At 66.7% G+C, this 110838-nt stretch carries 113 protein-coding genes and 4 pseudogenes (2 of these 117 running past the window's edge); 53 read left to right on the forward strand and 64 right to left on the reverse strand.

The window, feature by feature from the left end:
• The 3 genes and pseudogenes from GNX95_RS44335 to GNX95_RS20355 form a co-directional block, all read right to left on the reverse strand.
• Positions 1-1459, reverse strand: partial view of an RNA polymerase sigma factor gene (locus tag GNX95_RS44335; RefSeq protein WP_425483906.1) — the 5' portion only. Its footprint begins 932 nt before the window's first position; only the first 1459 of its 2391 coding nucleotides appear in the window; its start codon is at positions 1457-1459; its stop codon lies beyond the left edge, outside the window.
• A 160-nt stretch (positions 1460-1619) separates the two neighbouring features.
• Positions 1620-1823 (reverse strand): annotated as a pseudogene (locus GNX95_RS44340) (DUF6596 domain-containing protein); the annotation flags it as partial.
• Between the two features lie 753 nt (positions 1824-2576).
• Positions 2577-2918 (reverse strand): hypothetical protein, encoded by a 342-nt coding sequence (locus tag GNX95_RS20355; protein ID WP_246281683.1) that lies wholly within the window; start codon positions 2916-2918, stop codon positions 2577-2579.
• Between the two features lie 119 nt (positions 2919-3037).
• Between GNX95_RS20355 and GNX95_RS20360 the strand changes: the two genes are divergently transcribed.
• The 4 genes from GNX95_RS20360 (at position 3038) to GNX95_RS20375 (ending at position 6403) form a co-directional block, all read left to right on the forward strand.
• Positions 3038-3655, forward strand: coding sequence for an HIT family protein (locus GNX95_RS20360; RefSeq protein WP_163508986.1), 618 nt, complete (start codon positions 3038-3040; stop codon positions 3653-3655).
• A gap of 305 nt (positions 3656-3960) precedes the next feature.
• Positions 3961-4440: a MarR family winged helix-turn-helix transcriptional regulator gene (locus tag GNX95_RS20365; protein WP_222853777.1), complete on the forward strand. Its 480-nt coding sequence runs from the start codon at positions 3961-3963 to the stop codon at positions 4438-4440.
• A complete protein-coding gene (locus tag GNX95_RS20370; protein ID WP_163508987.1) occupies positions 4367-5854 on the forward strand; it encodes an MFS transporter in 1488 nt (495 codons plus the stop codon). The genes GNX95_RS20365 and GNX95_RS20370 overlap by 74 nt, the downstream gene beginning before the upstream one ends.
• A gap of 165 nt (positions 5855-6019) precedes the next feature.
• On the forward strand, positions 6020-6403 hold the full coding sequence (locus GNX95_RS20375; protein WP_163508988.1) for a hypothetical protein: 384 nt from the start codon (positions 6020-6022) through the stop codon (positions 6401-6403).
• 120 nt (positions 6404-6523) lie between these two features.
• On the opposite strand, the gene GNX95_RS20380 is transcribed toward GNX95_RS20375, so the two are convergent.
• Positions 6524-7933, reverse strand: coding sequence for an MFS transporter (locus GNX95_RS20380; protein WP_163508989.1), 1410 nt, complete (start codon positions 7931-7933; stop codon positions 6524-6526).
• 186 nt (positions 7934-8119) lie between these two features.
• On the opposite strand from GNX95_RS20380, the gene GNX95_RS20385 reads away from it, so the two are divergent.
• The 6 genes from GNX95_RS20385 (at position 8120) to GNX95_RS20410 (ending at position 13063) form a co-directional block, all read left to right on the forward strand.
• The gene (locus GNX95_RS20385; RefSeq protein WP_163508990.1) at positions 8120-8521 is read left to right on the forward strand and encodes a MerR family transcriptional regulator; all 402 of its coding nucleotides are present in this window, start codon (positions 8120-8122) and stop codon (positions 8519-8521) included.
• Positions 8518-9057: a hypothetical protein gene (locus GNX95_RS20390; protein ID WP_163508991.1), complete on the forward strand. Its 540-nt coding sequence runs from the start codon at positions 8518-8520 to the stop codon at positions 9055-9057. The genes GNX95_RS20385 and GNX95_RS20390 overlap by 4 nt, the downstream gene beginning before the upstream one ends.
• 113 nt (positions 9058-9170) lie before the next feature.
• Complete coding sequence (locus tag GNX95_RS42585) at positions 9171-9758, forward strand: SHOCT domain-containing protein (RefSeq protein WP_222853778.1); 588 nt, start codon at positions 9171-9173, stop codon at positions 9756-9758.
• A 121-nt stretch (positions 9759-9879) separates the two neighbouring features.
• Positions 9880-10626: a class I SAM-dependent methyltransferase gene (locus tag GNX95_RS20400; RefSeq protein ID WP_163508992.1), complete on the forward strand. Its 747-nt coding sequence runs from the start codon at positions 9880-9882 to the stop codon at positions 10624-10626.
• 24 nt (positions 10627-10650) lie between these two features.
• Positions 10651-11445 (forward strand): alpha/beta fold hydrolase, encoded by a 795-nt coding sequence (locus GNX95_RS20405; protein WP_163508993.1) that lies wholly within the window; start codon positions 10651-10653, stop codon positions 11443-11445.
• Positions 11446-11878: 433 nt separating this feature from the next.
• Positions 11879-13063: an MFS transporter gene (locus tag GNX95_RS20410; protein ID WP_163508994.1), complete on the forward strand. Its 1185-nt coding sequence runs from the start codon at positions 11879-11881 to the stop codon at positions 13061-13063.
• Positions 13064-13067: 4 nt separating this feature from the next.
• Here the strand turns inward: GNX95_RS20410 and GNX95_RS20415 are convergent, their stop codons facing one another.
• The 6 genes and pseudogenes from GNX95_RS20415 to GNX95_RS20435 form a co-directional block, all read right to left on the reverse strand.
• Entirely contained in the window at positions 13068-13685 is a 618-nt protein-coding gene (locus GNX95_RS20415; protein WP_163508995.1) for a TetR/AcrR family transcriptional regulator, read from the reverse strand.
• Between the two features lie 21 nt (positions 13686-13706).
• Positions 13707-14417, reverse strand: a complete 711-nt coding sequence (locus GNX95_RS44070) for a zinc-binding dehydrogenase (protein ID WP_425483916.1) — start codon at positions 14415-14417, stop codon at positions 13707-13709.
• Positions 14381-14698: pseudogene (locus tag GNX95_RS44345) on the reverse strand (alcohol dehydrogenase catalytic domain-containing protein); the annotation flags it as partial. The pseudogene GNX95_RS44345 and the gene GNX95_RS44070, both read right to left, overlap by 37 nt.
• A gap of 52 nt (positions 14699-14750) precedes the next feature.
• Complete coding sequence (locus GNX95_RS20425) at positions 14751-16163, reverse strand: MFS transporter (protein ID WP_163508996.1); 1413 nt, start codon at positions 16161-16163, stop codon at positions 14751-14753.
• A 40-nt stretch (positions 16164-16203) separates the two neighbouring features.
• Positions 16204-17322, reverse strand: a complete 1119-nt coding sequence (locus GNX95_RS20430; RefSeq protein ID WP_163508997.1) for an FAD-dependent monooxygenase — start codon at positions 17320-17322, stop codon at positions 16204-16206.
• Positions 17323-17475: 153 nt separating this feature from the next.
• Entirely contained in the window at positions 17476-18378 is a 903-nt protein-coding gene (locus tag GNX95_RS20435; protein WP_163508998.1) for a LysR family transcriptional regulator, read from the reverse strand.
• Between the two features lie 73 nt (positions 18379-18451).
• Here GNX95_RS20435 and GNX95_RS20440 point away from each other — a divergent pair, with 73 nt between their 5' ends.
• Positions 18452-19684, forward strand: a complete 1233-nt coding sequence (locus GNX95_RS20440; protein WP_163508999.1) for an MFS transporter — start codon at positions 18452-18454, stop codon at positions 19682-19684.
• On the opposite strand, the gene GNX95_RS43310 is transcribed toward GNX95_RS20440, so the two are convergent.
• The 3 genes from GNX95_RS43310 to GNX95_RS20455 form a co-directional block, all read right to left on the reverse strand.
• On the reverse strand, positions 19632-19892 hold the full coding sequence (locus tag GNX95_RS43310; protein WP_246281685.1) for an ACT domain-containing protein: 261 nt from the start codon (positions 19890-19892) through the stop codon (positions 19632-19634). The genes GNX95_RS20440 and GNX95_RS43310 overlap by 53 nt on opposite strands.
• A gap of 79 nt (positions 19893-19971) precedes the next feature.
• Positions 19972-21129 carry a right-handed parallel beta-helix repeat-containing protein gene (locus GNX95_RS43315; protein WP_163509000.1) on the reverse strand — a complete coding sequence of 386 codons (1158 nt, stop codon included), beginning with the start codon at positions 21127-21129 and terminating at the stop codon, positions 19972-19974.
• A 379-nt stretch (positions 21130-21508) separates the two neighbouring features.
• Positions 21509-22681 carry an HNH endonuclease signature motif containing protein gene (locus tag GNX95_RS20455; protein WP_163509001.1) on the reverse strand — a complete coding sequence of 391 codons (1173 nt, stop codon included), beginning with the start codon at positions 22679-22681 and terminating at the stop codon, positions 21509-21511.
• Positions 22682-23308: 627 nt separating this feature from the next.
• Between GNX95_RS20455 and GNX95_RS20460 the strand changes: the two genes are divergently transcribed.
• Entirely contained in the window at positions 23309-24967 is a 1659-nt protein-coding gene (locus GNX95_RS20460) for a molybdopterin-dependent oxidoreductase (RefSeq protein ID WP_163509002.1), read from the forward strand.
• 123 nt (positions 24968-25090) lie between these two features.
• The gene (locus tag GNX95_RS20465) at positions 25091-26080 is read left to right on the forward strand and encodes an L-threonylcarbamoyladenylate synthase (protein WP_163509003.1); all 990 of its coding nucleotides are present in this window, start codon (positions 25091-25093) and stop codon (positions 26078-26080) included.
• A gap of 197 nt (positions 26081-26277) precedes the next feature.
• Here GNX95_RS20465 and GNX95_RS20470 read toward each other — a convergent pair whose 3' ends face one another.
• From GNX95_RS20470 to GNX95_RS20480, 3 genes are all read right to left on the reverse strand, one after another.
• Positions 26278-26685, reverse strand: a complete 408-nt coding sequence (locus GNX95_RS20470) for a cytochrome P450 family protein (RefSeq protein WP_163509004.1) — start codon at positions 26683-26685, stop codon at positions 26278-26280.
• 322 nt (positions 26686-27007) lie between these two features.
• A complete protein-coding gene (locus GNX95_RS20475; protein WP_163509005.1) occupies positions 27008-28453 on the reverse strand; it encodes an IS1380 family transposase in 1446 nt (481 codons plus the stop codon).
• 118 nt (positions 28454-28571) lie between these two features.
• Entirely contained in the window at positions 28572-29288 is a 717-nt protein-coding gene (locus tag GNX95_RS20480) for a DinB family protein (protein WP_163509006.1), read from the reverse strand.
• 740 nt (positions 29289-30028) lie between these two features.
• Here GNX95_RS20480 and GNX95_RS20485 point away from each other — a divergent pair.
• The 3 genes from GNX95_RS20485 (at position 30029) to GNX95_RS20495 (ending at position 32941) form a co-directional block, all read left to right on the forward strand.
• Positions 30029-31261: an SGNH/GDSL hydrolase family protein gene (locus GNX95_RS20485; RefSeq protein WP_163509007.1), complete on the forward strand. Its 1233-nt coding sequence runs from the start codon at positions 30029-30031 to the stop codon at positions 31259-31261.
• Positions 31262-31372: 111 nt separating this feature from the next.
• On the forward strand, positions 31373-31792 hold the full coding sequence (locus GNX95_RS20490) for a hypothetical protein (RefSeq protein ID WP_163509008.1): 420 nt from the start codon (positions 31373-31375) through the stop codon (positions 31790-31792).
• Between the two features lie 87 nt (positions 31793-31879).
• A complete protein-coding gene (locus GNX95_RS20495) occupies positions 31880-32941 on the forward strand; it encodes a glycoside hydrolase family protein (RefSeq protein ID WP_163509009.1) in 1062 nt (353 codons plus the stop codon).
• Between the two features lie 6 nt (positions 32942-32947).
• On the opposite strand, the gene GNX95_RS20500 is transcribed toward GNX95_RS20495, so the two are convergent.
• On the reverse strand, positions 32948-33958 hold the full coding sequence (locus GNX95_RS20500; protein WP_163509010.1) for a LacI family DNA-binding transcriptional regulator: 1011 nt from the start codon (positions 33956-33958) through the stop codon (positions 32948-32950).
• A 99-nt stretch (positions 33959-34057) separates the two neighbouring features.
• On the opposite strand from GNX95_RS20500, the gene GNX95_RS20505 reads away from it, so the two are divergent.
• Genes GNX95_RS20505 through GNX95_RS20525 form a run of 5 tightly spaced genes read left to right on the forward strand, consistent with a single transcriptional unit; the run spans position 34058 to position 38844 of the window.
• The gene (locus tag GNX95_RS20505; protein WP_163509011.1) at positions 34058-34921 is read left to right on the forward strand and encodes a PfkB family carbohydrate kinase; all 864 of its coding nucleotides are present in this window, start codon (positions 34058-34060) and stop codon (positions 34919-34921) included.
• Between the two features lie 35 nt (positions 34922-34956).
• Complete coding sequence (locus GNX95_RS20510) at positions 34957-36219, forward strand: ABC transporter substrate-binding protein (protein ID WP_163509012.1); 1263 nt, start codon at positions 34957-34959, stop codon at positions 36217-36219.
• The gene (locus GNX95_RS20515) at positions 36216-37091 is read left to right on the forward strand and encodes a carbohydrate ABC transporter permease (protein ID WP_163509013.1); all 876 of its coding nucleotides are present in this window, start codon (positions 36216-36218) and stop codon (positions 37089-37091) included. Before GNX95_RS20510 ends, GNX95_RS20515 begins: the two co-directional genes overlap by 4 nt.
• Positions 37091-37945 carry a carbohydrate ABC transporter permease gene (locus GNX95_RS20520; protein ID WP_163509014.1) on the forward strand — a complete coding sequence of 285 codons (855 nt, stop codon included), beginning with the start codon at positions 37091-37093 and terminating at the stop codon, positions 37943-37945. Before GNX95_RS20515 ends, GNX95_RS20520 begins: the two co-directional genes overlap by 1 nt.
• 14 nt (positions 37946-37959) lie before the next feature.
• The gene (locus GNX95_RS20525; RefSeq protein ID WP_163509015.1) at positions 37960-38844 is read left to right on the forward strand and encodes a nucleoside hydrolase; all 885 of its coding nucleotides are present in this window, start codon (positions 37960-37962) and stop codon (positions 38842-38844) included.
• Positions 38845-38913: 69 nt separating this feature from the next.
• On the opposite strand, the gene GNX95_RS20530 is transcribed toward GNX95_RS20525, so the two are convergent.
• Positions 38914-40953: a hypothetical protein gene (locus GNX95_RS20530; protein WP_163509016.1), complete on the reverse strand. Its 2040-nt coding sequence runs from the start codon at positions 40951-40953 to the stop codon at positions 38914-38916.
• A 321-nt stretch (positions 40954-41274) separates the two neighbouring features.
• On the opposite strand from GNX95_RS20530, the gene GNX95_RS20535 reads away from it, so the two are divergent.
• Positions 41275-41640, forward strand: a complete 366-nt coding sequence (locus tag GNX95_RS20535; protein WP_163509017.1) for a hypothetical protein — start codon at positions 41275-41277, stop codon at positions 41638-41640.
• A gap of 846 nt (positions 41641-42486) precedes the next feature.
• Here the strand turns inward: GNX95_RS20535 and GNX95_RS20540 are convergent.
• Complete coding sequence (locus tag GNX95_RS20540) at positions 42487-43416, reverse strand: helix-turn-helix domain-containing protein (protein ID WP_246281687.1); 930 nt, start codon at positions 43414-43416, stop codon at positions 42487-42489.
• A gap of 43 nt (positions 43417-43459) precedes the next feature.
• On the opposite strand from GNX95_RS20540, the gene GNX95_RS20545 reads away from it, so the two are divergent.
• The gene (locus tag GNX95_RS20545) at positions 43460-43846 is read left to right on the forward strand and encodes a hypothetical protein (protein ID WP_246281688.1); all 387 of its coding nucleotides are present in this window, start codon (positions 43460-43462) and stop codon (positions 43844-43846) included.
• A gap of 358 nt (positions 43847-44204) precedes the next feature.
• Here GNX95_RS20545 and GNX95_RS20550 read toward each other — a convergent pair whose 3' ends face one another.
• The 3 genes from GNX95_RS20550 to GNX95_RS20560 form a co-directional block, all read right to left on the reverse strand.
• On the reverse strand, positions 44205-44360 hold the full coding sequence (locus tag GNX95_RS20550) for a hypothetical protein (RefSeq protein ID WP_163509018.1): 156 nt from the start codon (positions 44358-44360) through the stop codon (positions 44205-44207).
• A gap of 138 nt (positions 44361-44498) precedes the next feature.
• Positions 44499-44645 carry a hypothetical protein gene (locus GNX95_RS20555; protein WP_163509019.1) on the reverse strand — a complete coding sequence of 49 codons (147 nt, stop codon included), beginning with the start codon at positions 44643-44645 and terminating at the stop codon, positions 44499-44501.
• Positions 44646-45015: 370 nt separating this feature from the next.
• Positions 45016-45648, reverse strand: a complete 633-nt coding sequence (locus GNX95_RS20560) for a TetR/AcrR family transcriptional regulator (protein ID WP_163509020.1) — start codon at positions 45646-45648, stop codon at positions 45016-45018.
• 87 nt (positions 45649-45735) lie between these two features.
• Here GNX95_RS20560 and GNX95_RS20565 point away from each other — a divergent pair, with 87 nt between their 5' ends.
• On the forward strand, positions 45736-46653 hold the full coding sequence (locus GNX95_RS20565) for an NADP-dependent oxidoreductase (RefSeq protein ID WP_163509021.1): 918 nt from the start codon (positions 45736-45738) through the stop codon (positions 46651-46653).
• Positions 46654-46658: 5 nt separating this feature from the next.
• On the opposite strand, the gene GNX95_RS20570 is transcribed toward GNX95_RS20565, so the two are convergent.
• The 5 genes from GNX95_RS20570 to GNX95_RS20590 all read right to left on the reverse strand — a co-directional run bounded on the left by GNX95_RS20570 (position 46659) and on the right by GNX95_RS20590 (position 50144).
• Positions 46659-47867, reverse strand: coding sequence for an NAD(P)/FAD-dependent oxidoreductase (locus GNX95_RS20570; protein ID WP_163509022.1), 1209 nt, complete (start codon positions 47865-47867; stop codon positions 46659-46661).
• 2 nt (positions 47868-47869) lie between these two features.
• Positions 47870-48682 carry a hypothetical protein gene (locus GNX95_RS42595; RefSeq protein ID WP_222853780.1) on the reverse strand — a complete coding sequence of 271 codons (813 nt, stop codon included), beginning with the start codon at positions 48680-48682 and terminating at the stop codon, positions 47870-47872.
• Positions 48683-48985: 303 nt separating this feature from the next.
• Entirely contained in the window at positions 48986-49321 is a 336-nt protein-coding gene (locus GNX95_RS20580) for a hypothetical protein (protein ID WP_163509023.1), read from the reverse strand.
• Complete coding sequence (locus tag GNX95_RS20585; RefSeq protein WP_163509024.1) at positions 49318-49662, reverse strand: hypothetical protein; 345 nt, start codon at positions 49660-49662, stop codon at positions 49318-49320. The genes GNX95_RS20580 and GNX95_RS20585 overlap by 4 nt, the downstream gene beginning before the upstream one ends.
• A 62-nt stretch (positions 49663-49724) precedes the next feature.
• Positions 49725-50144, reverse strand: coding sequence for a MarR family winged helix-turn-helix transcriptional regulator (locus tag GNX95_RS20590; RefSeq protein ID WP_163509025.1), 420 nt, complete (start codon positions 50142-50144; stop codon positions 49725-49727).
• Between the two features lie 58 nt (positions 50145-50202).
• Between GNX95_RS20590 and GNX95_RS20595 the strand changes: the two genes are divergently transcribed.
• Both GNX95_RS20595 and GNX95_RS20600 read left to right on the forward strand, forming a co-directional pair.
• Entirely contained in the window at positions 50203-50724 is a 522-nt protein-coding gene (locus GNX95_RS20595) for a DUF6790 family protein (protein ID WP_163509026.1), read from the forward strand.
• Positions 50725-50729: 5 nt separating this feature from the next.
• The gene (locus GNX95_RS20600; RefSeq protein WP_163509027.1) at positions 50730-51347 is read left to right on the forward strand and encodes a TMEM175 family protein; all 618 of its coding nucleotides are present in this window, start codon (positions 50730-50732) and stop codon (positions 51345-51347) included.
• On the opposite strand, the gene GNX95_RS20605 is transcribed toward GNX95_RS20600, so the two are convergent.
• Positions 51332-53941 (reverse strand): glycoside hydrolase domain-containing protein, encoded by a 2610-nt coding sequence (locus GNX95_RS20605; RefSeq protein ID WP_163509028.1) that lies wholly within the window; start codon positions 53939-53941, stop codon positions 51332-51334. The two genes, GNX95_RS20600 and GNX95_RS20605, sit on opposite strands and share 16 nt — an antisense overlap.
• 300 nt (positions 53942-54241) lie before the next feature.
• Between GNX95_RS20605 and GNX95_RS20610 the strand changes: the two genes are divergently transcribed.
• Entirely contained in the window at positions 54242-55009 is a 768-nt protein-coding gene (locus GNX95_RS20610) for a class I SAM-dependent methyltransferase (RefSeq protein WP_163509029.1), read from the forward strand.
• Here the strand turns inward: GNX95_RS20610 and GNX95_RS20615 are convergent.
• Positions 54984-55541, reverse strand: a complete 558-nt coding sequence (locus tag GNX95_RS20615; protein WP_163509030.1) for a dihydrofolate reductase family protein — start codon at positions 55539-55541, stop codon at positions 54984-54986. The genes GNX95_RS20610 and GNX95_RS20615 overlap by 26 nt on opposite strands.
• A gap of 52 nt (positions 55542-55593) precedes the next feature.
• Positions 55594-56283, reverse strand: coding sequence for a helix-turn-helix domain-containing protein (locus GNX95_RS20620; protein WP_163509031.1), 690 nt, complete (start codon positions 56281-56283; stop codon positions 55594-55596).
• A gap of 73 nt (positions 56284-56356) precedes the next feature.
• On the opposite strand from GNX95_RS20620, the gene GNX95_RS20625 reads away from it, so the two are divergent.
• The 3 genes and pseudogenes from GNX95_RS20625 to GNX95_RS43320 all read left to right on the forward strand — a co-directional run bounded on the left by GNX95_RS20625 (position 56357) and on the right by GNX95_RS43320 (position 57906).
• Positions 56357-57328: an RNA polymerase sigma factor gene (locus tag GNX95_RS20625; RefSeq protein ID WP_222853781.1), complete on the forward strand. Its 972-nt coding sequence runs from the start codon at positions 56357-56359 to the stop codon at positions 57326-57328.
• 21 nt (positions 57329-57349) lie between these two features.
• Positions 57350-57544: pseudogene (locus GNX95_RS44350) on the forward strand (DUF222 domain-containing protein); the annotation flags it as partial.
• A 134-nt stretch (positions 57545-57678) separates the two neighbouring features.
• On the forward strand, positions 57679-57906 hold the full coding sequence (locus GNX95_RS43320) for a hypothetical protein (RefSeq protein WP_246281689.1): 228 nt from the start codon (positions 57679-57681) through the stop codon (positions 57904-57906).
• A 43-nt stretch (positions 57907-57949) separates the two neighbouring features.
• Here GNX95_RS43320 and GNX95_RS20635 read toward each other — a convergent pair whose 3' ends face one another.
• Positions 57950-58309 (reverse strand): hypothetical protein, encoded by a 360-nt coding sequence (locus tag GNX95_RS20635; RefSeq protein WP_163509033.1) that lies wholly within the window; start codon positions 58307-58309, stop codon positions 57950-57952.
• Positions 58310-58484: 175 nt separating this feature from the next.
• Between GNX95_RS20635 and GNX95_RS20640 the strand changes: the two genes are divergently transcribed.
• The 6 genes from GNX95_RS20640 to GNX95_RS20665 are packed head-to-tail and all read left to right on the forward strand — an operon-like array spanning position 58485 to position 65915.
• Positions 58485-59564, forward strand: a complete 1080-nt coding sequence (locus tag GNX95_RS20640) for a LacI family DNA-binding transcriptional regulator (RefSeq protein WP_222853782.1) — start codon at positions 58485-58487, stop codon at positions 59562-59564.
• 5 nt (positions 59565-59569) lie between these two features.
• On the forward strand, positions 59570-60820 hold the full coding sequence (locus GNX95_RS20645) for a sugar ABC transporter substrate-binding protein (protein ID WP_163510134.1): 1251 nt from the start codon (positions 59570-59572) through the stop codon (positions 60818-60820).
• A gap of 1 nt (position 60821) precedes the next feature.
• Positions 60822-61769 (forward strand): carbohydrate ABC transporter permease, encoded by a 948-nt coding sequence (locus GNX95_RS20650; protein ID WP_163509034.1) that lies wholly within the window; start codon positions 60822-60824, stop codon positions 61767-61769.
• Complete coding sequence (locus tag GNX95_RS20655) at positions 61769-62578, forward strand: carbohydrate ABC transporter permease (RefSeq protein WP_163509035.1); 810 nt, start codon at positions 61769-61771, stop codon at positions 62576-62578. The genes GNX95_RS20650 and GNX95_RS20655 overlap by 1 nt, the downstream gene beginning before the upstream one ends.
• 9 nt (positions 62579-62587) lie before the next feature.
• Complete coding sequence (locus GNX95_RS20660; protein WP_163509036.1) at positions 62588-64075, forward strand: glucoamylase family protein; 1488 nt, start codon at positions 62588-62590, stop codon at positions 64073-64075.
• A 4-nt stretch (positions 64076-64079) separates the two neighbouring features.
• The gene (locus GNX95_RS20665; RefSeq protein ID WP_163509037.1) at positions 64080-65915 is read left to right on the forward strand and encodes a GH39 family glycosyl hydrolase; all 1836 of its coding nucleotides are present in this window, start codon (positions 64080-64082) and stop codon (positions 65913-65915) included.
• On the opposite strand, the gene GNX95_RS20670 is transcribed toward GNX95_RS20665, so the two are convergent.
• Together GNX95_RS20670 and GNX95_RS20675 are read right to left on the reverse strand one after the other, a co-directional pair.
• Positions 65904-66767 (reverse strand): alpha/beta fold hydrolase, encoded by an 864-nt coding sequence (locus GNX95_RS20670; protein WP_163509038.1) that lies wholly within the window; start codon positions 66765-66767, stop codon positions 65904-65906. The two genes, GNX95_RS20665 and GNX95_RS20670, sit on opposite strands and share 12 nt — an antisense overlap.
• 44 nt (positions 66768-66811) lie before the next feature.
• The gene (locus tag GNX95_RS20675) at positions 66812-68029 is read right to left on the reverse strand and encodes an MFS transporter (RefSeq protein ID WP_163509039.1); all 1218 of its coding nucleotides are present in this window, start codon (positions 68027-68029) and stop codon (positions 66812-66814) included.
• Between the two features lie 85 nt (positions 68030-68114).
• Between GNX95_RS20675 and GNX95_RS20680 the strand changes: the two genes are divergently transcribed.
• Complete coding sequence (locus GNX95_RS20680; RefSeq protein ID WP_246281752.1) at positions 68115-68999, forward strand: LysR family transcriptional regulator; 885 nt, start codon at positions 68115-68117, stop codon at positions 68997-68999.
• A 115-nt stretch (positions 69000-69114) separates the two neighbouring features.
• Here the strand turns inward: GNX95_RS20680 and GNX95_RS20685 are convergent, their stop codons facing one another.
• The 3 genes from GNX95_RS20685 to GNX95_RS20695 form a co-directional block, all read right to left on the reverse strand.
• Positions 69115-70014 (reverse strand): acyltransferase domain-containing protein, encoded by a 900-nt coding sequence (locus GNX95_RS20685; protein WP_281356957.1) that lies wholly within the window; start codon positions 70012-70014, stop codon positions 69115-69117.
• A gap of 12 nt (positions 70015-70026) precedes the next feature.
• On the reverse strand, positions 70027-71394 hold the full coding sequence (locus tag GNX95_RS20690; RefSeq protein ID WP_163509042.1) for an extracellular solute-binding protein: 1368 nt from the start codon (positions 71392-71394) through the stop codon (positions 70027-70029).
• 120 nt (positions 71395-71514) lie between these two features.
• Complete coding sequence (locus GNX95_RS20695; RefSeq protein ID WP_163509043.1) at positions 71515-72381, reverse strand: hypothetical protein; 867 nt, start codon at positions 72379-72381, stop codon at positions 71515-71517.
• 648 nt (positions 72382-73029) lie between these two features.
• Between GNX95_RS20695 and GNX95_RS20700 the strand changes: the two genes are divergently transcribed.
• From GNX95_RS20700 to GNX95_RS20720, 6 genes and pseudogenes are all read left to right on the forward strand, one after another.
• Positions 73030-73203 carry a hypothetical protein gene (locus GNX95_RS20700; RefSeq protein WP_163509044.1) on the forward strand — a complete coding sequence of 58 codons (174 nt, stop codon included), beginning with the start codon at positions 73030-73032 and terminating at the stop codon, positions 73201-73203.
• A gap of 337 nt (positions 73204-73540) precedes the next feature.
• A pseudogene (locus GNX95_RS44355) lies at positions 73541-73636 on the forward strand (hypothetical protein); the annotation flags it as partial.
• A 41-nt stretch (positions 73637-73677) separates the two neighbouring features.
• Positions 73678-74043, forward strand: coding sequence for a MauE/DoxX family redox-associated membrane protein (locus GNX95_RS20705; protein ID WP_163509045.1), 366 nt, complete (start codon positions 73678-73680; stop codon positions 74041-74043).
• Between the two features lie 20 nt (positions 74044-74063).
• On the forward strand, positions 74064-74606 hold the full coding sequence (locus GNX95_RS20710; RefSeq protein WP_163509046.1) for a redoxin domain-containing protein: 543 nt from the start codon (positions 74064-74066) through the stop codon (positions 74604-74606).
• Positions 74603-76441 (forward strand): ABC transporter ATP-binding protein, encoded by a 1839-nt coding sequence (locus GNX95_RS20715; protein ID WP_163509047.1) that lies wholly within the window; start codon positions 74603-74605, stop codon positions 76439-76441. The genes GNX95_RS20710 and GNX95_RS20715 overlap by 4 nt, the downstream gene beginning before the upstream one ends.
• Position 76442: 1 nt before the next feature.
• A complete protein-coding gene (locus GNX95_RS20720; protein ID WP_163509048.1) occupies positions 76443-76829 on the forward strand; it encodes a S26 family signal peptidase in 387 nt (128 codons plus the stop codon).
• Between the two features lie 3 nt (positions 76830-76832).
• On the opposite strand, the gene GNX95_RS20725 is transcribed toward GNX95_RS20720, so the two are convergent.
• Complete coding sequence (locus tag GNX95_RS20725; protein WP_163509049.1) at positions 76833-77669, reverse strand: NmrA family NAD(P)-binding protein; 837 nt, start codon at positions 77667-77669, stop codon at positions 76833-76835.
• An 86-nt stretch (positions 77670-77755) separates the two neighbouring features.
• Between GNX95_RS20725 and GNX95_RS20730 the strand changes: the two genes are divergently transcribed.
• The gene (locus GNX95_RS20730) at positions 77756-78463 is read left to right on the forward strand and encodes a TetR/AcrR family transcriptional regulator (RefSeq protein WP_163509050.1); all 708 of its coding nucleotides are present in this window, start codon (positions 77756-77758) and stop codon (positions 78461-78463) included.
• Positions 78464-78468: 5 nt separating this feature from the next.
• Here the strand turns inward: GNX95_RS20730 and GNX95_RS20735 are convergent, their stop codons facing one another.
• The gene (locus GNX95_RS20735; protein ID WP_163509051.1) at positions 78469-79491 is read right to left on the reverse strand and encodes a DUF418 domain-containing protein; all 1023 of its coding nucleotides are present in this window, start codon (positions 79489-79491) and stop codon (positions 78469-78471) included.
• Positions 79492-79600: 109 nt separating this feature from the next.
• Between GNX95_RS20735 and GNX95_RS20740 the strand changes: the two genes are divergently transcribed.
• Positions 79601-80689, forward strand: a complete 1089-nt coding sequence (locus tag GNX95_RS20740) for a sensor histidine kinase (protein ID WP_222853784.1) — start codon at positions 79601-79603, stop codon at positions 80687-80689.
• The gene (locus tag GNX95_RS20745) at positions 80686-81330 is read left to right on the forward strand and encodes a response regulator (RefSeq protein ID WP_163509052.1); all 645 of its coding nucleotides are present in this window, start codon (positions 80686-80688) and stop codon (positions 81328-81330) included. The genes GNX95_RS20740 and GNX95_RS20745 overlap by 4 nt, the downstream gene beginning before the upstream one ends.
• Here the strand turns inward: GNX95_RS20745 and GNX95_RS20750 are convergent.
• The 6 genes from GNX95_RS20750 to GNX95_RS20775 form a co-directional block, all read right to left on the reverse strand.
• Positions 81323-82561 carry a lanthionine synthetase C family protein gene (locus GNX95_RS20750; protein WP_163509053.1) on the reverse strand — a complete coding sequence of 413 codons (1239 nt, stop codon included), beginning with the start codon at positions 82559-82561 and terminating at the stop codon, positions 81323-81325. The two genes, GNX95_RS20745 and GNX95_RS20750, sit on opposite strands and share 8 nt — an antisense overlap.
• Positions 82558-85548, reverse strand: a complete 2991-nt coding sequence (locus tag GNX95_RS20755) for a lantibiotic dehydratase (protein ID WP_163509054.1) — start codon at positions 85546-85548, stop codon at positions 82558-82560. The genes GNX95_RS20750 and GNX95_RS20755 overlap by 4 nt, the downstream gene beginning before the upstream one ends.
• An 80-nt stretch (positions 85549-85628) precedes the next feature.
• Positions 85629-85805 (reverse strand): hypothetical protein, encoded by a 177-nt coding sequence (locus tag GNX95_RS20760; RefSeq protein WP_163509055.1) that lies wholly within the window; start codon positions 85803-85805, stop codon positions 85629-85631.
• Between the two features lie 316 nt (positions 85806-86121).
• Positions 86122-86358 (reverse strand): HNH endonuclease signature motif containing protein, encoded by a 237-nt coding sequence (locus GNX95_RS20765; protein ID WP_281356934.1) that lies wholly within the window; start codon positions 86356-86358, stop codon positions 86122-86124.
• Between the two features lie 23 nt (positions 86359-86381).
• A complete protein-coding gene (locus GNX95_RS20770) occupies positions 86382-87284 on the reverse strand; it encodes a DUF222 domain-containing protein (protein WP_163509057.1) in 903 nt (300 codons plus the stop codon).
• 205 nt (positions 87285-87489) lie between these two features.
• Entirely contained in the window at positions 87490-87933 is a 444-nt protein-coding gene (locus tag GNX95_RS20775) for a GNAT family N-acetyltransferase (protein WP_163509058.1), read from the reverse strand.
• Between the two features lie 51 nt (positions 87934-87984).
• Here GNX95_RS20775 and GNX95_RS20780 point away from each other — a divergent pair, with 51 nt between their 5' ends.
• Genes GNX95_RS20780 through GNX95_RS20790 form a run of 3 tightly spaced genes read left to right on the forward strand, consistent with a single transcriptional unit; the run spans position 87985 to position 89113 of the window.
• Positions 87985-88308, forward strand: coding sequence for an ArsR/SmtB family transcription factor (locus GNX95_RS20780; protein WP_163509059.1), 324 nt, complete (start codon positions 87985-87987; stop codon positions 88306-88308).
• A gap of 2 nt (positions 88309-88310) precedes the next feature.
• The gene (locus tag GNX95_RS20785) at positions 88311-88754 is read left to right on the forward strand and encodes an SRPBCC domain-containing protein (protein ID WP_163509060.1); all 444 of its coding nucleotides are present in this window, start codon (positions 88311-88313) and stop codon (positions 88752-88754) included.
• Between the two features lie 2 nt (positions 88755-88756).
• Positions 88757-89113 (forward strand): VOC family protein, encoded by a 357-nt coding sequence (locus GNX95_RS20790; protein ID WP_163509061.1) that lies wholly within the window; start codon positions 88757-88759, stop codon positions 89111-89113.
• A gap of 4 nt (positions 89114-89117) precedes the next feature.
• On the opposite strand, the gene GNX95_RS20795 is transcribed toward GNX95_RS20790, so the two are convergent.
• Positions 89118-89999, reverse strand: coding sequence for an SDR family oxidoreductase (locus tag GNX95_RS20795; RefSeq protein ID WP_163509062.1), 882 nt, complete (start codon positions 89997-89999; stop codon positions 89118-89120).
• 83 nt (positions 90000-90082) lie between these two features.
• On the opposite strand from GNX95_RS20795, the gene GNX95_RS20800 reads away from it, so the two are divergent.
• Positions 90083-90661, forward strand: coding sequence for a TetR/AcrR family transcriptional regulator (locus GNX95_RS20800; protein WP_163509063.1), 579 nt, complete (start codon positions 90083-90085; stop codon positions 90659-90661).
• Positions 90662-90827: 166 nt separating this feature from the next.
• Here GNX95_RS20800 and GNX95_RS20805 read toward each other — a convergent pair whose 3' ends face one another.
• Positions 90828-92114, reverse strand: a complete 1287-nt coding sequence (locus GNX95_RS20805) for an FAD-dependent oxidoreductase (protein WP_163509064.1) — start codon at positions 92112-92114, stop codon at positions 90828-90830.
• Between the two features lie 45 nt (positions 92115-92159).
• Here GNX95_RS20805 and GNX95_RS20810 point away from each other — a divergent pair, with 45 nt between their 5' ends.
• Both GNX95_RS20810 and GNX95_RS20815 read left to right on the forward strand, forming a co-directional pair.
• On the forward strand, positions 92160-92507 hold the full coding sequence (locus GNX95_RS20810; protein WP_163509065.1) for an ArsR/SmtB family transcription factor: 348 nt from the start codon (positions 92160-92162) through the stop codon (positions 92505-92507).
• Positions 92508-92520: 13 nt separating this feature from the next.
• Complete coding sequence (locus GNX95_RS20815) at positions 92521-93252, forward strand: GNAT family N-acetyltransferase (protein WP_163509066.1); 732 nt, start codon at positions 92521-92523, stop codon at positions 93250-93252.
• On the opposite strand, the gene GNX95_RS20820 is transcribed toward GNX95_RS20815, so the two are convergent.
• The 15 genes from GNX95_RS20820 to GNX95_RS20890 all read right to left on the reverse strand — a co-directional run bounded on the left by GNX95_RS20820 (position 93233) and on the right by GNX95_RS20890 (position 106840).
• Complete coding sequence (locus GNX95_RS20820; protein ID WP_163509067.1) at positions 93233-93502, reverse strand: hypothetical protein; 270 nt, start codon at positions 93500-93502, stop codon at positions 93233-93235. The genes GNX95_RS20815 and GNX95_RS20820 overlap by 20 nt on opposite strands.
• Before the next feature lie 19 nt (positions 93503-93521).
• Positions 93522-93887 (reverse strand): hypothetical protein, encoded by a 366-nt coding sequence (locus GNX95_RS20825; RefSeq protein ID WP_163509068.1) that lies wholly within the window; start codon positions 93885-93887, stop codon positions 93522-93524.
• A complete protein-coding gene (locus GNX95_RS20830; RefSeq protein ID WP_163509069.1) occupies positions 93884-94456 on the reverse strand; it encodes a hypothetical protein in 573 nt (190 codons plus the stop codon). Before GNX95_RS20830 ends, GNX95_RS20825 begins: the two co-directional genes overlap by 4 nt.
• An 88-nt stretch (positions 94457-94544) precedes the next feature.
• Entirely contained in the window at positions 94545-94823 is a 279-nt protein-coding gene (locus tag GNX95_RS20835; RefSeq protein WP_163509070.1) for a hypothetical protein, read from the reverse strand.
• A complete protein-coding gene (locus GNX95_RS20840) occupies positions 94804-95412 on the reverse strand; it encodes a hypothetical protein (protein ID WP_163509071.1) in 609 nt (202 codons plus the stop codon). The genes GNX95_RS20835 and GNX95_RS20840 overlap by 20 nt, the downstream gene beginning before the upstream one ends.
• Positions 95409-95933 carry a MauE/DoxX family redox-associated membrane protein gene (locus GNX95_RS20845; protein ID WP_163509072.1) on the reverse strand — a complete coding sequence of 175 codons (525 nt, stop codon included), beginning with the start codon at positions 95931-95933 and terminating at the stop codon, positions 95409-95411. The genes GNX95_RS20840 and GNX95_RS20845 overlap by 4 nt, the downstream gene beginning before the upstream one ends.
• A 244-nt stretch (positions 95934-96177) precedes the next feature.
• The gene (locus GNX95_RS20850; RefSeq protein WP_163509073.1) at positions 96178-98085 is read right to left on the reverse strand and encodes an outer membrane protein assembly factor BamB family protein; all 1908 of its coding nucleotides are present in this window, start codon (positions 98083-98085) and stop codon (positions 96178-96180) included.
• A gap of 1 nt (position 98086) precedes the next feature.
• Complete coding sequence (locus tag GNX95_RS20855) at positions 98087-99649, reverse strand: hypothetical protein (RefSeq protein WP_163509074.1); 1563 nt, start codon at positions 99647-99649, stop codon at positions 98087-98089.
• 37 nt (positions 99650-99686) lie between these two features.
• Entirely contained in the window at positions 99687-100061 is a 375-nt protein-coding gene (locus GNX95_RS20860) for a hypothetical protein (RefSeq protein ID WP_163509075.1), read from the reverse strand.
• A gap of 85 nt (positions 100062-100146) precedes the next feature.
• Positions 100147-101340, reverse strand: a complete 1194-nt coding sequence (locus GNX95_RS20865) for a DegT/DnrJ/EryC1/StrS family aminotransferase (RefSeq protein WP_163509076.1) — start codon at positions 101338-101340, stop codon at positions 100147-100149.
• Complete coding sequence (locus tag GNX95_RS20870) at positions 101337-102170, reverse strand: Gfo/Idh/MocA family oxidoreductase (RefSeq protein WP_163509077.1); 834 nt, start codon at positions 102168-102170, stop codon at positions 101337-101339. The genes GNX95_RS20865 and GNX95_RS20870 overlap by 4 nt, the downstream gene beginning before the upstream one ends.
• Positions 102170-103318, reverse strand: coding sequence for a mandelate racemase/muconate lactonizing enzyme family protein (locus GNX95_RS20875; RefSeq protein ID WP_163509078.1), 1149 nt, complete (start codon positions 103316-103318; stop codon positions 102170-102172). Before GNX95_RS20875 ends, GNX95_RS20870 begins: the two co-directional genes overlap by 1 nt.
• Before the next feature lie 3 nt (positions 103319-103321).
• Positions 103322-104986: an extracellular solute-binding protein gene (locus tag GNX95_RS20880; RefSeq protein WP_163509079.1), complete on the reverse strand. Its 1665-nt coding sequence runs from the start codon at positions 104984-104986 to the stop codon at positions 103322-103324.
• Positions 104987-104996: 10 nt separating this feature from the next.
• Positions 104997-105872: a carbohydrate ABC transporter permease gene (locus GNX95_RS20885; RefSeq protein WP_163509080.1), complete on the reverse strand. Its 876-nt coding sequence runs from the start codon at positions 105870-105872 to the stop codon at positions 104997-104999.
• On the reverse strand, positions 105872-106840 hold the full coding sequence (locus GNX95_RS20890; RefSeq protein ID WP_163509081.1) for an ABC transporter permease: 969 nt from the start codon (positions 106838-106840) through the stop codon (positions 105872-105874). Before GNX95_RS20890 ends, GNX95_RS20885 begins: the two co-directional genes overlap by 1 nt.
• Before the next feature lie 165 nt (positions 106841-107005).
• On the opposite strand from GNX95_RS20890, the gene GNX95_RS20895 reads away from it, so the two are divergent.
• Entirely contained in the window at positions 107006-107761 is a 756-nt protein-coding gene (locus tag GNX95_RS20895; protein WP_163509082.1) for an amidohydrolase family protein, read from the forward strand.
• A 962-nt stretch (positions 107762-108723) separates the two neighbouring features.
• On the opposite strand, the gene GNX95_RS20900 is transcribed toward GNX95_RS20895, so the two are convergent.
• The 3 genes in view from GNX95_RS20900 to GNX95_RS20910 are tightly spaced (at most 10 nt apart) and all read right to left on the reverse strand, a layout consistent with a single transcriptional unit that may run on beyond the window.
• A complete protein-coding gene (locus GNX95_RS20900) occupies positions 108724-109983 on the reverse strand; it encodes an alkaline ceramidase (RefSeq protein ID WP_163509083.1) in 1260 nt (419 codons plus the stop codon).
• 10 nt (positions 109984-109993) lie between these two features.
• A complete protein-coding gene (locus tag GNX95_RS20905; protein ID WP_163509084.1) occupies positions 109994-110749 on the reverse strand; it encodes a sugar isomerase domain-containing protein in 756 nt (251 codons plus the stop codon).
• Positions 110746-110838, reverse strand: the end of a protein-coding gene (locus GNX95_RS20910) for an AGE family epimerase/isomerase (protein ID WP_163509085.1). Its footprint extends 1149 nt past the window's final position; 93 of the gene's 1242 nt are visible here — the last part of the coding sequence; its start codon lies off the right edge, out of view — the gene reads right to left on this strand; it ends in the stop codon at positions 110746-110748. Before GNX95_RS20910 ends, GNX95_RS20905 begins: the two co-directional genes overlap by 4 nt.

A 110838-nucleotide genomic window follows, 5' to 3' on the forward strand; every position in this document is an offset into this window, starting at 1 on the left:
TTTCCATGAACCTGATCGGCATCGTGAGCACGTCGGCCCACGCCAGCCCGCCAACGGCCACCAAACCGTAGGCAATGCGGGAAAACACCGGCAGCCGCAACTCACCGGGCTCGGGCCGCTCTCGCGTCGCTTCGACCGGCGGCGCGTACGCCTGCATCTGCCTGAGCACGTACGCGACGGCGAAAACCGTACACACCACCAGCACCGGAAGGTTGTTGCCTGCATTGAACATGAAATTGATGGCGCCAGCGGACCCGACCGGCAAATTCGCCTGGTACAAGTGGAAAAGTTGTTGGCTCCAGAGCGGCACCAACGTGGCAGGGGTCCACAGCGGCGCGGTGGCCAGCGGCGCGCCGAGCGTGATCGCCGCGTTGGCCGTTATCACGGCGCCGGCGATCCACACCAGGAGTCCGCCGCCTCCGGCCGCGACCAGCACCGCACGCCAGCGGCGTCCGGCCAACATTTTGCTTCTGGCCCACCAGAAAACCGCGACCAGTCCGAGCGACCACGCCACCAGGCCGCCGGCTGTTCCCGGAACCGACCAGTCGATGGACCCGGATTCCTGGTTGAGCCGAATGCCGGCCAACACCGGAAACGTACCGAGCAGGGCCGTCAACGGTACGGCGAAGACGGCCGCACCGCTGCGCAACCGGCGGTCGCCGGTGCGTACGACCGGCAGCGCTCTTCCGAGCCACCAACCCAAAAAACCCATCCCGGTGACCGCCACCAGCAATGCCAGCACGGTGGCCACCGACTGTGCGAACAGACCCAGTGAGCCCACCGGGTCGACGGCGACCCCCACGAAGATGTTGTAGAGCCCGGTCATCGCGCTGGCGACGCGCCACGCGACGAAACACAGGAACGGCAACGCGAACAACAGAAGGAAAGGTCGTGACGCGCGGCCAGTAGCGGCGACCCGGTCCGGCCACGTCTCGCCTTCCGCGTTGACTCGCGAACGAGCCAGGCTGGCCGCGAAACGCACCGCACGGATGCTGCGTACGACCGGATTCACACCGGGCTCGGACCGGATTTCCGCGATCTCCGCGCGCCATTCCCGCTCGTAGTGGTCGCGTAACGGCTCCGGCCACCTGTGCAGTGCGATCCGGAGCAACGCGTCGAGCACTCTCGTCAGCCATTGACGACCCATGCTCGGAACTCTACATAGGATCGCCGATTTCCGCCAGGGTTTTCGCAAATGAGCCTTTTCCGGCTCGCTGCCGGCCAGCTCCAGCGCCTCCCGGTACGCAGTAGCGGCCTCGACGTCCCGGCCGAGGCGTTGCAGCAGGTCAGCGCGGGCCATGGCGTACGGGTGGTAGGTCCTCAGCCGCGGCTCGCCGGCCAGCTCGTCGAGCAGCGCCAGCCGGACGGCCGGCCCGTCCCGCATCGCCACCGCCGCCGCGCGGTACAGCCGGATGACCGGCGACGGAGCGATCGCGAGCAGCACGTCGTACAGCGCCACGATCTGCGGCCAGTCGGTCGTCGCGACATCGGCGGCCTCGTCGTGCAGCGCCGCGATCGCCGCCTGTACGCCGTAAATACCGGCGGGCCGACCAGCGCGACCGGCACAGCGGGAGCCCCTCCTCGAGCAGCGTACGGTCCCAAAGACCCCGATCCTGGCCCTCGATCAGGACGATCTCGCCATCCCGCGTACGCGCATCCCGCCGCGCGTGGACCAGCAGCATCAGCGCGAGCAGACCGGTCATCTCGCGCTCGGCCGGCAGCAACCGGTGCAGGATGCCACGAGGCATGGCGCGTCGCCGTCCGCCGTGAAGACGAATGTACGACGAATGAGGCGGCGGACGCCGTGTCAATCGCGCAGGCATCAGGTGGCACGAGTGCGGACAGAATTGTACTCATCGAAGTAGCCTCCTTGGGTGATGTGACGTTTCGGGCAGTTGCGTGGCAGGCGTGGCCCGGGTGACAACGAGAAAGGCTTGCTCGGGTCGCGATTTCTGCCTGCAGCAGCTGCCGGTGAGCGAAGAATCATCGACTGCCTCGCCGCGCGGCTCAGTCTCGGACGAGGTTGTGGGGTGAGCTGGTCTTCAGGCGTGGACGAAAATGGATTTCCTCGCCTGGCCGGCTGCCTGGGGATTGCGACCGTTGACGCGACTACCGCGCGGAACTCGCCGGGCGAGGCGGATAGACCGCCGAGAATGGCAGTTGACGAACGGCTAACAGCGCGACGGCTCGCCTGCAGCCCGCCCCGCTGACGCTCTGAGCTGGCGGCAGCGGGCCGGGTTTCAGGCATGAATAGGTCTGCCTGAGCGCGTCGATCCGGCGTCGCTCGGGCCGTACGAACGGCTACCGGTAAAGGTGAGTGATGAGGCTGCGATCTCTGGACGGGTCGAGGTCGTCGACGACCGCGTGGATACTGTCACATGCGTTGCGCAAGTCATCGAGTGATGTGCGCCGACAGATAATCTGTTGGATCGGATATATGGCCGATCACGGAACAGATACTGGCGTCCGATCACGTCGGCTACGGTTCGGTTCGCTGGTCGGTAAGCATGAGGCGTAGCACCTGTAGGTCATTTTCTCGGTGGCGGAGCAGCCGGCCTCGGCGGTCGGCCGCCAAATCAGCCGGTTTTTACGATGACCAACCGCAGGCCATGCGCCGGAATCTGTTCATCGCGGCGGTTGTCGTAGCGCTTGCGCTGCAGTCCTCGGTGTACTCCGCTCACGGTCAGCCGGTCGGGTTTGTCGAAGTGTCGGATCGGCTGGTCATGCTGAATCTCCCGGTATTCGACTACCACGCTATGACCAGGCCAGAAGGCGTCAACTGGCAGGCTGCGGCTACGGCCATCGCGGCCGGGGTCACCCCGCAGCCAGTCGAATCGGACCTGCCGCAGCCCGGGTTCGTTCAAGATCTCGTCGCACAAGGCAAGTACGTAGGCTTCATCGCTCGTCTCGCGGCTCATCCCAACATCGTCCCGCCTACCATGGTGAATCGCGGATTTGGCACAAGACCATGACCGTCTCGGGGCAGAGTCGGCGACGATTTCCCGGCCCCACAGCCTCGCTGGGCTAGGCTCGGACTGTGGCTTTGCGACCGGAAGACTTCTATCACCACGCGTTTGCCGCGGCTGATGACGCGGGCAGGCTGCCGCTGGCTCGGATGACTGGATGGGAGATCTCTCCGTTCGAACCGGAGGGACTGCGAGTGGCGCCGCTGCGTCGACCGGTGCTTCCCGAACCAGCTCGAAACGGTGAGGATCCGGCCGACTGCCGGGCCTGTTCCGCGCAGAATGAGGGAATCTGGTTCGACGATCGGTGGCGGCTCAGCCGGATCGAGCGGGTCGGCGTACCGCTGGTGTTGATGTTGCATCCGCGTGATCATCACGACCTGCCGGATCTGCCCGACGACCTGGCCGCCGAACTGGGCGTGCTGACAACCCATATCGCCCGGCACATCGAGGCGCTACCGCACATCGCTCGCTCGCATGTCTATCGCATCGGTGACGGCGGTGCGCACCTGCACGTGTGGTTTTTCGCGCGGCCGGAAGGACAGGCCCAGCTCTACGGGTCCTGGCTGGTCGTATGGGACGACCTGCTACCGGAGTATCCAGCTGCCGAAGCCGACCAGGACGCGGCGACAGTGGTCGACTCCCTGCTGTCCTCGTACGGCGGCCGGCGTACGCCCGCAGCGGACTCCTAGAAAGTCAGATACCGACAAACCCACGGTTGCGACCAGATTCAGCAGCAGCGACTCACCCACTCCGGGGGCCGCTGGAGGGCCTGAGGTCATGGTGTCGACGTCGAGGTCGTACGTTCGGTGGTCCCGGCTCCGGTCGGCGGCCACCTCGGAGCGGTCGTGTCCGAAGCCATGGCGGAGTGGAGTTTCGGCGTGGCCGTACGGTCGCGCGACCAGATCAGGGGAGTCTCTGGCGTTTTCTTCAGTACTGAAGTACCGTCGTTCGTCGCAGCTAGTTCAGTACTGAACAATCTACGAATGAGGCCCCGTTGATCGAGATTCCCTGGCTCACGCCTGCCGAGCAGCGCACCTATCGGGTCTTTTCCCGGATGACCCGCGACCTGTTCAACCATTTCGACTGCGACCTCAAGCGCGACGTCGGCATCCCCCGCAGCTACTACGAGTTGTTGTTCGTCCTCGGCGAGGCCCACCCGGCCCCCATGCGGATGACCGATCTGGCGACCGGTACGCGGTCCAACCCCAGCCGCATCACGTACGCCGTGACCCGGCTCGAACAGGACGGGCTGCTACGCAGGGAAGCCAACCCCGCCGATGCACGTGGATGGACCGTTCGACTGACCGATGAAGGTGCCGACATGCTCCGGCGCGCGGCGGAGCGGCACGCGCAGAGCATCCGGACCTATCTCTTCGACGCTCTCACCGAACGCCAGCTCGATGACCTACGGCGTATCAGCGAGAAAACCATCGCACGCATTGAAGAGACTACGACGGCCGCAGCGTCATCCTGAGAGCAGGAGCGCGATGACACGGAAAAACAGCAATCCCACAATCGCGTACGCCGGCGTGCTGCTTGGTGTCTTCATCATTGTTCTGGACACCACGATCGTCAATGTGGCGGCACCACGCATCCAGGAGGGCCTGCACAGTACGATCACCGAAGTCCAATGGGTGGTGAACGGGTACAACCTGATGTTCGCCGCCCTGCTGTTGTCCGCCGGTGCGGCCGCGGATCGGTTCGGCGGGCGACGGGTGTTCACCGTCGGCCTGGCGGTGTTCGGAATCGCGTCGCTCGCCTGCGGTTTTGCTCCGTCAGCGGCGATCCTGATCAGCTCCCGCGCGTTGCAGGGTGCGGGTGCGGCGCTGATGCTCCCGACAGCGCTCGCGCTGGCCGGCCACCTTTACTCGGAACAGACCGCGCGGGCGCGCGCGTTCGGTCGGTGGGCGGCGGTCGCCGGTGCGGCCACGGTCCTTGGTCCGCTGGCTGGTGGTTTGCTGGTCGACAGCCTCGGTTGGCGCGCGATCTTTTTCGTCAATGTCCCCATCGCCGTGCTGTCCTGGCTGCTGCTCACCCTGAATGCTCCAGAAACGGCGCTGCACAGCCACAGCTTCGACCTGAGCGGTCAACTCCTTGGGATGGTGACGCTGGCTTCCGCCGCCATCGCGCTCACGGAAGCCGGCAGTCAAGGCTGGAACAGCCCTGTCGTACTTGCCACCCTGGTTGTCACGGTCGTCGCCGCCGCCGCGATGGTCGCAGTCGAGCGTCGGGCGGCCGAGCCGATGGTGCCGCCCGGCCTGGTCACCAACCGCCAGTTCTCGGCCGCGTCGCTGGTCGGGCTCATCCTCAGCGTCGGAATTTACGGACAGCTGTTCGTCCTGTCCCTGTATTTTCAGGAAGCCAGGCACTTCACGGCCTCGGGCACCGGACTGGCTCTGCTCCCGTTCGCGGCGGTGACCACCGTCGGACCGCTGTTCGCCGGCAGGCTGATCGGGCGCGGCTGGGTGACCGGCACCCTGCTTTTCGGGCAGGTCGCCGGCGCCGCGGCCAGCCTGCTGCTGGCCTTTGCCGACACGGGGACTCCGTACTGGACGGTGGCGATCGGTCTGGCGCTGCTCGGGCTCTGTCAGTCAGCATGCCAGCCGGCGGTCGCCTCGGCGGCGCTCATCGACGCGCCACGGCAATACGCGGGCGTCGCGTCGGGAGTGCTGACCGCCACCCGTCAGGTCGGTTCGGTCCTTGGCGTCGCACTGCTCGGTGGTCTGGTCAGCGAACAACGGAGTCTCCTGCCCGGAATGCACGCCGCACTGCTCATCGTAACGACGCTTTTCGTTGCCGGCAGTCTGCTGACAGCGCTGTTCATCCGTGCACACCAGAAGCCCACCGACCAAGCCAGCAGGCACAAAACCGCCACAACCTCCACATAGGAAAGCCATCGGTGGAGCCGCGGGCGAGCGCTCGGCGATCACCGCGCCGTACGGCACAGCCGAAACGCCAGCTGTTTTCGGGCTGAACCGAAAGGTGTGGACGACGCTGTCCGGCCGCCAGGAGACTTCACGGGTCAGCCGGTGGGGACCGGAATGGGAGTAGCCATGCGGGAAACGTCAGCCCGTCTGCTCATCGCCGGCATCGGCTGCGCGGCCGCGGTCGGTACGGCCATGTGTCTGCCGCAGCCAGCCGCCGCGACCGTGGTGACGACCTGTGAGCGTACGGTTTGCCTGGATATCGACGTGAACATCAGCGGCCCGCTCAACAATTGGACGGCCACCGCGTACACGCAACGAACCGCGCCACCGTACGTCGGACACTTCGACATGGAACTGCACACCGCCAGTGGCGCGGTCTCGATCGTGCACGGCAAGGAAGGGGCAGGTCCGCCTCTGCTGAGCGTGAGCGGCACCGGCCAGGAAACGGTCTGCGCCATCGGCTACCGCGCGGACGGCACGCTGGTCGGACGGACCTGCCAGCAGACCTGACCGCGCCTTCACATCCCGAGATGCCTGACGCCCCTGGCCGATGCGCAGAACGCGCGTGAGGTGCGCCAATTGGCCGGGAATGGCTTGGAGAATTCGCTCCTTGTCTCACCAATTTGCGCGTCAGCGGGTCTGGTTTCCGGTGAGGCCGCCGGCCGTGAGACCGGCCAGTGAGGTGCCGGCGGCGAGCATGGTGAAGACGATGGTGTAGCCGGCTGGTGTCGGTTGTCCCTGGGCGCCGGCGGTCGCGGTGAGCACGGTGGCCGACACGGCGGTGCCGAAGGCTCCGCCGACGGCTCGGACGATCTGGTTGATCCCGGTGGCCACGCCGAGATCCGCCGGCGGCACGGATTCGGCGATGACGTTGGGAAGTACGGCGTATGCGGCGCCGACGCCCAGGCCCAGCAGGACGCTCGCGCCGGCCAGGTCGAGGGGTGAGTGCCGCCAGGCGGCCAGCCAGCAGAAGGCGACGAGCATGATGGCGATCGAGGCGATCAGCAGGCTACGGGGACCGCTGCGTCGAGCGAGCCGGGTGGCCAGTTGTACGCCCAGCGGCATCAGCACCATTGCCGGAAGCAGGACCAGGCCGCCCGCGGTCACCGACCACCCAAAACCACTTCCGGCGTGCACCGGGTTGACCACCAGTTGGGGAATGAGAACGTATCCGGCGTACATGCCAAACCCGATGAAAAACGCGCTCAGGTTGCTCATCAGGACCGGGCGAGTCAGGAAAACGCGCATGTTCACCAGCGGACTGGGCACGTTGTGCTGCAGTCGCACCCATGCGCTCATCGCCACGGTTCCGGCCACCAGGAAGGACAGGACCGGGATGGATCCCCAACCCCATTCCGGTCCACGGTCAATTCCGATCAGCATCAACACGAGAGCGACCGCGAGCAGCGCCGCGCCCGCCCAGTCCATCCTCACCGGCGCCGACGACGGCGGCTCGGCCGGGACAGCGGCGAGTACGCCAAGCACGGTCAGCGTCGCCAACACCAGCGCGGGAAGGAAAAGCGCTGTCAAGCCGCCGAGCCCGACCAGGACACCGGCCAACGGGAGGCCGACGCCACCGAGTCCGGTCATCGCGCTGAGCAGGCCGATGCCCAGTCTGACCCGGCCCGGCGGTTGGGTGGCGCTGATGATCCCGAATCCGATCGGGAAAACGGCCGCCCCCGCGCTCTGCAGGCAACGGCCGGCCAGGAGTGCGGCAAAGGACGGCGCGGCAACGCAGATCGCACTGCCGATCGCGAGTGCTCCCATGACGACCAGCAGCATGCTGCGGCGCCCGTAGCGGTCCGCAAGCCGCGCGAAGATGGGCGTGATCACGGTGCCGCCGAGCAGATTGATCGTCAATGCCCACGACGAGGTGCCGGTGGACACGCCGAACCGCTGACCGATCTCGCCCAGTGCCGGGATCACCATGACCGAAGAAAGTCCGTAGGTGAATCCGGCGACCAGCAACACCGCCAGCGTCATTCCGGATTTGGCTGTTGGGCCTGCGATCGCGTGCTCACCAGTCGTCCTTGTCGCCATTTTCCACACTCCGTCCAGGCAAGACCGTCGACGTTTGCCAGAGTGCGCGTTGAAGCGCACTTCAATGCAAGTGCGGGCGTCTGTTATCTCGGATACATCCCGTCCGTACGTCCGCCGGTCTGCATGCGTCGGCTTGACAGCCCGACGCGTTGATCCTTGACTCGGCACGTGAACGAGACGGAGCTCGTGTCGATCGGCGAGGTGGCCCGAAAGTTCGGCGTACCGACATCGACCTTGCGATACTACGAAAAGCTGGGATTGTTGGCGCCCGCCGCGCGCCGCGGCCGGGTTCGCTGGTACGGCCCCGCGCAGTTGCGGCGGCTGATGCTTGTCAAGCTCTACACCGATACCGGCCTGTTGAGCCTACGTGCGGTGTCGCGGATCATCGCCGCCGGACCACGCGGTCGCGCCTCGCAGGAGGTGATAGAACAACACGTCGAGATCCTGGACCAGCGGATGGAGAAGATCCGCCAGGCCCAGGAATATCTGCGACACCACCAGGACTGCCATTATCCGAATCCGAGCCAATGTCCAGCATTGCGGGACGATCTGCAGCAGCGCGTCGACTCCCTGATGGATGGCCGTTGAACGCCGGAAAATGGGGTTCAGGTGCGTGCGGAGACTGGAGACAGGTAGGTGACGCGAATGATTCCGGAGATGGGTTCGCGGTCGACGAGGACGTCGATTCCATAAACCGCGTTGATCAGCTCGGCGGTGAGTACGGTACGGCCCTTCACTGGCTGCCCAGCGGCCGGCTCGTCGTCCTGTACGAGGCCCTTGCCGGCCTCATCAGCCGCGGCGGGGCGTTCTTCAACGCCGACCACCTGTCATCGGGCGCTCCCGGCTCTTTCTTCCACACGGCCAGCGCCGCCGATGACAGCGGTCAGCAGGAAGCCGCGTTCTCGGGTGGCGCGGCCGACTGGGAAGGCTGGTGGGGACGGTTCCGCGCCGTCGACGGCTTCGCCGAGCTCATCGCCGAACGCGACCGCCGCTTCCGGGTCATTTCCGGAAGCCTGGGTGTCACGCCCACCCTGCACACCGAAGCTCTCCGTGTCGCCGGGTTCACCGAAACCGGCACCCTTTGGCAGCATTTCAACGACTACGTCGTCTACGGCATCCGATAGCCGGCCGGACCGCCCGCGCTTCGCTGGTTTTCGGTTGCCGGGTGAGGTTTTATCGCTACACTACCCCGACCGTCACCATCGGTGCCGTGAGTAGTCGGGAAGGAACAGTGACAATGGGACTGTTTGCGAAAAAAGAGGAAACGACCGGCGACGTGCCGCTGGAGACGTACAAGGTCGTCTACAAAGGTGGCTTGGCCTCGCTGCCGAAGGCGAAGGCTGGCGAGATCAAGTTTCACCTGATGAGCGATGAATTCCGGCTGGAACCGACCGTCGGCAGCAGGTCGTACTGGAATCTGCTGCGGATCCCATATCAGGCGGTCAACGACCTGCGGTTTGTGGTGCGTCAGGTCAGCACGGTCGAATCGCTCATGAGTGGCGTGGCCGGACAGCCCGACTCCGATCTGGCGCAGGCCAACAACATTCACCTCGACTACGTCGACGACGCCGGCGTCCAGGTGCTGCTGAGACTGGAGATGCTCACCGGTTTGACGGTGATGGGTCAGGCGAAGAAATGCCGGGAGCTCGATGACCGGCTGCGCGTACACGGGATCCGGTCGAAGTTCCGCGTTCAGCCGGCGCCGGCCGGTGGTGGCGGCGACATCGCCGGCCAGATCGCACAACTCGCCGCGCTGCGCGACCAGGGAGTGCTGACCCCGCAGGAGTTCGACACCAAGAAGGCAGAGCTGCTCAGGCGACTTTGATCACGTCACGACAGGTCGGCCCGCGCCAGTCAGACCGATGCGGGGCGGGCTAGCCCGGGTGTGTCACGCACCCCGCATGAAACACCCGGGACACTGGACCAGCTGACCTATTCTCGTCGGCGTGGCTGAGAGTTCATTGAATGAGACGGCACGATCGGGATACGGGCGGCAGAGCGGCGCGTACGTGCGTGGCCGGCCACAGTATCCGGCGCCGGCGGTCGAGTGGGTGGTGGCGCATCTGCCGGGCGACGGTGAGTCGGTGGCCGATATCGGTGCCGGCACCGGAGCGCTGACAATGCCGCTGGCCGAGCGAAAGATTCCGGTGATCGCGGTGGAGCCGGTGAAGGCGATGATCGAGCGCTGTCCTGCCGGGCCGCACAGGTTGCGCGCGGCGGCGGGACGGCTGCCATTCCGGAATGGCGCGCTGTCGGGGATTGTCGCGGCCACCGCTTTCCACTGGTTCGCCGCGACCGACGTTCTCCGGGAATTTCACCGCTGTCTGGTTGACGACGCGCCGATGATCCTGCTGTGGAATGAGCGTGACCTCCGGGTGCCGTGGGTTGCCGAGCATAATGCGCTCGTCGAGCCGTACGCGGGGGACACGCCGCGGTTTGCGACGATGCGGTGGAAGGCTGTCGTCGACGCGTTCCCGGGTTTCGCGGAAAAAGCGTACGCGGAGTTTCCCAATCCGAGCCCGACAAACCGGCAGGGCCTGGTCGACCGCATTCTCTCCACCTCGTTCATCGCCGCACTGTCGCCCGCCGAACGCGAACAGGTGCGGCAGCGGGCCGCGGCGCTGGCGGGCGCCCTGCCGCAATCTTTTGACTACCCTTATCTGACGCGGATTTGGTGCTATCGGCGAAGGTGAGCACCATGTCGTAGGCTGTGGAATATGACCGAATCTACGCCTACTCTGGACGGATTTCGCGCCGGTTATGTCGAGGTCGCCGGCCGGCGGACCTGGCACGAGGTGGCCGGCACCGGCCCGGCGCTGGTGTTGTTGCACGGCGGTTTTACCGGCGCGGTGAGCTGGGCCGCGCAAGCAAAACCGCTCGTCGACTCGAGTTTCACCGTACGCGTGCCGGAACGCCGCGGACATGCTCACACGCCGGACGTGCCGGGACCGCTGAGCTATCAGCTGATGGCCGAAGACACCGTGGCATACCTGGATTCCGTCGTCGGCCAGCCGGCGCATCTGGTCGGTTGGAGCGACGGCGCGGTGGTGGCGCTGCTGGTCGCACTGAGCCGGCCCGACCTTGTCGACCGGCTGGTGCTGATCGGCCAGTTCTACAATTCCACGGGCCGGATCGCGGACACCGACATCGATCGCTTCATGCACAGCGAGACCGGCAAACAGGCTCTGCGGCAGGGATACGCCGCGACGTCCCCGGATGGTCCGGAGCATTTCGACGTCGTGTATGAGAAAACGCTGCGGATGATCGACTCCGAACCGGAGATCGACCTGGCCCAACTTGCCGCCGTCACCGCACCGACACTGGTGATGCAGGGCGACCGTGACATTGCGACGGTGCAACACGCGGTCGACGTCGCCACCGCCATCCCGAACGCGCGGCTCGCCGTACTGCCGGGCACCCACCTGCTGCCGCTGGAGTCGTCCGAGCTCGTCAACGCATTGCTCGTATCGTTCCTGCGCGACGCCGTCCCGGGGGGAATGACGGGACACTAAGGGTCTGTTTCGAAGTCCGACGCGGCGATAGCCGAGCCGCTGTCACAGCTTTCTCGGGCCGCCTGCCGGCACCGGCCGAAAACCCACCATAGCGCTGCTGTTTGGGCTTCCGTCCGGCACCGGCAGGCGACGTTTGGATCTCGACTCTCATCCACGTGGGACTTCGAAACAGACCCTAGCTACGGTGTCCTGGCCAGGTGCACGTAGAGCGCCGATGAGCGCCGGTCCAACTCGGGCCTCGGTGTCCTTTGTGGACAGTCCGGCGCCGAGCCGCGGTGAACGGCCGTAGGACTCCATCATGTCGAGAAATTCCTCCGTCCACAGGCATGCCGGTCTCCTTTCCTGGTGACGGTAACCGCGTCTTGCGCATTTGCGCAATGCATGTGCATGATGCGTACGCCTGAAACGATTGCCTGAGCCGCGGAGGGCGTACGTGCGGACCCGATGGACCGCCGTCCTGGTGCTTGTCGGGGCCGGTGTGGTGGCCGCGCTGCAGATCGGCAAGGCGGTGGGCGCGTTGCCGGCGATACGCGCGGACACCGGCGTTTCGCTGGCGGTTGGCGGCTGGGTGATCTCCGCGGTGAACCTCGCCGGTGGCATCTTCGGGCTGCTGATCGGGGCTGGTGCGGATCGGATCGGACATCGCCGCTCGGCTCTGGCCGGTCTGGCCACGGTGGCCGCCGGCAGCCTGCTCGGCGCCGCCGCTCCGGGTGCGATGGTGCTGCTGACGACGCGGTTCGTTGAGGGTGTGGGATTGGCTCTCACCGTGCTGTCCGTGCCGCCGCTGCTGCGTCAGCTCAGCGCGGAGCGTGACCGCGGCCTGGTGATGGGGATCTGGGGTGCGTTCATGCCGGCCGGGACGACGCTGGGCATCCTGGCCGCGCCGGTCGCCGCGGGCCTGGGTGGCTGGCGGCTGATGTGGGCGGCCACTGCGGCCCTCGCGGCCGGGTGGCTGCTGTTGGTCGCGCTCGCGACCCGCGACATCGCCGGCACCCGGCACGCCTCCGGCCGGCTGCTGCCCACGCTCAGGGCCGTACTGGCCAGCCGTGGTCCGTTGCGGCTCACCGCGACGTTCGCGGCGTACTCGCTGCAATACCTGTCGGTGGTCGCGTTTCTCCCGACACTGCTGCTCACCGAATACCGCCTGTCGCCGGCGTGGGCGGCCGCGCTGAGCTCCGCGGTCACCGTCGCCAACGTGCCGGGCAACATCCTGGGTGGGTGGTTGCGCGGGCGCGGCGTGCCGCGGTGGTCGGTGATCTGCGCGGCCAGCGTGCTGATGGGGCTCAGTGGCATCGCCGTGTACGCCGGCGGGCTTGGCCTGGGGTGGCGGCTGGCGGCGGCCGCGCTGTTGTCGCTGGCCGGCGGCATGATCCCGGCGACCGCGCTGGCCGCCGCGCTGGACGTGGCGCCCTCGCCGGCGGCGGCCGCGACCACGGTCGGGGTCGTGATGCAGGGCGGGATTCTCGGCCAGTTCGCCGGCCCGCCCCTGGTGGCCGCCGTGGCCGACGCCGCCGGCGGCTGGGGCGCCACGCCGCTCGTCCTCTGCATCGCGGCCGCCGCGGCGACGATGCTCGCGCTCACCCTGCGCCGGCTGGAGCGATCGCTGGCCGCTCGGTGAGCAGTTATGCCTTGTTTTTCCGGCGCTTCTTGGCGGCGGGCTGGTTGCCGAGCAGGTCGGCGATGGCGCGGATCCCGGCCACCAGATCGGCGCTGGAAGGCGCCTCGTCCGGGTCGTTGAGCAGTTGCAGCATCGTCCCGGTGAGCAACGCAAGCTGCACCGAGCCGACTGTACGAACGACGTCGTCCGGCACCGTCCCGTCGGGCCTGGCCGCGACCGCGGCGGCCATGCCGCGCCGGCCGGCGCGTTGGCCGGCCACCAGATGCTCACGCAACTCGGGCATGTGCTCGGCCTGCAGCACCGCCTCCAGGTTGGCCAACCACAGCGTACGGTCTTCGCGGATCGCCGCGATCAGCCGTGACCAGCGCGCTTCGTACCGCTCGGCCGCGGAGGCATTCTCGCTGTCGTCCTCGACCAACGCCGCGGCGATCCGGTCTCCCCACTCGTCCATCGCCTCGACCAGCGCGGCGGTGAGCAGCACTTCCCTGGAGCCGTAGTGATAGCCGATCGCGGCCATGCTCACCCCGGCCGCCGCCGCGATGTCGCGTACGGTGGTGCGGGCCCAGCCCCGTTCCTCCAGGCACTTACGGGCGCCGGCCAGCAGGTCCTCACGATTGCCCATCTCTCGCCAATCTCTCTGCCGCTACGGCCGTAGCAGGACTTTTCCGCGGCTTTGCCGCGATTCGACGATGCGGTGCGCCTCCGCGGCGCTGGCCAACGGCAGCTCGGCATGCACGCGCGCGCACACGCTGCCTTCGGCGGCCATGCGCCACAGCTGCTCGCCATGCTCGGCGTACGCGCGCGGTGAGTGGCGCATGAGGTTGGCCACGGCGAAGCCGACGATGCTGCGCGACTGCCCGCGAAGGTCGTTGACCTCGACCGAGCCGCCGGCCGCGCTGTAGCTGACCAACCGGCCGAACGGCGCGAGCGCGGCGATGCCACGCGAGAGTGCCGGACCGCCGGCGCCGTCCAGCACCAGATCGACCGGCTCGTCCCAGGGTGGCGCCGGCTCGCCGTATCCGACCGCGGCGTCCGCCCCGAGCTCCCGCAGGAACGCGTCTTTCCCGGCGATCCGACCGCGGCCACCACCCGCCGCGCACCCAGTGCCTTGGCGAGTTGCAGGGCGAGGTGGCCGACGCCGCCGGCCGCGGAGGTGACCAGGACGCGGTCGCCGGTCGTCATCCGGCCGGCGTAGAGCGCGCCGATGGCGACGTGTCCGTTGTGCAGCAACGAAACCGCCGGCGCGTCGGCGACCCCGTCCGGGATAGCCGATGTCACCGTCGCGGGCACGACCGCGTATTCGGCGTACGCGCCGCTGAACGCCACCGAGACCACTCGCTGGCCGATCCGCCAGCGGTCCACCTCGGGGCCGACGGCCACGATCGTTCCGGCGACCTCACCGCCCGGTGCGACTGGCCATGGCCCGGTCGCGACCCGCGTTCCGCGTGCCGACGGCAACGAGACACCGGCGGCCGAGACCTTCACCAGGATCTCGCCCGGCCCCGGCCGCGGCCGCGGCACCTCGTCCAACTGCAGCACCTCGGGGCCGCCGCCGCGGTGATAGCGGACGATCCGCACTACCTTTTCCTTCCATCGCGGGCAACGCCGCGGCGAGCGTACTCGACGGTCAGGCATACGCGCCAGGCAAGCGCCTTAAGCGTGCGCGCAAGGCGAGGTGTGGATGCCGCTATGGCCTGTCGTCGGGCAGAAAACGCGCGAGTACGGCGTTGACCGCCACCGCGATCGTGATGACGACGACCGCGGCGAACAGCGCGGCGCGGTAATGGGCCGACTCGGTGCCGGCCGACAGCGGCTGGGTGAAGGCCATGCCGACCAGCGCGATGCCCAGGACGCCGCCGATCTGCTGGCCGGTGCTGAGGATGCCGGACGCCGCGCCGGCGTGCGCCGGTGGCACGCCGCCGAGGATGACGCCGAGCAGCGGCGCGAGCATGCATCCCAGGCCGAGACCGCTGACGACCAGCGCGGACAGCAGCACCGGACCGGTCAGCGACTGCTGGCCGACCGCGAGGAGAAGACCGGCCGAGCCGACCAGCCAGGCAGCGGTGCCGGCGGACACGCAGCCGCGGCCGCCAAGTGCGCGACGCAGCCGGACCGACAGCTGGTAACCGGCCATCGCGCCCAGCGCGTACGGTGTGGCGATCAGCGCGCTGCCAAGTGCGCTCTGACCGAAGCCGTCTTGCAACGTGACCGACAGATAAAGGAAAAACGCCGGAACGCAGACGTACGACAGCACGAACACCAGCAGCCCGACCACAAACGTACGGTCGCGCCACAGCGGCGGCGGGACCAACGCGGTGCCGCCGCGGCGATGTACGGCCCGGCAGCGCAAATGGAACAGGACGAACAGCGGTGCCGCGCTGGCCAGCAGGCCGATCGACCACCATGGCCAGCCGGCCTCGTTGCCTTCCACCAGCCCGACGATCGTCGCGGTCAGCGCGGACGCGACCAGCACGGCCGCCGGGATGTCGATCGTGCGAGTGTCCTCCGAACGCGACTCCGGCAGAAATCCCAGGGCCATCAGCAGTCCCAGCGCACAGACCGGCAGGTTGACCAGAAACGCCGGCCGCCAGGTCAGGCCGAACAGGTCGGCACGCAACAGGACACCGCAGATCAGCGGGCCGGCGATGGTGGCCAGGCTGCTGGTGATGCCGAAAACCGCGAGCGCCAGCGGTCGTCGTGCGGCGGGTACGACGACCTGGATCACCGACAGGGTTTGCGGGAACATCAACGCCGCCGCCACGCCTTGCCCGGCGCGCAGAGCGATCAGTGTCTGTGCGGTCGGTGCCAGGCCGCAGCCGAGCGAGGCCACCGCGAAGCCCGCCAGTCCGATCAGGAACAACCGGCGGCGGCCGAACCGGTCACCCAGCCGGCCGCCGACGACCAGCAGCGCCGCGTACGCGATCTGGTAACTCGCGGCGACCAGCTGGGCCTGGCCGAACGTGGCGTGCAGGTCCGAGCGCAGCACCGGCACGGCAACGTTCACGATCGACGAGTCGGCCCACACCAGGAACGCCGCCGCGAGCACAATCGCCACCGACAGGGTCGGGCGGCCGGCGGTTTTCGCCGTGACAGCGGGCATTTGCTGAATCCGAGCCATGAGTCCTTCTTCTTCGCCGCGCTCAGCGGACCGGATATTCGGCCAGTCGCAATGGATAGTCGGCTGGGGTGGCCAGGTTGGCGACCGTCTCCTGCGACGGTGGCTGGAAATACCATTTCGCGCCGTCGCGGCCGAGTTGCTGGTTGTGCGCGACGTAGCCGCGGAGTTTTTCCTCGTACGCCGCGAAAGCCGTGGAGTGGTCGGTTGCGGTGGCCAGCTCGCCGGCGAGGACGTACGCGCCGATGAGGGCCTGGGAGGTGCCGCGTCCGGAGGTCGGCGCCGCGCAATACGCGGCGTCGCCGACCAGCACCACGCGGCCGGTCGACCACGACGTCATCCGCACTTGGCTGGAGGAGTCGAAAAAGAAGTCGTCGGCGGTGTCCATCGAGGTCAGCAGTCGCTGGACCTGCCAGCCGTCGCCGGCGAACCGGCGCCGGATGATCCCGCGCTGCTCGGCCGTGTCGTGCCGGTCGTACGGCAGTTCCGTGGCGGTGAAGGACAGGCCGACGCGCAGCTCGCTGTTGTCGCGCGCGGCGAAGGCGAGCACGTTCTTGCCCGGCGAGTTGTAGAGCACGCCGGAGCGGTCCAGACCGAGGAAGTTGTCGCTGGTGAACAACGCGCCGTAGATGCCCAGGTGGTGGACGTAAGCCGACTCCGGGCCGAAGGCGAGGCGGCGTACGTTGGAGTGCAGCCCGTCCGCGCCGACGACCAGGTCGAACGTCTGCTCGCCGGCGTTGCGGAAGCCGACCCGTACGCCGTCGTCGTGCTGGTCCAGCGTGGTGATCGAGTCGTCGAACAGATAGTGGACCCGCGGCGCGCCGATCTCGTACAGGATCCGGGTGAGGTCGGACTTGAGGATCTCCACCTCGCCGGCGGTCGCCTGCGGCGGCAGTGTCGCCACCACCACGCCGTCGGCGTCCAGCGCCGCCACCTCACCCATGTGGGTCTGGTGCTCGGTGACGGCGGTGAGCAGGCCCATTCGGTCCAACACGCCCAGCGCCGCCCCGCGGAAGTCGACCGCGGCGCCACCAGGCCGGATGCCCGGCGCGCGCTCCACGACCGTCACGTCGTGCCCGTACCGGTGCAACCAGTGCGCCACACCCAGACCGGCCACGCTCGCACCCGAAACGCAGATCCGCATGTCAGCCCCACCTTCTCTCGTCATCGCGCCGGCTTACCGCGGCGCGCGACCGGAGCATACGCAGGGCTTGCGCGGATGCACAATCCAATTGGATAAGGCGATCGCGCGGAAGTGATGGAGAGCACGTGGCGGGTCGTTCGGACCGCTGTGCGGCTACGTGGGGTCCAGTGCTGTGGCGGTCGGCCGGGGAGGTCCAGTGGGCGCCAGGCCAAGCAGGGTGGCCAGTTCGCCGGTCACCGCCGCCAGGGCGGGCGGTGACGGGCGTCGGGTGACGAGGAACAGCGTGAAGCGAGCCTGCACCGGTGCCTGCGTGAGCTTGTCGTCTGGGGCGGCGTAGGCGACGGCGAGACCGCGGGGCAGGATGGCGGGGCAGCCGAGCAGCCGGCTCATCCGTACGGCGGTTTCCCCGGTGGTTGCCGGCCGTGGGCGGGCACCGAGTTCGGACAGCCGCCGGTGCATCGCCTCGCTGGACGGGTGGTAGCTGTGGGTCACGACATCCAGTCCCAGGAACGGTCGGCGGCCGGCACCGACGCGTACGCCCGGCGGGGTGAACAGGGCCAGCCGATCGCTCGCGAAGGGCACTGCGGTCGCGGCGGCGGGCAGCCGCAGTTGGTCGGCGATGGTGACGACAGCCGCGTCCAGGGAGCCTTCGCCCACCCACTCGACCAAACGGTCGCCGTGATCGGTGACCTGGTGCAGGGTGGTGGAGCTGAGGAGTTGGCTCAGCGCGGGAAAAAGCCACGCCGCGAGGCTGGGGAAGGTGCCCACGCTCAACACCTCACCGCGGGCCGCCGCACGGGTCCGGTCAAAGATGCCTTCAAGATGACCGAGGACGTGGGCCGCCTCCGCGGCCAGAGCCCGTCCTGACGGGGTGGGGCGCGCGCCGGTGGTGTCCCGATCGAAAAGTCGCTCGCCGATGCGCCGTTCCAAGGCGGCCAGCCGGTTGCTCGCGGACGGCTGGCTGATCCGCAGTTCCCGGCCGGCCGCGCCCAGCGATCCGTGCCGCAGCAGCGCCTCGACAAGTCGTAGGTCCTCTACTGTGGGCAGGGAGCTCATAGGCACAGCGTATGAGCCGCTGCACCGATCCGCTCACTACCAGGCGATCCGGCCACAGCCCAGGATCAACGCCGTGGGTATTCGCCGAGATGTCACCATCATGCTGACCACCACCTTTGTCACCTGGATGGGCCAGCGCGCCACCGCGGTCGCGCTGCCGCTCGTCGCCCTCGCGGAGACTGGCTCGGCCTGGACCACCGGGTTGGTCGGCGGCGCGATCGGGGTTCCCCTGCTCACCTCGGCCTGGTGGGCGCGGGGCCTGCGTCAACGGTTGACGACCGGGCCCGCTCTGGCCGGCGTCCTCGCGGTGGGAGTGCTCGGTCTCCTGGTGATCCCGGTCGCCGCGGCGACCGGCACCGTCGGCCCGCTCCACCTGGTCGCCGCCGGGCTGATCACCGGCAGCGCCAACGCGCTCAGCGGCCCCGCACAACGCGCCCTGCTCTCGGACATCTGCGACCCACTGGGATCCGGAGCAGCCGCCCGGATGCTGGCCTGGCAGGACCTGGCACACCGCAGCAGCATGATCATCGCGCCGCCGCTGGCCGGCTGGGCGATCACCGCCAGCGGACCGTTCCCGCTGCTGTGGGCGGAGGCGGCCGCCGGAGCCGTGGGCGCGCTCATGCTGCTGACCGTGCGCGCCACCGGCACAGCCGCCGCCTCCGGTGAGCCCGCGGCCCAGGCGCCGGCGCTGCGGCACGTGTTGACTGAGCACCCAGACATACGCCGCGTCGTGATCATGGGCGGCGTCGGCGGCCTGGCATGGTTTGCCTTCACCCTCGGACTGGCCATCCTCGGCGCCGAAACCACCCGCCCCGGCCTGCTCATCTCGGCCGGCATGACCGGCTACGGTGCCGGCTCCCTGGCCGGCGCACTTCTTGCGCCGGTGCTCGCTCGTCGGTTGCCGCCGCTGGCAACCGCCGCCACCGGCTGGATCGTGCTCGGCGCCACCTTCGTCATGTTGCCCACCGCCACATCGTCTCTGCCGACAATTGGCGTCGTAGCTGCTCTGGGCGGGTTCTCCATGCCGCTGGGCATCGCTGCCGTCAACCGTCTGATCACCACCCGCACGCACGGCGCCCATCGACGCGCCGCTTTTGCCGTTGAGGCGCTCGTACACGACGGCGCCGTCTCGGTCGGCCTGCTCGTCGGCGGCTCGATCATCGGCGCCGTCGGTGCCGGCCCCACCTTGCTCGTCGCCGGCGCCGGACAAATCGCCGCCGGACTTCTGGCCGGGCCGTGGCTACGGGCGGCGCTCAGGGATGGACGGTGTGGCCGTGCGAGCGAAGGGCCTCGGTTGCGGTCGTGAGGTCGGGGGCGCGGACGAGGACGTAGTCGGTGTCGTACGTCGAGATCGCGAAGATGGAGACTCCGGCGTCGGCCAGCGGGGTGGCGATGGCGGCGAGGACGCCGGTGAGGGCGAAGTCCATCGGTCCGTCGACCACGAGTGCTGACCACCCGTCCTGGTGTTTCTGTGCGCCAGCGGGAATGTCTTGTGCCGCGCAGACCAACGACACTTCGTCAGCCGTATGGGTGAGCGCGTACAGCGGACCGGCACACCGTACATTCTGACGTAGCCGTCGGCGTGCCGGGCCGTCAGCGTTCGTACGCGCCGATGTCGAAGCCGGCGCCCGCCGGTCGCGGGTGGTTGTCCAGGTCGAAGGCCGGTGCGCCGGTCGCCGAGCCGCTGTCCACCGCCGCCGAGCCGGCGCCGACGTGGAAGTCGCCGTTGCCCGGATCCACGAACCCGGGGTTACCGGAAATGTTGTGGTCGCTGGTGAAATGGCCGTCAAAGACGTCGCCCTCGCCGTAAATGTTGTTGCGCAGCACGTTCTGTCCGGAAAAGCTGTCGGTGAGAAAGGTGATTGCCTCGTTGCCGTTGCCGTAGAACGTGTTGTTGATGACCTGAATGTTGGAGAGTGTGCCGGTGTCCTCGATCCAGAAGGTCAGCCCGGACGACGCGTTGCCATCCGAGACGTTGTTGAAGAGGCGTACGTTGTCCAACCTCTTCGAGGAAGAGTAGTTCTCGACCGCCAGCATGATGCCGGCCTTCGTGTTGTTTCTCGTGCCGCTGGTGACGTTGTTGTAGATATCGACGTTGGACGATCCGTCGACGTAGATGTTCGGGCCGCGGTTTCCCGACACGACGTTGTCATGGACTTTGGCCTGAGCGTCGTCGTCGTACTTGATGTCGATGCCCTCTTCGCCGTTGTCATGCACGTGGCAGCCGCGGATTTCCACGTTGGTCGAGCCGGAACCGACCGACAGCGCCTCGTGGTCGGCGGAGGTGCCGCGTCCGTTCGTGCCGCGGATCTCGCAGCCGTCCACCAGCACGTTCGCGGTGTTGAGGATGACCAGCCCGCCGTCCGAGGAGCCGTCGACGCCGAAGTCCTGGAACACCAGGTCGTGCGCCCCGTTGGCCATCGCGCCGAAGCCGCTTGAGCCTTTGGAGGTCACGCCGATGAACCGCACCCAGGAATTGCCGCCGATGGCGATGAGTCCTTTGCTCCCGCCGCTTCCGGTGATGACCGCGGTCCCGCCGTCGCCGTAGAACGTGATGTATTTACCCGACGAACCGCTGCGCCGCAGGGTGAGCCCACCGCTGTACGTGCCGGGCGCGATCTGCACGTTGTCGCCGGCCTGAGCCACGTCCGCCGCCGCCTGGACCGTCGCGTACTGACCACCAGGACCAACGGTCAGCGTCTTTCCCGAGGCCGGCGGCGGCACGTCGGCGGCTGCCGCCGGAAGCGCCACGAAGGCCGCCGCGGTAAACAAAATGCTGGCCGCCGTCGATGCCTTTCCCAACCAATACGTTGCGGTTCTCTCCCGGAGCAACGACCACCAGCCGGTCCAACGAGCCGTACGGTGCACGATGACCTCCGCTTGTTCGGCGAGCCCGACAAGACCATCATCCGGATGCCCGTCAGGACCGGTCCTGGACCGTGTCTCGCCCATGTGACCGGGGTGTGGGAGCCGACGCCGATCTCGTGGTTGGCGCACGATTCTCACGCCTCGGCGGTGCCCTGGGTCGGGCTGAAATGCATGGGGACGCGCTCGTTCCTCGTCTCAGGTTTCTTGTGGCTGAGTCGAGGAACGAGCGGGTGTGTTGTTGGTTGGTGATCCACCTGTTCGGTCAGCCGTACAGGTGGTAGGTATTTCGCAGCGGCTTCTGCTCGACATCCACAGCAATTGGCGGGATGAACTCGGGGTGGCCGTTGTTCATCCGTACGGTCCAGTTGGTGTGGTGAATCTCGCGATGATGTTTGGGACACAGCAACACGCAATTTTCCAGGCATGTCGTGCCGCCGTCCACCCAAGACACAATGTGGTGCGCTCTCGTATGCCGGACCGGCCGGGTACATCCGGGCCGGGTGCAGCCTTTATCGCGCGCGATCAACGCCTTCCGCAACTCTGGACCGGCGAGGCGCTCCTTGCGGCCGACATCCAGCGGTACGCCTTCGGAGCTGAGGATGACCGGAATAATGTCCGCATCGCAGGCCAGTCGCCGCGCGGTTTCCGGGCTGATAGTGAGGCCTTCGTACGCGCGCGCCACACCGAGGCAGTCGCGCAGCATTTCCCACGAGATCGTCACGGTCAGATGCGGCCGCTCCGCGCCCTGAATCGGCAACTTCCCCGCATCAGCCACCAAGTCCAGAATTTCCGCTAGCGCGTCACCGTTGCGCTCGGCCGCCGACCGGGGATCAGGCTTGCCGTCCTCGCTCTCGGGTTTGGCCAATGGCGAGAGCACTTCCTGCAACAGGAAACCGGTTTCCGCGTCCAGGATGCCGCGCAACGCTACGCGGCCGTCGCGACCCGTGTGCAGGTGCAGCTCTCGGCGCGGCTTCGCGTCTTCTTTTTCCGACGGCGCCGCACCATCCGGGTCCAGATATGCATGCAACCGGGTGCCGAGCCGGTAGAGACGGCCGGAGTCCATGTGTTTGGCGCCCTCGACCATCGCGGCCTCGGCCTCACGGCGCTGCTGGAAATCCACGTGCGCCGGCAACCTCGTGATCACCGTACGAATCGCATCCAACTGCGAATCAGCCAGATCGCCGCGGCGCATCGCCTCGGCGGCGATGTCCAGCTTCGGCGCCAACATCTCACCGGTCAACGTCATACCCGGACAGAACGCGCGAGCGCGCTGCACCCGACGACGAGCCTCAGCCTGCGACAACAACAACTGGTCTTCCAGCACCTGCTGCGTCGATTTGGCCTGAAGGTAGGCCTCTTTATGGTCGATCGCCTTCACGATATTCAACACACGCGCCGCGGCCTTGCGGTATTCACGCTCGGCGTCGCGCAACATCCCAACGAGCACATTCGCGTCTTCTTCCGGCCACGGGTCACCTACCGGTGCGGTGGTGGCGGAAGGGGCGCTCATGCCTCCAATAATACCGGCCCCACCGACAAAAACACGCCACCACACACATCTGTGGACAAGTATTTTCGCCCAGGTGCGAGAAACCGGCGCCGAGCTGGGTGGTGATCGCCGATTCCGCAAAATTGTCCGGTGTACGTCCGGCAACTCCCGCACGCAACCCACCAATTTATGGCGTTGCTTTCGCGCGCGCTGGGTGGATCGAGAGCAGGAAGTCGTGTCGGTTGTCGTCACCGTCCATCAAATCGGCATCCACGCGTCGCTGGCCAGACGCGCCGAAGGTGACTGTCCGGCCGCAGTGCCTACCAACAAGTTCGTACGCATCGGCGCCAGTTGCCGCTGCAGGTGTACTTGCCATGGCGATGAGCGAAGGCAGGGCTGATCGACACGCTCAACAGCCTGCTGGCGGCGCCGGTTTTCGCGCCATCCAATGACGCTTTCAAGAAGATCCCGGCTGACCAGCTCAACAAGGTGTTGGCGGACAAGGTCATCGTCGTGACTGTACGTCTTTGCCGTACGCGCCATCCGAAGGGCAACCGGCAACGAACATCGGGTATGACATCCACGACGTCGAGCACCTCGCAACGGTCGCCGAAACCGCAGGCCCGGCCGGCGGGTCTTCCTGTGGGCATTCTGCTGTCCGCGATGGTCGGGCTGGTGTCCGCGGCTGTCGCACTCGGAGTCGCCCAACTGGTCGCCGTCCTGACCGGTCCCACCTCCGCCCCGGTCAACGCCGTCGGCCAGGGTGTGATCCGGCTGACTCCCGAGTCCGTCAAAGAATTCGCGATCCGCGCTTTCGGTGAGAATGACAAGCTCGTACTGCTGCTCTCCACCTATGCCCTCGTCGCCGTTTTCGCCGCGATCGTGGGATTTGTCGCCGCTGTCAACCGCCGGCTCGGCGTCGTCGGCATCGCCGTGTTCGGAGCGATCGGCATCGTCGCCACCCAGACCTCACCCGATGCCTCGCCGCTTGCCGCCGCGCCGTCGATCGTTGGTACGGTCGCCGGCATCGCCGCCCTGATGCTGTTCACCCGGCACATTCACCGCCGACCCACCTCACCGAGCGACCCTGACGACGACACCAGCGAGGGCACTGCCGATCGAGCCGGGTCGACGCGGGATCGCAAGCGACTCGCGGTCAACCGCCGGGGTTTGCTGACGACCGGCGGCGCGGCGGCCGCGGTGGCGCTGCTCGGCGGTGGCGCCGGCACGTATCTGCTCGGCAAACGCTTCGACGTCACCGCGGCGCGGCGCCGCATCGTGCTGCCCAAGCCGAGCAGCCAAGCGCCGCCGTTGCCGGCCAGTGTCGACCTCAAGGTGCCGGAGCTCACGTCCTTCACCACGCCGAACTCCACCTTTTATCGTGTCGACACCGCGTTGGTGTTGCCGCAGATCAATCCCGATCAGTGGCTGCTGCGGATCCATGGCATGGTCGACAGGGAGATCACGCTTGGCTACGCCGATCTGCTGCGCCGCCGACTCATCGAGCGTGACATCACCTTCACCTGTGTTTCCAACGAAATCGGCGGCCAGCTGGCTGGCCACGCGCGCTGGCTGGGTGTGCCCCTCATCGACATTCTTCGTGAGGCCGGCCCACACCCGGACGCGGACCAGATTTTTACCACGTCCCAGGATGGCTGGACGTGTGGCACACCAACCGACGCGGCGATGAGGGTCCCCAACGCGATGCTGGCGATCGGCATGAACGGTGAGCCATTGCCGCTGGCGCACGGATTTCCGGTCCGGATGATCGTGCCTGGCCTGTACGGGTATGTGTCCGGAACGAAATGGATCACCGACCTGGAGCTCACCACCTTCGCCGCCGGCCCGAAACCGTACTGGGTGCGACGACACTGGGCCGCCACCGCGCCGATCAAGACAATGTCGCGGATCGACACACCTCGCGCGCTCAGCGAGCTTTCCCGTGGAAAGACGGTGAAGGTCGCCGGAATGGCATGGGCCCAGAACCGTGGAGTGTCCAAAGTGGAGGTGCGAGTCGGCGACGGCGACTGGCGACCGGCCAGGATGGCGGCCGCGGCCAACACGCAGACCTGGCGGCAGTGGGTCTGGGACTGGACGCCGGCCAGCACTGGGCTGCAGTCGCTGTCCGTACGCGCGACGGACGGCACCGGCGCCATCCAGACCAACCAGCGCGCCGACCCGTTCCCGAATGGGTCCAGCGGTTGGCACACCGTCTCCTTCAATGTCAGCTGAGTCGATCCAAAACGACAAAGCAGCATCAGAAGCCCTGGTGCCGGCGCTGGCGCGGACGTCGCCCGTTCTACGCTCTAGAGGGCGCCGGCACAGGGCTGGCAAACAGGTGGCGAGAGGGCAAGGGTGACGGTCAGCACCGCTGAAATCGAGGAGGCGGCCGGTGTTCTCCGCGCGGGAGGCCTGGTGGCTTTCCCGACGGAGACGGTGTACGGGCTGGGCGCCAATGCCGAGGACGCGGCAGCCGTGGCGAGGGTGTTCGCCGCCAAAGGTCGGCCTGCGTCGCACCCGCTGATCGTCCACATCGGCGCCGCGGCGCAGTTGGCCGACTGGGTCGATGACGTGCCGGCTACGGCGCGGCTGCTGGCCGCACGCTTCTGGCCCGGGCCGCTCACGCTGGTGCTGCGGCGGGGCAGGCGCGTGTCGCTGGCCGCGACCGGTGGACTGGAGACGGTGGCCGTACGGGTGCCCGACCACCCGGTGGCGCTCGGCCTGCTCGCGGCGTTCGGCGGGGGTGTCGCCGCGCCGTCGGCCAACCGTTTCGGTTCGGTCAGCCCGACCATCGCCGATCACGTCCGCTCGGAGCTCGGCGACGCCGTCGACATGGTGCTGGACGGCGGTGCCTGTCAGGTCGGCGTCGAGTCCACGATCGTCGACGCCACCAGCGACAGCCCCAGCGTCCTGCGTCCGGGCGGGGTGACCCGCGAGGACATCGAAGCGCTGCTCGGCGGCACGGTGGCGGTGCCGGAGACGAGCCAGGTTCGCGTGCCCGGCCAGCACCCGTCGCATTACGCGCCGCGCGCGCGGGTCGTTCTCGTTGATCCGCAGAAGGTCGTCGCCGAAGCCGAAGCCGCGCGGGAGCTGGGACACCGGGTCGGCGCGCTGCTCCCGTCGCGGCTGTCGCCGTCGGCGACTGGCGCTGTGGCAGGGCTCCACGCCGTTGTGGCGGTGCCCGACTCCATGGCGGCGTACGCACGTGGCCTGTATGGCTTCCTGCGCGAGTTCGACCGGCGCGGCTGCGACCTCGTCGTGGCGTCCCTGCCCGTCGAGACCGGACTCGGCCTGGCCGTGGCCAACCGGCTTCGGCGCGCCGCCGGACCCCGACCGGCCGCATAACCAACGGCGCGGCCGGGTCGTACGCGGCCGCACCGCGCCGCGGGTGGCCGACGATCCGGCGGTTTGTGGCACGGCCTGACCAGCCTCTTGGCGGTGGAGGCGGTGACCGACCGAACCGTTGCCGCCGCTGCGTCGAACTTATGGCAGACGACCCGCAGGGGCGCGGTCGATCGGCGGCAAGAACGAGAAGTCGCTGATCAGCTCGGCCTCGCCGCGACCGGCGAACCCGTCGATGAGCTCGTCGCAGATTTCCTGGATGCGCGGGCGAAGCGCGGCGATGCGGTGCGGCCGAACGCCGGCTGGACCGCCTTGCGCAGGCGGGTGTGCTCGGGTTGGTCGTGGTTGAGCATGTTGTCGGCGAAGGGATTGTTCACCTCCGCGCCCGGATCCCGGGCCAGGTCGGCCGGGTCGATCTTGCTGATCCGCGGGTCGGCGAGCACCGCCCTGGCCTGGTCGTATCTGGTGACCACCCAGGTCCATTCGCCATACGGCGTGTGGCCGCGGACCGGCTCACCGAGCTGGCGCAGCTGGTCGTACGCGGCGTGCCGGGACACGGTCGAGCGTCCGTCCAGCACCTGGGGGGCGAGGTCTTCGCCTTTTCTCATAAGCAAAATCGTGCCATTGGACAAACTTAGCCGAGCCCAAACGCCGCCTGCCGGCACCGGCCGAAAACCCACCATAGCGCTGCTATTTGGGCTTCCGTCCGGCACCGGCAGAGCGACGTTTGGATCTCGACTCTCATCCACGTGGTGCTTCGAAACAGACCCTAGCCTCGATCTTTCATGTCGGTGGTAGTTGATCTTCGCCGGGTGGCTCTGGTGGAGTTCGGTCGATGTTCTAGCTTTTGGGGATGGCGATGGCCCGGTTGTCGCGCCGGGTGGGCGGGTTCCTGGTCCTTTCGGGTCGAGTGGCTGGGTGGGGTTTGTGTTAGGTGTGGCCGAATGCGGCGCGTTGGCGGGTGAACGCGGTGGTCAGGGCGGGTGTCCATCGCCAGTCGCGGTCCAGGCGCAGATGGATGCGGCGGGCTTTGTTCACCAGTTGCCCGGCGACGTGCAGGACGCGGTAGCGGAACGTGTCGATTTCGCATGTCGCGAGGTCAGATTGGTCCGGGTTTGCGTTGAAGGCGAGGAGTTTGGTCCAGGTGATCAGGTCGATGGCGGTTAGCACGATCTGGAGCCAGGCGGCGTTGTGGTCGAAGGCATAGCAGGGCAGGTTGCGCAGTCCGGTGTCTTTGCCTTGCCGGATACGGTCTTCGACCCGGGCGTGCTGGCGGTGGCGCAAGTCCAGCGCTGGCACCCCACCGTCCAGGCGGTGCCGGCCGTGAGCGGGCGTGTCGGTGAGAAAGCAGGTGATCCGGTACCGGCCGCAGTTGGTGGTGTTGCACAGGGTGGTCTGCGCGCCGGGGTGCAGTGGTTCCAGCCGGGCGATCAACCGGGACCCGGTCGGCCACTGGTCCAGCTCGACCAGGTTGGTGATGTCGGCGACCCAGGTATCGGACCGGGTCGAGCCATCGGTGTTGACCGCCGCTTTCCAGCGACGGCTTTTCCTTCTCCCACCCGCATCGGGTTCCAGGAGCGATTCCACGGCGGCGTTCACGCGTTCATCGACGGTGAACCCGAGCGAAAACCGAACACCTGCCTGGCGCAGCGCGGCAGCGAACTTCTTGCTCGCACCGGCCGAATCAGTACGCATCAACACCCGTGGCCCGTCGGGATCGCCGGGTCGGGGACGGGCCATGGCTGGCAACGCTTCCAGGGTCAACCGGAGCAGCTCGATGTGGTCGGCGGCGGTGTTGGACCCGGCGTTACCCGGCCGCAGGAGCCCCGCCAACGCCTCCCCGCCAGCGACCTCGGGACGGTCCAGAAATGTCAACAACGGGTGGAAACCCCAGGTGTGTTTCCAGGTGGCGGCGACGTTTTCCTTGTCCGAATGGGCCACCAGGATCGTGGCGTCCGCATCGATGATCAACTCGCTGGTCAGGTCCGGGCCGGCTCCAGCCGCCCACGCGGCCTCCCGCGCGATCCGGCGAGCCTCGGACACCAACCGCAGATGCCCCGGATCGATGCGTTCCAGCAGCCGCCACGCCGTCGGCATCGACGCCACCTGCCCGAACAACACCCGCCGATCACGCAGCACCTCGATCCCGGTCACCGTCTTCGCGCCATCGGCGACCGCCACCGCCAGATCGCCGAACACCTGCCCAGGAGCATGCAACCAGACACCCCGATACGTATCGGCCAGCGCCCTGGTCACCGCGCCCACCAGCCCCGTATCAGCGGCAAGCTCGGCCAGCAGCACCGCTCCCGCGTGCGACACCAGCCCCTTCCCCGACCCATCAACCTTGACCCGCCGACCACGCTTGCTACCCTTCACCTACGGAGTGCCTTCCCGCGAGAGAACCTGGACCCTAGACAAGCCCAGCTTCCCTTACAGGACAGGCACTTCCGTGCATTTCAAGCCCGTGTCACGCACCCCGCATGAAACACCCGGGCTAGTTCGCAGATTCGGCTATCAGGTCGAGGTCGCGGACGCAGAAGCGGTGGTGCTCGAAGGTCTCGTTGAGCACCGTGCGGAGGCACTGAAGCACCGAGCGGCCCCGGGCGTACGGCGGCCAGACATCGTCGTCGGGCACCGGCGCTGACGCGGCGAGCTGCGCATCGGTGACCTGGTCGAGCCACGCCTCGAGCTCGGCGGTCTGCGCGTCGCGTACGCTCACGATCTCGTCGAGGGCCGGGTCCAGCGAGAGGTCGAGTCCGTGTGCTCCGCGGTAGGGCTCGACGGTCGTCCCGATGCCCATCGGCGTGAACAGCTCCGTCGAGCCCAGGCAGCAGCGCCGAAACCACGAGTCGTGGACGAAGACCAGGTGGCGCATCGTCTGTGCCGCCGACCACTCGTCGTTCACGCTGCGGTGCTCGATGCCGGGCGTACGGCGGATTCGCTGGACCGTGGCGGCCCAGCCGGAATGGAGCTGACGCGCTGCCTCACGCAGATCGGCAGGGTCCTCGGACCGGATCAGCACCCGCACCGGATGCCGCCGGTCGAGTTCCGCCTCGACGTATCCGGTGACCTCGACACCGTTCACCACGAGGTTGCTGACCAGCCCGTCGATCACCGCATCCTGCATGAGAACGCCGATCAGCCGCGCCCCGGTCAGGTCGCATTCGCGGAACTCGGCACCGTGCAGATCCTCGTCAACATATCGCGTCATGCTCCGCATACTAGGTCCGAGCACCGACAAGCCAGCTCCTGGCTTGAGGGCCGTCTGATTGTTGTGTTGGTTGGGTTGGGTGCCGCGGTGCGGTCTGTTTGTGGGGCGGTCCGCCGGAGACGCCGTAGCGTCCCGGGATGTGGCGAGAAGATCCATCATATGGGATTCAGCTGCGCGTGTAGCGCTAAATGTCTGTCTTGCGAGATTTACGGGTAGCGTGAAAGTCGATTTACTGGCGCTAAATGCAAGAAACAAGGCTTCGCGCCCGCGCCGTCGCCAGCCGGTGTGACGGGTGTGACTGCTGAGGCTGGTAATGCTAGTAGCCAGACAGCAGGCGCGCGCGTACGAAGTCCTCGTCGATGTCAACGCCCAGCCCCGCGCCGGGTTGGCACCGCGACCGTCCCGTCCGGTCCAAGCGCCAACTGGCCGTGGCGGACGCCGTTGCTCAGCGTGCTTTTGGCGACGTCGAACTCCACCAAGGTGGCATTTTCCAAGGTGGCAAGGAAATGCAGTCGCCGCGCTCACCGTCCCCGCGGTCGCGTTGCCGGCCGGACTCGGTGCGATCACCGTCGCCGCTCATCACATCCACCACGCCTACCGTTGACACTCGGGTCGGTGCGATCGGGGGTTTGCGTTGCGTGCAGACCGGTCCTGAGCCTCACCAGATCTGGTGACGACAGGCGTTCGGTCGTTACGCAACCCTGTGTACGCAACGGCAACGAAGGACACAGGGGTAGGACATGAAACGATATTTTTCGCGGTTGGCGACTGTTGGCGCGAGCCTGCTGGTCGCGGCGGCGCTGACCTCGGCGGCGCCGGCCCAGGCCATGTCCCCGTGGGTGGGGACCTGGTCGGCGAGCCCGCAGCAGGCCGCCGGCGGTCCGCCGGGCTATCCGGTGGCCGAGGCATTGGAAAACGTGACCGTACGGCTCGTCGTCCATCCGCACACCGGCGGGCCCGCCGCGCGGATCAAGCTGTCCAACGTCTTTGGCGATCGTCCGCTGGTGATCGGCAAGGCCACGATCGCGACCCGTTCGGCGGGTGCCTCGATCGAGGCGCGATCGGTACGCGCGTTGACTTTCGGCGGACGCACCGGCGTAACGATCCCGACCGGTCGTGAGCTGGTGTCGGATCCGGCCGGTTTCGCTCTGCGGGCCGAGCAGGATGTGGCGGTCGATCTCTACCTGCCACGGTCGACCGGCGCACCGACCTGGCACGCACAAGCCGAGCAGACGTCGTACGTTTCCACGGCCGGCAACCACGCCGGCGCCGCGACGCTGCCGGTCGGTAGTGCGGTGACCAGCTGGTATTTCCTCACCGGCCTCCAGGTCGTGAAGCCGCTGGTCGATGGCGTGGTGGCCTTCGGCGACTCGATCACCGATGGCTACGGGTCCACAGTGGACGCCAACCACCGCTGGTCGGACTATCTCGCCACGGCACTCGCGGCCAGGCACTCACGGCTGGCGGTGATCAACGAAGGCATCGGCGGCGGCCGCGTACTGCACGACATCATCGGCCCCAGCGCCATCTCCCGCTTCGACCGCGACGTACTGTCCCAACCGTCAGCGAAATACGTCGTCATGATGATGGGCGTCAACGACATCGGCCTGGCCGATTTCATCGGCAAGCCCGAGCAGAACGTATCGGCCCAGCAGGTCATTGGCGGCTATCGGCAGCTGATCGCCAGAGCGCATGCGCGCGGGCTGAAACTCTACGGCAGCACCATCACCCCGATCGGCGGCTCGTTCTACGACACAGCGCTCAACGAACAGAAACGTGACGCCGTCAACGCGTGGATCCGCGCCACCGCCGGCAAACCCGGTGGCTTCGACAAGCTCGCCGACTTCGACGCGGCCATCCGCGACCCGGCCACACCCGACCGCGTGCTGCCGACGTATGTCAGCGACGACAAACTCCACCCCAACGACAACGGGTACGCCGCCATGGGCAAGGCCGCCGCCGCGCTCTTTTGATGACAACCGAGCTGTCCGACTGCCGGGTGACCTTCCGTACTGCTGCCGCGGTACGGAAGGTGTCGCTCCGTGGAGGACGCCACAAGACCGCATGACTGGCAGCTTGGGTGGATGGAGAAAACGGCACTGGCTCAGCTGCTTGTCCGGCGTTGCGGAGCTGTCTGCTACGCCTTGTGGGGAGTTCTGCACGTCTACGTGGGAATCACGTTGCTGACGGCGTTGCTGCGTCACGGGACCGACCAGGGTCGCCAGGTCGCCTGGGGACAGATGTATTACTCGTTCGTCGTGGTATTCGGCGTGCTTGTCGCGGCCGTCGCTCTGCGGCTCAACTGGCGCGGCGACCTCGCCGGCTACTGGATCAACCTGGCGATTGTCGTCAGCACCGACAGTGTGTTCGCCGTCATCATGATGGCGCCTGGCTACATCACGTTCTCCCAAGGCATCTCCGGTCCGATCCTAGCCGCGCCGGCAGTCGTCCTCACCACGATCGCACTCATTTGGTCACGCCGTAGGGCATTGCCGAGCCGATGAGGTCCCGTCACGACCGCAACTGGCCACCGCTGTCATTGTCTGGCGGCCGGCTCTCGACCATCATTCTACTCGTGTAGAGGAGGTCTGATGATCAGAAGGCTCGTTCGTGTCACCGGCCTGGTGCTGGCTCTGTTGCTGGTCCCGACCGCCGCCAATGCCAGCCTGGCCTGGGATCCCGGGTCGATCCGGCAGGTTTACCAGCCGACCGGCAACGGACCGCTGTTTTACGCGTACGCGCCGTCGGTGATCGAGACCGGCGACAGTTTGCGGTTCTGGACCTGCCACAACGCCGACTCCGGTGTCATCCGCGACCACGCTTTCTACACGCGGATCGATTCGGGCGCGATGGTGGCCGACCGATCCGTGCTCGCGGCCAGCGCCAGTGGCTGGGATTCCTTCCATGTCTGCGATCCGTCGGTGATCCGCGTCAACGCCGTCTACAACGGTGTCGCCTACCAGTACGCGATGTTCTATCTCGGCAACGACGTGGACGCGAGCGAGCACAACCAGGTCGGCGTCGCGTACGCGACGTCGCTGGAAGGCCCGTGGGTCCGCTATCCGCGGCCAGTCATCAGTTTTACCGGCAGTGATCCGAAACAGTGGGGTGCCGGCCAGCCCAGTGCCACGACCATCGACCCGGCCGACGGCACCGCGCTGCTGTTTTGGACCGAAGGCTATGGATCCACCAAAACCTATCGAGCGAAGGTCGACCTCGACGGGCCGTCCGGGCCCGTCGTGGGGCCGCGACTGGAGCTGACGACGGACGGCCTGCGCGGCACCGACGGCAGCCAGGACTGGCTCAACAACGTCGATTTCGCGTACGACCCGACGCGTGACCGGTTCTACGCGGTGCGCGAGCAGCATCCGTATCCGAGCGGAGATCCCAACTATATTGGCACAAACGTCGAGGTGGTCAGCATTTCCGGTGCCAGCGTGTGGAACGGCGGCGGCAGCTGGACCGCCGAGAACACCATCGGTCCGGCGCTGACCGGATTTGGCCGTAACCACAACGCCGGGCTGGTCCGCACCGAATACGGCACGCTGCCGGATCCCAGCCGCCTCGACGTCATGTTCACGACCGCCTGCGGCGACTGCGCGAATTCCCTCTGGCAATACAAACTGTCGCGGATTTCCGGCGCGCTGCGCTAACACTCGTCACTGGCAGCCGCACGAGCCGCGTCGCACCAGCTCGTGCGGCACGACACGTTGCTTGGACTCCAGGTCCCCAGGTGGCGTCAGCAGCATGTCCAGTGCGGTGCCGGCGATCATCTCCACCGGCTGCCGGATCACCGTCAGCGGTGGCGCGGTGAACTCGGCGCCCTGGGTGCCGTCGAAGGAGATGAGCGCCAGGTCTTCCGGTACGCGCAAGCCAAGTTGTGCGCATGCGCGCAGGACACCGATCGCCTGTACGTCGGAGCAGGCGAAAACCGCGGTCGGACGGTCCTTTGTGGACATCAGCTGCAGGGTTGCCTCCAGGCCGCCGAGCCGGCTGAACGGCGCCACCACCTGCAGCTGTTTTCGGTCTGCCGCACCGAGGTCGGTGAGCGCGTCGCGCCAGCCGGCCTGTCGCGCGTGTGAACCCGGCAGTTGCGGCGGACCGCCGATCAGCGCGACCCGGCGGTGGCCGTGCGAGCGCAGGTGGTCGACGGCGGCGCGTGCGCCGCGATAGTTGTCGATCACGACGGTCGCCACGTCGACGCCTTTTTCCGGCTGGTCGATCACCACCAGCGGGATCTTCGCCTCCCGCACGACCGAGAGCTCGGCGTATTTCCGTACGCTGATGACCAGCAGGCCATCGACCTGCCGGTCGATGAACGAGTCGAGCTGAGCCGCCTCGCGGTGTGGGTCGTTGCTGGAGTTTCCCAGCAGCAGCGCGTATCCGCGGTCGAAGGCGGCATCCTCGATCGCCTTGGCGAACTCGGCGAAATACGGGTTGCTGATGTCGGGCAGGATGAGGCCGATCGCGTTGCTCCGCCGCAGCCTCAGCGCGCGGGCGGCCGCATTGGGGCGATAGTTGAGCTTTTCCACCGCGGCGAGGACGCGCGCTCGCGTCTGCGCGGACACCGGTCGTGGTCCGTCGTTGAGGACATAGCTGACGACCGCGCCGCTGACTCCGGACAGCCGTGCCACGTCCATCCGGGTGGCCGGTTTCGGACTCTCGACCACGCGCTTCCTTTCCGTCGGTGTTGCCGAGAAGTCTAGCCATGCGATATAAACCTGTGCAACACGAGTAGACTACTCGTGTAGATAGGTGAAAGTGGCCGGATGACGCGGATTGTCGTGGTTGGTGCGATCAACGAGGACTGGGTGGCCAGCGTGCGCCACCGGCCCGGCCCTGGCCAGACCGTCGTCACCGACCGGTTTTCTCTTTCTCCTGGCGGAAAGGGAGCGAACCAGGCTGTCGCCGCGGCGCGCGCGGGCGCGTCGGTGGCCATGATCGGTGCGGTCGGGGACGACGATTCCGGCCGCCGGCAGCTGCAGGCATTGTCGGCCTACGGCGTGGATGTCCGTGGCGTCCAGAAAATCATCGGTGTGACCACTGGCACGGCATTCATCACGGTGACCGGCGACGGTGAGAACTCGATCGTGGTCGGCCTCGGCGCCAACGGCTTTCTGGCCCCTGGCGTGCCATCCGGCCTGCCCGATCCGGCGGTTGTGTTGGCGCAGACCGAAGTCGGGCCGGACGTGGTCAACGCGGCGGCGACGTACGCGGCCGAGGTGGGCGCGCGACTGGTCGTCAACAACGGACCGGTCGTGCCGCTGTCACCGGCCACGCTCAGGTCGGCGGATCCGATCGTGGTGAACGCACACGAGGCCGCCGACATTCTCGGGTCGCCGGCCGACCCGGCGGAAATCGCCGCGCGCATACGCAAGCACACGTCGGCGCGGTCGGCGGTGGTGACTCTCGGCGCGGATGGCGCCGTGTTTTCGGACGCCAGCGGTGAAACCGCCGTGGCCGGCGTCCAGGCGTCCCAGGTGGTCGACACGACAGGAGCCGGTGACACGTTCGTCGGCGTGCTCGGCGCCCGGCTGGCCGCCGGCGACGGTGTGCGTGTGGCCGTACGCGCCGCGGTCGCGGCGGCCGCGGAGTCGGTGAGCTGGCGTGGAGCGCGGCCGCCGCGGGACTGATCAGCGTTGGAGGGAAAACAGCGTTTGGAGGGGAAATGCGTGGCTGGATCGCGCTCGCCATGGTGGCGGCGCTGGCACTGTCGGGATGCGGCTCGGCCGAGTCCGGGCGTACGACCATCACTTTCGTCGGATCGGATCCGGCGACCGCGTTCGCGCCGGTGATCACCGCCTTCCAGGCCAAGAATCCGGGGATCGAGGTGAAATACCAGAACATTCCGTTCGACCAGTACAACAATGTGATCAAGCAGCGGGTCGGCGGAAAGGACCCGTCGATCGACGTCCTGCTGGTCGACGCCGGCGCCGCGGCGTCGATGGCCAACCGGAAATGGCTGTTCGACCTGACCGCCGAGCGTGCCGCCGCCGATCGTACGTCTTTGTCCGCCGCGGTCGAGCAAAGTGTCTATCAGAACAAGCTGTGGGCGTTGCCGATGTGGACCTCGTGCCAGTATCTGTACTACAACAAGGAGCTGCTGAAGAAGGCCGGCGTCACGGCACCCTCGATCAATCCGGCGCAGCGGTGGACCTGGGAGCAGACCACCGCGGCAGCGCGGAAAGCGCAAGGCGCTGGCGCGAAATGGGGGCTGCTGTTCGACCAGACCGATCGCTATTACCAGCTGCAGGCGCTGGCCGAGTCGGCCGGTGGCGGCAGCGGCGCGACCGGTCCAGACCTGTTGACCGCCAACGTGACTACGGCCGGTTGGAAGTCGGCGATGACCTGGTACGGCTCGCTTTTCCGCACCGGTGTCGCGCCGCGCGGTGTGGCGACCGACCAGATGAACGTCCTTTTCGCGTCCGGCAAGGCCGCGTTCTTCGTCGGTGGTCCGTGGTCGGTCACCCCGATCTCCAAAGGCAAGCCGAAAATCGACTACGGCGTCGCGCCGATCCCCGCCTTCGCCGGCGGGAAACCGGCGATGCCGACCGGATCCTGGTCGATCGGCATCAGCGCGGCCAGCCGGCACACGGCGGCCGCCAAGAAGTTCGTCGAGTTCGTCTCGCTGTCGCCGGAAGGCAACGCGGCGGCAGTCCGTACGATCATCATCCCGCCGACCAACAAGGACGCGTTTTCGGCGTACATCCAGCGGTTGGACGCCACCGACAGGCCGGGCACGCAGGGCATGGGCGCGTTGGCGTTGTCGGAGCTGAAGACGTCGGCGGTGAACCGGCCGAACACAGTCGGCTTCACGCAAATGCAGGACGTGATGGGACGGGCTTTCTCCGACATCCGCAACGGCGGCGATCCGGCCGGCACCTTGCAACGCGCTCAGGCCGAGCTGCAGCGACTGTGGGACCGGCTGTGACCGTCGTCCGCCGCAGACCGATCGGCCATGCGCGTGCCGCCCTGCTGTTTCTGTTGCCAGCCCTGGCATTGCTGGTCGCGCTCCGGATCGTACCGACTCTGCAGGCACTGCTGGAAAGCTTTCAGAAAGGGTCCGACTCCGGCGCGGCGAGCTGGGCCGGGGTGGAGAATTTCGTCCTGCTGCTCACCGATCCCGGGTTCTGGAAGACCGTCGCGGTCACTGGCGAGTTCTTGCTGGTGATCGTGCCGTTCCAGATCGTCGTCGCGCTGGTTTTGGCTCTGTTGCTGGTCGAGAAGGTGCCCGGCCGGTCGCTGGTCCGCGTGCTCGTCTTCATTCCGGTGGCGGCGCCGGCAGCGGTCGCCACCGTCGTGTGGGGAATCGCGTTCCAGCCGCAGGGACCAATCAACGGCGCACTGACGGCTGTCGGCTTGCCGGCGCAGCCGTTTCTGACCTCACCACAGCAGGCGCTGGCTGCGTTGATCGTGCTCATGTCGTGGATCGGCATCGGCTATTGGACATTGTTTCTGATCGCCGGCATTCAGGACATCCCGCGCGACCTGTACGAGGCCGCCGCGTTGGACGGCGCCGGCTTCTGGCAGACGCTGTGGTCGGTCACGCTGCCGAGCCTGCGCCGTACGCTCGCCTTCGTCGTGGTGGCCAACACCGTGTCCAGCCTGCTCGCCTTCGTCCCCGTACAGATCCTGACCCAGGGCGGTCCGGCCGGCAGTACGCGGCTGGTGATGTATGACCTCTACAACACGACTTTCCTGCTGGGGGACCGCAATCTCGGCCAGGCGGAGGTCGTGTTGTTGCTGCTGGTCCTCATCGCGATCACCGTCGTGCAGTTTCGGCTGCTGAGCAGGGAACGCTGATGGCTCTGCCCAACGAGATCGCCTCGACGCGGCCGCGTCGCGTCCTGGTCACCGCGGCGGTCTGGCTGGCCGGCGCTGGCTTCGTGCTGCCGCTGCTGTGGATGCTGACCAGCAGTTTCCGCACCAGCGAAGACATTTTCGGTAACCTGTCGACGTTGTCCTGGCGGCTGTTCCTGCCGCATCCGTTCACCGTCGGCAATTACGCGACACTGGCGACCGGTGAGTTCGGCCTGTCGGTGGTCAACAGCGTGATCGTCACCGCGGTGACCGTCGTCGTCGGCCTGCTGATCTGCGCGATGGCCGCGTTCGCGTTGAGCATGCTGCGATTTCGCGGTGCCGCGCTGGTCTTCTCGGTCGTGGTCCTGAGTTTTCTCGTGCCGTTCGACGCCATCGCCGTGCCGCTCGCGGTGCTCTTTCGCGACTGGCAGCTGAGCAACACCTACGCCGGTCTGATCCTGCCGGGACTGGCCAACGGCCTGGCGATTTTCGTGTTGCGGCAGTTCTTCCTCGGCATCCCGGCCGAGCTCGCCGAGGCGGCACGCGTCGACGGCATGTCGTGGTGGGGGATCTTCCTGCGCATCTATCTGCCGCTGTCGAAGCCGGCGCTGATCGGTGCTGGCTTCACGCTGTTCCTGTTCCAATGGGGAGCATACCTGTGGCCGCTGCTGATCGGCACCGAGCCGTCGAAAGTGCTCGGACCCATCGCACTGGCCAATCTGAGCGGACAGTTTGGTGTGGATTTCGGCGCGATCTTCGCCGGCGCGGTGTTGCTGACGCTCGCGCCGCTGCTCGTGTTGTTGTTCTTCCAGCGCTACTTCACCGCGTCGTTGTCATCGACCGGAATCAAGAACTGAAAGGCGAATCCTCCATGGCGCAGCAGCTGATTCTCGACACCGACATCGGTTCGGACGTCGACGATGCATTGGCGTTGAGTGTGATCCTCGGCTCTCCCGAGGTCGAGCTCAAAGCCGTCACGACCGTCTACGGCGACACGGACGTACGCGCCCGGCTCGCGTCACGTCTGGTGAAGCTCGCCGGCCGCGCCGAAACCGGTCCGGTGATCATCCCCGGTGAGACCGAGACGTTGAGCGGACGACCGGTCTGGTGGGCCGGCCACGAGGGAAAACTCTTCGACGACCTGGCCGTCGAACAGATCGAGACGGGCATTTCCGCGCCGGACTACCTGGCGCAGGCGGTGGCCGAGCAGCCCGGCCAGATCACCATCCTCGCCATCGCTCCGCTGACCAACATCGCTCTCGCGCTGCGGCGCGATCCGAGTTTTGCCACCAACGTACGGCGTATCCACATGATGGCCGGTGACTTCCGCGAGACCGGACGCACGCCGGAACACAACATCAAGAGCGACATCACCGCCGCGAAGGAGGTTTTCCAAGCGGGCATCCCGATAACTGTCACCGGACTCGACATCACCACGCAGTTGCAGCTCGACGCCAAGGCCGTGGCCGAGGTCGCCGCTAGCGGTCCGCTCGGTGCCGCGCTGGAGAAGGAGATCGGACAGTGGTGGAGGTTCCACGGACACGAGTGGAACAACCCGCACGACCCGATCGCGGCGCTGACGCTGATCGAGCCGGCGCTGTTTTCCAGCCGGCGTACGGATGTCGAGATCAGTGACGAGGGTGTGACGCTGGACAGGGCAAACCCGGACGGTCGCACCGATGTCATTGCCACACTGGACAAACCAGCGGTCGCCCGCGCGATCGTCGACCGTATTATGGTGAACGGCGTCTCCTGAGGATATCCAGGAGATCCGAGGCGAACCGGCGCGGTCGACGGCGCCGGTTCGCCTGCATTCGACCAGCGATCAGTGGTGCCCGTTGTCCACCAGGATTCTCGCGTGCATCGGGCCGTCGTCGGTCAACGTCCAGGAGCCCGGCCGGTCGAACCCGGGATTGCGGAACGCGAAGCCGATCGTCTCGATGTTGTCATAGCCGACATCAACGCCGTAGTCGCCGACCCCGTTCAGGTCGCACAGCGCGAACTCGAACGTGACGCTGCTTTCGCCTTTCAGGAACGACGTGACGTCGATGTGGTTCCACGCTCCCTGGTTGTTCATCCACATCGCCGGATCGGCTTGTACGTCCGCTCGGGACAGCAGCTTCCGGCCCTTGCTGTTGGTGATGTAGACATCCTTGTAGTGGTAGTTGTAGCCGGCCACGATCGAGGACTGGTTGTCATACGACCAGAACGACAGCTCATATCGTGGCGAACGTGGGTCGACCTTGACCTGCTGGCTTGCCGATGTGCACATGCCGGCGGAGGTGGCGGTCTTTTCCGGCACGGTCAGCTGCAGTCGGCCGGGTCCGTACATGGACAGGCTCCTGGCCGAGTTCGGGCCGGTGCTGACCCGTGCCTGCGTGCCGCCCCAGCGGGCCGCGATGGCATTGCGGATGCGGACCGGTCGGTCGGCGAACCAGACGTACTGTGACGGCAGCAATGTTTCGGACGTACGCGCGAGCGTCCAGCTGTGCGGCCTCTCGAAACTCGGGTCCGGTGTCGTGAATCCGTGGCTGCGCACGTTGTCGAAACCGACGTCGACCGGGAAGCTGCCGACACCCTGGCGCTCCAACAGCCGGAAGGTCAGCGTCGCGGAGGTTTTGCCGTGCAGGAGCGGAAAAAGCTTGTCGTTGCCGACCGTGGCGTCGGCCCACTGATAGTTGGGGTCGTCCTCGATGTCGGATTCCCAGACCACGGTGTTGTCGATCAGGGCCTGCTTGATCTGATAGCCGGTCACCGCGCTGACTCGCGCGTTTTCGTCGTAATGCGAGAAAGTCAGGTCGTAGGAGCTGGCGTTGGGATTGACGGTGATTCGGTGGCTGGCCTGCTGGTACGAACCGGTCGGCGTCGCGGTGTTCTTGGGCACGATGAAGCTCAGCCGGCCGCGGCCGTCCGTCGCGATGTTGTCGGAGTTGACCTGGGGGTCGTCGGTGATCGGTGCGCCGTAGTCGATGATTCCCTGGATCCAGCCCCGGTCCACGTACGGTTTGGCGCGGTCCATCACCGCGCCGACGTAGTCCTCGGTCGGCGGCAACGGGGCGTCCAGCAGCCTGCCGGCGTAGATCAGCAGCACCAACTCCAAATTTTTGGGGCCGGTGTGGGCCAGGATCTGGTCCATCTGCTGGGTCACGTAGCTCGGGTCCTGGGTGTTCCAGCCACCGCTTCCCAGATACGGAAAAATGATGCCGTCGACCACGCCGCTGATGGTCGTCAGCTCGTCGTCGTTGACCGCGTTCCAGAGATAGAAGGTCGTGTAGAAGCCGAGATTCGGGTTGATCGCGTGCGAAATCGTCCGCAGATCGGTCAGGTAGTCGTGGGTGAACAGCTTTTTGTTCGCGTCGGAGGAGAAGAAGTCGTCGATGGCCCATGCGGTGACGTTCGGATACTGCACCGACAGCTTGGCGATTTCCCTGGCCCAGCTCTTGAAGTCCATCAGGTATGGCCGCGGACAGTTGCCGGGCGGATCCAGCAGGCACTCCGACGGCGGCGCCAGATAGATCCAGATGTTGAGCCCGGCCGCCCTGGCCGCCGGCGCGAACTCCAACCGGAGGTCGTCCCAGTCCTTCGGTGAGACCCAAATGTCATACAGATAGGTGTTCAGGCCCATCGCCTTCAGCTTGGCGATGGTCGCCGGCGTGTTGATGTGCCGGTAGCCGTCGGCGCGCGGCCGCGCCTCGTAAATGGTCGTACCGATGGTGTTGCCGGTGCCTTTGGCGGCCCGCAGGCCACCGGCCGGGATGGCCCCGGAATGCGGCGACACCACCGGATGCGCCGCCGCCTGCGCCGCGACCGGTGGGAGGGCAAGGACAAGACAGAGCAGAAGCAATGTGACACGACCGACACGCATCGCAGCCTCCTGGCGTGGAAACGGGATCCAGAAAGTTGTACCGGATATCTTCGTGATAGTAAATACTTCTACGAGATACCGAAGATTAGACCAGTTGTGTGTGCGGTCCGATCGGTCGCAAGGCGCCGTTCGCAACGGAATTCACGGAATCGCCTTTGTCGGCACAGATCTGCCGATAGCTCTGGTTTGTCTTACTGTGTCGATGGCTAAATTTTGGCATTTTGAAGATGGCGATATCGCCTGATTTCCCCTAGATTGTCCCAGTGTCGGACATGTCCGTCCGGCACGCGGAAAGAACCGCAGAAAGGACACCATTCCTCGATGAACGCACGTTCGGTAGCTGTCGGACTCGCGACGACGCTGGCGCTCGCCACTCTTGGCGTAACCGGAATGACGACGAGCGGCTTCGCGGCGCCACCCCCGCCGGTCGCGATCGGCAAGCCAAAACCGCCGCAGGCGACGGTCACCGGCACCATTGTCGCCATCAAGCACCAGCGACACCATGGTGTGTTGTTGACGGTCAAGACAAAGAAGGGCCAGCTCCACGTTCTGGTCACCGGGAAAACGAAAATCGCGAACGGCAAAGGCATGCGGGTGGTCCTGCACGTCGGTGAGGTCGTCGCAGTGACCGGCCAACCCGCGGCTCATCACGGCCCCATCGTCGCAACGAAAATCGTCGTACGGTAAATAGTCCTGGGCCACCGTGCATCCCGTCCGGTGGCCCAGCGCCCAGTTTGAGAAGTCTCGGATGCGACGCGCGCAAGCCAGCACGAGCATGGCATGACCGCGGCGCGTACGACTTCTCCCGAGCGAGAAAAGCTCGGCCCGCCACGCCGGATCCTCCACGCCGATTTCGGTTAACAGCCCGGCAAAAATGCCAGTTCCTGTCTCGGGACATGTGACACGCCGAGGGTGCGACGTTATAGGTGGGGGCGGCGTCGATCACGAATGTGTCGCCGTGGTGCTGGCTCGATGGTGCTGAACGGCGGACGTTTTATCGGCATCGGGGCTCGGGTTCTGGTCGAGGGGGGCGCGGCAGCCCAGGTCGCGGCGGCCCTCGGTCCAGTCTGGATGCCACGCCGGCCGAGGTGGTGGAGGCGGTCATCCGGGTCCGGAGGTTGACCGCCGACCCGGTTCGGGCGCGCCCTGACCGGTTGGGGAACCCGGCTGATCCACTCCGGCCTCTATCACCCACAGATCTGCGGGAAAATTGCTGCAGTCAAGCAGAAGTGGCTTGACCGTGAGGAGATGGCGCGGCGCGTACGGTGGCTTAGTGGTTGATTTCGTAAGTTCGTCGGGGTGATCGGGCCGCTCGTAGGGCCTGTGCCGGGCACGGTTGCTTGTGTTGGTCGATTCTGGTCAGCAGGTCGTTGAGATCGTCGCGGGTGAATGTCCAGTTGAAGGGTTTTGCGTGGTGTTGTAGTGGTTTTCGAAGTCGGTCAGCCGTTGCTCGACTTCGGCGAGATCGGTGAAGTCGTTGGGCGAGACGGCTTTGCGTTGTACGAAGGAGAAATGGATCTCGATGTGGTTGAGTCAGGAGGCGTGGATCGGGGTGTGCACCATGACCGCGTTGGGGAATCGTTTCGCGAGGCGGTTGATAGCTGCCTGGCCGCGGTGGGAGGAGCCGTTGTCCACGACCCAGAATACGCGTTTGGCTGACGCGTAGGGTTGGATGGTCATGACCTGCTCGACCAGGCTCATGAACGGCTCTATGCCGGTGGAGGCAGCGCATTGGCCGAATACACGGGCATGGTGCACGTCGTAGGTGGCGAGGTAGGCCAGTGCTTCACCGCGTTCGTATTCGTGGTTGACCCGCATCACTCGGGCTTTGCCTGGCGGCAGGCTGGGGGTGGCATCTGCAGCGAGCCTGGATGGAGGTTTTCTCGTCGGCGGAGATGACGTACTCGGGACCCAGTGGTCGATCGTTCCACTGGCCGGCGGAGCGGCGTAGCGGTCCAGGACGCGGGCGGCTTTGGCCGCGAAGTCGGGATCGCGCGGGAAGAGCCAGGACCGGTACTGCCAGGGTTTGATCGCGTCGGTGATCAACCAGCGGTGCACCGTGGCCGGTGAAATGCCCTGGACGGTGATCCCTCGCAGGGTAGCCTCACGAGCCAGTTCTGCCGCCGACCATCGTGACAGCGGCACTCCGGTGACGGCGGGAAGTTCACACGCCAGCGACCGGACCTGGGCAACCTGGACCCCGCCGCGGTCGGCCCGACCGGGGCGGTCTGCCAGGCCCTCCGCGCCGCCAGCGACGAAACGGCCTCGCCACTTGCGGAGCGTATCCACCGTCGTGTGCAGGCGCGAGGCGATCGCGGCATTGGACTGCCCAGCGGCGGCCAACAGCACGATCTGTGCACCGAATCTGTCCCGATACGGAGTTTTCTGGCCCCGCACACGCTGTTTGAGCAGCCGTCGTACCGAGCCCGTCAACGTGACCTGGCAGGCGCGCACCACCGACATCGGAAAGATCTCTCCGTCATGATCAACAATAGGTCGGCTGACCATGCACACCAACGGCGGTCAAGATGCCACCCAACACGCCGAGATCACGCCAGTCCGGCACGATATGGCCATGGCCATCCCGCCGGAGTCCACCAAGATCTCACTGCGGCAACGCCTGCGCGCCCACGCCGACCAGCACTGGCCACAAATCGCGAGCCTGGAATTTCGCTACCGCGGCCAGTTCGCCTACATCGACGCGCGCCTCACCGACGGCGACACCCAGCCCCTGCTCAGACTGCGCTACGGCGGATCCGCCAGCCTCTGGGGATTCGGCCTCTACCTGGCCAGCAGCGACCGCTACGAAAACCAGATCCTGCCCACCGGCCTACCCGCCGGAACACCCGAAGAAGCCCTCGACTGCGCCTGCCGCCTCTACCTCGGCAACTGACCCCTCAGAGGAATTTACGGAACCGACCACTTAGCAGCGCATTGAATAGCGGGTGTGGCGGATGGGTGTCTGTGTCGGGTCGATGGAGGCGGGTGGGACGAAGTACGGTACGCCGTTGAGCATCTGGATTGTCCATTGGTTGTGGTGCAGGATTTGGTGGTGGGCAAGGCACAGTAGCGTCATGTTGTGCGGTGTGGTTTGCCCGCCGAACTTCCACGGTGTGGCGTGGTGTGCGTCGCACCAGTGTGGTGGGTGGTTGCAGCCGGGGACGGTGCGGCCGCGGTCGCGTAGGATCAGCGCTCGGCGGATGGCGGTGGTGGCGGTGCGTGAGGCGGTGCCGACATCCAGCGGCAGACTTTTACCGTCCAGGACTGACGGGGATGATCTGGGCGTCGCAGCACAGCCGCCGCGCCGCGTCCAGCTGGAGCGCGGTTTCCTGGTCGATGCTGCCGGCGATCACCACCCGCCCGTCCAGGCGTTCAGTGATCCGCAGCCGCCGATCCGGCTCGGCCACCGATCCTGGTCGTCCTCGGGTGGTGGGGTTTCCTGCTCGACCCGGTCCGCGATCACTTTGCCGAGCTCTTTTAACGTCCTCGGGGTGGGCCGACCGGGCCAGGGTGGCTAGTGAGGCTTCGATGCCGTCTCGGTCGGGCTACTCCAGCGGCACGACCGACATCGCCGCGATGATTTCCCGTACGTGGCCGGGACTGACCGCGCCGTCAGCCACCGCGGCCGCGGTAGCCGGCCGCACCGGGAACCCGTCCGCGGCGGCGATGCCACGGTTTTCCAACGCCGCCACCGCCGCGACCCAATTCCGCGTACGACCGCAGATGCGCCTGGCACGCCTGCCGCACAAACGCCTTCACCTGATCGTCACCCAACGCGCGGACCTGCTCAACCGCAGTGTCCACGCTCGTACTCATGTACGAAATACTACCACCCGCGAACGCCGACCCCAAATCGCTGGCGCTTTATTTTTCCCATTTATTTAAAGGAACCATGCGCCGCTGGCATGTCTCGCGAGTCGTTAGTGCCTCGGCGGAGGAGCGAGGCTCGCTAGGGTGTGGTTCCAAACCCTTGGCGTTGCGTTCTGGCGCGCTGGGTTGGAATGCAAGAAAACCTGCGATCAGGACCGACTTGAGCCGGCCGATCACGCGACCGGCAAGTCTTCAGGTCTGCTGGTTCAAACTGCCGGTGAATGTCTCCACGTGATCGATGGCGGCATGCAAAGCGTCTTTCAGCGGCGTGATGTCGCGAGCGACCTGAGCCAGGAGCATGCCGCCTTGGAAGGCGGAAAGCAGGAGATGGGCCAGTTGGGCGGGATCCGCGTCAGCGTTGATACGGCCGAGCCGCCGCATCCGTTCGAGGCCGGTTCGGAAGATGTCTGCCCATTGCTCGAAAGCGTTCGCGAGCTCGGCGCGTACGTCCAGGTCGGTCTTGATGATCTCGCTGGCGAGTGAGCCGAGGGTGCAGCCTTCCCGGTAGGAGCGCTCGTACGAGACGTAGAAATCCGCCCATTCCCGCAGCGCGTCGAGGTTTTCGAAGCTGGCGAACCGCTCACTGCGATGGAACGTGAGTATGCGCTCGGCCTGCCACTGGATGACCGCGAGGACAAGGCTTTCCTTGGTTGGGAAATAGTGGTTGAGCTGTGACCCGCTGATGCCCGCGGCGCGACGGAGTTGCTCGTTGTTCGTCGCGTGGACGCCTCTGGTGTAGATGAGCTCGGCGGCGTGCTCCAGGATGCGGGCTCGGGTCGCCTGGCCCTTGCCGGTGAGCTTCTGTGGCGCTCGAGTGGCTTCCATGTCTCAATCATATCCCAAACTGGGCTTGACAGCCCAGATTCATGAGGCCATAGTGGGCTGACAAGCCCAAAAAAGCAGGAGGCAGCAATGAAGGCGATCATCGCGACGGATCCGGCCGCGGTGACAGCGGGGATCACGCTTGCGGAGCGGCCCGAACCGACGCCGGCGATCAACGACGTCATCGTCGAAGTCCACGCGTCGGGCTTCGTCCCCGCGGAGTGGGAGTGGCCATCGACGTGGGTCGATCGCTCCGGCCATGATCGAGGCCAGGCGATCATCGGCCACGAGTTCGCCGGAGTGGTTCGCTCTCTCGGCTACGGCACGACCGGACTTTCGTTGGGACAGCGGGTTTTCGGGATCACGGACTGGCATCGCGACGGGACCCTGGCCGAGTACGCGGCAGTGGAGGCACGCAACCTCGCGCCGCTGCCGGGAAACGTCGATGTCACGGTGGCCGCGAGCCTGCCGATCTCCGGGCTGACCGCGTGGCAAGGCCTGTTCCAGCACGGCCGTCTGCAGGCCGGACAGACCGTCCTCGCGCACGGCGCGGCCGGCGCGGTCGGGTCCGTGGTGACCCAGCTCGCCAGCGAGTTCGGTGCGTACGTCATCGGCACCGGGAGGGCCGCGGACCGCCAGGCGGCGCTCGACTTCGGCGCGAACGAGTTCCTCGACCTCGACCACGACGACCTCGCCGACCTCGGCGGTGTCGACCTGGTCTTCGACGTCATCGGCGGTGACATCCAGCGGCGCTCGGCGAGCATCGTCCGGCCCGGCGGGACGCTGGTGTCGGTGGTCGGCCCCGCGGAGGCCCGCCCTGCCGACGGCCTCGCGATCGACTTCGTCGTGGAGTCCGTCCCGAGCCAGCTGGCGGCGATCGTCGACCGCGTACGAGACGGGCGCCTTCGTACGCACATCGGGACGGTCGCGACCCTCGACGACGCGATCCCCGCGCTCAACCCCACCGAGCGGCGGCGAGGCAAGACGGTCATTCGTGTACGTCCATGAGCGCGTCAGCGGACCGTCCAGGTGATCGCGGTTTCCCTTGGCAGCACCGGATGTTGTCGCGCGATGTCGTCGCTGAGGTCGAGGTAGGTGCCGGCGTCGTTCCAGGACACCAGCCCGGTGAGTCGGTCGCCGGTGACGTAGGCGACCGAGCTCGCCCGGCTCACCGGTGCGTGCAGGCCGAGGATGGCGCCGGTGGGGTTGAGCTCGCCGGCGGCCTGAAGGCGTACGCCGAACTGTTCCGACCAGAATCGGGGCAGTGGCTGGAAGTACGACGCGCGGGCCGGCCCGGCGAGCAGGTTCTCGGCGGCGGCCCGGCCCATCTCGACGGCGTTGATCCAGTGTTCGACACGGTGCGGGCGGGTGGTGAACCGCACGTTGGGCCAGGATGCCACGTCGCCGGCGGCGACGATGTCGGTGACTCCGACGGCGTGGCAGGTCGGTTTGCACAGAATGCCGTCCGCGAGGGTGAGTCCGCTGTCGCGAAGCCAGTGGACCGCTGGTACGGACCCGGCGGCGACCACCACCGTCGAGGCGGCGAGCTGGCGGCCGTCGGCCAGCAGCAGGCCGATCTGGTCTGGTCCGCAGGCCCAGTCGCGGACCTGGGTGCCGACCTCGACACGTACGCCGTTTCGTTGCTGCAGAGCCATAACTCGGGCCGACAGTGGGCTGCCGAGGATGTTGTGCAATGGTGGCGCGGCTCGGCAGACGAGGGTGGCGGGGTGGCCCAGCCGCCGTACGGCCGCGGCGGTCTCGCAGGCGGTCAGTCCGCTGCCGATGATCACGACCGGGCCGCGCCGGCGGATCAGGTCGTGTCGCAGGCTGGCCGCGTCCTCGATGGTGCGCAGCACGTGGACGCGCGCGTCGTGCCAGGGAATCCCGGCGGGCCGGCGCGCCGCCACGCCGGTCGCGATGACCAGGCCGTCGTAGCGGAGCTCCTCGTCACCGGTGAGTGTGACGGTGTGTCGCGCCGGGTCGAGCCGCAACGCGCTGACGCCGGTGCGCCACTGCACCCACAGCGGCTCGTACGTGGGGAGCAGGATGTCGCGCAGCGCGCTTTCGCCGGACAGCACGGCTTTCGAGAGCGGCGGCCGGTGGTATGGCCGGTGTCGTTCGTCGCCGACGACCAGGATGTCGCCGGCGAAACGCAGTTCGCGTAGGCGTTCGGCGGCGCGCAGGCCGGCGACGCCCGCACCGACGATGACGATTCTGTCCATGGTCAGATCTCATCGACGCTGATCGCCCGCATCGGGCAGTTGCGGGCGGCCATCCGCACCTGGCCGTTGAGCGACGGATGCGGACGTGCGACATAGTCCAGGTGGCCGTCCTCGCGCAGGTGGAAGACCTGGCCGGCGTCCTGTTGGCAGAACCCGTAACGGTGGCAGCGTTCGTGGCTCACGCTCACCGCCAGCCGCGGTGGACGCCGATACGAGCGCGGCGCCATCTCGGTGGGAGCGTTCTCCCGCCGGACGTCATAGCGCGCGATGAGCCTTTTCGCGCCAAGCCAGCACACCGGCACCAGCAGCGGCAACCCGATCGGCGCCAGGAGGACGAAGTCGCCGTTGGCCCAGGCGCCGAACGCGGAGTGAGCGACGACGAGAACTGTCGCCGGATAGACCAGCCGATGAACGAAAAGCCACTTCCGGATGCCGAGGAAACGACGCACCGCTGTCGACACGGCGGCGACGAGTACGGTCTCGATGCCGACGATCCCCAACGCATGGCGCGCCAACCCGCCGTCGGCGAACGGAACGACCAACCTGACGACCGGGAACTGCGTGGACAGGAACGCGAACATCGCCGCGTGTACGGCGCCAAACGCCAGTGCCAGCGTCGCGAACACCAGGTGCGCGGCGGTTTTTCCGGCCACCCCGAGCAGCCTGGCCGACCAGCGACGTTCTTCGGCCGGGTTGACCAGCAGGCCCCAGCACAGGGCCGCGCACATCATCACGTACGACAGGCGAGCCGTGATCCGGGCGATCTCCCGGACCGCGAGGTCCCCGGGGACTGCCGGCGCCAGCAGGTGTATCACTGCTCAAGCCTCCAAAGTGGCCGCAGGCCCCTCCGTGCTTGCCAGTTGGCGGCTACCTGCGAGGACGACTCGCGTCGGAGCCGGCGGTTTCGACGTGGTCGCGCCGAAACCCGTCAAGCGAGTGAGACGTTGCGGTCCGATCAAGGCAAGTTTCACGCCGCGGCGGTGGGCGTGACGGCGTCGTGACAGCTTTATGCCGACGGGCCCGTCGTTACTTCGGCGGCAGCGAACGTACGCGCCACCCGCCCGCCCACGCCGACGAGCTGACCGTCGGGCTCGGCGACGACCACGCGAACATGCCCGCTATTCGGCCGTCTTTCCGCCAAACAGGGCCAACACGATCATCAGCCAGGCGATGCCGGTGAGAATGTTGAGGACGAAATCCCCACCGCCGTTCACGATCGAGCCGAGATAGGAATTCCCTTGGCTGGTCGCGTTGAGCCATGCACTCAGCGCCACGACCGGCGGCCACAGCAGCGTCGCCACCAGCGCCAGTACGAACGCCGCGACGGCTCTTCCGCGGCTTCCCGACCGGTTGACGGTCACCAGCACGATCGCGGCCACCAACGCGACCAGGGTCGGGATCTGCGTGGCGAAATAACGCAGCAGCGTGTCGATGACCAGGTTGCCGGCGTTCATCGTTGGCTCCGGCGGCTGATCGTCGCGATCGCGGCGAGCGTCCAGGCGACCGCCACCAGCAGGCTCGCGACCGCGTTCACGACCAGGAAGACGAGGTTGACCGTGTCGCCGGAGTACGGCATGCCGTGCGCGAACACGTTGAGAAATCCGCCGAAACTGCGGAGCACGGTGCTGAGGACGAGCGCCACGAACGCCAGCGCCGTGCCGGTCATCACCAGCACCGCGGCGCGTGGGTTGCGCCGCCGGCGCAGCATCGCCAGCGCGAAACCGGCGACGAGCGCCGCGATGAGCGGCAGCTGCACGACGAGTGTGGAGAGGATGGAGGCAATGGCCCCAGCCATCGGCACGGTCCTTTCGGTTGGCTCGCCAGGCAGCCTACGGTGCGATGTCCAGCCGCGGACTCCTAGCTCGGTTCGAGGATCCGCGCCAGTGCAGCCGTGTCGCGCAGATAGCGGTCGTACGGAAAACCGGCTTCGAGCAGCGTGGTGCGCAACTCGTCGTACAGCGGCTTTCCGGTGTCATGGAAGGCGGCGCGACCGGCGTCGGTCAGGCTGACCAGCCGGCGTCGCGCGTGCTCGGGATCCTGTCGCACCTGTACGAGGCCGCCGTCCTGCAGCGGTCCGAGCGCGCGGCTGATCGCCGGATCGGACACCGACAGGGCCTGCGCCAGCCGGTGCTGGGTCACCGGCTCGATGTCCTCCAGGGTGCCGAGCAGCCGCATCTGGCTGTAGGTCAGGCCGCCGGGGTCGGCGCCGCGCCGCCGTGCGGCCTCGGCCAGCAGGAACACCACTCGATGCAACAAGTCAGGAAGCCCATCGTCCACGACGGCGATCCTACACGAGTCTTGACGGATTAATATTAACCATGCAAGACTCAGGGTCATGAACACGATCTCGTACGTCGCGCAGTCGGCCGTTCCGTTGATCTGGCTGGCGATCGCGGTCGTCGGCGCTTTGGTCCGTACGCGGCACAGTCCGTCCCGTGCGGCGGCGCTGGAGACCTGGCAGCGTTGGTGGGCCGCCGCCGCACTCGGCTGCGGAAGCCTGTGGATGACGCTTTCCTTCCTGCTGATCCCGGACGTGATGTCCGCCGCGACCGGCTTCAACCGCACTCCGTTCGAGTTCGAGATCGCCTTCGCCAACCTCGGACTGGCCGTCATGGCTTTCCGCGCCGCCGCACCGAAATCGTCAGCGAGAGAACGCATCACGGTCGGCCTCGGCGCCGGACTTTTCCTGTGGGGAGCCACCATCGGCCACCTCTACCAGTGGTTTGCCAATGGCGACCACGCTCTTGGCAACACTGGCGGAGTGCTGGTCTATGACGTGCTCATCCCCGCGGTGATGATTTTTCTCGCCTACCGCTCGCGGCGTCTCGCCGTCGTCGGCCAGCCAGTCCAGGTCTGATCCCGATGGCCACCGAAGAGCTCAGGTCACCGCAGCGGTTGGTGTTCTTCACCGACGCGGTCGTTGCGATCGCGCTGACCCTGCTGGTGCTGCCGGTCGCCGACATTGTCAGCGACGCCAGGAAAACCGGTCCGATGCCACCGGTGTGGGATCTGATCGTGGAACACCGCGCGGTGATCGGCGCCTTCGTGGTCAGTTTTCTGGTGATCGTACGGCTGTGGCGCGAGCATCACCGCGTTTTCGAACAGGTCAAGGCATACGACAAACGGCTGATGACGGTGAACATGGCGTGGCTGCTCACCGTGGTGATCCTGCCGTTCCTGACCGAGCTGGCCGCCAACTACCGGCTCGACGACCGGCTGGTGCTGGTCATGTACGTCGGCGCGCTGTCGATCAGCAGTCTGCTGCTGACCGCGCTCCTCTGGATCGTACGCGACGATCCAGAGGTGCGGCGCGCGCCGGCCGCGGTTTCCGACAGTTGGCGGATCGACTCGATCAGCACCACGGCCGCGTTTGTCGTCGCATTGGTGTTGGTGGCCGTGTTTCCGGTGTTGAGCTATTCTCCGTTGTTGCTGCAGCTGGTCGTGCCGTACGCCGTGCGTCTGCGTCACCGGCGGCCATAGAGCTCGATCTCGTCGACGAACATCTTGTCGGCATCCGCGGAGTAGGCCTTTTGCAGGGTGATCCGCAAAAATCTGGCCTGCGCAGACGGAAAGTCGACGTCGTACCAGATCCGTGCCTGGTCGTTCGGTGCCACCGCCGGCCGGCCGCGTTGCGTCCAGGTCGTGCCGTCCAGGCTGGTGGCGACGGTGATCTGGTCGGGCCGGTAGGCCGGATATTCCTCGTACGCGTGCATCCGCAGCTCGTCCACGGACTGTGCGCGGCCGAGATCGAAGCTGATCGTCACGGTGTTTTGTCCAGGCGCGAAGCCATAACTGCGGCCGTCGTCCCAGGCGTCGGCGAGCACGCCGTCGGTCGACTCGCGTCCGGTGTCGTCCGGTGTCACCGCGGGCGCCGGACTGACCGCGTATCCCTTTCCGCCGAGCAGGTTCGTCTTGGCCAGTGGCCGGCCGACGACGTCGACGGTGGTGAGAGCGTACGGTGTGGTCGCGGCATCCAGGTCGATCCGCACGTACGCCGCTTTGCCGTTGAGGCCAACGAAATCGTCGCCTCCGTCGCTGCCGGTCACGGTCTGCGCCGTCGTCCAGTGCGTTGCGTCGTAGGAAAGCTGGACCCGGTAGGCCGGTGGCTTCTGTTGCCCCCAGTTCAGTCGCAGGCCGTCGAGCTGTGACTGCCTGCCCAGGTCGATACGCAGCCACTGCGCGCTTGTGCTGTCAGGCCGCCAGGCGGTGCCGGGATTGCGGTCGATGGCATTGGTCGGGTCGCCGCTCGACGCGGTCGCGCCGGCCACTCGTGAGGCTGGGATGGGCTTGCCGGCGGCGGCGTCCAGCATGATGCGCCGGATCCGCGCCTGATAGCCGGTGTCGGGGCTGTATTTGTCCGCGGTCTGCGTGAGCGAGGCGGCCAGGTCCCTGGCCAGGCCGGGGTTGGTGTGGCCGAGAATGTTGAGCGTTTCCCAGTCCTCGATGCCGTCGCGCAGCGACTCCCACCGTACGGTCGACTCGATGGTGTTGTTCGCCTTGTCCGGCCAGGTGATGTAGTGGTCACCGGCGAAGTCGTCCTTTTCCAACGGTGTCGCCCATTGCGCCATCGCATAATGCAGATAGCCGCTGGCGCCTCGGGAGTACGCATACCAGACCATCATCCGCTGATCGAACTGCGGCTGGTCGATGAACCGGTTGAGATAGTTTCCCTGCGGGATGTTGCAGGTGTAGAACCACAGCCTTTTGCCCTGCTCGCGGACGATCTGGTCGTACGGCCGCGGGTTGGGGCTGTAGTTGAGCAGGTTGGGGATCATGAAGCTCATGGTCGAGGCGAGCTGTGCGGCGGTCGGCTCGTGGAAGGCGGCGTCGGCGATGCGTACGTCCGGCCAGTGCGACCGCATCCGGCTGGCGATGCCGCGCCAGGCGGTCTCCTCCTTGTCGCCGACCGGTTCGTCGCCGACGTGCATCCAGTATTTCAGGCTTTCGGTCCATCCCTTGGCATCCAGGTGCGCCTTCAGGGCCGGGATGAACTGGTCGATGAAGTTGTTCGCCTTCGCCGAGTCCCAGTTGGCGTAGTTGCGATGGCCTTTTCCGCCGGTGCCGTCGATGATCTCGACCTCGCGGATGCCGTCGGCCGGCCGGCCCCAGTTGTCGGTGTCCGCCGAGACCCAGAAGCCCTCCAGCTCCTTGATCACGCCCTGGTCGATGAAAAACTGTACGACCTGGTCGATTTTGCTCCAGTCGAAAGAATACCGGCCGGTGCCGTCGCTGTTGTCGGTCACCGTCGTGTCGCCGTCGAGCAGCATGTTGACCAGCGGCAGCGTGACGACGTTGTTGCGATGCCGCTTCATCTGCGTGGCGACGTTGTCCATCAGGTTCCACCACTGCGGCGTGAAGCGGTGATAACCATAGAACTTCTCGATCGTGGGCAGCCACCCCGGTTCGAGCGAGCCGTCCGGTTTCCAGGAGATCTCGCCGTTGAACTGGTTCCACAGCGAGTTGCTGAAGGTGCCGTCCTTGCTGTCCGGAATCGTCACGGCACGTACGTCCGCGGTCAGCGGCACGCGTACGTCACCTCTCGTGGTGCGCACGGTCGCGACGCCGGTGTAAACGCCGGCCGGCACGGTTTTCGGCACCGTCAGCGTCAACCAGATTGGTTGGTTGTCGCCGGCCGGCACGTCGATGGTCCGCGAGTTGGAGAGCGCGTCCGGGAAATCCGCCACCGCCTTCCTGGTCACCGGATAGGTGTGCGGCGTGTTTCCCTTCAGTGTCTTGTAGGTGATGAAATTGTATGAGAGCTGGTCGGCCGCGATCCGGCTGCTTCCGTTGGAGAGCGCGGAGAAACGTACGCCGGTCACCGTGAAGGCGACCGGTGAACGCACCACCACCTGAGCGCTCTCGGCCTCGTTGCGCGCCGTGTCCAGCCGGATGGAGCGGCCGGATTCCTTGGTCGGCAACGTGTCCCGGAAGACGTTGGTGCTCGACGGCTCGGTCCAGTAGTCCAACCCCGTGCCGGCCTTCGGCGCGGCGAACACCTGTCCGGGGACGACCGCGACCGTGAGCATGAGCGCTAAACCACAGAGCACTCCACGAGCGGTTTGCCGGAATCGCATGACCACCACCATGTCCTCGACAGTTTTTGGCGTGCGCAGTCGTTATACGGCGAGGTGCGGCGCTGTCCAATGCCTCGGGCCGTACGATTCCTCATCAGGACGCCAATTCGACTAGACCAGCGGTGGCGATCCGTCGAGTGAAAGCCCTCACCACAAGCGGTAACGCCGGCGCCGCTGGTCTAGGCCGGTTTTCCTCTGTACGCTGCGCCAGTATTGCCGCGCAGGTCGATTTTCCAGCGGTACGATCGCAACTGGCCTGGTCCAGTTTCGCGAGCGATTCCGCCGACGGGGAGTGAACAGATGAGATCCAACACGAACGTTGCTCGACGGCTGGACTTCGACCGGGATGCGGCTGGCTACACCGTGGGCAGGCAGGACGCGGATCCGGCCACCATCCGATCGGTGCTCAGCTGCTCGCCATCGGTCCACGACGTGTTGGAGATCGGCGCCGGCACCGGCCAGGCCACGTTGGCGCTGGCTGCCGAAGGACGACGTGTCGTCGCGTTGGAGCCGGGAAAGAACATGGCGGCAGAGCTGCGGCGACGGAGCGGCACGCGGAAGATATCGGTGGTCACCAGCGATTTCGAGTCGTACGCGCCGGACCGAACATTCGATCTGGTTTGTTCTTTCGACGCGTACCACTGGGTGAGACAGCCAGCGGGTACGCGGAAAGTCGCCGGTCTTCTGCGAGCCGGTGGTCACCTCGCGCTCGCGTGGTCGTTCCGCATTTTGGCTCATGAAGCCGATCAAGATCGCGCCAACGAGGTGTTCGCGGCCGCAGAGCCGGACTTCGCCAGGACCTGGCCGACCTTCGAGCGGGACAGCCTGCGTGCGATCCACGAAGGTCAGCTCGAGACGGTCGAGAGCGGCCCGTTCGATCTCGTCGCGTGTTTCGCGCAGCGGCGTGAAACAACGGTAGGACCCGACGGATACGCGGACTTTCTGGCGAGTCTGGCCAATGGTGACAGCGTGACCGCGGATCTGCGAGCGAAACTGCGGCGGGTCCTACATAGCGACTGCGGCCTGCGCGATCTGACGATCGTCAGTGTGTACGAGAAGCGGCCGTAGTCGAATAGGCGAGGACGACCGCGCCGTTGCCGATCTCGGTCACTCCGGTCAGGTCCATCGGGGCCGTAGCCACGCCGGACAGCAGCGATTCACCGGCACCCGCGACAAACGGCGAAATGCTCAGGTGCAGCTCGTCCAGCAGTCCCGCCTCCAGAAGCGCTCGACTGAACGGGCCGTTGCCGTATTTCACCAGCGTTCCGTCGCCTGACTCCTTGAGTTTGGCGACAGCCGCGATCGCGTCGCCAGTGAGCACTTCGGCGTTCCACGTGGTCCTCGTCAGCGTGCTGGAGGCGACGTACTTCGGCAGCGCGTTGAGCCTGTCGGCGAGCTCACCGGTCATCGTCGGCCAGGTGCCGGCGAAGCCTTCGTACGTCATCCGGCCAAGCACCAGACCGGCGGCGTCCGCCAGCAGCCGGAGCTGGTACGCGAAATGGTTGTCGTTCGGAGCAACCGTCATCTGCGCACCCCAGAAGGCGTCGCCGGAGAACCGTCCATCAATCGAGACGTGGTCGTATTCGATCAGTTTTCGCATTCCCGGAGACAACCATCCCGGCGATCGACCCGTCTTGTATCGAACCGAATCATCAGTAAGCGAGGAACGCGGTGGGGGACCGCAACTCGCCTGGCGTGTGACCGGTGGCCCAGCGCATCGCCCGCGCGAGCTGCGGTTGGTCGTAATAGCCGCAATTGGTGACCACCTCGGCGATCGGCGCACCGGCGGCCAGCAGCCGCGCGGCCTGCCGGGCCTGCTCGATGCTGACCAGTTTGCGGCGGGAAATCCCGACGGCGCGGCGAAATCGGATTTGTGCCGTACGTTCGGACATGGCCCGTGGTCGGTCGCCGTGCCGGATCTCGTCGACGAGCGGATCGAAGACCAACAGGCCGGCGCGTACCAGCCGTTCGAGGAAAACGTCGACGTTGTGCTCGGTCGGCATTTCCCAGTCGCGGTTGTCCAACACGATCCGGCCGCCGGAGCCGGTCGGCAAGCGAGCGTCGTTGAGGTCGGCCAGCCCGGACGGTGGAAACAGCGGCAGGTAGGCGCCCAACCGCAGGTCGACACCGAAATACTCGTAATCCCGCGGACAGATCATCCTGGTGGCCCTGGTTTCCGGCCCGCGCAAACTCACCGTCAACGCGCCGCCGGCGCGGGTGAACGCGATCATGGAGCAGCTTTTTGCCACCGAGGTGAAGTCGGTCGGTGCGTCACAGGTCGCCGACCATACTCGTTGCACCAGCGGCAGTTCGCCGGTGACGGCGTGGAACGTCAACCCCATGAAACCGAAGTGTAGACAGCGCAACCGGCGGCGGCCGGTTGGTATCTAGCAGATAGATACACAGGTACGGAAGGTGGCGCATGAACGCGGATTCGCTGGTGGACGGTGGCCGGCCCGTGCTGTCCAGAGCCTGGAGGACGTCCTCCGAGCCGCCTGTCCGCGGCTGGTCGCCAGCTTGTACGCGTTCACCGGCGACCTCGCCGAGGCGCAGGACGCCGTCCAGGAGGCGTTCGTACGCGCAGCGCCGCGTGAGTCGCGGGTGATGGCGGCACAAAGTCCGGAGGCGTACCTCTGCACGATGGCCCGCAACGTGGCCAGGCGTCGTTGGATGCGCGCGTTCCAGCTGCGACAGCGCGTCGAGCAGATGGCGATCACGGACCGCAATCTCAGTCCGTCGCCGGACCGCGTCGCGGTGATCCGCGCGCTTGGCCAGCTGCCGAAGACCCACCGCGAGGCGCTGGTGCGCTATCACTTCGGCGACCAGTCGGTGGAGGACATCGCCGGCGCTCTCGGTGCGTCGCATAACACGGTCAAGTCATGGCTGGCCCGCGGCCGTACGGCGCTCGCCGCGCTGCTGGACGACACGGTCGACGACCTGCCGGCCGGCGTACGGACGACGATCAACCAGGTGCGGTCGGAGGTCGGTGCGGCGGTCGCCGCCATAGACGTACGCGAGGTCCGGCAGCGCGGCGCGCGGCGCCAGCGCCGGCGCAGAGTGGTCGCTGGCGGCGCGGCGACGCTGATCGCGGCGAGCTTCGCAGCGATTTTCAGCCTGATGCCGGTAAAAACTGCTCCGGTGAGCCCGCTGCACGGATCGTTGGTCTCGCACCGCGTCGCGTCGGCGGCCACGTCGGTCGTACGGTCGGAAGTGCCGGTCGATCCGGACCATGCGTACGCCGTCGTCGATGTCGGCAACCGGTCGTACGCGTTGGCCCGTACGTCCGACCGCGGACGGCACTGGGAGGCGTGGTCACTGCCGGACGCGCTGCAGGGTGGCCGCTGGAAGAAGCGCATCTTCGTCGAGCACGCTTTTCCTCCGGCGTGAATATCGCAAGTCCGCGGTGATCTGCCTGATTCGCATTTGGACGCGATCCGTACGGTCATCACGAAATTGCCGGCGCACGTGGATTTCCAGCGGCGGCGTGAGGCCGAGTCAGCGATGGTGGAGGGCGCCAAACATATGGACGCTGGCCGGCTTTATCGGCTCGGCGCCCGCTTGCACGCCTACTTGGACCCCGACGGTGCCGCACCGTCAGACAAAAGAAGACACCAAGCCCCGCCGCGAGCTGCATCTGCACACCGGTCGCGACGGCCGCGTCGCATTGCGCGGCGGCTGGCTGGTCCGGAGTTGCGAAAAGCGTTGACAGCACGGGACAAAGGTTGCACGCGCCCGGGATGTACGCGGCCGGTGCGGCACACGAGAGCGCACCACATTTTGTCGTGGTGGATGGTGGCACCATCTGCCCGGAAAATTGCGTGTTGCTCTGCGACCGCCACCATCGCGAGATTCACCATACCGACTGGACCGTACGGATGACCAACGGCCACCGCGAGTTCATCCCACCAGTTGATGTGGATGTCGAGCAAAAGCCGCTTCGAAATACTTACCACCTGTACGGCTGAACCGAACAGGTGGACTGCCAACACAAACGCTCGTCTTCATGCCTCAGCCACAAAGAAAGCTGAAACAAGGAACGAGCACGTCCCACGCCTTTTCAGCCCGACACGGCAGAGCGAGGCTCTGCCCGCCGTCGCGCTGGTGCCTCATCGACGGCTGGCGGTGGCGAGCAGGCCGGGCACCTGGACCAGTTTTTCCATGATCTGCGCGAGGTTGCCGGCCTTCGGCTTGGTACGTCCGGATGAACGCGCCGGCCAGCAGGTCGGCACCGACCTGTCCGGCCGCGCTGATCACCGGGTGAGCCGCCGACCACTGAGTCGTCAGGTCCTGACCGGCCTGAGCGAGGATCGTCATGTCATAGCGCGTGTCTTCGGCGGCCATGTCGATGCCGCCAGAGTCGATGACCATTGCCGTTCTCCGTTTCGAGGCGTCGCCGGCGAGTCTGCCCGCTCGGCGGGTACGCGGTCGGCGGCCCCGGCCAGTTCCTGCCCGCGCCGGGCGCACGGCGCGATGGTTGCGGGAAGCGGCGATCTCTGGCAAGACTGGAAGCGCTTACAGTCCAATCGTACGCTCGGAGGGGCCGATGGCCGACCGCGACCGGATGCCGCCTGACGCCGGCGACGAACGCGCTGAGCAGGGGGAACGCTTGACGCCGCCGAGTGGCGTGACGATCTACGAGGTGGCCGCGCGGGCCGGCGTGTCGATCGCGACGGTGTCGCGCGCGCTGCGTGGATCGGGTCCGGTTTCGGCCAAAGCGCGAGAGCGGGTGGAGGCCGCGGTCGCCGAGCTGCGGTTTACGCCGAGCCGGCTCGGCCGGTCGCTGGCCGAGCGGCGGCATGCCGCGAACGGCATTGTTTTCCCGGATCTGTCCGGTCCGTATTTCGCCGAGGTCGTGCTCGGTTACGAAGAAGTCGCCGCCGAGGCCGGCCGCAGCGTGTTGATCCTCTCGACGCACGGCCGCCGTGACGTGCCGGCGATGGTGCGCGACCTGGCCTCGCGCGTCGACGGCATGGTGATTCTCGGGCGTACGGTCTCGGACGCGGTGATCGGCGAGCTGATCGAGGGCGGCCTGCCGGTGGTGCTGCTCGCGCGGCCGCGGGTGAATGGCGCCGACCTGGTCGCCGCGGAGAACACCGCGAGCGCCGAGCATCTCACCGAACACCTTCTCCTGCACGGATATTCGCGACTGTCCTTTGTGGGCAGTCCGCAGCTTTCGCCCGACGTGGCGGAAAGGTGGCTCGGCTTCCGCCGGGCGCTCGACCGGCACGGCGTACGCGCCGGCAAGCCGGTGGCCTGCGAGCTGGACGAGGAGTCCGGATTCGCCGCGACAGAACGGATTCTGCGCCGGCGCGACCGGCCCAGAGCGCTGGTCTGTGGCAACGACGAGGTCGCGCTCGGCGCTTTGCTCGCCGCCGAGGCAAACGGTGTCGACGTGCCAGGTGAGCTGGCGATGACCGGTTGGGACGACGTGATGGCGGCGCGATACGCGCGTCCGGCGCTCACCACCGTACGCCAGCCGATGCGCGACCTCGGCGCACGCGCGGCCAGAGCCCTGGACGAACTCCTTGAGGGGACGCGAAAAGTCCCCCGGCACGACGTACTGCCCACCGAGCTCGTGGTCCGCGCGAGCTGTGGGACGCACCCGACGGAGGTGTCACGGTGAAACGGATGGTCTGCCTGCTGCTGGTCGCAGTGCTGGCGATGAGCGCCTGCGGGAGATCGGCCGGCGAGAACGCCGGCGGATCGTCCGAGGCGATCGGGTCCGGACCGGCCAAAGGCGCGATCACGGTGTGGGCCATGGGGACCGAAGGCGAGAAGCTTTCGGTGCTGGCCAAGCAGTTCGAGGCCGCCAACCCCGGCGCGAAGGTGGCCGTGACGGCGATTCCGTGGGATGCCGCGCACGACAAGCTGACGACCGCGATCGCGGCGCGCAAGACGCCGGACGTGAGCATGGTCGGCACGACCTGGATGGGCGAGTTCGCGCGCACCGGCGGACTGGACGCCGTGCCGCCGGGTCTGGTGAAACCCGCGAACTTTTTCGCCGGTCCGCAGGAAGGCACCGTCGTCAACCGCACGTCCTACGGCGTGCCGTGGTATGTCGAGACCCGTGTTTTGTTCTACCGTACCGATCTCGCCGCCAAGGCCGCGGTGCAGCCGCCGAAAACCTGGCCAGAGTTGAAAAGTTTCGCCACCGCGTTGCGCGACAAGGGCGGTGCTCGGTTCGGCTTCGCATTGAAACCCGGCGGCGAGGGCTCCTGGAACACGTTCATGCCGTTCGCCTGGCAGGCCGGCGCGTCGATCGTCGGCGCCGACGGGAAGACCTTCACCCTGAACTCGCCGCAGATGGTCCAGGCGTTGGCCTACTACCAGTCGTTCTTCACCGACAAGCTGGTCCCGCCGACGCAGCCGATCGGCCAGCCGATCCAGGACTTCGTGGCCGGCAAGACCGGATCTTTTGTCTCCGGACCGTACGACATCACCAATATCGACCAGATCGGTGGCCCGTCCTTCAAGCAGAAGTACGCGCTCGCGCCACTGCCGGCCGGCCAGACCAACGCCTCCTTCGCCGGCGGCGCCGACCTGAGTGTCTTCAAGGACTCGAAAAACCGCGACACCGCCTGGAAGTTCGTGAAGTTCCTCAGCCAGCCGGACGTGCAGGTCAAGTGGTACCAGACGGTCAACGACCTGCCGGCGGTCAAGAGTGCCTGGCAGAATTCCGCGCTGGCCAACGACAAGTTCCTGTCGGTCTTCGGACAGCAGTTGAACAGCGCCAAGTCTCCGCCGACGATCAGCACCTGGGAACAGGTGGCGCGCGCGATCGACAACGGTGTCGAGCAGGTCTCACGTGGCACCCAGGCACCAGCCGCGGCCGCCGCGCAGATCCAGCAGCAATGCCAGCAAATCGGCACCGGTTCCTGACATGGCCGGCCTGACCGTGGCTCGTACGCGCGCGGCCCGCACCGCCGGCGCGCGTACGGCCCGCAGTCCACACCGGCGCCGGCAGATGTACGCCGCGTGGGGTTTCGCCGCGCCGTTCGGCGTCCTGTTCGCGGTTTTCCTTGCCGGGCCGGTGATCGGTTCGCTGATGATGAGCCTGACCGACATGCGCAGCGCCGACCTGCGCAACCCGTTCGCGGTCAACTTCGTCGGCCTGGCCAACTTCGGGAAGCTGGCCGGCGACCAGATTTTCGGCCAGGCGGCGCTGAACACGGCGTACTTCGTCGGCGTCGGCGTGCCGCTGACGATGGTCGTCGCGCTGGCCGCCGCGGTCGCGCTGGACCGCGGCATCGACCGGTTCCGTATGGCTTTCCGCGTCGGCTACTACCTTCCGGTCGTCACCAGCATCGTGGCGATCTCGGTGATCTGGCGTTTCCTGCTGCAGCCGGACAACGGACTGGTCAACACCGTCCTGTCGTGGGTCGGCGTGGCCGGACCGGACTGGCTGGCCAGCACCACCTGGGCCATGCCGTCGCTGATCGTGATGGCGTGCTGGCGCAATTTCGGCAACCTGATGGTGATTTTCCTGGCCGGCCTGCAGGCGGTGCCGCGCGGCCTGCTGGAGGCGGCGGCAGTCGACGGAGCCACCGCGATCGAGCGCTTTCGTTACGTGACCGTCCCGATGCTGCGGCCGACGCTGCTTTTCGGTGCGGTCATTACCGGAATCGGCTATCTGCAGTTCTTCGAGGAGCCGTTGGTGATGACCGGCGGCGGACCGCTCAACCGGACGTTGTCGGTGTCGTACGACATCTACAACCAGTTTGGCTTCGGCAACTACGGCTATGCGGCGGCGATGAGCTATGTGCTTTTCCTCGCGATCGTGCTGCTCACGTTGTTCCAGTTCAAGCTGCTCGGCCGGGGAGTGCGGTGATGCGGCGCTGGTGGCTCTACGTCATCCTGGCCGCCGGGATCGTGGCCGTGGTCGGACCGTTTGTCTGGATGATCCTCGGATCCTTCAAGAGCCAGGGCGAGTTGTTGCGTACGCCGCCGACCTGGCTGCCGAGCCAGCCGACGCTGGACAACTACGTCCAGCTCTTCACCAAGCTCGACTTTCCGCAGTATTTCGCCAACTCGGTGATCGTCGCGCTGTGCGTCACCGCCGGCAACCTGGCTTTCTGCTCGATGCTCGGATACGCCCTGGCCAAGCTCGACTTTCCGGGCCGTCGGGCGCTTTTCGTGCTGGTCGTGGGCAGTCTGATGGTTCCCGGCATGGTCACCTTCGTGCCGAGCTTCGTGCTGGTCAGCAACCTGGGCATGAGCGACACGCTGGCCGGCATGATCCTGCCGTTCCTGGCCGGCCCGTTCGGCGTCTTCCTGATGCGGCAGTTCATCTCCGGCCTGCCGGACGAGCTGATCGACGCGGCGCGGGTGGACGGTGCCGGCGAGTTCCGGATCTTCTGGTCGGTGATCGCGCCGCTGTGCAAGCCGGCGATGGCGACCCTCGGCATCCTCACGTTTCTCGGCTCCTGGAACAACTTCCTGTGGCCGCTGGTGATCGCGCAGACCGAAGATCGCTATACGCTGCCGGTCGCGCTCGCGCTCTACGCCACCGGCCAGAACAACACCAAGTACGGCCTGCTGATGGCCGGATCGGTCGTCGTCGTCCTGCCGGTGCTCGCCATTTTCGTCGCCCTGCAACGGTTCTTCGTGCAGGGCATCGCTCTGACCGGACTCAAGTAAGGAGTCCCCATGCGCAGATTCCTGGCCATCGTCGTGCTCGTCTGCCTGCTGCCGGTGCCGGCGGCAGCCTCGGCGCCACCAACCCCGATGCGTTATGCGGCGGACACCTGGAAGTCGATGACCGCCTCGGTCGACCCGGGGACCGGCCTGATCGCCGACAACGTCACCGGTGACCTGAAAACGCGCAGCGCGTACACCTCGCCGACCAACATTGGCGCGTATCTGTGGTCCACGGTCGCCGCGCGCGACCTCGGCATCGTCAGCCGTGCCGACGCGTACGACCGGATGCGAAAGACGCTTTCCGCACTGGAAAAGCTGACCCGCAGCCGGCAGGCGGGGATGTTTTTCAACTGGTACGACCCGCGGACCGGTGCGGTGCTGAGGCACGATCCGGAAGGCACCAACCCGATCACGCCGTTCCTGTCCAGTGTGGACAACGGCTGGCTGGCCGCGGCACTGATGGTCGTCCGCGCGGCCGAGCCGCGGCTTCGCGCACAGGCCGACGGACTGCTGGCGCCGATGGATTTCGGCTTCTACTACGATCCAAACGCGCGACCAGGTGTCGGCGGCCTGATCCACGGCGGTTTCTACGAGCAGAAGCCGTCCGGCTGTTCGGTCACCGGCAACTATCGCGGCGGTCCGCCGGTCTACTACACCTGCAACCACTATGACGTGCTCAACAGCGAGCCGCGGATCGCCAGCTACCTCGGCATTTCTCGCGGCCAGATCCCGGCGACGCACTATTTCGCGCTGAACCGCACGTTTCCGCCGATCTGTCAGTACGCGTTCAAGCAGAAGCCGGTCGGCTACACCACGACGTATGACGGAGTCCCGGTTTTCGAAGGCGCCTACACCTATCGCGGCATGAAGTTCGTCCCCACCTGGGGTGGCGACATGTTCGAGGCGCTGATGCCGGATCTGTTCGTGCCGGAGGAGAAATGGGCGACGCACAGCTGGGCCGTGAACCACCCCCTCTACGTGCGCGGCCAGATCGAGCACGGTCTTGTCGAGACCGGCTATGGCTACTGGGGGTTTTCGCCGGCCAGCAACCCGAAAGGCGGCTACGGCGCATACGGTCAACCATGGCTCGGGATGAGTCCGGACGGCTATCCGTCCGACCTGGAAGGCACCAGGGTCGATCCCGGTTTCGAAGGCTGCCGGCCGCCGGGGCCGAAGCCGGTGTTCGGTGACGGAGTCGTCACCCCGCACGCGGCTTTCCTCGCCTTGCCGTACGCGCCGGGCGCGGTGCTCGGCAATCTCGCGAAACTCCGGGAAAACTTCGACGCGTACGGTCCCGGCGGCTTCTACGACTCGGTGGCGGTCCGCAGTGGCACGGTGGCCAAGCGTTATTTGGCGCTGGATCAGGGAATGACGATGGCCGCGCTCGGCAACTACCTGGCGCGCGACGACATCCGCCGTGCGTTCGTCCGTGGACCGGTCGAGGCGAAGATCCGGCCACTGCTGGCGATCGAGACCTTCAACGCGGGAAAGGAATGACTGGGTGACCAGCTCACGACCGGCCGAACATGCGCGTACGGACTGGGAAAACCGGATCGGCCGGCACAATGCGCGGCCGGCCGGTGGCATCACCGCGCCGCCCGCGCCGGCGACCGTACGCGCGACGGCCGGTCGCGGCCAGGTGACGCTCGACTGGGACCCGGTGCCGGGAGCGGCCGGCTATCTGGTCCACCGGGCCGACATCTCCGACGGCGATTTCCAGCCGGTCGACCACAAAGGTCTCGACGTCCTCGCCGTACCCGATCCGTCCTATGTGGACACGACCGGCGTGCCCGGACGCCCCTACCGGTATGCGGTGGCCGCGCTGGCCGATGTCGCCGCCGTCGGTCCGCTGTCGCACTCGGTCCAGGCGACGAGCGACACCGGCGGCGACGGACGGATTGGCTTGGACGTTGACGTTTCGGCTGTCGTCGGTCCATTGCACCGGCCATGGCGGCCGATGGTCGGCAGTGAACACCTGAGCCATCTGCTGTCGACGGAACAGACCGGCGGCCGGCCGATCGGCGCGGAGCTGGCCGACGCCCTGCGGATCATGCGCACCGAGCTTGGCGTGGAAACCGTACGCGCACACGGCATTCTGTGCGACGACCTGCGCGTTTATCGAGAGGTCGACGGCGAGCCGGTGTATGACTTCAGCGGTGTGGACCGGGTCTATGACCAGGTCCGCGATCTGGGTTTGCGGCCGGTGGTCGAGCTTTCCTTCATGCCGCGAGACCTGGCCAGCGATCGCAGCAAGACGGTCTTCACCTACGGTGCGATCGTGTCGCCGCCGAAGGACTGGGATCGCTGGGCCGACCTGGTACGCGCGTTGGTGCGCCACCTGCTCGATCGTTACGGCACCGAGGAAGTCGTCGAGCACTGGTCGTTCGAGGTCTGGAACGAGGCGAATCTCGAGGTCTTCTGGAGTGGCGGCAAAAGCGACTATCTGCGGCTCTACGACGTGACCGCGGCCGCCGTACGCGAGGTGGACGACAGGCTGGTCGTGGCCGGTCCGGCGACGGCGGCAGCCGGCTGGGTCGAGGACCTGCTGTCCCATGTGGACGGTTCAGGTGCGGCGTTGGACGCGCTGACCACGCACACCTACGGCAGCCAGCCGCTGGACTTCCGTCCGGCGCTGGCACGCCACGACCGCGCCGACACCAGGATCTGGTGGACCGAATGGGGAGTGACGCCGCGGCACTTCGCGCCGGTCAACGACTCGGTCTTCGCGGCCTGCTTTCTGGCTCGCGGCATGAAATCCGCCGCCGGCCGGGTCGACGCGCTCGCATACTGGGTCTGCTCGGACCACTTCGAGGAGCTCGGCCGGCCGACCGAGCTGTTGCACGGCGGGTTTGGCCTGCTGACCGTGGGAAACCTGCGCAAGCCGCGGTTTCATGCCCTGTCGATGCTGGAAAAACTCGGCGACGGCGAGCTGGCCCTGCGGTGGTCCGGCGACGGCGGTGGCGGCCTGGTGGACGCATGGGCCTCCATCGACCAGCAGACCGGCCGAGTCGCCATCGCCGGATGGAACGCGCCGCTCGATCAGTCCAAAGTGGACGGCGATCCGCTGCTCGACCGTACGCTGACGCTCACCGTCACCGGATTGCCGCACCAGACCTACGAACTCCGTCACCATCGCCTCGACGCGACACACTCCAACCTGGCCGCCCGGTGGGGCTCAGGTTGGCCGACTGCACAGGAATGGGATCGCTTGCGCGCCGCCGACGGCCTCGCCCTCGGTGAGCCGCCGCGGGCGATCTCACCCGCCGGCGGCCGGCTCACCGTCACCTGTGACCTGCCAGAGCCGTCGATGGTGCTGCTGGAGCTCCTACCTGGCTGAGGTAGGCTCGAGAATGGCCGGCACCACGATGTCCCAGCTGTGCCGAGGAAAAATCTCGTGGCCGACCGCCTCGAGCCCGATCAGCCGTGCGCCGGGGATCTCTTTTGCCAGCGCGACACCGTGTTCGTACGGGAAGAGCGGATCTTCGGTGCCGTGCATGACAAGCGTCGGCGCGCTGATCTCGCCGAGCCGCGGCCGCCACGCCGGGCCCGCGTCGATCAGGTAGGGGTTGGTGAGCTGTGCCGCGATGGTGTCGTCGGCACGGTCCGCGGCGCGCTCGGCGCCGGCACGTACGCTCACCTCGTCGAAAGTGCGCGACGAGGCGGCGAACGGACGCTCGGCGTCGACCAGATAGTCGACCACGGCGGCGCGGTCGGCCCAGTCCGGAGTCGGCGCTTCTTCCTTGAACAGGGCCATGATCTCGTCGGTCGGCGGTGGCAGGTCAGGGGTGTCGTGGCCGGGTCCGCCAGGCGTGGAGGACATGAGGATCAGCGACGCGACCCGGTCCGGATGGTCGAGCGCGAGCAGCTGACCGACCGCACTTCCCTGCGACATCCCGACAACGCCGGCGCGGTCGACGCCGAGCTCGTTTAGCACTCCGGCCGCGTCGGCGACCAGATCCGGCAGACCGTAGGTCGGCGAGCCCACTGGACTGCTGGTCGACCGGCCGGTGTCCCTGGAGTCGTACCGAATCACGAACCGCCGTCCGGCCACCAGACGCTCGACGAACTCGTCGTCCCATGCGGCCGACGACTGGCCGGCGCCGTGCAGCAACAGCACCGCCGGATCGGCAGGGTCGCCGGCCGTCGTGACGGCAAGCTCGACACCGTTCGTCGCGATCGTTGTCTCCATGGGAAAATCCTTCCTCGTTTGCTGACAAACCAAAACTGATCGTTTCACACTGGCGAGATCCGGCGTCGCAACGCCGGAGCGATGACCAGCTGTGCCGCGAAAAGCAGCAATCCGGTCGCCAGGCACGCGATCCACAATCCGGTGCGGCCGGCAGTTGCGAGCAACGCGGTCCCCAGCAGCGGTCCAAGCACGGCGCCGACGCTCCACGTGGCGGACGCGATTCCCATGTATCGGCCCCGAAGATCGGCCGGCGCGAGGCCGGCGAAAGTGGCGCCGAACACCACGGACAGGCCGATCTGGCCAAAAGTCCACACGAGCACCGACGCGGCGTAGGCAGCGCCACCGTGTACGACGGCGCCGAGTCCGCTGCCGATGCCGACCAACAGCATGGAAACCGCGAGAACCCGGGCCGTGTCGCGGCCGGGCAGGAGCCGTACGGCAATCGGTTGGACGACAACGATCGCGATCCCGTTCAGGGCGAGCACCGCGCCGTATGTCCCCGGACCGAGACCGTCGTTCGCCATGACCAGCGGAAGGGTCGAGAAAGACTGGAGAAACATCGTGAAGTACACGATGTGAATCGCCGCCATGACGAGCATGACCGGATCGCGGAGAAGGGTCGGCAGCAGCGCTCGCTGGGTCGTTTCCCGCTTTTGCGGACGTGTCTCGGGGATGAACCGCCACACGATCAGCGCCGCGAGCACCGAAGCGCCGGCATTGATCCAGAACAACAGGCCATAGCCGTGTTGCGCCAGCACACCCGCGGCGACGGTCGAGACCGTGAAGCCAAGATTGGCGGCCCAGAACAGAAATCCGAAGGCACGCGCTCGATCCTGCGCCGGCAGGTCGGCCACCGCGGCCGATCCGACCGGCCGGAACAGCTCCGCCATCAGGCCGACGCCACCGGCCGCCGCGCAGATCACCGGCATCGAATCCGCCGAGCCGAGCGCGATCAGCGCGACCGCCGTACCGAGAAATCCCACCAGCATGCTGTTTCGCCGGCCGATGCGGTCACTCAGCCAGCCGCCGAGCAGTTGCGACCCGATGTCTCCCACACCGACCGCCGCGATGACGACGCCGGCCGTGGTCAGCGAGAGATGCCTTTCCTGGGTCAGATAAAGCACCAGGAACGAGCGCGCCAGGCTGCCGGCGCGGCTCACGAAATGCGTTGCCGTGAGGGCCCACACCAGTTGCGACCGCGACCGTACGGATCGAGGCGCGATCGCCAGCCGGAACGGCGCCCGCGTGCTCTGGATCGTCATGTCCCAGACGTTAGGCGCGCGACCGTATCACGAAAAGCGATTGTTTCCGATCAAGTTGATCGGCATCGACTATGCTTCGGTTGTGATGGATGTGGAGCTGCGGCACCTGGCGACGATGGTGGCCGTGCTGGAGGAGGGGACGTTCGGCCGTGCCGGCGCGCGGCTGGGTTACACGCAATCGACGATCAGCCAGCAGATCGCCGCGCTGGAAAAGTCCGTCGGCGGTGCGGTTTTCGAGCGGCCAGGTGGTCCCAAACCGGTACGGATCACGCCACTTGGCGCGGTCGTCCTGGAACACGCGCGCGACCTGCTGGCCAAAGCCGACGCGCTGGCCGATGCCGTCGAACGGTTCAAAGCCGGCGACGGCCGGATCGACATCGGCACATTCCAGAGCGTGTCCAACGTGATCCTGCCGTCGGTCGTACGCCGGCTGCGTGACGAGCATCCCGGCTGCGACATCAGGCTGTCGGACGTGCCGCCGGACCCGGAGATCGGCGACCTGGACCTGTTGTTCTACGACCGGCCGCTGGAGGGCGACCTCGAGCACGTCAGGCTGGTCGACGATCCTTTCCTGCTGGTGGCTCGACACGGTGACCTGCCGGACGGTCCGGTGCCGCTGGAACAGCTCGACGACATGCCGATGGTCGGCTGCCATCAGACCTGCGACCAGGCATGGATGGATCAGGCGCTCGCCGAGGCCGGTGCCCGACCGCGGATCGTTTTTCGGTCGCCGGGCAATGAAACGATCCTGTCGATGGTGCGAGCGGGCCTCGGCTGGGCCGTCCTGCCGTGGCTCGCCGTGCACGGTTCGGACGTACGGACGGACGACCGGCTCGCCATCCACGAGCTGCGGCCGGCGCCGACCCGCGGGATCTATCTGCACTGGCCGGCCGCGTCGACCCTGTCTCCGCTGGCCAAGCGTGCGATCCGGATCGCCACCGAGATCGCCGCCGACATTTCGATTGGTTAGAGCCTGTTTCGAAGTCCCACGCGGCGATAGCCGAGCCGCTGTCACATCTTTCTCGGGCCGCCTGACGGCACGTTTGGATCTCGACTCTCATCCACGTGGGACTCCGAAACAGACCCTAGACCCGAAACCAGCCGGTGCGAAACTGCCAACGCCGTCCGGCCTGGATGTGGTCGATGATGGCGCGCTGCAGCGTGGTGTCCCGCGGAAGCCTGTCGAGCTCGTCGAGTGGACGCCGGAAGACGAACTCGACAATGGTCTTGTTGTCGTCCTGATCGGGATTTTCCAGCGGGATCAGGGTGAAACGCCGCTGGAAGGCCAGGATGTTCGTGTCGTACGCGAGATATTCGGTCAGCTGTGGGTCCAGGACCCACGAAACGCAGGTGGCGTAACGATAGTCGTGGTCGGGGTAGTGGCGCTGGAAGAACGCCTGCGCCGTGCGTATCGACTCGTCGCAGGAGGCCGGGGTGAGTCTTCCCTCCGGAATGTGCAGGCCGAGAGCGTCGTCGCCGCGGCCCGGTGCCGGCGGCGGTCCGGCGTCGAACCAGATCGGCCGGCGCTCGAAGTGCAGCCGGCCGAGCGGATAGACGGCGCCGCGGAAATGGTGCGTCACCCAGTTTTGCGTGTGCAGGCCACCTTCACCGTAGACGGCCCTGCGGTTGCGCATCTGGTCGGCGAGGATGCCGAGGCTGGCCCAGGAAACCTCGTCCGAGATGCCACGGGCGGCGTGGTATTCACGAGCAACGTCAGTGGCGGCAAGGAAAACCCACACGTACCCGTATCTGGCCAAGGCGCCATGCCGCTCCGGCAACACCGGCCAGTCCGGCAGCGGACCGGTGGTCCCCATCGCCTCCACCAGGCTGTGGTATGCCTTTTCCAGCTGGTCCCACAGCTCGGTGCCGTGGCGCGGCGGAAAACGTAACATCTCGGCCCGGTCCTCGGCCGACATGCCGAGAGACCGTGCCAGTTGCTCAGCACGTTCCGGCTTGGGGATCCGGAAAGTGGCGGATTTTTCCATTGTCACTGGTGCTCACTTCGGCCAGTGTGCGGCGCTGGCCATCTGCTTGACCTGGCTGGAGGTCTGCTTGATCATCGTGTCCAGGCTGACGTGGCCGAGCAGGTAGTCGTTGAAGGCGCCGACCAGATATTCCTGCGGCTCGTACGGAAGGACCGGCGTGAGCCGCGAGTAACGTGTCTGTTTCGCGCCGGCCTTGAGAAACGCGGTGATGCGTGGATCGGGGAGACCGTCGAAATAGGAGTCCGGCACCGGAGTGAGTGGATACGACAGGATGCCGCGGATGTATTCCCGGCGCAGCTGCGGTTGCAACAGATATTCGATGAAGTCCAGTGCCTCGGTCTGGTGCCGGCTTTTCGCGGCTATCGCGTAATAACCGGCCGCTCCGACCACGAACTTCCCGGCTGGTCCGGCCGGCAGCTCGATCACCTTCAGCCGCGCGTTCGGAAAGCGGCTTGCCTGCTTGGTGCTGAGAAACTCGGTCCAGGCCATCGCGACCCGGCCGCTCACCAGCAGGTCGTCCCATCCGTCGGTGCCGGAGTAGAGCGTCATCGGGGTCGCCGCGCCGGAGTCGACCATCGCCTTCATGTGCTTCAGCGCGGCCCTGCCGGCGTCATTGTCGAAGCCGATGTCACGACGGTTCTTGGAGACGATGTCCGCGCCATAGGACCAAAGATAGTTCCAGACGTAGTTGGTCTGGATCCCCGGCACGCCGGGCCAGCCGAATCCCCAGACGGCGATGTTCTTCGCGTCGAAACCGGCCTGGTCCATCGTCCTGCCGGCGCGATCGAACGTCATTTTCCGCGCGAACGGGATCATCTCGTCGTACGTCGTCGGCAGCGCCGGACGACCCGCGCGTTCCCACACCGCTTCGTTGAGCGCCAGCACGAAATGTCCGGCCGAGATCGGCAGTCCGTATCGTTGTTGCTTCGGTCCGTAGACGACCTCGGCGATCGAGTCCGGCACTCCGGCGAAATAGGAGTCCAAACCCGATCCGGCGGCCTTCGCCAGGTCCAGCAGAGCGCCGGAGTCTCGGAACCGGTTCATCCACGGCACGATTTGGTAGGTCACGTCCGGCGGCTGCGATCCGACGAACCCGGCCGTGTATTTCGTCAGCGCACTGTCCCACGGGATCACCAGCAGATCGACCGGCGACTTTCCCTTGGCGTGCTCGTACTGGGGAATGACACGATCCTTGAAGAACAGGTTTTCCCAGGACAGCTCGCCAACCGGCGGACGCCAGAACGCCAGCCGTCCGTTGGACCGGCTGCACGCGCCGACACTCATCGCCGCCGTCGACGCACCCGCCATCGCCAGCAACCGGCGACGGCCGATGCCGAGCTGGCGGGGCCTGGTCAACGTCGAGGTTCCGCTGGCAGTCATCGGTCAACCTCCCAACCCGGCCGCATCGACCGGACCGATGATTCGAAATATCGAAAACATCTTCGGATTAACGACCATACCGGTACCGCGATGCGGAGAGCAAGAACCCTGTTCGAACTGCTACGGGTTGTGAAGTTTTGCGAACTGTGCGACGCAGTTGTCCATACGCCTTTCCAGCTCGGTCCCTGCCACGGGTTTGGACGGAGACACGACGACCTTCTCCTGGACCTCTTCGGTGTATTTGTTTGTCCTGTCGAGGTTCTTCTCGATGGAGCCCTGGATCGGATCGACCTCCCATCTGCCGGCGACCACCAGCCAGGCATGGCGGCTGCCTTGCGGCTTCTGGCCGCTGCGTACGGTCGTCGGAATTCCGAGGTCGGCCAGCACCACCTGTGCGAAGAGTGCCTTTTCCCGACACATGAGCGCCTGCGCCTCGAGGAGATCGCCAAGTGGCGTGCCGGTCCTGCCCTGGCCCTCGGTCAGGTCCTTGCGCATGTCCTTGTTGTTTTTCAGGTTCTTGTACATGTCGTAAACGCTTTGGGCCGCTCTCCTGCCGTAGCTCTTCTTGGTTTGCACCTGTTTGGTGTCGTGGATGCTCTTGGCCAGCTTCGGGTCCATCAGTGGATCGACATTGACCTTCGTCATGTTCCTGGCCTCGTACGCCTTCACGTTGCCGAGGTCGGCGATCCTGAGCTTCACCATTCGAATGACCTGCAGGACATCTTCCGTACTGAAGTGCTGCACGAGGCCGTCGACGTCGTCCTCGGCGTCGAACTTGACGCCATTCATCTCGACCCACCGCTTGAATTCGTTCTCTTTCCGCTGCTTGTAGGCAGCCTTCTTGCCCAGGCTGTTGAGCGCGATGGTCAACATGATCTGGCTCTTGGAAGTGCGTTGAATCGACAATGGGCCGCCGTGATGGTGAGCCGGCGTTTTGCTGGTCAGCAGACGGGTCACCGCGGCATTGCCGGCGGTGCGCTGCAACATTCCGACCTCGCGTGGACCGACGAACCCCCGCGGATCCGCGCTTATGTCGGAGGGACTGTTCGAGTCGAGGCGCGATCCGGTCCCGGCTTCCACGTCCTGTCGAGCCCTGCGTGTCATGGCGTCAAGCACTCCGCTCGTACGCGTCGGCGCTACCCAGTGTCATCAACCTGTGGCTGACCGCACTTACCATAACGTCAGGCGTCGCGCCTTTAGGGCAGATCTCTTGCCCTCATGTGCAATGACGACGCTTTGTTTGACCGGTGCGCCGATGTACCGAGATTGCCGAAACCGTGCTGCGCCGGAGCCAGCACCACGTCTCTTGATCGCGCGATCGCATTGTCCGGACGAGACCCGCGCTGGCGGCCGCACTCCAATGCCGGCTAGTTCCGCGACCGTCGTTCGCACCATTTCATGAGAAGCATTCGCGGAGAATTAATTTGTCAATCCGGACAACTATGCAACCTGGCGTGACCGCGGCGAAATGGTATCGGACTGTCACTTATGAGAGTCATCGACACGATTTGCCATGGAGCGCTAAAGTGGCGATCGCGAACGGGTGCAATTCGACCGTCTCGCACGTTAGTGGCAGTTGAGTGTCGGATTCAGCCGGCACTTCTTCGTTGCAGGAAAACGAAAGGAATGACGTCTATGCGCAAGTTGCAGGCGCTTGCCGACGGGGTGCTCGCGCGCTTCGTACCGAAAATCGACGCCGCCGCCGGCTGCCAGTCGGCCTGCTACCCGCCGGGACAGTGTCCGGACCGCCGGTGCGGTGGGCACAGCTGCTCCATCATGTTCGACTGCACGGTCTACTGCGGAAGCTGACCCTTTGGCGAGATCATTCACCTGATCGGAGTGTGGAACGTGCGTGTGTTCAAAGTAATGGCCGACCGGCTGTTGGCGACGTTCGTGCCGTCCGTCGACGCGGCGGCCGGCTGTGTGCCGATGTGTTACGGACCGGGAAACCCGTTCTGTAGTGCGAGGGGCTGTCCAGGCGGTTGCAACGTCGACGCGGACTGCCGGATCACGTACTGCGCCTAGTAACGGCACCGGGTCGGACGGGACCGGCGTGTCCCGTCCGGCGCGGGTCGCCGGTTGACCGGAAACAGCTGGGGAATCCTTGTCATATCTCGAACTGACGGCGCGTACCTGCGTCGCGTTGGTGTTCCTGATCTCCTCGGTCAGCAAGGTCGTCGGCGGATTCGACGCCTTCGCCGGCTCGGTACGCGACCTTCGCGTGCTGCCGGCGGCGATGGTGACTCCAGCCGTCTGGCTCGTGTTGGTCGGCGAGTTCGCCGTGTGGATCGCATTGGTGATTCCTACGCGGGCCGGCGCGGTTTCGGGTTCGTGGTCGCCGCCGTACTGCTGGCGGCATTCGCCGCCGGAATCGCTGCCGCGCTTCGTCGCGGCGTGGCCGTCCCGTGCCGATGCTTCGGAGCATCGAGCCGTCCGGTTGGCCGTCATCATGTCGTACGAAACGTCATTCTCGCGGGTTTGTCGGTCGCCGGCGCCGTTGGCTCGCCGGCCGCGCCACCTTCGCCGACCGCTGTGCTCATCGCGGTCGCGGCGGGCCTGCTCGCCGGCGTCCTGGTGGCGATGCTCGACGAGCTCATCGGGCTTTTCCTGCCGATGCAAGCACAACAGCGGTCGGTCCGCGGTCATTAACATAGATTCGGAGTCACAGCATGTCTTTTCTGATCGCTCTGGTGGCCGTGCTGACGGTCCTCTGCCTGCTCAACCTGTTGCTGGTGTTCGGCGTCATCCGGCGTCTGCGAGAGCACACGGAGTTGTTGGCGGCGCAGAAAGGTGGCACCGCGACCGTGTCGATCGGGGAGCGCATCTCCGACTTCGAAGCGACCACCGTCGACGGCATGCCGTTGAGCAACGCGGATCTCGGTGCCGAGACGGTGGCCGCTTTCTTCTCCCCGAGCTGCAAGCCCTGCCAGGCAAAACTACCGCGATTCGTGGAATACGCCGGCCAGTTGCCAGGTGGCCGTGACCAGGTCCTGGTGACCGTCGCGGCCGAGGACGCCGCCGAGGCGAGCGAGTTCGTACGCAAACTCAGTCCGGTCGCGCGTGTTGTCGTCGAGGAAGGCAACGGGCCGGTGGCCGAGGCGTTCGGCGTACAGATGTTTCCCACTTTGCTTCGCGTCGCGCCAAACGACGCCGGCGAGCTGGTGGTCACCGCCAACCGGGTCCGGTTGGATCGCGCGCTCGCGACGGCATGACCGCCGGCACCGACGACCGCGGCTGGTGGCGGCAGCTGCGCGGTGTCTGCGCGCTGGCCGTCCGAGCCGCGCCAGGCCACCTCGCGCTCTACAGCCTGATCACGCTGGTCACCGGCCTGGTGCCGGTCGTGTCGGTGTGGCTGACCAAGTCAGTGCTCGACGGTGTGACCAGCCATGCGCCGGTTGGCCACTTGGTCTGGCTGGCGGTCGCTCTGGCCGTCATCGGCGCCACCGCCGGCGTCGCGCCGATGGTGACCAGATACCTACGCGGCGAGTTGGAGCGGCGCGTGGCGCTGTCCGCGCAGGACCAGCTTTTCGTTGCGGTGGAAGGCTTCGTCGGCCTGGAGCGGTTCGAAAACCCGGCCTTCGCCGACCGTCTGCGTCTGGCGCAGACCGCCGGACGTACGACCGCGCAACAGGTCTTGGACGCCGGTTTGGGGATGACCAGGTCAGTCTTTACGGTGGCCGGGTTCATCGGCTCGTTGGCGGTGTTGAGCCCAGTGATGACGGTCGCGGTGATCGCCGCCGGTGCGCCGATCCTCGTCTCGGAGTTTCTGCTGTCGCGCCGAAAGGCGCGGATGCTGTGGGAACTGGAGCCGACCGCTCGACGAGAGTTTTTCTACAGCGAGCTGTTGTCCGGCGCGACCGCCGCGAAGGAGGTGCGCCTGTTTGGCATCAGCGCGTTCCTGCGCAACCGGATGTTGGAGCAGCGGCACGCCACAAATGCGGCCACTCGCGCGAACGAACGTCGCGAGGTCGGCATTCAAGGCGGACTCGCGCTGCTTGCCGCGTTGGTGTCCGGCGCCGGCTTGGTGTGGGCCGTGGTCGCGGCGCGGGTCGACACACTGTCGGTCGGCGACATTACCGTATTCGTCGCCGCGTCGGTCGGCGTCCAAGGCGCGCTCGCGATGTTGGCCAAGGACGCCGGTGCCGTCCAACAAACGCTGTTGATGTTTGACCATTTTCTTGCCGTCACGGATGCCGGACCGGATCTGCCGACGCCGCCGACCGTACGACCGCTCGCGCCGTTGCGGTCCGGCATCGAGTTTCGTGGCGTGTGGTTTCGCTATTCCGACCAGCATGACTGGGTTTTGCGCGGAGTGGATCTGTGGATTCCGCGCGGTCGGTCGCTCGCGTTGGTCGGCCTCAACGGCGCCGGAAAATCGACCTTGGTGAAACTGCTGTGTCGTTTCTATGATCCGAGTCGCGGGTCGATTTTGTGGGACGGCGTGGACATTCGCGAGATCGATCCGGCCGAGCTGCGCCGCCGGATCGGTGCGGTCTTCCAGGACTACATGCATTACGACCTGCTGGCGGCGGAAAACATCGCGCTCGGCGATCTGGACGCCTTGCACGATCGACCGCGGTTGCGAGCGGCCGCCGAGGAGGCTGGCATCCATCGCAAGCTGGCGACGTTGCCGTACGGTTATGACACGATGTTGTCGCGTGTTTTCACGGTGGGATCGGACAAGGACGATCCCACCACGGGTGTCGTGCTGTCCGGCGGTGAGCAACAGCGACTCGCGCTGGCCCGCGCTTTGCTCCGCGACCGCTGCGACCTGATGATCCTCGACGAACCGGCGGCCGGACTGGACGCTCAGGCCGAAGCTGAGATCCACCAGTCGTTGCGGCGCCGCCGAGAAAACCGGACCAGCCTGCTGATCTCGCACCGGCTCGCGGCCGTACGCGACGCGGACCACATCGTCGTGCTGTCCGGCGGGATCGTTGTCGAGCGCGGCGACCATTCGGCTTTGATCGCCGAAAACGGCCTGTACGCACAGCTGTTCGGCATGCAGGCGTCCGGATACCAGGCCGAGCCGGTCGGCGGAGCGTGACATGGGACTGACCTCGTTTCTGGGACGTCGTTTTGTCGTCGCCACCGTCCGGGGGCTGAGCATGGAGCCGACTTTCCGCAGTGGCGAACGGGTCTTGGTGCGCCGCGGACAGAAACATCGGGTCGGGCAGATCGTCGTCGTACGGATGCCTGGTGACCAGCCGACGGAGGCGGGACCGTTTGGCGGCCGGCGCTGGATGATCAAACGAGTCGTGGCAACTGCCGGCGACCCCGTGCCGGCCAACCTGCGCGCCAGGCTCGCCGGCACGGTCGTGCCGGCCGGAAAACTCGTCGTACTCGGTGACAACGCGGCGGTCAGCAACGACTCTCGCACTCTCGGCTATTTCGCCGCCGAGGAGGTGTTGGGGACCGTGCTTCGGCGGATCTGAGATCTACGACTCGGCGAGCAGATCGCGTACGGTGCGCGGCTCACGGCCGAGGATGGTGGCCAGCAACGGGTCGGTGCCGGCGAAAAAGCCTTGGTCGGCGGCTTCGTACATGCCCAGCAGGAGACGCGCGTTGAGCTCTGCCGGCTGTGTCGCGATCCATTCGTTTGGATCGACAACCTGGCATTCGATCGTACGGCCGGTGACTTTTGAAGCGATGGCGGCGATTTCGGCGAACGTCGGTGCCGCGCTCGCGGTGAGGGTCGTCGGACCGTCGTATTCGCCGTCGGAGATGAGAATAACGGCTGCGGCCTCGGCGGCGTCTTCGCGTGCCGTCCACGACACGGGTCCGTCGGCCGGTACGGCGATGACGCCGGTTTCCCGCCATGGCCCCATCAGCCAGCGCAGGCTGTGTGCGTAGAAGCCGTTGCGCAGCGAGGTCCACGGGATGCCGGATGCGGCGAGCAGTCGTTCGGTCGCCGCGTGGTCGCGTCCTGGCCCGAACGGGCTCGCGAAGGCGGCTCCTTGGTGGCTCGTGTAGAGGATGCGGCCGACCTCGGCGGCGACGGCAGCGTCGATCGCGTTGCGGTGGAGGGTGACGGCATCGGCGGTCGGATCGCTGGAGGAGACCAGCAGCAGCTGGTCGGCGCCGGCGAACGCGGCTGGCAGAGACGCCGGGTCGGCATAGTCGCAGTAGCGTACGCCGACACCGCGATCGGCGAAGCGGCGAGCCTTCGCCGGGTCGCGTACGGCGACGGCGATCTCGTCGGCGGCGAGCCGTTTCAGCAGGTGGTCGGCGGTCGCGCCGTTGAGTGCGCCAGTGGCTCCGGTGATGACGATCATGACCGCTCCCTCGTTATCGGCGATATCGCGTACGCGCTATCGATGGAAATATCATTGATAGCACAGTTGCGGTATCGTTGGAAACCATGAGCCAGTACGACGACACTCGGTCGAAGATCATCGAGGCCGCGGCGCGACTGCTCCGAGAGGACGGCCCGGCGGCGGTCACCACACGTGGAGTCGCGGAAGGAGCCGGTGTCCAGGCACCGACGATCTATCGCCTGTTCGGCGACAAGGACGGCCTGCTCGACGCGGTCGCGGAACACGTGATGGCCGGCTATGTGTCCGCCAAGGCCGCGGTCGTGGCGGCCGCGTCGGCGGACGACGCCGATCCGTTGGACGATTTACGTGCCGGCTGGCAGACCCAGATCGAATTCGGCCTCGCCAATCCGGCAATTTTCCGGCTGTTGAGCGATCCCGACCGAGTGCGGCACTCGCCGGCCGCGCAGGACGGCAAACGTGTCCTGGCGTCGCGGGTCCACCGCGTGGCGGCGACCGGTCGGCTCCGGGTCACCGAGCAACGCGCCGTCGATCTCATCCAGGCGGCCGGGATCGGTGCGATCCAGACGCTGTTGGCCACGCCGCGCGAGCAGCGCGACCTCGGCCTCGCCGATGCTGTGTACGAGGCCGTGCTCCGGCAGATCCTCACCGAGCCGCCGGAGCGTACGGACGGCGGCGTGATGGCGGCGGTGGTCGCTTTTCGCGCCGTCGCACCGCAATTGGACACGTTGAGCGGCGCGGAGCAACGGCTCCTCGCGGAATGGCTCGACCGAGTGATCGCCGCGATCTCCTAACCTGGTCAGGGGGTGCGCGCCGGTGCGCCGCGACGAGGGACGGCTGGCAGCTGGAGTGGCGGTCGGCGCAGCCAGGTGGCCCAGCGCCACAGCCATTCCAACGGACCAAACCGGAAATGGCGCAGCCACAGCGTGGACCACAACCACTGCGTGGCGAGGATTGCCACTGCCACCAGCAAAACCTTGCCGAACGGCCAGTCGTCCGGGCGGCCGGGGATCACCCGGCTCAGCACGAGCACGAGCACGGTCGCGGTCAGATAGTTGGTCAGCGCCATCCTGCCGAGTGGTGCAAACAACGTTCGCAGTGCGCCTTGGAGCGGCGTCCTGAGCAGTACGAGCAGGCCGCACACGTACGCGCCGGCGGTCAGAAGTCCGGCCAGGCTCGAGGAAAAAGTGAAGGACGACACGTTGAGCTGCAGCCACACCGCCGGCACCGCGAGCACCGTGAAGACCAACAGGAGCAGCGCCGGCACGCCGGTGGAGTCCTCGATGCGCGCGATCACGCCATAGCGGACCAGCGTCAGGCCGAGCAGGAACAGCGCGGCGACCAGGGTGAATCGGCCGTCCGACAGCAGCACGGCGGCGACCAGGAACGCGCCGGACAGGCAGCCGGTCAGCCACCGCGGCAACCAGGACGCCGGCAGCAGCACCACGATGCCGACGACGGCGTACGTTGACAGGATGTCGCCTTGCCACAGAAGGAAAAAGTGTGCCAGGCCGGCCACCAACAGCACGGCCAGGCGACGCAGCAGGACCAGCCGCGGTCGCGGCGTACGGTTGCCGGCGGAGTCCAGCAACAGTGCGAAGCCGACGCCGAAGAGAAACGCGAAAATCGGAAAGAAACGGTGGTCGACGAACAGGTCCTGCAGCGGGTTTCCGTTGCCGGATCCCGGATCGACGGCCTGCGGCGGACCAGTGTGCGCGATCGGAATCACGTTGGCGACCAGGATTCCGCACAGTGCGAATCCACGTATGACATCCAGCGCGGCGATCCGCTCTCGCGCGGCCGGTGTTTGCGAATGAGCCATGCCACCATGGTGCGAAAGACCGACGGCGGTGGCATCAGACCAGAGTGCGTTCCGGAACAGTACTTTTGACCGGTGCGACAGCGCGCCGTCCATTCCGTAGTCTGGTCGCGTGAATGTCGTTTTAGCGGTCGTCGCGGCCATCCTGCTCGCGTTCTCGGCCGTCCAGCTCTCCGACAGCTGGGGCGGCGGTTATTGGCTGTTCGGCTGCGCGGCGGGCGCGGTCGTGTGCACGATCGCCTTGCTACGCCGCCGCCAGCGAGTTGTCGCGGCCGGCGCCGGGTTGCTGTGCGCCGCTATCGCGGTGTTGGTCGCCTGGCTCGCGGCGCTTCCGGCCGAGCCCAGCCCGGCCATGGCGCTCGGCCTTGCCGTGCTTGTCGGTTCGGTCGTCCGTACGGTCAAACCGATCCCGGCCACCGTCGTCGCGGGCGCCGGTTTCGTCGTCGCCCTTGGCGGCCTGGTTTTCCAGCGTTCCGACCTGATTCCGCCAGTGCTCAGCTGGAATCTGTTCGGCTGGTCGGCGGCCGTCGTGATCGGCTACGGGTTACGGTTCGGCAGGTCTCGGCGGCAGGAGATCGCCGACCGGATCCGCCGGGACGAACGCCTGGAGTTGGCCAGGGAACTGCACGATGTCGTCGCGCACCACATCACCGGTGTCGTGCTGCAGACCCAGGCGGCACGCATCATCCGGCGGAAAAATCCGGCCGAGCTCGACGATTCGCTGGCTGGCATCGAGGCGGCCAGCTCGGAAGCGCTGGTCGCGATGCGGCGAGTGGTCGGTCTGCTCCGTGACGCCGACGACGCCGTGCCGGCCGCGCCCGGCCTGGACCAGGTGCGCGCACTCGCCGAAAGAATGCCTGGCAAGGCCGTGCGCGTCGACGTTCCCGACGGCGCGGACTGGCCGCCGGAAATGATGCGTACGGTCTATCGAGTTGTGCGGGAATCATTGACAAACATCGGGCGACACGCGTCGACCGCCACGTCGGTCACCGTTGCGATAACCGACGACGGCCGGTCAGTGAGTGTCGAAGTCACCGACGACGGAAAACCGCACCGCGGCGGACATCGCGGCGGCTATGGTCTTGTCGGCATCCGCGAACGCGTGGAGGCGCTCGACGGTGTGCTCAGCGTCGGTCCGCGTGCCGAGGGCGGTTGGTCCGTGCGCGCGACTTTGCCTTTGATCGCGGGAAAACCACGATGAGCATCAGTGTCCTGCTGGTCGACGACCAGCCGATGGTGCGCACCGGACTGCGGCACATCCTGGAGGATCAGGACGACATCAGCGTGGTCGGGGAGGCGGCCGATGGCGCCGAAGCCATCGAGATGGCGCGAAAACTACGCCCGGACGTGTGCCTGGTCGACATCCGGATGCCGCGCGTCGACGGCATCGAGGTCACCCGAGCGTTGGCCGGACCCGAGGTGGCCGATCCGCTTCGGGTCGTCGTGGTCACGACCTTCGACCTCGACGAATATGTCTACAACGCGTTGCGCGGCGGGGCGGTTGGTTTCGTGCTGAAAGACGCCGGTCCTGGCCTGCTTGTGGAGGCCGTACGCGCGGCGGCCGCCGGCGATGCTCTGGTGTCGCCAGCGATTACCGTGCGGCTGCTGCGCCAGCTGACCGAGGCGTTGACTCCGGTCGGAAAGCCGACCCGTCAGCTGTCCGATCGTGAGGTCGAGGTCGCGTGTGCGGTCGCGCGAGGGCGCACCAATCAGGAAATCGCCACCGAGCTGTTCATCTCGCTGAGCACGGTGAAGGGCCACGTCGCCGCCATCCAGGCCAAGCTCGGCCTGCGTAACCGGGTCGCGATCGCGGCATGGGCCTGGGAAAACCGAGTCATGTGAGCAGAAGCGCGGCATCCCAACCGGTGCTCGTGCGACCGGCTTCGTACGCGTGGAGTGCGAGCGCGATGCCGGCGGCACCGGTGACGAGGCCAGGCTCGTCGGTCGGCGCGCGACCCGGTCCGGCCCACTGCCGATAGCCGAAGCGAAAGCGGGGGTCGAACTCAGCGACGGTCCGTTCGGCCAGCTGATCGACCAGAGCGCCGAGCCAGCATTCCGGATCGTCGGCCTGGATGCGGCCGAGCACGTGCAGCAGTCCGGCCCAGCCATGGCACAGCCCGGTGCCGCGGACTCGCCATCTGTCAAAGGAAAGTGCCGGCAGATCGCGGACGGCGTCGCGTACGAAGGTGGTCCAGTCATGGCGGTCAAGGGCGAGCGCGGCGAGCTGGATCGCTCGTACGACGCCAGGCCTGCCGTAACACCACGCCTCGCCGCTGCGGGGCGTCGGTGACAATTTTCCCTCGGCCTGTCGCAAAGCGTCCGGCCAGTAGCGGACTTCGTTGTCCAGCAGCGAGTGTTGCCGCAAGATCTCGACGATCGCCTCGATCGTTGCGTCCTGTCCAGGAACACGGACGCCGGCGCGCCAGGCGATGGCCAGCAGGGCGAGCGGCCCCGGAATGCCGTGCGCCAGGCCGAAGTTGGCGTGACCGGCCTGAGTTTTACGGCTCGGTGCCGGATCTGTCATGGACCACCAGCCAGGCAGCGGCGTGCCGGCGACGTCGACCGGACGCAGCAGAAGCGCGACATAGTCCAGGATGCCGCGCAACAGCGACTCCGCTTCGTCGATGTGCCGTCGACACAACAGATATCTGCCCAGTCCGGTGAGCCCACCGATCAGGTCGAAAACCAGAGTGCTGGTCAGCGGGGTACGGTCGCGCAGCCGTGCCTGTTCCGCGTCGAGATTGGTGCGTACGCATTGAAAGACAGACTCGTCCAGGCTCCGCAGAAGGTCCGCGTAGTCGCCAGGATCGTGCGCGGCAGCAGCCGCGGCGAATGCTACTGCCGGAATGCCGTCGAAAAGCGAGTGCACCATGTCCGCGCGGAGCGCCTGGTTGGCGGCGGCGAGGTGGCGGTGCGCGAGTTGTCGACAGGCCGGATCGTGATGTCCCAGCTCGGCATACAGCAGCGCCACACCTGCCTGCCGCTCCAGAAGTGACTCGTGTATTTGCGTGTGATCGCGGAAAACCGCGTCTGGATCCGCCAGCCGTTCCGACAGCGTCGTGACGACCGTCATCGGCCGGCTCGCGCGCGTCCACGAGAGGCCGCCGCGATCCTGCTGGCGACGGCGTGTGCACGCGCCTCCGACTCCGCATCGGTGCCGATCAACCGGTTGTGGTGGATGTGCAGCAGGCTGTTGATCGCCGAGCGATAGTGTGGATTCTCCGCCGTGCGCAGCGCTTCGCCGTATCGTCGCAGCGACGCAGCGCGATGCCTGCTGGCATGCGAAAAGGCGGTGTCGGTGTCGGTGTCGGTCCACATTTCGACGGCTTGCCGTACGTGGCGGTGCATTCCTTCGTAATGCTCGACCGACACATCGGCATACCAGTGATGCCAGCCCGGCTCGACAGCGCGCAGGATGTCGGCGAAGTTGACGCCGGCCAGCACCTCACCATCGCGCCAGTCAGCCAGCTGCGCGAGGACAGCCTCGCTGTCGGCGTGGAAAACCTGCTCTGCCAGCTCAAACAGTGCCGGTCCGCCATACCGGTCGACCTCCGGCCGGTAGGTGTCCAGCTCCAGTTTCCGCGCCAACCCTGACATGCACAGCTCGTCGGTCCAGCCGGACAGTGCCGGCAGCAACTGCTCGTTGAGCGTCGCGGGCGTGCCACGGAAGCGAATGCGAAGGTGGTCGTCCGGATCGCGATAGCGGAGGAAATACCAACTGTCCACTATGGACTTCGTGGATGCCAGAAACCGAGGAAGGTGGTCGCGGAGGATCTCCAGGTCTTGTGCACTGTAAATCTTGGCGTAAAGCCAATGACCGCCCGGTGGCGTGACCGTCGGCCGTACGGTCGCCAGCGACGTTGTTCTTTCCTTGCGTTTGCGTGGATGGCGGGCGGACAGCGGCACGACGACCTCGTTGGCATGGCCGTCCAGCCAGCCGAAGCCGGTCTCGGGGTCGGCCACCGACTCGGTGACCACCAGATCAGCCTTGCGCCGCAGCTCGTCGGCGAACAGGCGGCGGTGCAACGGCACCGACAGATCGAGATCCAGACTGTGGTCCATGACCCGTGCCTGAATCCGGTCCGGCACCCGCGCTGCCGCCCGCCATCGGTCGAGCTCGCGATCCCACGTCGCCGGATCCGTTGCGGCGTCGGACAAACGTCGTGGCAGCCGCCACCGCGCCGCGGCGAACACCGTGCGGCCGTACTGGATGCGAGGAAGTCGAGGCAGGCACCTGACCGCACCCCATCGCCACGGGTCCAGCGTACGCGCGCCGTCGGTGCTGATGTCGCTCAGGAGCCTGGCCGCGTTTGGCATCCTGCGGACCGGATCGAGCATGTGTGGCGCCAAAGTGGTCAACGGCCTGAGGTCAGGAAGAGAAACCAGCCGGAGGCGGTCCGGATCGGCGACGATTCCGATGTCGTCGAGACCCAGCGCGCGGTCGTCGAACGTGCCGATGGAAAGGACGCGGTCGACCACGGCTGGCACTCGGGTCAGGTTGGACAACCGGCCGCCGGCCGGCTGGAACGCGAGTTGGACGCAGGATGACGCGTACGCGTCGAGCGCCATCGCCTCGGCGAGCGAGCCGGCCGGATCGTCGAACAAATAGCTGAAACGACCGAACATCGCGCCGGCGATCAGGCCGGCCGCCGGCGCGCACACGAGGTGGAAGTCGCCTCGGTCGATCGCCTGCCCAGACGCGGCGACCAACTGGAAGGTGAGCTCGGCCGTGGCCGGTGGTGGTGACGGCGGTTCGTCCGGCTCGAGTCCGGCGATGATGTGGTCGTTCAGTGTGATGGTGCTTTCGTTACGTGTCAACGAATCCTGGACAAGCTCGGCGATGAGCTGGTCTCGGGCCGTATCCACCTCTGCCGGCGGCAGTGGCAGCCGGCTCTCCGCCGGCACCTGATAACCGGCCGGTGGACCGAGGCCGCGCTCGGGGTCGAGCACTTCCTGCACCGGCACGGCATGATCCCAGCCGTACCGGTCGATGAACGCTTCGCGAAAGTCGGCCAGCCGCCGCTCCGAGCCGGCCGGACGCGACAGCCGCAGCAACGCGTCGGCAGCCGCTTCTGCTTCTTTGGCGACGATTTCAGGCAACGTGACGCTTGCGTCCAGCCGGAGGTCGACCTGGATGGGTGCGGATGTCGTTGGCTGCAGCTCGCGCGCCGCCGTGATGGCTCTCGACCAGGTCGCCTGGCCTGATCCCAGCGGAGCAGCCGCGTATTCGTCCAGAAGTTTTGCCAGACCTCGCAACGCCGCCGTCTCGGCAGCGGGGGTGTTTTCCAGCAGTGCCAACACGTGGCCAAGCGGATCTGTCTGATCTGGCGGTGGTGGCAGTTCGGTGCACAGCAGTCCGTGGTCGACCAGCTCGGCCAGCAGCCGGTCGATGCGTGCGCGACCTGCGTCCGGAAACCGCGTGGCCAGCTCCGCGGACAGCGTTTTCCAGGTGGTCGGTGTCTTCGCGGCCGTCAGCGCCACTCCTACGGCTGCGGTCGCGCGTACCGATTTTTCGCTCATCCGCTGGTCTGTGGCCTTGTCCAATGGAGCGTATGGCACGACGTACCGGTCGCCGCGTTCGCGGCACAGGTCATTTGTGCGCAGCCGCAAACGACACCGGATTTCCGGCCGTTTTTCCAGCTCGCTTACCACACTGCTGAGCCATTCGCCGTCCGGCCGGCAGCCTTTGCGGTGTGCGTCGCTCATCGCGACCTGCGTCCGCTGGCCGAATCTGGCCGTTGCGACGCCGGCAAGCAGGCCGAACGGCGTCGGCCGACCGGTCATCCGGAGCAGATATCGGCAGGCAGCGTACGTGCCGCGGCGCAATCGCGCGATGCTGACTTCCGTGCCGCGATCGATTTGCCGCAGCAGCGCGGCCAGGGATTCACTGGAGACCGCGACCGCTTCGCGTACCACTGGATCAGCGGTGACCGCGCGAAGAATCCGGGTCAATGCGGTGCGTTCGTGCGGATCCTCCTGCGCGGTGAGCACGGCAGCACGTCTGGCTGGGAGGACAGCCGCTCGGACGTACGCGACGCGACCGGCGCGAAATGCGGTCATTTGCTTGTCCTTTGCTGACAACGAAATCGGCACGCGCCGCATGGGTTGGACCACGCGGCGCGCACCTCCCGATCAGTGGATCAGTCGTCGGCGTAACAAAGTGTCGGACAGTTGGTGCACTGGGTCAGATGCGTGTCGGTGCTCAGGTGGATCGGACGCGCCTCGCTGGGGTAGAGCGTGACGCGCGCGTCCAGATCGAAGACGTCCAGTCTCGCCTGAACCTCACCGACAGGCCGCGTTTGCAAGACGTTGTTCATTCAACCTCCTTGGCCGACTGTGCGGACACCGAGCGTAATTAGCGCTAAATACCCTCTCCTGCCACCATAGTTGCCGATTCGCCAGACGCAACTCCTGCGGCGATCGTCATCCACTCGACGACCCGAGGACTGGTGATCGGCGGTGGCTCGCCGCCTCGGTCTCGCCGGGCGATCGTGTTCGCGCGCGGGCTTCCGGTGTCGCCTGGTTGAGGGCGTGCTGGCGCCGTTCCACCTTGCCGTGTCGAAGATGGAACAACTCCGTCGCTTGGCGTTGCGCGCCTTCGTACGTGGTTGGTTGGCGGTCCACCTGTTCGGTTCAGTTGAACAGGTGGTAGGGATTTCGTAACGGCTTCTGCTCGAAATCCACATACTGCGGCGGAATGAATTCCGGCACGCCGTGAACAATCCGGACCTGCCAGTCACCATGATGAATCATCCGGTGATGGAACTCGCAAAGCAGCACGCAATTGTCGATGGAGGTCTCACCACCGTCGGCCCAGTGCCGCACGTGATGAGCCCGCGTCCACCGTACGGGCCGGGTGCACCCGATCATCGCGCAGCCACGGTCACGCGCGATCAACGCTTTGCGCAGCTCATCGGGACCAACCGCGCGGTGCGGCCGACATCCAACGCTTCACTTTTGGCGCCGAGCACCAGGGGCGTGATGTCGCAATCGCACGCGAGCCTTCTGGCGGCCTCGGGGCTGATGACGGTGTTCTCGTACGCGCGGACCTGCCCGAGCTTGTCCCTGAGCATCTCCCAGGACAACGTGATCGTCAGATGCGGACGCTCGCGGCCCTGGATCGGCAGCTTCTCACTGTCCGCGATCAAATTCAGCGCGTCCGCCAACGCATCCCCGTTGCGCTCGGCGGTCGAGCGGCGGTCTTTGGTTTTGCCTTTGTCGTCGGTGCGCGGCTTCGCCAGCGGTGACAGGATCTCCTGCATCAGGCTGCCAGTCTCGGCATCGAAACTGCCGCGAAAGGCGAGCCGACCATCGGTGCCAGTACGTAGATACAGCTCACGGCGAGGCCTGGCGTTCTCCTCTTCCGACGGCATGGTGCCATCCGGGTCGAGATGGCCATGGACGCGGTTGCCGAGCTGATGCAACTCACGCGCCCGCAACTGGGACGCCACGTCGACCAACGTTTTCTCGGCGAACCGCCGCTCCTCGATCCCGATCCGACGCGGCAACCTGGTGATAATCGCCCGGATCGCGTCCAACTGCGAGTCCGCCAACTCACCGCGGCGCATCGCTTCGCCGGCGTATTCCAACTGCGGCGCCAACTTCTCACCAGTGGCCAGCGCGCGGCTGCCGCAGAACGTACGAGCGCGCTGCACACACCGACCCGCCTCAGTCGGAGAGAACTTCAGGAAATCCTCCAAGAACGCGGCCGTGTCAGCGTGACCGAACTTCGACGCGATCGTCTGGTCATCGGCCGCTTTCACTACCGCCAGAAGCGCGGCTTTGGCCGTACGCACCGCCTGCTCCGCGAACCGCAACCGCGGCCGCGAACTCCTCCTTGCGCGACAGCAACGACGGATCGCCCGCCGGCTGAAAAGGAGGAGTGGTCGTGCCAGCAATAATACCAAACCGACCGACAAGCCCAAGCCTCCGGGGTCGCATGTTTCTGTTGCTGCGCAAGCTAAATCGCAGCGCGCGCGTTGGACTGCAAAACCGCCACTACTACAGTGCTCTCCAGAAACGCCGACAGACATACTGCCTCGCGATCTGACCGCGAGCCCCCGTGCCGGCTGTCAACTCCGCATGCACAAAGGCCTTCACGAGGTGATGACCTTGCGTCGGGTGCGCCACCCGGTTGATCTCATCGCCGGCCGGATACAAATGCAGGTAACGGTACGTTTCGATGAATCCACGGCTGGCGTACCACCCGAGTGCGGGCTGGTCGTCGCGCGTCCAGGCCTCAAGCGAGGCAACGCCGCGTTGGCGGAGTTGGGAGATGGCGCGGTCGAGCAGGCGCGTCCCGATGCCGGAGCGTTGGAAATCGGGATGCACCGCAATGGTCTGCGGCACCGCAGCCGGCTGTTCGATCGTCGCGTCCAACAGCCCGACGACCTGCGTCGGCAACGAGTTCGCTGAGTCGTGGGCGCGCTCCTGGTTGAGCGACAACAGTTAAGCGATGACTTGACTTTTGATGAGTCGGCTGTGATAGTTAAGGACATGCCTAACCATCCTGACCGGCTCGGCCGCGTCTTCCAGGCGCTGGCCGATCCGACGCGGCGGGCGATCGTTGAGCGGCTGGTACGGGGTCCGACGTCGGTCAAGGCGCTTGCCGAGCCGTTGACGATGTCCCTGCCCGCGGTGATGCAACACCTGCAGGTGCTGGAGGGGGCCGGCGTCATCGTGACCGAGAAGGTCGGCCGGGTACGCAGTTGCCGGATCGAGCCGGCGGCGCTGCGTGAGGCCGAGCGGTGGCTCGGCGGTCAGCGTACGGAGTGGGAACGGCAGCTGGATCAGCTCGACGACTATCTGAAGGAAGGGTGATCATGGACGTAACGCACTCGACGTTCACACTCGAGCGCCGGTTCGCGGCCTCGGTGGAGCGAGTTTTCCGGGCCTGGTCGACGCCGGAGGCGCGCAAGCGCTGGATGGCGCAGGGAGCCGACCATTCGCTGGATTTCGTGGTCGGCGGTTTCGAGACGGTGAAAGGGTTTGACAGCGAAGGCCGCGCGCTGACGTTTCAGGCGCGCTACGACGACATCGTCGCCAACCAACGAATTCTCACGACATCGACGCTGCACGCCGAAGACCAGCTGTCCACCGTGTCGGTCAGCAGTGTCGAGTTTTCCTCGGATGGCGAGGAAACCGTGGTCGTGGTGACCGAGCACGGCATGTATCTGCCCGGCCAGGAAAAGCCGGAATGGCGCGAGCAGGGGACCGCGCAGCAACTGGACACACTCGTCGCGGAGTTCAAAGCGAAGGAGGACTGATCATGGCGTACGTTCAGCACGTGCTGGCGGTGGTCCCGGTGAGCGACATCGCGGCCGGTCGCGCCTGGTACACCAGCCTGTTCGGCCGCGAGCCGGACAACAACCCGATGCCGAGTCTGGTCGAGTGGAAGATCACCGACGGCGGCTGGGTCCAGGTGACCGAGGACGCCACCCGAGCCGGCCACGGCATGCTCAACCTGGCCGTGTCCGACATCGAGGAGGGCGTACGCGAGATCCGCGAGATGGGGCTGGAGACCGGCGACATCATCGACGCCAACAAAGGCGTACGGCTCTGTCCGCTCGCCGACCCCGACAACAACCAGATCCACCTGGTCGGCAGTTTTCGCGAGAAATACTGAGAAACTACGGCTGGATGTGCTCCAGATCGTCGAGCAGGCGCGGATGCGTCGGGGTCCAGCCGAGCTCCTTGCGCGTGTACGCGCTGGACGCCGGCTGGTCGGTGGCGAAGATCGGCCCGAGAGCACCGTACGTGTCAGGAGACACCGACTGGACCGGCAGGCCGAGCCGGCGGCCGATGACGGCGGCGATGTCGCGCACCGCGTCGCCTTCGTCGGCCACCGCGTGCCACGCGCTGCCGGCCGGCGCGTTTTCCAGCGCCAGACGGAAAAGTGCGGCCGCGTCGAATGCGTGTACGGCTGGCCAGCGCTGCCGGCCGTCGCCGGCATAGCCGGACACCTTCGTCTGCCGCGCGATGTCAGTGAGCAGACCCGCGAAACCGCCCTTGCCGTCGTTGTGGACGGTCCGCGGCAGGCGTACGGCGGAGCTGCGGACTCCGCGTGAGGCCAGGTCCAGGACCGCCATGACCGCGCGACCGCGGCCGCCGACCGGTCCGTCCAGCGGCAGGGGATCGGCTTCGGTGGCGGCCCGGCCCGGCGCGTGCGGCGTACCGGACACGGTGACCAGCGGCCGGTCGCTGCCGGCCAGTTCCTCGCCAAGAGTCGCGAGAGCGGCCGTCTCCTCGGCGATGCCGCGCGCGAGAGCGTCGGCGCTGCTGAAGTCGTTGCTGAAGGCCAGATGGATGACTCCGTCGGCTTGCGCGGCGCCGGCGCGGACTACGTCCAGGTCGGCGAGGCCGCCGCGCAGCGGCTTGGCGCCAGCCGCTTCGGCTGCTTGCGCGGAGGCGTCGGATCGCGCGAGAGCGAGGACGGTGTGACCGTTGCCGAAAAGCTCGGCGACGACGGCGGTGCCGATCAGGCCGGTGCCACCGGTGACGAAGACCTGCATGTCGTACTCCTGAAGTGATGGGACTGCTGTCTCGTCACTCTACAGCGTGACGGGACATGTGTCTCGTCGCCTACCATGGACGCATGGCACGGTGGGAACCAGGAGCGCGCGAGCGGCTCGTCGTGGCGGCCGTTGACCTGTTCACCGAGCAGGGCTACGACGCCACGACGGTGGCCCAGATCGCCGAGCGCGCCGGCCTCACGAGAAGCACGTTTTTCCGGCATTTCACGGACAAGCGCGAGGTGCTGGTGGCCGGCCAGGAGACGCTGAGCCAGCTGCTGGCCGAGGGGATCGCCGAGGCGCCGGCCGACGCCAGCCCGCTCGACGCGGTCGCCGCCGGCCTGCGGCGGGCGTCGAGCGCGATGGGTCCGATGAACCGCGAGCTGGCTCCTCGGCTGAGGGCGGCCATCGCGGCCAGTGCCGAGCTGCAGGCACGCGACGCGCTCAAAAGCAGCAGCCTCGCCGCGGCGATGGCGGCCGCGTTGACCGTACGCGGTGTGCCCGACGCGACCGCGCGACTCGCCGGCGAGCTCGGTGTGCTGGCTTTCAAACGCGGCTATGCCGAGTGGTCCGACGGCGACCATGACACCGCGGACGCTCTCGCGCGGCTCGCTGTCGCGGCTCTGGACGAGCTGCGCGCGGCGACGAAAACTCTCGGTTGAGATCTAGTCGTGTGTTTCCGAAATGGCACGCCGGTTCCGGCGCCCAGAAGCCGCCTGGACGCACCGGGAAGGCGCCCGGATACGCCCGCGCTATGAGGGCGCTTTCCCGGCACGCCCAGCCGCCTTCTGGATCACCGGACCCGGCATCCCATTCAGAACCACACCACTAGGGTTTCCTGGCCTCGACGGGCCCGCAGCAGGTGGCTGCGGCCGGGCCGTCGAACAGTCCCGAGCCGCCGCAGACGCCCGTCTCCGGCAGGGTCAGCTCGACCCGCCCGGCGGCATCGGCGTCGCCGGCGATCGCGGCAGCGACGCTGCGCACCTGCTCGTATCCGGTCAACGCGAGAAAGGTCGGCGCGCGGCCATAGCTTTTCATGCCGACGACATACATGCCGGGTTCGGGATGCGCGAGTTCCTTGACGCCGTGCGGATAAACCGTGCCGCAGGAGTGTACGTTCGGGTCGATCAGCGGGGCCAGCGCGACCGGCGCCTGCAGCCGCGCGTCCAGGTCGAGCCGCACCTCCGACAGCCACGACAGGTCGGGTCGAAACCCGGTCAACGCCACGACCCGGTCCGCGACCAGCCGCCGGTCGTCATCGCCGACCAACACCAGCGCATCGCCGTCGCGGTCGACGCGTGCCGTACGAAACCCGGTCACCACTTCGACCTCGCCCGTCTCGACGGCTTCGCGCGCGTGCTGGCCAAGAGCGCCACGAGCCGCCAACTGGTCGGCCGCGCCGCCGCCGAAGGCGGTTGCGACGGCCTGCCGGCGTACGGCCCACGTCAGCCGCGTGCCAGCGTGCTGGCGTGCGAAGTCGGCAAACGCGACCAACGCCGTCAACGCCGAGTGGCCGCTGCCGACCACCACGATCCGCTTGCCCGCGTACGCCTGCGGATCACTGAGGTCCGGCACTCGATAGCCGATCGCGCCGATGCCGGTCTCGCCGATCGCCGGCAGTCCGTCGCCGCCGAGCGGGTTCGGCGAGCCCCACGTGCCGGAGGCGTCGATCACCGCGCGCGCGAGCGTGTTGTGCTCGACGCCGTCTGCGCTGGTTGTGCGTACGGTCAGCGGCTCGGTGTCTCGCCCGGCGTCCACGACGCGGTCGCGTCCACGACGTGCGACACCGGTGACGCGCGTACGCAGGTGGACGCGTGAGCCGAGGGCCCGGGCCAGCGGCTCCAGATACAGCTCGGCCCACTGCCTGCCGGTCGGATAGCCGTCCGCGTCCGGCTCCTGCCAACCGGTCTCGGCGAGCAACCGGCGCGCGGCCGGGGCGACGAGCTCGGACCAGCGGGAAAACAGCCGGACGTGGTGCCATTGCCGCACCGCTGCGCCGGCCGTCTCGCCAGCCTCGAACACCACCGGTTGCAGGCCGCGTTCCAGCAGCTCGGCGGCGGCGGCGAGGCCGACCGGTCCGGCACCGATCACGACGACTTCTGGATAGACGTTCATCTAAGCAGCCTTGCAGAGTGATTCGATGAATGTCAATATAGAGGAGTGTCGAAACAAGGAGTCTGCTGCTGGCCACTGCTGACCGCACCGCTGGCCGCCGATGACGCCGCCGACCTGGCCAAAGCGTTCAAGGCACTGGGCGACCCGATCCGGCTCCGGTTGTTCTCGCTGATCACCTCCGCGCCGGACGAGATCTGCGTCTGCGACCTCACCGACGCGTTCGACGTCACCGGGCCGACGATCTCGCACCACCTCAAGGTCCTGCGCGAGGCCGGCCTTGTCGACTGCGAGCGCCGCGGCACCTGGGTCTTCTACTGGCCGATGAAGGAAAAACTCGCGCGGCTGTCCAGCCTGACAGCGTTGTCAGACCCTGGTGCTAGCGTCCGCCTTTGACCGAAGGAGACGCATGTCGTACGCAGGCGACCGGCCGCTGTTGGACAACCACCTGGCCTTCCTGGCTCGCCATCGGGGCCAGGTGCGGCAGTTGGCCGGCGCGGTCGAGGTGGTCGGTGAGAAGGACTTCCTGTCCTGCTGGATCCCGACCAGTGACACCGCCGAGCTGCCGGAGGCGGCCCACACCGTACGGCTCGTGCCGTGGAGCGGGCCGGACTGGCCGGAGCGCCTCCGCGAGCGGGGATACGAGCCCTCCGGCGCGCTGTCATACATGGTGTCGCCGCTCCGCGCGGAGCCCGCGTCCGGCCCGGTGGCCGAGGTGACCACCGCGGCGGACGCGCGCGCGTTCGCCGAGGCGCAGGCCGCCGGCTTCCTGGAAGAGGAGGAGCCGGACGACGCCTGGTGGCGAGACGCTTTCACCCGGATGGCGCTGAAAAACTACGCCGACCCGGATCAGTCTTTCTATCTGATCCGAGCCGGCGAGCTGCCCGCGGCGGTCACTTTGGTCGTACGCACCCAAACCGTTTTCGGCATTTACGCGGTGGCGACCCGGCCGGAGTTTCGCAACCGCGGATATGGCACAGCTCTGCTCAGGCGCGCGGCGAACGACGCGCTCGACCGCGGCGGTCAGCGGCTGACCCTCCAGGTGATCGAAGGGTCGTACGCCGAGCGGCTCTATCACAAACTCGGCTTCACGACGGCCTTCCGGTCACCGCAGTTCCAGCTCATTCGCTCCGGATCGTGACGGTTTTCGTACGGTAGTCCTGGAAAACCGTGGCCTGGGTGACGCTCTGCCGGCGTTGTCCGGCGTCGATCAGCCTGACCTTGCTGTCGATGTCGAGCGCCTTGCAGCGCAGGTGCACGCAGACCACGTCCTGCGGCGAGACGCCGTCGGCGCGACGCAGCACGGTGACGTTCGTACGGCCGTCGGGCTGTGGTTCGATGCGGACGAATCCGCGGTCAACCCGCGAGAACGCTTTCCGGGTTTCGGTCATGTCCATCGTCCTTCCGGATCTAGAGCGGAATGCTTCGGCCCGAGCTGACGCCGCGGTCGCGGACGGCGGTCGCTCGATATGTTCCTGGTGACTCGTACAAAACGCTGGTAGCGGTGATGTGGCGGCAGCGGATGACCCACCGCACCGTCTCCACGTGCCGGCGTGAGTGCCCGAGTGTGTACGTCGCCTCCGTGCTGCTCCAGCGCGACACGTGGACGACCCGGCATTCGCGCCAGCGGACGACCAGATAAGCCTCCTGGAGACCGGACACGCCGGCCATGATCGCCTTGCCGTGCCACCGAAACCTGGCGATGAGCCGGATCCAGGCCAGCCGGTTGGCGCAGGAGAACTCGGTCACGACCAGCGCCGGCGCGGTCCTGGTCACGGCGTCACCGCCTTCCACAGCACCTCAAGAAGGACGATCCCGAGGATGACGGCCGAGACGACCCTGGCCGTGACACGGAAACCCTGTCGTTGCAGCTGGCGGAAAAACCGCGCCGGCCCGAGTTTCACGTCGGCGGCCACGGCGACACCTTCGATGAGCAGGGTGGCGACGTAGAAAATCGCGATTCCGGCGACCGCGGTGGCCGGATCGGCGACGGCGAGCACCAGCATCACCCACACCAGCGAGGTGACCTTGATGGTGGTGAACAGCAGGCCGATGTCCAATCCCCACAGCAGTCCGCGCACCGGCGCCGGGAGCACGGCGAGGCGTTGCGGTGTCTGCCGGTCCAGATGTGGGGTCCGACCGAATATGTCCAAAACAAGCAGCGTGCCGACCGCCACCGCGACGATGCCATAGCCGAGCCGCGGCGATATCAGTGCGTACGCGGAGGACATGAGGCTCACGCCGGCCAGCAGCGCGACGGCCGCGAGGCCGGTCCCGACCGTATAGCCGGCGAACAGTGCGATGCCGCCGCGCACGTCACCGCCGCGGAACACGGGGCTGGTCACGCCAACCATGGACACACCTCAAGGACTGAAAAGCTGTGTGAGCGCCGCGGCCAGTGCGACGGCGACGATGACGTACGGGCTCACCGGATCAGCAGCAGTTCGACGCCGACGCGGTGGCCCAGTCGGCCTCGCAGCAGGTGCACGAGCCGCAATACCAGAGCCAGTCTCCGTTGACCAGGCACCATTCGACGCTGCTGCGCGCGGTGTAGGCCAGGTTGCAGCAGCCGCAAGGATACGTCGCCATGGCCGGGCTGGCCTTCGCCATCACCAGCGCGGCCGCGGCCAGTCCGGTGGCGCCGACCTTCATGAACCGGCGCCTGGTCTGGGACACCGCCAGGAAAGAACGTTCACGGATTCGCAGGGACATTCCGTTCTCCCTTCTGCTGACTGGCCTCGGTCCGGGCCTGTTCCCAGAGCGCCGGTATAGCGGTAAACGCGGACAGCGACCAGCCTTTGGCCACGCGTCCGCCGACGATCCGTACGAATGCCGGCGACGTGTTGACGCCGAGGACCTCTCGACACCACTGGCCGCGCTGGTCGAAACGGGCGGCGATGGTGCGCACGTGTTTCAGGCCGGTCTCGGAAAGAAACCGCTCGGCCGTCTCGGCGGTCGGCGCGGAGATGACGACCGACAGCGGGCCAGGCAGTTTTTCCGCCTTTGCCGAGCGAGCGAGCGTACGCGCAAAGGCATCGCAGGACGTGCAGATGGTCGACAGGACCAGCACGCCGGCATCCGTCGGCGCTTCGACATCGGCCGGCGGGCCTCCGACGGTCGGCGGCAGGGCGGACACCTCGGTGCCGATGGAAACTCCGTCGATGACTGCCGTCTCCGCGGCGGCGCCACCGCGCTGCAGCTCGGACGGTGCGAGGACCCTGGTGGCGAGCTCGCCGACCATCGCGAACAGCACGCAGACGGCCACCGCCAACACCGCGACAGCGACGTAAACGACAATCACAGGCTCTCCTTCCCGGTGGACTCGCCATAGATCGTGGCTCGCCGCAGCCGCAGATAACGGCCGCCGATCACGACAACGATCAGCAGGACGGCGATCGATTGGCCGTAAAGACCGAGATATTCGGTCGGCGTGGTCGCCAGCGACAGCACAACGCTGCCGCACAGCATCGCGGCCACCAACACGACCTGCCACGGTCCGCCGGCGCGGTTGTCCGTCAGCGAGCCAAAACAGCCGCAGGCGAGCGAGCCGCGGCTGTGGCGATACGACAACGCGAGCAGTGCGCAGAACCCGAGGCTGCCGACGGTCGACGCGACCGCCGACAGCCGCTGTGTCGCCGGCGTGACCAGGCCGACCGACAACAGGACCTCCAGCACCGCGAAACCTCGTACGGTGGCACCGGAAATGCCGAGCCTGGGGAACAGGCCGGTGAGGAAGGTGGCAGCCGTACGCGGCGTCGCGAGCTTGCCGGCGCCGGCCAGCAACCACACCACCGACAACCCGATGACCACCAGCTCGATCATTTTTCCGCTCCTGAAGCCAATCGGAGGACTTCGGCATGATCGATTGCAACGACGAGCTTTGCTGTGATCGGCCGGCATCCGAGGCCAGCACGCGCACACGGTAAGCCCGCCGATGCGGAAAGGCAATACGCATTCCGCGTTTGAGCGGTAAACGCATCGGCGATACCGACAATTGCGCCAAAAGTCCGCGAGGGTGGAGCGGTAAAACAAATGCAGGTGTTTGGTGAAGTGTCCTTTTGTCGAGTCAGCCGCGGAGGGATCGAAGATCGATGCTGACCAGATTGCGCGCGCGGATGGTGTAGAGCACGTCGGCGCGCGCGTCGTAGGCCGGCTGCGGATTGTTGTACCAGTCGCCGTGCAGTCCGGTCACGATCGGCTCGGCGGACGTGTCGCCGAGCCGGAAGACGCTGTTGGCCGTCACCGCCAGCAATCCGTGCCGGGACTGGAACAGCCGGGCGGCGGAGTGGTCGGCGAGCCGGTAGGTGTGCGGCACGGTCTGCCGGCGCGGATCGGCGACGAACACGACTCCGGCGTCGGTCACGCCGTAGAGGAGGCCGTTGTGCATCAGCAGGTCCGCGATTTCTCCGGCGCCAGGCACCGGCGTCCACAGCCGCACGACTTTCCCGGTGTGCAGGTCAAAAGTCGCCAGCTGCGCGGCCGGCGAGACCGGAGGCAGGCCGTCGGCGTAGATTTCGCCGCCGAGGTAGGCGAGCCGAGCGCCGGCGAAGGTCACCGCGGTGATGCCTTGGTCGGGGATGACGTCGTCGAAGCGGGTTATTCGGTTGGTACGCACGTCGACGAGCGCGAACGCGCCGCCGGTGTGGCCGTAGTTGGACCGCGATCCGATGCCGAGCTGTCCGCGCGCGGCCAGGTATGCCATGGCGCGCGGCCGGTTCTGGATGCCGCCGAGCTCGCCGCGCCGGACGACCTTGCCGGTGCTCGGGTCGTAGGTGTCGACGTACGCGCCAGGATAGACCGCCAGGTAGAGCTTTCCGTCGACGGCGATGGCGGTTTTCGCTTCGCCGCCGATCCGCACGTGTGTGCTGGTGCCGCTTGTCTGGTCGTGCACCTGCAGGCCGAAGTTGCCGCCGACGTACGCGTATCGGCCGCCCTGCACGGAAACCGACTGCACGGGCTCGGTGGAGGTCGGCATGCCGGCGGTGACGATGTCGGTGGTCTGCACGGCTCCGCTGGCGCGGTCCAGCGTCCACACCTGTCCGGTGCCCGCCACGCCGACAATCTGGCCGTTGTCCGCGAAGATTCCGCGGTTCTCGTCCTGTGGCAGCGGTGTGCCGACGGTCGTGAGCTTGCCGGTGGCGAGGTCATAACGATAGATGTTGCCCGACGTGCTGCCCGCCGCGAGCACTTCACCGCCGTCGATGGTGAGCGCGTTGAGGACGTGGTCGTCGGTGTCGACGATCGTGTATTTGCTTGGATCGTGCCGATCGATGACCGCGAGTTTTCCGCTCGGCTCGGTGCCGAACGCGACAACGTCGTTGGAGACCGCGATGTCATACACCATTGACTCCGTACGCAGCTCCGGCGGCGTGATGTCGGTCTTGCCGCCGGTTTTCGGGTCCACGGCGACAAGTCGTGCCGCGGTGCCGGTGCCGGCATAGACCGTGCCGTCGGAGGCGGCCGCGATGGATCGCACGTACTGCTGGCCGGTGCTGATCTGGCCGAAGTCACGCGTGGCGCCGGTTTTCGGGTCGACGGCGAAGACCTTGCCGTTGGGATAGGTGCCGGCATAAAGCGTGCCGTCCGGACCGGTGGCCAGGTCCCAGACGAATTCCTCGGCACCGAGCCTGGCCGTGCGCGTCGCCGTGTTGGTCGCCGGATCATAGTGATAGACGTCGGCCGGATGGTAGGTGCCGGCGTAGACCTGACCGCCGGACACCGTCGCGGCCCAGCCGCCGATGCCGGTCGGCAGGGTGGTGTGCGCCGCGATTTTCCTGGTGGCCAGGTCGAAACGTGCGACCACGACCGGCTGGAGTCCGCGCGACACCAGATAGACGTTCTGGCCGTCGCGGGCGGCGCCGGTGATCGGCGCGGACACCACACCGGGACCGAGGTCCCGGATCGGCGGTGTGGCCGCGGCATTCGCCGGCACTGGCAACGCGGCGATAATCAACACTGCCAGCAGACCGATCATCCTAACGGTCATATCGCTGTGCTCCTATCACGCAGTGCGCGAAACTGAGGACGTAGTAGCCGAAGGTCGGCGGAAAGGCGAGTGACTCGGTGACCGCGAGCGCGTGCCGGTAAACGTCCGGATTCCATTCCGCGACCGGGATCCAGCGCGGCACTTCCTCCAGATAGAGCGGTCCGGCCGTGCCGGCGCCGTCGACCGAGAAATGCGCGCTGGTCGGGCCGCTGACGATGTTTTTCGTGTACGTGTTGGCCAGCTGTCGCATGTCCGCGGCCGTGAAGGTGTTGGCCAGACCGGTGCGACAAGCCGCCAACATGAACTCCACGTTGAGCGCACCATGGCTGATGTCCTCAGCGCCCTTCGCCGCGCCGATCGCCTGCGTGTAGCTGGACGTGTCCGCCGCCAGATCGCCGGTCGCCTGCCAGCCGTGATAGCCGCCGGAATAGACCGGCCAGTAGGGCCAGCTGTACGCGTCGTTTTTCTCGGCCAGGCTGGCCCGCATGCCGGCGGAAAGCTGGACGACCCGGTCGGCGAAGAATGTCGCGCCAGTGGCGCGATAGAGCTCGGCCGCGGTGGTGGCCAAGGTGTTGCTCTGGTTGAGCGGCACATCGCTGCCGTCCAGCGGCACCGGCGTTTCCTTGAGCCAGCGATAAGCGCCATAGCCGGTCGCCGGATCGTATCGGTATTCATGCTCGTGAAAAGCCATCGCGGCGACAACAGCAGCGAGGTAATGTGCTGCCTTCTCGCGGAAAATCCGCTCATTGTGCAGTCGTGGCTCGCCGCGGACGATGCGTACGAACGACGCCAATGGCCGGCAGAGCTGTCCGGTGTGCACGGCGAACGCATACGGCTGCGGCTGCAACGTCGCGCGGCCGGCCACCGGCAGGCCGGCCGCTGTCGAGGTGTCGCGGCGCAGGTCGCGTACGCTCCAACGAGTGTCCGCGTTGTAGACGTTGTGGTAGACGACGCGGACGACGTAGCGATCGCTGGCGACGTCGAAGTTGAGATGTGGAATTGTCGAGACGACACCGCGCGTCGGCCGCAGGACGAGCGTGAACGGCGAGGTGTCGGTTTCGCCGCCGCTGTGCACGATTTCCGCGCTGGCGCCGGTGTTGACCGAGCTTTGTGCGCTGCGCACCTGGAGCAGCGGAGTGCCGGCACTGTCGGTCAGGACGGTCGAGGCGGCCGTGTAGTTGCCAAGCGCGCGCCACACCGGACCAGAGACGCCGCGATAGTCGCGTACGCCACGGACACAGTCGCGTTGGTCCAGAACCGCGTCGGCGTTGTGGATGAAATGCCGCAGATATTTCTTGTCCTTGGTGAAGGCGTACATCCGCAGCAGGGCCAGCAACACGTACGCTTGGCCCCAGGCGAGCTTGCCGGTTTCGTTGGTGTCCGACGGTTGTCCTTCGGCGCCGGAATTCTCGAACTCCGCCAGAAATGCGTCGAAGCTCCGGCGGGAGGTGTAGTCGAATCCGGCCGCGGCGGCCGGCGCGGCGCTCAACAGCCCCGCGCCGAGTCCGGCCGCGCCCAACAGCAGGCCGCGTCGTGAGATTCCGGTTGACATGCTTTCTTCCTCTCTCGCGGCCGTAAAACGCGTCCGCTTACTGGCAGACGGCGGATCCCCACAGCGTGTAGGTCCCGTTGGAGTTCCTGATGTAGAACGTCGCGCAGGTGTGTTCCCAGGTGCCGTTCTGGCCGAGCACCGGCTGCGTCACCGTCGGCCAGTAGGTGCGGTCGGTCGTGATGAGGTAGCTCTGTGTGTGATACTGGTTCCAGAAGTTCCAGTGTCCGTATGCGCCGTTGCCGTCGGGAGACTTGAAAAGCCAGACCTCGACGAAGCCGCCATCGTTCTGGATGCCGATGCGGCTGTTGCCGACGATGCTGGCGGGCCGCACGTCCGCATGTGCCGCCGGCGCGTACGACAGCAACGCCAACGCCACGCACGCCGTGGCGGCCAGTTTCGCTGCGAATCTCATCAACCTTCCGTCCTTTCGGGAAAATTACCCGGTGTGGGCCGAAAGTACGGTAGCCGTCCATGCTTGCAACAACCTTGCAGGTCTCTCATCGCTTGTACGCCTCGGCGAGGACCTGCGCCAGGGCGGCGGTGTCCTCGTCGTCGAACCGCTCGTTGATGAGCGCGATCACCAGGCTGCGCTCGATCAGGTCCTCGGCGACCGGGCAGCTCACTGCCGCGTAATCGTGGTTTTGCCGCGCTGGCGGAGAAATCAGCGGAAAACCGGAGGTGCCGTAGGTGCGCCGCTCGGTCAGGACGGTCGTACGGTAAAGCGGCCGCGAGAGATAGCCGGCGCCGACCGGCGCGCCACTGCCGGCGAGCCTTCCCACGTATTCGCGGTGTTCGAAGCCGGTCACCGCGGTGTCCAGCACGATCGGATAGAGGAAATACGAGTGTCCTTGGTCAGGCGGCAGCAGCAGGCCAGGCAGGTCGCGCAACTGATCGGTGAGCGCGGCCGCCACCTCGCGCCGGCGCTCGACCGAGCCGGCGAGCTTGGCCAGCTGTGCGCGTGCGACCGCCGCGCTCAGCTCCGGCATTCGATAGTTGAGGCCCAGCAACAGATGATTGCGTTCGCCGGTGTCGCGCGGCCACCCTTTGTCGGCGAGCAGCCGCATCCGCCGGGCCAGCCGCTCGTCGTCAGTGACGGTGAGGCCGCCTTCGCCCGCAGTGATGTGTTTGCTTTGCTGCAGGCTGAAACAGCCGATCAGGCTGCGGGTGCCGGCATAGCCGCCGCCGGCCGGCCTGGTCAGATAGGCCTGCGCGCAGTCCTCGATCACCGGCACGTCGCGCGGGTCGCAGACCTGCCGGATGCCGTCGATGTCAGCGGGACAGCCGAAAAGATGGACGACGATGACCGCGCGCGTGCGGTCGGTCAGGCACGCCGCGACGGACTTCGCGGTGAGGCAGCCGGTGAGCGGGTCGACGTCGGCGAAGACCGGCACCGCGTTGGCCGCCAAAACGCCAAGCACAGTGCCGAAATCGGTGAGTGGCGGCACGATGATCTCGTCACCGGGTTCCGGATCGACCGCGGCGACCGCCAAGTGAACCGCGGCCGACCCGGAGCTGCTGGCCACCGCGTGCTCGGCACCGATCAGCGTGGCAAACTCCCGCTCCAGCGCGGCGGCCTCGGTGCCACCGACCCTGGTGAGGTGACCGGAGCGCAGCACTCTGGTCGCCGCCTCGATTTCCTCCGCGCCGATCGTACGGCCGGTGTGATCCTCGACCGTGGGGTAGTTTCTCATGCTGTCCCGTCCTTGATGGCCGCGCAAACGCGTTCGAGCAATGCGATCGGCCGGGTGAGTTGGCCGGCCGTCGGCGCCGGCTTGCGGCCGGCGACGGTGTCGAAGAAGTCGTCCAGGCCCGGTGCCACATAGTCGGCGGCGAGTTCGAGCTGTGTCGCCACCGACTCCGACGACCAGCGCGCCTCGGCGTGGAATTCGGTGCCAGGCCCGGTAAAGACCAGGTGTACGGCGGTCGGGCCAACGGTCGTGATCGCGTCGATCCGGTCGTCATGCACCCGCACGGTCAACGGTCCCGGCTCGCCGTCCAACACCGACAACGCTGGATCGACCAGGTGAATGCCGTAGAAGAACAGGCCGCTCCACGGGCTCGCCGGATCCGCCGGACCGTCGAGCCGCAGGTGGCGTGGAGCGCCGCGCTCGGCGCAGCGGCGTGCGATTTTCTGCCAGCCGACGGTGAACCGAAGCGGCGAATGCGACACCAGAATTCCGCCAGTTGCCTGCGCGATCATCGCAGCCGCATCGCGTACGCTCGTCGCGAGTGGCTTGTCGACGAAAGCAGGCTTGCCAGCGCGAAGAAACGGCGCGGCGCTGGCCAGATGCCGGGCACCGTCGCGGTCGCACACGACCGCACCGTCCACTGTGGACGCAAGAGTGTCGAGGTTGGGCGCGGGCGTCAGCGCCGGATCGAGCTCAAGCAGCTCCGTGTCGCGTTTCGGATCCAGGCTCAGGAAACTCGTCAGCCGCACACCAGGCTGACGCCGGTCGAGGTTCAGATAGCGGATGACCTGCTCCGCATGGCTGTTTTCGATGCCGGCCAGACCGATCCGCATCAGCGTCCTCCTCGCTCACCCGGATCGAAGCAGAGCGACTTCACCGCGTCGAGGTCGACATCGACGCCGAGCCCCGGACCCTCCGGCAACAACGCGTTGCCGTCTTCGACGCGTACGGTCGTGTCGCCGGCATAGGCGGACTCGACGAACTGCCGGCCGTTGAGGTCGACCGGCCGATCGATGCCGAAAGCAGCGAAAAGTTGCACGGAGGCGGCAAAACCGACTTCGGTGTCGGTCAGTCCCGATCCCATCAGCCGCAGGCCGGCGTGCTCGGCCAGCTGGCACAACTGCCGCGACCTGGTCAGGCCGGCGTTGCGCTGCACCTTGGCGATGGCGATGTCGATCGCGTCGGCGACGACGAAAGTCAACAGGTCCGCCGGATGGCGCAGGCTCTCGTCCAGCGCGATCGGCAGTGACGACCGCGCGTGCAGGCGCTGCAGGCCGAAAACATCGTTGGCGCGCAACGGTTGTTCGAAGGCCGTGACGCGGCAGTCGCGTACGGCGTCGGCGAAAGCGAGTGCTTCCGAGACGCTGTAGGCCTGGTTGGCGTCCACCCACAGGTCGGCCTGCTCGCCGGCGGCCGTACGCACAGCCGCGACCAACGCGGCGTCGACCGCCGGCTCGTGGCCGACTTTTACCTTGAAACCGCGATATCCGAGTGCCGCGCCTTCGGCGACAGCGTCGCGTGCGGCGGCCGGCTCGGCGGCGGAGACGATCCAACCCAACGGCACGCGGTCGGTGCGGCGTTGGCCCCACAACACGTGCACCGGCACGCCGAGCAGCCGCCCGACGAGGTCGTGGACGGCCACGTCGATGGCGGACTTGGCCAGCGGCATGCCGGTGCTGAAGCCGCTCGCGATCGCGCGGTCCATGGCCCTGGCGATGCCGTCGAGGTTCCACGCCGGCAGGCCGGTCACCGCCGGCGCCAAGTATCGTTCGATCGTCGCGAAAATCGACTCGACCGTCTCGTACGTCCACTGCGGTGTCGGTGTGGCCTCGCCCCAGCCGTAGGCGCCGCCGGCGCCGACACGCACCAGGATGCGGCTCGTCGAGGCGCCGCGGCTGGTGATTTTGCCGCCAGAGATGGAGAAATCCCGGATCGCCGGCAGGCGTACGGCGTACACCTCGACGGTCTCGATCGCGGTCACCGGCTATTTCCCGCCGCGTTCGGACAGTGCCTTGCGCAGGTCGTCGCGCACCTGGTCGCCGCCACGCTTTCGCCACTCCGCGGCGAAAGCGGTGACGTCGGTGACCGGCCGGCGTCCGGTGACGATCTGGGTCAGATACGTGCTGGCCACCTCGTCCAGCGCCGGACCGAGCCGGTCTGCCACCTGTGAGGACAGGCCGTCGCACGGGTTGGCGACGCCGGTGCGTACGACCTGCTCGCAATATGCGATGATGTCCCTGGCCGCGTTGGGTTCGCCGGCGACATACCAGACGTTCGGCCGATAACCGTAGGTCAGCGTCGAGGCGTCGGCCCGGAAGGCGCTTTCGTCGATGAAGGTCGGCGCGCCGTTTTTCCAGGTCCAGTATTCGTTTTCGGCGCCGTTGAGCATGTATGTGTTCTCCGCGCTGCCAAACGGCGCCTTGAGCCAGTTGACCACGCGCAGGATCTCGTCCAGCCGCTTGTCGTCGGAGCCGGCTTTCGCGCTGATCGCGAGCAAACCGTAGACCGAACCACCGAGCCAGTAGGTCCCCACGCCGCCGTCGGCGCCCGGCACGACGTATGGCACGATGCCGCCGTTGGCGGCGCGCAGCGTGTCGTTGTATGGCGCCTGATGCCAGCCCTGCATGGAAATCGACAGGATCGACAGCTGCCCGCCGGTGAACAGCGACAGCTCCTTCTGGTTTTGCGTGCTCAGCGCGAGCGCGTCCGGATGGAAGCCGCCGTCCTTCCACACGCGCGCTGCGAATTCCAGTGCTTTGGCAAACTGCTCGCTCTCGTACATGTGGGTGAGCTCGTTGCCGTCGCCGCTCCAGATGTTGGGCACCTTGAACATCTGGTTGATGAACGGGTTTCCGTTGGTGGTGACGCCGAAAGTGGCCAGGCCGAACGCTTTCTGGCCGTTGCGGCCGACGTTTGCCTTCGGCACGCCGGTGAGAAACTTGTGAAACTCCTCAGCGTTGGCCGGCGGCGCGGTGAATCCAAGCTTCTTGGCCCAGTCCATCCGGATCCGCACCTGCTGGTTGCAGATCGGCACGTCCAATGGGATGCCATAGATCGTATTGTCGACCAACACCTGCCGCCATTGCTCCGGCCGGGTCCAGCCGATGTTCGGGTATTTCTCGATGCCGCTGCCGCCGAGCACGTCGTTGAGGTTGGCGAACGCGCCCTGACGCAGAGCGGAGTTGGCCGCTGCGCACGGACGCAGGATCGTCAGATCCGGCAAGTCTCCGCCGGCGAGCAGCGTGGCGAGCTTCTGCTCGTAGCCGTCGGCCGGCGCGATGGTCGGTTTCCACGTGACGCCAAGGCGTTTGTTGAGGCCCTGCCAGTATTTGTTGTGCGCCAACGGCGTCGGCTGGCCGGCCCAGGTCATCGTGTAGGAGGTGATCGTGCTGCCGCGGCCTGGCACCTCCTTGACGGTCGCCACCAACGGCCGCGGATATGTGCTGTAGCCATACGGAACTCCGGGGACCGATGAGGTGATGACGCCAGGAAACGTACGCGCTGGAAGGTATGTCGGGACGGTCAGCGTGCCACCGGCGGCCGATCTCGATCCGCCTGACGAGCATCCGCCGGCGACCGCCGTCGCGGCGATGCCGGCGCCGAGGCCGAGCAGGGCGCGCCGCGAAAGGCCCGTGGAGTTCTGCGACATGGTGTTGCTCCTATCCCTTGACCGCTCCGGTCAGCACGCCTTTGCTGAAATACCGCTGCAGGAATGGGTAGACGATGACGATCGGCAGCGTGGACAGCACGACCACGGCCATCTGTACGGCCTCGGCCGGCGGCTGCGGCGCTTCCGGATTCTGGATCTGCGACAGCGACGCACCCTGCAGGACGTACTGGTTGAGCACCAGCTGGATCGGCCATTTCGTGGCGTCGTTGAGATAGAGGATCGCGTTGAAAAACGAGTTCCAGTAGGCAACCGCGTAGAACAGCGCGATGACGGCGATGACCGCCTTGGACAGCGGCAGCACGATCCGCAGGAAGGTCTGCCATTCGCCGGCGCCGTCGATGCGCGCGGCGTCCAGCAGTTCTTTGGGCAGCCGCATGAAGAAGTTGCGCATCACGACCATGTTGAAGGCCGACACCAGGCTCGGCAGGATCAGCGACCAGTACGAGTCGATCAGCCCGAGTCCCTTGACCAGCAGGTAGGTCGGAATGATGCCGGCGGCGAAGAACATCGTGACCAGCACCAGATAAAGCACCGCGCGGGTGCCGGGCACCTCGCGTGTGCGGCTCAGGCCGTACGCGAGGGTCGCGGTGAGAAAGACCGAAAGCGCCGTGCCGACGAGCGTGATGCCGATCGAGACGAACAACGCACGCGTGACCACGCCACCGCTGAGAATGCTGCCGTACGCCTCGAACGAGAACTCCGACGGCACCAGGCCAAACCGCTTGAAGGAGTTGTTGGTGCCGAAGGAGGCCAGCACGACGTACACGAACGGATAGACCATCACCGCGATGATCGCGGCGATCACGACGCCTTTGAGAGCGCGGACCGGAATCGACGCGCGTTCACGCCAGAGCGGTGTCGTCATCAGAAAAGTCCCTCCGCTCCGGACCTTTTGGCCAGCCGGTTGGCCGCGACGATCAGTACGGTGCCGACGATCCCCTTGAGCAGCCCGGCGGCGGTCGCGAGGCCCCAGTCACCGCCGACGACGCCGCGGAAATAGACGAAGGTGTCCAGCACCTGCGACGCTTCGGCACCGACCGCCGGCTGCTGCAGCAGGATTTGCTCGAAACCGACGGTGAGTACGCTGCCGAGCCGCAGGATCAGCAACAGCAGCGTCACCGGAATCAGGCCGGGCAGCGTGATGTGCCAGATCCGCCGCCAGGCGCCCGCGCCGTCTGCCGCGGCCGACTCGTACAACTCCGGCGGGATCGCACTGATCGCGGCGAAGAAGATCACCGTTCCCCAGCCGACGTCCTTCCAGATCACCTGCGAGGTGACCAAAATCGGAAAGGTGTCCGGGTTGGCCATCACGTTGACGTGGCCGGCGCCGAGCTTCGCCAGCAGGTCGGCCAACGGTCCGGCGCCTCCGACCACCGCCTGCCAGATCGCGATCACGATGACCCAGGACAGGAAATGCGGCAGATAGACGATCGTCTGCATGATCCGCTTGACCCGCTCGGAGATCAGCGAGTTGAGCAGCAGCGCCAGCGCGATCGGCGCCGGAAAGGCGAAAACGATCTGCAGGACGGAAATCACCAGCGTGTTGCGCAACGCGTCCCACACTGCCGGATCGGTGAACATCGCCGCGAAGTTGTCCAGGCCGACCCATGTCGAGCCGCCGAAGCCGAGAAACGGGGAGTAGTCCTGGAAAGCCGCGATGTTGCCGAGCAGCGGCAGATAGGCGAACACGACGAAGAACAGGAATCCCGGCAGCACGAAGGCATACATGTCGCGCTCGCGCCACATCCGGCCAGCCAGACCGGTGCCCGGCCGCGGCCGGGTCGGTTGCTGTGTCGGTTGCCGTAGGTGGCGAGCACTTCGCTTCAGCAGCATCGGCGCCTCGTGAGGTTGACCAGCCGTGTCTCAAAGGGCTGTTTCGGCTCTACGGCCAACAGGCTGACGGACTGTTGCAACGTTGTCAAGTCCCGATAACCTCGGGTACGCGTAGAGGTCATCGTCTGTCCGAAATTCAAATTTAGGACACACAAGGAGGGCAAGATGGATGGTGTGGTGGTGGATGCGCATGCACATTTGGGGCCGTACAGCCGGTTCTTCATCCCCGGCCCGGACGCGGCGGCAATGGTCGCGGTGATGGACCGCGCCGGCGTACGGCTCGCCGTGTTGTCCTCGCATCGCGCCATCCAGCACGACGCGCGCGCCGGCAATGTCGAGACTTTGCGTGCGGTCCAACGGTTTCCGGACCGCCTGGCGGGCTATGCGGTGGTCAATCCGTGGCAGTGTCCGGAAGAGGCCGTCGCGCGCCTTGCGGACGAGCCGGGTTTCGTCGGTGTGAAGGTGCATCCGGACCTGCACCACTATCCGCTGACCGGTCCGGCGTACGAGCCGCTGTGGGATTACGCCGCACGGACCGGCCTGCCGGTGCTGACGCACACCTGGCTGCCGTCCGCGTACAACACGCCGGCGCAGGCCGACGAGCTGCTGACCCTGTGGCCTCGCCTCCGGCTGGTGCTCGGCCACGCCGGCGGCACGGTCCCCGGAATGGCGGCCGCGATCGAGGTGGTGCAGCGCCATCCGACCGCTTTTCTGGAGCTGTGCGGCTCATCCATGACCGGCGCACTGATCGGCTGGCTGGTACGCGGCGTCGGCCACCGCCAGGTGCTGTTTGGCTCCGATTTTCCGTTTATCGAACAGCGAATGTCGCTCGGCCGGGCCGTCAACGCCGGCCTGCCGCCGGAGGCACTCGCCGCGGTGCTCGGCGGCAATGCGATGGCTCTGTTTGGTCTCGGTTGTTAGAGCCTGTTGGTAGACGGTTGCGTTCGCGGGGGTGGGTTTTCATGGTTGTTGCGTTTTTGGGGGTGGTTGCGCCTTCTTCATCGGTGTGTTGGGTGGGTGGTGGTATTCGCCTTCGCGGCGGGCGCTCCTGCGCGGAGGGCGACCTCAAGGGGAGGGGTGCGCGGGGTTTCGTTGTTGGTTCTGTTGGGTGCGGCGGGTGCGGTTGTGTTTGTGGTGTGGTCCGGTTTGTTCGTTCTCCCCGCCGGCGTCCGGAGGATGAGCACATGTCGACCGGGACAAACCGGACCAGGAGTGTGGCTGGGGCGCCGGCGGCGCTGTGGCGTCCCGGCGGGTGGCGTGAAGGTCCAGCATGTGGGACGCGAAGGCATGTGGAGCGCTAAATGTCCGGCTTGAGAGGTTCGCGGATGGCATGAATGTCGAGTTACTTGCGTTGGACGCAAGGAACAAGGCTTTCACGCCGCCGTGATCTTCGGAGGCGGTGACGGGTGTGACTACTGAGGCTGATAATGCCGTTGTGACTGCTGGGCTGCAACAAACGCCCGTTTTGATGTCTTGTTAAACAGGTATTACGCAGTCAGCCGCCCCAGCACGATCGTTTGGCGTCCATCCCGACGGGTTGCTTCCCATACGTGACCGAGCAAGCCCAGGAGACCCAGCCCCGACCGCAACCGCCGCCCGCACCCTCAATGCACACGATTGGCGGCCACGCGCCCCCTCCCTTGAGGTCGCCCTCCGCGCAGGAGCGCCCGCCGCGCAGGCGAAAAACCCACCACCCACCCAACGCAACAACCAAGAGACGCAACCACCTCCCCAACGCACCAAACAGAAACCCAACCACCCCCAACCCGACAAACGGACAACCCAACCACCCTTTGTTTCTTGCGTCTAGCGCCAATAACTCGACATTCACACCATCGATAAACTTCACAAGACAGACATTTAGCACTACACTAGCCCTTGGTTTAGCCTTCGATCCTCCGGAGCAGTCGTGTCGCGACAGCGGCCACGATTTCCGCGCTGCCGCGTGCAAACGGCGCCGGCATGCCGTAATAGCGGTGTGCGGCATCGATTTCGTAGCCGCCGCTGTCGTACGCATCGGCGGTCGGCAGATAGCCAGGACAGTCATCGGCATAGCCGGCGACGATGCAACCGTGTGCAGCGGAGGCCTTCTCGATCGCGGTGCCGGTCGTCAGAAACGGCTCGCCAGGAAGGAAAACCAGGCTGACGCCGCCCCAGCCGAAGGCTGTCACGCGACCGTTCCAGACGCCGGCGCGTCCGGCGCCGGGCCGGCCGGACCAGTCGATCCAGGTGCGCAACACCGCGGCCTGTCCCGGTGTGGCATCGACCAACTCGGCCCGCCATCGCTGAGCCAGCTCGGCTGGTGACAGCTCATCAACCGTACGCAGTTGCAACGAAATCCGCTCGATCGCGGCCTTGGCGCGACCGGTCACGGGTACGCGCCGCCAGTCGGCGTCCGCGACCGCGCGCGCCAGCTCACCGCCGATCCGTTCCGCCTCAACGAAAGTCCGCGAGGCGGTCGGAGCGGTCGCGTACGACGCCGTGGCCAGGTGACCGGTGTTGATGTCGCCGGCGCAGCCGGTCAGAAACAGCACTGGCGCGCCCGACGCCGCTTCCAGCTGAGCACGCAGCGCGGCGGGATAATCGGCGGTGAGCTGGCGATTGTCGGCGCCGAGAACGACCGGATGGCACGGATAACTGGCGATCGTCGCAATCGTCTCGCCGCTGGTCGCTGTCCAGCGAAGCGCTCGCAGGCGCGCCGCGTCCGGATGACCGCCGCGCCGCCGGTCGGTCGCGATCGGCAGCGCGCCGGCATCGGCAAACTCCAGCGTCGCCGGCCGTTGTCGTTGCCTGGCACGGATCGCGGCGCGTACGCCGGCGCGTACGACCAGATCGGCCGCCTTGTCGTCGACGGCGCCGAGCCGGCCGGTCATCACGGCCGGACCGCCGTGCGTGTGCGTCGCGGTCACCACCATCCGGTCGGAGTCGAATGGTGCCTCGGCGCGGATGCGCTCAGACATCCGGTCGTCCACGCCGACCACGTCGGCCGCGACCACGCAAGTGTCGCCAACCGCGAGCGCTCGCACCGAAATCGGATCGTGCACACCGGTCGACGGCTCTGATCGTGCGGCGAATCCGGACATGCGCACCGGCCAGCCCGGCGTCGCGTCCTCGACCGCGACGCCGACGGGGATGCCGTTCACCCGCGCCGGCTCACAACCACCGGACCCGGCCGGTGAACCGCGAGACGAAGGCACGGTTGGCCTCGTCGCCGCCGGACGCGTTGCCACTGCGCCAAATCGGTGGCGAGACGCCGCTTTCGGTGAGTTTTTCCAGCGTACGCAACACAAGCACGTTGAGAGCGTACGCATTGGCAAACGTCGACACTGCTGCGACCGGCTCGCTTACTCCCGGCACCTCGACGACCGCGTCGCCGATCGGCACTTTCGTGTCGATGGCGACCTCGACCAGGTCGTGCAGATTCGCCTTGGTGGGATGGCGGGCCGGATGGTCGGCCGCGGTGTTTTCCGCGTGTGCGCGAGAACTCACGCCGATTGTCCGCACGCCGCGCTCACGTGCCGTCAGCGCCGCGTCGATGAGCGCGGCGTTGATGCCGTAAGCGTTGACCAGGATCAGCAGGTCTGTCGCGCCGAGGCCGGAGTTTTCGATGACCACGCGGCCATATCCGGGCGTACGCTCGATGGCCATCGACCGCAGGGCGCCGTTGGACAACAGTGTGCCTTCGTCGAGGATCGCCGACACGTGCATCAGGCCGCCGGCGCGGAAGAAGATCTCCTGTGCGGCCAGGTTGGAGTGGCCGCCGGGTCCGAAGACGTGCACCAGCCGGTCGGCGCTGATCTGCCCCGCCAGCAGGCCGGCGGCTCGGTCGATCGCCGCCGCCTCCTCGTCGAGGATCCGGGTGAGCAGGCCGGTGATCGTGTCGAGATAGCCGCGGCCGAGCGACCTCACGAGTTTTCCTTCCGCAGCTTGGCGGACAGCAGCAGGGCGCGGGCGACGTGGAACGGGTCCTTGACCGGCAGGCCGACCACCTGGTCGAG

It is taken from the genome of Fodinicola acaciae (assembly GCF_010993745.1).
Taxonomy (GTDB): Bacteria; Actinomycetota; Actinomycetes; order Mycobacteriales; family HKI-0501; genus Fodinicola; species Fodinicola acaciae.

Excerpts from the sequence above, each read along its gene's own strand:
- GNX95_RS20490 (WP_163509008.1), top strand. The coding sequence starts at position 31,373 with ATGGAGAAAACGGCACTGGCTCAGCTGCTTGTCCGGCGTTGCGGAGCT.
- GNX95_RS20805 (WP_163509064.1), bottom strand. The coding sequence starts at position 92,114 with ATGAACGTCTATCCAGAAGTCGTCGTGATCGGTGCCGGACCGGTCGGC.
- GNX95_RS20700 (WP_163509044.1), top strand. The coding sequence starts at position 73,030 with ATGCGCAAGTTGCAGGCGCTTGCCGACGGGGTGCTCGCGCGCTTCGTA.
- GNX95_RS20855 (WP_163509074.1), bottom strand. The coding sequence starts at position 99,649 with ATGTCAACCGGAATCTCACGACGCGGCCTGCTGTTGGGCGCGGCCGGA.
- GNX95_RS20540 (WP_246281687.1), bottom strand. The coding sequence starts at position 43,416 with ATGTCGGTGGTGCGCGCCTGCCAGGTCACGTTGACGGGCTCGGTACGA.
- GNX95_RS20690 (WP_163509042.1), bottom strand. The coding sequence starts at position 71,394 with ATGACTGCCAGCGGAACCTCGACGTTGACCAGGCCCCGCCAGCTCGGC.
- GNX95_RS20470 (WP_163509004.1), bottom strand. The coding sequence starts at position 26,685 with ATGAGAAAAGGCGAAGACCTCGCCCCCCAGGTGCTGGACGGACGCTCG.
- GNX95_RS20635 (WP_163509033.1), bottom strand. The coding sequence starts at position 58,309 with ATGGTCATCGACTCTGGCGGCATCGACATGGCCGCCGAAGACACGCGC.
- GNX95_RS20890 (WP_163509081.1), bottom strand. The coding sequence starts at position 106,840 with ATGCTGCTGAAGCGAAGTGCTCGCCACCTACGGCAACCGACACAGCAA.
- GNX95_RS20735 (WP_163509051.1), bottom strand. The coding sequence starts at position 79,491 with ATGGCTCATTCGCAAACACCGGCCGCGCGAGAGCGGATCGCCGCGCTG.
- GNX95_RS20675 (WP_163509039.1), bottom strand. The coding sequence starts at position 68,029 with ATGACGATCCAGAGCACGCGGGCGCCGTTCCGGCTGGCGATCGCGCCT.
- GNX95_RS20605 (WP_163509028.1), bottom strand. The coding sequence starts at position 53,941 with ATGCGATTCCGGCAAACCGCTCGTGGAGTGCTCTGTGGTTTAGCGCTC.
- GNX95_RS20730 (WP_163509050.1), top strand. The coding sequence starts at position 77,756 with ATGAGCCAGTACGACGACACTCGGTCGAAGATCATCGAGGCCGCGGCG.
- GNX95_RS20680 (WP_246281752.1), top strand. The coding sequence starts at position 68,115 with ATGGATGTGGAGCTGCGGCACCTGGCGACGATGGTGGCCGTGCTGGAG.
- GNX95_RS43320 (WP_246281689.1), top strand. The coding sequence starts at position 57,679 with ATGTACGCGGCCGGTGCGGCACACGAGAGCGCACCACATTTTGTCGTG.
- GNX95_RS20765 (WP_281356934.1), bottom strand. The coding sequence starts at position 86,358 with ATGATCGGGTGCACCCGGCCCGTACGGTGGACGCGGGCTCATCACGTG.
- GNX95_RS20480 (WP_163509006.1), bottom strand. The coding sequence starts at position 29,288 with ATGACGCGATATGTTGACGAGGATCTGCACGGTGCCGAGTTCCGCGAA.
- GNX95_RS20585 (WP_163509024.1), bottom strand. The coding sequence starts at position 49,662 with ATGGCTGGGGCCATTGCCTCCATCCTCTCCACACTCGTCGTGCAGCTG.
- GNX95_RS20815 (WP_163509066.1), top strand. The coding sequence starts at position 92,521 with ATGTCGTACGCAGGCGACCGGCCGCTGTTGGACAACCACCTGGCCTTC.
- GNX95_RS20455 (WP_163509001.1), bottom strand. The coding sequence starts at position 22,681 with ATGTTGCGCGACGCCGAGCGTGAATACCGCAAGGCCGCGGCGCGTGTG.
- GNX95_RS20895 (WP_163509082.1), top strand. The coding sequence starts at position 107,006 with ATGGATGGTGTGGTGGTGGATGCGCATGCACATTTGGGGCCGTACAGC.
- GNX95_RS20715 (WP_163509047.1), top strand. The coding sequence starts at position 74,603 with ATGACCGCCGGCACCGACGACCGCGGCTGGTGGCGGCAGCTGCGCGGT.
- GNX95_RS20640 (WP_222853782.1), top strand. The coding sequence starts at position 58,485 with ATGGCCGACCGCGACCGGATGCCGCCTGACGCCGGCGACGAACGCGCT.
- GNX95_RS20885 (WP_163509080.1), bottom strand. The coding sequence starts at position 105,872 with ATGACGACACCGCTCTGGCGTGAACGCGCGTCGATTCCGGTCCGCGCT.
- GNX95_RS20375 (WP_163508988.1), top strand. The coding sequence starts at position 6,020 with ATGCGGGAAACGTCAGCCCGTCTGCTCATCGCCGGCATCGGCTGCGCG.
- GNX95_RS20790 (WP_163509061.1), top strand. The coding sequence starts at position 88,757 with ATGGCGTACGTTCAGCACGTGCTGGCGGTGGTCCCGGTGAGCGACATC.
- GNX95_RS20785 (WP_163509060.1), top strand. The coding sequence starts at position 88,311 with ATGGACGTAACGCACTCGACGTTCACACTCGAGCGCCGGTTCGCGGCC.
- GNX95_RS20660 (WP_163509036.1), top strand. The coding sequence starts at position 62,588 with ATGCGCAGATTCCTGGCCATCGTCGTGCTCGTCTGCCTGCTGCCGGTG.
- GNX95_RS20720 (WP_163509048.1), top strand. The coding sequence starts at position 76,443 with ATGGGACTGACCTCGTTTCTGGGACGTCGTTTTGTCGTCGCCACCGTC.
- GNX95_RS20370 (WP_163508987.1), top strand. The coding sequence starts at position 4,367 with ATGACCTACGGCGTATCAGCGAGAAAACCATCGCACGCATTGAAGAGA.
- GNX95_RS42585 (WP_222853778.1), top strand. The coding sequence starts at position 9,171 with ATGGGACTGTTTGCGAAAAAAGAGGAAACGACCGGCGACGTGCCGCTG.
- GNX95_RS20835 (WP_163509070.1), bottom strand. The coding sequence starts at position 94,823 with ATGTCCCTGCGAATCCGTGAACGTTCTTTCCTGGCGGTGTCCCAGACC.
- GNX95_RS20565 (WP_163509021.1), top strand. The coding sequence starts at position 45,736 with ATGAAGGCGATCATCGCGACGGATCCGGCCGCGGTGACAGCGGGGATC.
- GNX95_RS20670 (WP_163509038.1), bottom strand. The coding sequence starts at position 66,767 with ATGGAGACAACGATCGCGACGAACGGTGTCGAGCTTGCCGTCACGACG.
- GNX95_RS20430 (WP_163508997.1), bottom strand. The coding sequence starts at position 17,322 with ATGCGGATCTGCGTTTCGGGTGCGAGCGTGGCCGGTCTGGGTGTGGCG.
- GNX95_RS20620 (WP_163509031.1), bottom strand. The coding sequence starts at position 56,283 with ATGGGGTTGACGTTCCACGCCGTCACCGGCGAACTGCCGCTGGTGCAA.
- GNX95_RS20530 (WP_163509016.1), bottom strand. The coding sequence starts at position 40,953 with ATGCGTGTCGGTCGTGTCACATTGCTTCTGCTCTGTCTTGTCCTTGCC.
- GNX95_RS20570 (WP_163509022.1), bottom strand. The coding sequence starts at position 47,867 with ATGGACAGAATCGTCATCGTCGGTGCGGGCGTCGCCGGCCTGCGCGCC.
- GNX95_RS20750 (WP_163509053.1), bottom strand. The coding sequence starts at position 82,561 with ATGACGGTCGTCACGACGCTGTCGGAACGGCTGGCGGATCCAGACGCG.
- GNX95_RS20505 (WP_163509011.1), top strand. The coding sequence starts at position 34,058 with ATGACGCGGATTGTCGTGGTTGGTGCGATCAACGAGGACTGGGTGGCC.
- GNX95_RS20535 (WP_163509017.1), top strand. The coding sequence starts at position 41,275 with ATGAACGCACGTTCGGTAGCTGTCGGACTCGCGACGACGCTGGCGCTC.
- GNX95_RS20425 (WP_163508996.1), bottom strand. The coding sequence starts at position 16,163 with ATGCCCGCTGTCACGGCGAAAACCGCCGGCCGCCCGACCCTGTCGGTG.
- GNX95_RS20850 (WP_163509073.1), bottom strand. The coding sequence starts at position 98,085 with ATGATCGGTCTGCTGGCAGTGTTGATTATCGCCGCGTTGCCAGTGCCG.
- GNX95_RS20645 (WP_163510134.1), top strand. The coding sequence starts at position 59,570 with ATGGTCTGCCTGCTGCTGGTCGCAGTGCTGGCGATGAGCGCCTGCGGG.
- GNX95_RS20595 (WP_163509026.1), top strand. The coding sequence starts at position 50,203 with ATGAACACGATCTCGTACGTCGCGCAGTCGGCCGTTCCGTTGATCTGG.
- GNX95_RS20695 (WP_163509043.1), bottom strand. The coding sequence starts at position 72,381 with ATGTTGCAGCGCACCGCCGGCAATGCCGCGGTGACCCGTCTGCTGACC.
- GNX95_RS20460 (WP_163509002.1), top strand. The coding sequence starts at position 23,309 with ATGACATCCACGACGTCGAGCACCTCGCAACGGTCGCCGAAACCGCAG.
- GNX95_RS20820 (WP_163509067.1), bottom strand. The coding sequence starts at position 93,502 with ATGACCGAAACCCGGAAAGCGTTCTCGCGGGTTGACCGCGGATTCGTC.
- GNX95_RS20615 (WP_163509030.1), bottom strand. The coding sequence starts at position 55,541 with ATGCGAAAACTGATCGAATACGACCACGTCTCGATTGATGGACGGTTC.
- GNX95_RS20745 (WP_163509052.1), top strand. The coding sequence starts at position 80,686 with ATGAGCATCAGTGTCCTGCTGGTCGACGACCAGCCGATGGTGCGCACC.
- GNX95_RS20510 (WP_163509012.1), top strand. The coding sequence starts at position 34,957 with ATGCGTGGCTGGATCGCGCTCGCCATGGTGGCGGCGCTGGCACTGTCG.
- GNX95_RS20650 (WP_163509034.1), top strand. The coding sequence starts at position 60,822 with ATGGCCGGCCTGACCGTGGCTCGTACGCGCGCGGCCCGCACCGCCGGC.
- GNX95_RS20845 (WP_163509072.1), bottom strand. The coding sequence starts at position 95,933 with ATGATCGAGCTGGTGGTCATCGGGTTGTCGGTGGTGTGGTTGCTGGCC.
- GNX95_RS20560 (WP_163509020.1), bottom strand. The coding sequence starts at position 45,648 with ATGGAAGCCACTCGAGCGCCACAGAAGCTCACCGGCAAGGGCCAGGCG.
- GNX95_RS20415 (WP_163508995.1), bottom strand. The coding sequence starts at position 13,685 with ATGGGCAATCGTGAGGACCTGCTGGCCGGCGCCCGTAAGTGCCTGGAG.
- GNX95_RS20485 (WP_163509007.1), top strand. The coding sequence starts at position 30,029 with ATGAAACGATATTTTTCGCGGTTGGCGACTGTTGGCGCGAGCCTGCTG.
- GNX95_RS20580 (WP_163509023.1), bottom strand. The coding sequence starts at position 49,321 with ATGAACGCCGGCAACCTGGTCATCGACACGCTGCTGCGTTATTTCGCC.
- GNX95_RS20355 (WP_246281683.1), bottom strand. The coding sequence starts at position 2,918 with ATGAGCCGCGAGACGAGCGATGAAGCCTACGTACTTGCCTTGTGCGAC.
- GNX95_RS20435 (WP_163508998.1), bottom strand. The coding sequence starts at position 18,378 with ATGAGCTCCCTGCCCACAGTAGAGGACCTACGACTTGTCGAGGCGCTG.
- GNX95_RS20545 (WP_246281688.1), top strand. The coding sequence starts at position 43,460 with ATGCACACCAACGGCGGTCAAGATGCCACCCAACACGCCGAGATCACG.
- GNX95_RS20870 (WP_163509077.1), bottom strand. The coding sequence starts at position 102,170 with ATGCGGATCGGTCTGGCCGGCATCGAAAACAGCCATGCGGAGCAGGTC.
- GNX95_RS20600 (WP_163509027.1), top strand. The coding sequence starts at position 50,730 with ATGGCCACCGAAGAGCTCAGGTCACCGCAGCGGTTGGTGTTCTTCACC.
- GNX95_RS20725 (WP_163509049.1), bottom strand. The coding sequence starts at position 77,669 with ATGATCGTCATCACCGGAGCCACTGGCGCACTCAACGGCGCGACCGCC.
- GNX95_RS20685 (WP_281356957.1), bottom strand. The coding sequence starts at position 70,014 with ATGGAAAAATCCGCCACTTTCCGGATCCCCAAGCCGGAACGTGCTGAG.
- GNX95_RS20655 (WP_163509035.1), top strand. The coding sequence starts at position 61,769 with ATGCGGCGCTGGTGGCTCTACGTCATCCTGGCCGCCGGGATCGTGGCC.
- GNX95_RS20795 (WP_163509062.1), bottom strand. The coding sequence starts at position 89,999 with ATGCAGGTCTTCGTCACCGGTGGCACCGGCCTGATCGGCACCGCCGTC.
- GNX95_RS20525 (WP_163509015.1), top strand. The coding sequence starts at position 37,960 with ATGGCGCAGCAGCTGATTCTCGACACCGACATCGGTTCGGACGTCGAC.
- GNX95_RS20520 (WP_163509014.1), top strand. The coding sequence starts at position 37,091 with ATGGCTCTGCCCAACGAGATCGCCTCGACGCGGCCGCGTCGCGTCCTG.
- GNX95_RS20755 (WP_163509054.1), bottom strand. The coding sequence starts at position 85,548 with ATGACCGCATTTCGCGCCGGTCGCGTCGCGTACGTCCGAGCGGCTGTC.
- GNX95_RS20710 (WP_163509046.1), top strand. The coding sequence starts at position 74,064 with ATGTCTTTTCTGATCGCTCTGGTGGCCGTGCTGACGGTCCTCTGCCTG.
- GNX95_RS20880 (WP_163509079.1), bottom strand. The coding sequence starts at position 104,986 with ATGTCGCAGAACTCCACGGGCCTTTCGCGGCGCGCCCTGCTCGGCCTC.
- GNX95_RS20495 (WP_163509009.1), top strand. The coding sequence starts at position 31,880 with ATGATCAGAAGGCTCGTTCGTGTCACCGGCCTGGTGCTGGCTCTGTTG.
- GNX95_RS20865 (WP_163509076.1), bottom strand. The coding sequence starts at position 101,340 with ATGAGAAACTACCCCACGGTCGAGGATCACACCGGCCGTACGATCGGC.
- GNX95_RS20780 (WP_163509059.1), top strand. The coding sequence starts at position 87,985 with ATGCCTAACCATCCTGACCGGCTCGGCCGCGTCTTCCAGGCGCTGGCC.
- GNX95_RS20760 (WP_163509055.1), bottom strand. The coding sequence starts at position 85,805 with ATGAACAACGTCTTGCAAACGCGGCCTGTCGGTGAGGTTCAGGCGAGA.
- GNX95_RS20405 (WP_163508993.1), top strand. The coding sequence starts at position 10,651 with ATGACCGAATCTACGCCTACTCTGGACGGATTTCGCGCCGGTTATGTC.
- GNX95_RS20380 (WP_163508989.1), bottom strand. The coding sequence starts at position 7,933 with ATGGCGACAAGGACGACTGGTGAGCACGCGATCGCAGGCCCAACAGCC.
- GNX95_RS20860 (WP_163509075.1), bottom strand. The coding sequence starts at position 100,061 with ATGAGATTCGCAGCGAAACTGGCCGCCACGGCGTGCGTGGCGTTGGCG.
- GNX95_RS20800 (WP_163509063.1), top strand. The coding sequence starts at position 90,083 with ATGGCACGGTGGGAACCAGGAGCGCGCGAGCGGCTCGTCGTGGCGGCC.
- GNX95_RS20610 (WP_163509029.1), top strand. The coding sequence starts at position 54,242 with ATGAGATCCAACACGAACGTTGCTCGACGGCTGGACTTCGACCGGGAT.